We start from the raw sequence: 115,343 nt of genomic DNA, 5'->3' as shown, positions 1-115,343 counted from the left end.
GTGTAAAGAGTGAGCAGCAACGGATTAGGGAAAAGTTACATGCCTTTAAACAAACTTTGAGAAGCGCGGCTCACTGGCAGCTTATTTTCACCAACATAAACAAACATTCTTCCTGCAAAGTCTTTGTTTACTTTACTGATTTTAGACACTTGCACCACGCTTGAGCGATGCACTTGCCAAAACTGCTCTGGGTTTAGCTGCCCAATCAACTCTTTGAGCGATGTGCGGATCAAATATTCTTGCACTTCCCCCTGCCCTTGCTGCGCATACACCGAAACGTATTTTTCTTCCGCTTTGAAATACAGCACATCAGACGTCGCGATAAGATGAATATCGTCACCTTGCGTGGCTTTAATCCACTGTAAGTATTGCGGTGTTTGAGGCGCAGACAACTGTTGCAGTTGTTCCAACAAACTATTCATCTGAACATGGCTGTTGTCGCTTCCTCGTTGGCTGAGTCGAGCTTTGACTCGTTCACAGGTCGTCTGCAAACGAGCGTCGGAAATGGGTTTGAGCAGGTAATCTGCCGCGTTTTGCTCAAACGCTTTAATGGCATAGTCATCATAAGCAGTAACAAACACGATCAAAGGCGGGTTGGCCAAACGATTGAGTTTTTGCGCCAAATTCATGCCATCTAACACGGGCATACGAATATCGAGAAAGGCAATATCAGGTTGGCTTTGCTCAATGGCGAGCAAGGCTTGTTCGCCATCAGCTACCTTGGCAACGATGCCCAACTCCGGCCACACTTCCGCGAGGCTTTTGTCGAGATGATGCCGCAATAACGGCTCATCATCGGCGATAATGGCAGTAACCCCTGTATTCATTTCACTGTTCCTTACTTGTCATTGGCCAACTCAAACGCACACTCACACCACCTTCGGAAGATTCACTGATCGACACCTGACCTTTGCCTGCAAATAAGGCATCCATGCGCTGTTTAAGGTTACTCAGCCCAATCCCCGAACCAGAGTGATTGCTGACGTGACTCAACCCCACGCCAGTGTCTTTCACTTCAATTTGCAACAGCTGTTTCTCTTGCTTTATCAGCAATTGGACTTCACCACCTTCACGTTTTGGCTCGATGCCGTGAATAATGGCGTTCTCTACCAAAGGTTGCAGCATCATCGGAGGCAACTCTGTATTTCCTAACCCTTCTTGCACCTCGATTGTGTAACTTAAGCGCTCGCCTAAACGAATTTTTTGAATACCCAGATAAGCGTCAATCAAGGCAATTTCATTCTCAACCGTGGTGTGCTCTTCACGCGAGCTTTTTAGCGTTGCACGCAATAACGCCGTGAGTTGATCCAACATTTGTTTGGCTTTATCGACGTCTTGCGACATCAGTGCGCTGATATTGGCAAGCGTATTAAACAGAAAATGCGGCTCAATTTGGCTTTGCATCTGCTTGAGCTGGCTGAGTAAAAGGGCTCGTTCTTGTTCGGCGTTTTCACGTTTGATGCTCTCTAGCTCACGCTGTGCAATGGCTTCTTTTTCGCGTGAATGAAAATAAAAATAACACATACCGCTAAACAGCAGGCCCATCAGTAAAACTGGCAACATGCCCGAAATACCGAAGTATTCACCGAGCCAAAACTGCGCATTAATTACACCAAACAACAAACACGCAGTCAGTGATAGCGCAATTTCTAGCATGCGTGGGATGGTCGGAAACAACTTGTCGATCAACCACGAGAAGAACAGCGCAGAGTAGCCAAAACCAAAGCTCACCAGCACATGCACGTAGTACGGACCGCCCCAAACTGAGAGCGTCATTCCCGAGATAAACAAACAAAACAACGTGGTGACAACCACACTGCGCTGCCATCCACTTGCTACCATTGACTTAGCTGAACACATTTAAAATTTCCCTTTGATGTTAAATACAATCATATGCTTATCGTTGATTTGTGCGTAAGCAGAATGGTCCTCTCCGGTTAAAAAGCGTGCGGCAACTTCCACTTCTACACTTTGATCGCCAGTGTCAATCCATTGGTAATTCAGCCATTGCGTCACAATCACACCGCCATCTTGCGGCGAGTACATGACGTCCAACGTTGGAGTGACATCGCTAAGCCACTCCAAATCCGCTCTTCCGCGCCACGCTATCCACGCTTCGAGATCCCAGCGCCAATGCAACATGAGATTGTGCTGAACAATATTGGCGTGTTGAAACCCTTGGGCGTAGCTAGTAGCAAGTAGAGTCGTATCCGACGATTGGGAGAGCCATTCTCCACGTGCGATTGCTTGCTCCCATTGGCTTTTCGACCATGCTCGGCTGTCATACCAATATTCGGCGATCACATTGTGTCCGGCTTGGTTCGCCCAATTTAATCCCACCAACGCTTGGAAAGCGCTGCCTTGTTCTTCCACCGTCACGGGTTGATAACGATCGCTCGTCTGCCCTTCATTTTTAAACTGATAGCCAACCCTTTGCTTTTGCCACAACAACGAGCTGTGCATGGCTATAGATTCATCCAACACGGCAATGGCACTCGCACCCAACAAACCCCGACGCACATCATCGTAATAGCCTATGAGTTGGTACTCCGTATCGCCCACCAACGCATAACGGCGAATCCCAAACCCACGCTGCTCCGCGGCTTGATCAAGCGCGCTTTGCTCCTGTTGCCCCCAACTCGAGTCCGTTGCAATCGCCGTCCATACACCTGACATGTCGTAATACGAAAGTGAAAATACACCCGCTCCCTCCTCTGCCACCAAGCCGACCGGATTTTGTCGATATGGTTTGAACAAATCTAAAGGTCGATAGCCATAACCTACGCCCCAATCAACGCGCAACTTGCCCGCGCTAACATCCAAAGTGGTATCACCAACTTGCCATTCGCCCTGCCACGCCAGTTCTCGGATAAGAAGTTGATTATCCGCCTCGCCCCACCATTCATGCTCACCTTGCTGATTGAGATACAAACCTTGGCTGTACAAGGTGAATAAGCCACTGATGTTTTGATAATTCACTTGCACATCAAGTAAAGCGTTGAGCGAGTCACGCGCGCTTCCTTGCGCCTCCATAAACGCGCTATCTCGCAGCTTGGCGGTTTCGTAACTTACCGCCCAATCCCATTCAAAACTCCACTCATCATTGGCCGCAACAGGTGCAACCATCCATAATGAAGCGGCAATGAAGCTAATCGCAACGCTGTTTACATTGATGATGGCGTTAAAGAATCGCACTTTCATAAAACATCCTTGATGGCGTTAATAACCTTAAATTACAGCTCCGATGTATTGGCTTTCGGCAAATAACTCGGGTTGTAGAATTTGTTATCCAGCTGCCACGGTACGATTTCTTGATACTCAATCACCGTCTTTTTGCTCGGTTGAATGCTGTCGAGCAGGGTCATCTCACTGACGTAATCTTCGCCGCGGTTGGTCGCTCGTCCGTATTGCGCTTGCTTGGCAAGCTTGCCTGAACGCAAATAAAGATCCGCTTTGATCGGGAACGCATCTTGCTCAGACAACCACAAATCGATCTTCTGATAACTCGCCCCCTTGGTTTTGGCCGTTAGGGCAAGGCGATAAGCCGCGATGCTCTGTCCATTTATCGTGAGGGTTTCCGTCGCTTTCCACTCGCCTTGGTAATCCTGGCTCCACGTCAACGTTGAAATATCACCAATTGAGGCTTCACCAAGCAGCTTTTGCATTGGCGTAATACGAATCGGACGGCGGCTCTTTGGCATTTGCAGCCAGTAGTTATCGCCCATCATCAGTATCTTCTGCCCCGCTTCGACCGCCGATTTGAACACCACCAGAGATTCACGGTTTGGCCGCGTGTACACATGGTAGAGACGCGTTTTGTCCAACTCTTGGTCTTGATACAAACGCACCAGCGACACCACTTTAGAAGAATCATCTTGCAAGCGGTAGCTGTCGGCTTTCTCAATCAATTGCGCGACTTGTTGTGCATCCAGTACTTGTTCACTAGCACTCGCAACGCTGCTGACAGCCAATAGTGTGATGGTTAGTAATGGTTTGAAATTAAACATAGATCAGTGCCTCCGTAATTGGCTTATTCACGCCTTTACGCGCCGAGAAAAACGCCGCGACCAAACAAATCAGCAATACTGACAACCCCGCAGCAGCCACCAGCTCCCAAGAAAAGTAAATCGTCAATGGATAGCCTTCTGTGCGTCCTGGCGGTGGCGGCATTTGTACGTCCACCACCATCAAAAAAATGGTCACCAGCGCGGTAAACAAGGCGCCGATACAACTGCCAATCACCGCGAGTAAACCCGCTTCGCGTAAAAATCCGGCGATGATTTCTCGGGGATAGCTGCCCAATGCGGACAAGGTGCCGATTTCACGAGTACGCTCGGTCACAGACATAGTCATGGTGTTGAACAACGCGACAAACACGACCAGAGCCATCACAGCGCCCATAATGCCGAAAATACGGTCATACAAATCTTTCACTTTGAGATAGAAAAACGCACGCTCTTGCCAAGGCGTAATTTCAACCTCTTGATCGCCAAAGCTCGGTTTTTGTTTGTTTAGAATCGTCGCGACTTGCTGTTCAACCTTGTTGGTTAAGCTGGTGTCGAACAGAAATACTGACAGCGCACTGACTTTGTCCGACCCCAGCAGAGACTGAGCACTGTTGATGTGTACGTAAAGTTGGCGTTTATCCAGCTCAGGAACGCCAGTTGAGTAGATACCGCGAACTTTAAAGTCGTAAGCGTTCAAAGCACCATCTGTCGTAGTAGCAAGTAAGGTAATCCAATCACCCACGTTGACGCTCAGATTATTGGTGAGATCCACCCCAAGCATCACTTCTGGCTCAGAAGTGTCGTAACGAGAGGCATGAATGTTGGAAAGCGTCTGCCCATCACGCACGTCCAAAAACGGCCCTTTCATATCGAACTCGCGTTCGTTAACGCCGATGCCAATAAAAATCGAGGACTTGCTGCCGTTAGAGATCAAACCGCTGAATTCCACTCGTGGCTGTACGCCTCGCACCTCACTCAAACCAATCAACTGTTTGGTGATCTCATCGGCATGGCTCAAACCATTGCTCAATGGCATCTCTTCTTCTTTAGCGAAATAACCCGGCGTGGTTAATGTCAGATGCCCCGTGTCACGCGCTGTGGATTCTTTCAAGCTGTCGTAGGTATAAAGGCCAAAACCACCTGCGCTGGTCAGCGCAAAAACGGCAATGGCGATGATCAGCATCGACAACAAACTACGTCGGCGATTACGTTGTAGGTTCAGCCAAGCAAGGCGAACCGAAACGGGGATTAGCTTGCCCATGAGACCTCCTCCACACTGGCGTGCGTTTGGATGATTTTGCCGTCCACCAGCTCGATGGTGCGATCGCAGCGTGATGCCATGCGAGGGTCGTGAGTAGCGACAATGAAGGTGGTACCAAACTCGCGCCCGAGCCCTTTCATGATATCGATGACTTTGTTTGCGGTTTGGCTATCGAGGCTTGCTGTTGGCTCGTCGGCAATCACTAATGCAGGTTTGTGAACCAAAGCGCGAGCAATCGCTACCCGTTGCTGCTGACCACCAGACAAGTTATCGGGCATGTGATGGATAAATTCGCCCAGCCCCACATGTTCCAGCATTTGTGAGGCAAGTTCGGTTTGTTCAGTTTTTGAAAAACCGTTGAGATGCAACGGATAAGCGACGTTCTCCAAAGCCGTCATCACTGGCACCAAGTTGAATTTTTGAAATACAAAACCGAGCTTTTCTCGGCGCATTTTCGAAGCCTGCATTTGTCCACTCGGGTAAGGTTGACCAGCAAACGTTACCTGACCTTGATATTGAGAATCCAACATGCCAAGCACATTGAGTAAGGTACTTTTTCCTGAGCCGGAAGGCCCACACAGCGCCACCATTTCACCGGCAAACACCTCACCAGAGACATCTTGCAACGCGCGTACGGTTTGGCTGCCGAGGGTGTAATCGCGACTAAGTTGACTGAAAACGATCATGACGCCTCCTTAATGTTTAGCCAGTAACGCTTTGGCAGTTTGCGTTTCTAAGTGAGTACTATCGAAACTTTCCATTTTCGCCAACCATTTCTGCGCTTGCTCCATGTCCTCAGCACGCAGCGCTGCTTCAATGGCGTAAAGGTAAACCCAAGCCGTTGCCGCGAACGGTTGTTGATTGAAGCTCGGTTCATCAAGCAGAGTCAGGTACAGCTCGTACCCACGCTCAAAGTGATTAAACATATCCGGAAGCGAAGTGTAAGTGGTGGCCGCCATCGCAGTAGCCAATTGATATTCTGGTAGCCCTTGTAAACGCTGCTGCTCTTGAATCGGCATAGGTTGATTCGCCATTAAATCCAAACCTTTCTGAATGGTGGCAAGCCCGCGCTCAGTGAACTTCATCTTGTTCCATGGCATAAACGCATCGCGCCCTTGCAAGGTTTCACTGCTGCCAAGGTAAACCAATGTCACAGGCGTAGCGCCTTGCTTTTGAACTAATTGTGAAAGCTCGTTATGTACAGTATCCACCAAACCCGTGTCGCCCTGTGCGGCTTGGTTAAAACGGGTTAGTAACTGCTCAGTAGGGTTTGCCAACGCCAAGCTGCTACTCAAGGTAAACGCTGCCAATGCCGCGCCGAGCAAGGTTGTGGCTCTGGATAAATGAAGATTGAAAACCATCATGGTGACTGTCCTTAGTTGAACGTGATTTGATGGTTTCAGATTACGCCATCGCTTCATAGTCAGCTGTAGGATGCGACCAATGGTATTTTTAGGGAGTAAATGGGCGTGAGCGGCGATAAATGGTTTTGAGTGAAAACACAATAACATCCAAGCGATTTATCAATTATTGCTGGATTCAACACTAAGTACGATAAAAAGAGTGGCGAAAATATCAAGGCTGGTGTATTTATCCTCTTCACAACATTCCCAGTCGACGTACCACAATAGATGATGCTGCACCTCCTTTCTCGCACTCCTTTGCGCCGCATCTGTGAACAGGCCTGTTGCGCTTTCACTTTCAACAAATCTAAGAAAGCCAACATACCCGACCTATTGGATTCTTAGCATCGGAATAGTTTGAACTCTCTTGAGTTCTGGTTGTTTTCGCTCTTTTGAGAGCGTTTTTAGGTTGTAGTAAATGAACAAGCGTTTCTTTCCAAGAATCGATTTGCCACTTTTGATGGCGATAATTCCGATCATGTTATTGAGCTCGCTGACGCTATGGAGCGCCAGTGGCTTCGATGAATCCATGCTCTTTAAACACTTAGCCCGCTGCGCACTGACACTGGTGTGTATTCTGGTGATGTCATCCATTCCAGCAGCCAGTTATCAACGCTCGGCACCGTACTTGTATTTTGTCGCAGTGTCGTTACTGCTGGCCGTCGCGCTGTTTGGTGACAGCACTAACGGTTCACAACGATGGCTAGATATCGGCTTTTTTCGTTTTCAACCTTCGGAATTAATTAAGCTGTCGATTCCGATCATGATCGCTTGGATGCTGCATCTGGAAGGCGGCAGACCTGACTTTCGTAAAATCGCGCTTTGTTTGATGATTACCTTGGTTCCCGCCGGGTTGATCGCTCTGCAACCCGATCTGGATGGTGCGATCTTTACCGTGATCTACGCGCTGTTCGTGTTATTTTTTGCGGGTATGAGCTGGAAAATCATTGGCGGATTTGTGGTGAGCGTTCTAACGCTCGCGCCGATTCTGTGGTTTTTCGTGATGGAAGCCTACCAAAAAAGCCGTGTGACTCAGTTCTTACACCCAGAATCTGACCCACTTGGCTCTGGTTACCAAATCATTCAGTCGCTGATTGCGATCGGTTCGGGCGGTATGAAAGGCAAAGGTTGGATGAATGCCACACAAGGAACACTGGGCTTTATTCCAGAAAGTCATACCGACTTTATCTTTTCAACCTATGCGGAGGAATGGGGGTTCATTGGCTGTGTGGTATTGCTGACGCTATACCTATTTATTACAGCACGGGTGATGTTGCTAGCATGCCAATCTGAGCACTTTTTTAGTCGCTTAGTCAGTGGCACCTTGGCGATGAGCTTCTTCCTCTACGCCTTTATTAATACTGGAATGGTGAGTGGATTGTTGCCAGTAATGGGAAGCCCGCTTCCATTCTTTAGTTACGGCGGAACTGCCATGCTGACACAGGGCATCTGCTTTGGCGTAATCATGTCTCTGTGTTACTCCAAATACCGTAATACTTAGCGCTACTCGCAACATTCAGCACGATCAAAAAAGGCTTCCCTCGGGAAGCCTTTTTTACAACAACGAAAGCTAAAAATTATAGCTCAGCGTTGTGGTATACCTGCTGAACGTCGTCACAGTCATCTAGAAGGTCTAGGAACTTCTGGAATTTCTCTGCGTCTTCACCCGCTACTGGCGTTTGAGTTTGAGGAACGAAAGTGATTTCTTCCACATCAATTGTCAGATCAGGGAATGCTGCGTTTAGCGCTGTTTTCGTTTTGAAGAACTCAGTGTGAGGAGCAAATACTGTGATCACACCATCTTCTAGTTCAACGTCAGTTACGTCTACGTCTTCCATCATTAGCGTTTCAAGAATCACTTCATCGTCTTCGCCTTTGAATTGGAATACCGCTTGGTGATCGAACATGTGAGACACAGAACCTTCCACACCAATTTTCGCGCCAACTTTTACAAAGCATTGGCGAACATCTTGGAAAGTACGGTTGCCGTTGTCTGTTAGACAGTCGACTATCACGCTTGTGCCACCAGGACCAAAGCCTTCGTAACGTGCAGGTACGTAGTCTTCACCACCGCCGCCGTTTGCTTTGTCTAGTGCTTTTTCAATAACGTGCGCAGGAACCTGGTCTTTTTTCGCTTTTGCGATTAGGTGTTTCAGAGACAAGTTCATGTCTGGGTCACTACCACCGTTTTTCGCACACATGTAAATTTCTTTACCGTATTTGGAATAAACTTTAATTTTTGCGCCTGCAGTTTTCGCCATAGAGGCTTTGCGCACTTCAAAACTTCTTCCCATCGGGATGTCTCTCTAAGTTCAAATTTAATGCGAAGGATTTTAGCAAAGAGTGAAACATTGTCCATTTCACTCTGCAAAGGAATGGGGAGGAAACCTCATTCGCCGCTACGGTTTACACCGAGCCACGGTTCGCATCATGCGACACCCATTACTCGTTTGTACTTTTCGACTGCCTGTTGAAAAAAGACTTTTTCATCAGCATCGTTAATCTTAGACAGCTGTTCTTCTATTGCTTCAGGGCCAGATTTGGCCTCTCTGAGTTTCCAAACCAAAAACGACGCTTGTTTATCCAGTTCGATCTTGTTTTTTTCATCAGGCGGCAACAGGGATAGATTAAACGACATTCACAGCCTCAAGGTACTTTAAATACTAGCCGCGCACTATAGCATACAGAGTTACAATTGCAGAATAGAAACGCACTTAACTTGATCAATTTCAAGTTACTCACTTGGGTGTGGCGATATTTTTGAGGGCTTTTGGCAAATATTGTTCAAAGATTTGCTGTAATCGCGCCTTCGTCACAGGCTTAGCAACAAACTCGTTCATGCCCGCTTCAAAGCAACGCTGCTGATCTTCTTTCACTACATTGGCAGTTAATGCGATGATCGGCACGTGAGCGCCCCACTCATTCATGTCACGGATCTGCTCTGTCGCAATAAACCCATCCATCACTGGCATTTGGCAATCCATAAAGATGAGATCAAAGGCGTGCTCGCGGCATAACTGCAACGCTTCTTCACCATGGCTCGCGACACTGACTTTAAGCCCTAGCAGCTCCAGCATAATGCGAACAACCCTCTGATTCACTTCCGTATCTTCGACAATCAAAACCCACGGCTTATCTGGATTTTTGTTCGTTGCCTCATTCGCCTCTGTTCGAGGAAAATCGAGCACATTGAGCGGATCGGTATATGTTGGAAGACCGCTCACCACCGTTAAAGGAATGGTGAAATCGAAACAGCTTCCCAAGCCAAGTTCACTGGTTAGCTTGATGTCTCCACCCATGATGTGGACGAGTTGGGCACAAATCGCCAAACCTAACCCTGTACCACCATATTTGCGAGTTGTACTGCCATCGGCTTGTTGAAAGCGTTCAAACACCGCTTGCTGGTGCTCTTTGGCAATACCTATCCCCGAATCCACCACGCGAAAGCGAACTTGGGCGATATCGTTGTTTTGCTCGTGCAATGAGACTAGTAATTTGACATGACCACGCTCGGTGAATTTGACCGCGTTGCTAAGTAAGTTATTGAGCACCTGCTTCAGACGTCCTTCATCTCCTTGTACTTCAGCGGGCAACTTAGGGTCGATATCGCTGAGTAATTGCAAATTCTTTTGCTGTGCTTTTACGGTGTGTAAGCTGATCACATCATCCAATAACTGGCGAAAATGATACGTCTCGCTGGCGAGTTCCACCTTCCCCGCTTCGACTTTGGAGAAATCGAGGATGTCATCAATAATGGTCATGAGCGATTGCGATGAGTTATCGATGATCTCCACAAATTCTTTTTGCTGCGTATCGAGCTTAGTATCACTAAGCAGCGACGCCACACCAATAATGCCATTCATAGGGGTGCGGATCTCGTGGCTCATGGTCGCGAGAAACTCACTTTTCTTGCGATTGGCGACTTCCGCCTTATCTCGCTCTGCTTCTAACTCGGCTTGATGCTCCCGCACTTTTTGCACGCTTCGATTGTATTTTTGCGCCAACAAGCTGACTTCATCAAAACACCAACGTTTGGGCAGCGTGACCGTACTCGGCGCATTACCGCCGCTAAAATCACTCACCGCACCGGAAAGCAACTGCAAAGGATTCACCAATAAACGGAAGGCAACCCACAACACCCCAACCATCAACAGCAAAATTTTTATCGCTTCTGTCGTGAGTAGAAAAAAGAACTGTTGCCATAAATCTTGATAGACGGCGCTAAGGTCAGACTGCACACTCAGCTCTGCGAGCTCAAACGTTTTTTCCCCCACACTAAACTGCATCGGCCAACGCCTCTCAACCACATCCTGCGTGATTTCTGTTCCGAGCTCGATGATAACTTCGTCTTTGGTAGCAATGCGTAGGTAATCCACCGATGGCAAACGCATCGCCCCCAGCGCTTGGGTGAGTAACAGCTCACGGTCTTCAACCCACAAACTGGCTGAAAAGCTGGAGAGGTAGCTCGACTCCACTTGTTTTAAGTCGGTGTCGAGATGGGACAACTCTTCTTGAAAATCACGATATAAACTGATGGCAGAAATGACTAACGTAAAGATCAAACTCAACGTTAAAACCGCCAGCATAAGCTGGTTACCGATACTAAACCGGCGTTGAGTTCGCTCTTTTACATCCATATGAAATCACTCCGATAATCTTGCACTACTCTAAATATAGTCATGAGCAAATAATAATCGAGGATAGGATGAAAGGACTTCTACGTGTATTGGCTTTTAGTTGTATGGCAGTCAGTGCAGCGACCACCGCTGAAGAGGTGAATTATTACGTTATCGCCGACCAAGCAAGGCCATTTCAAATCGAACAACAAGGACAACAACACGCCGGGATCGTGACGGATATTGTGAACGCGATTTTTGCCAACTCAGATTATAAGGTGAATTTTCACACCTATCCGTTTAAGCGCATGATTTCAGTATTAGAAGCGGGTGGGGAAGAAAACTGGCTGACATACGGCAGCCCTGATTGGGGTCGAGTTCAATCAGAAAACTTATCTAAAGAGCCTATTTACACTGTAAAACACGTGTTGGTATCCAGCAGTGATGCGCCTTTTAAATTCAATACCATGCAAGACATCAAAGGTCGTTCCATCGTATTGCTGCTAGGTTTCGACTACCCAAACTTAATGCCGTTTTTTGAAGATAAAACCGTCAACGAGATGCGCGTTAAAGATTACGACGCCGCATATCGCGTAATTCAGAGAACGCCAGGCGATACGGCGTTTGTCGAGATGGAATCGCGGGTGATGTACAACTTAAAACGTCTGGAGCTGCCAGTCGAACAATTTGAGATTCAATCTTTTAGCGCTGTGATCCCCGACTATTCGATCTATCTGGCCTTTTCTCCAGAGATGAAACCTGAAGTACAACACTTTATTAATCAACGCCTGTCGGATCTAAAAGCCTCGGGAGAGATCGATAACATCGTCAAACACTATCTTTAACGCGCCTAGCCCTTTTACTGGTGCAGCTTTTGAGATCCCCACTAAAACGCCAGCCTTCTCAAGCTGGCGTTTTTATCTATTCGATTTGATACCCGCCAGAAACGATCATTCCGTTTGATCAACAAAATGGGGATCAAACATGTGCCCTAATTTGTTTGCTTTGGTTTTTAGATAGTGTTGGTTGCTTGGATTGCGACCTTCTTGCAGTGGCACACGCTCAACGACATTGATGTGCGCGTTTTTCAAAGCCGCAAGCTTACGGGGGTTGTTGGTCATCAGACGCACTTCGTCAATCCCTAAATGCTCTAACATCCCTTTGCAAAACGCATAGTCTCGCATATCAGCAGCAAACCCTAAACGCTCATTCGCCTCAACGGTATCCGCACCATCATCCTGCAAGTGATAGGCGCGAATTTTGTTGATTAAACCGATGCCACGTCCCTCCTGACGCAAATAGAGCAGCACGCCGCAGCCCTCTTCGACGATGTTTTGCAACGCACGATTTAACTGAAAACCGCAATCGCAGCGTGTGCTAAATAGTGCGTCTCCAGTGAGACATTCAGAATGGAGCCGAATCAATGGCGCAGGCTGAGACGTCGGGTCGCCATACACCAGCGCGAGATGCTCCTTCCCTGTAGCCGTCTCGATGAAGCCGTGCATCATGAATGTGCCCCACTGAGTTGGCAGCTTAGCTTTGTCGATGAACTTAACCAAATTGTAAGGCTCGACATGTCGCAGCTCTGCGCGTACGTTCATCAGAATTTCTCCTAGGTGGTTCAAACCTTTACCGTCTCCCCCATCTCCCCAAAATGCGTCCTTGTGCGAATGCTCGGTAAGGCAAGCATTGCCCGTGCGCATCAGTTTCTGAGCAAGTTTCGGGTTTTGGAGGAATTTTTCTCGCACAATGAACGCCATGACTGAGAGCTTCATGTTGTCCCAATCGCTGCGAACGAGATGCTCGTACTGACGGCTTAACGCGAACGCTTCATCCGGCGATTGGGCTTTCTGAATTTTGGTTTGCAGTTGGGCATCAACAAATTTCTGAGCTTGATAGTAGTGTTCGCTGGTGGGCCAAGATTGGGAAGATATTTCGACGGGGGCATGACAGAAGTTGGAGAGGAAGCCGTGCGGCTCATCGGGCTCGTAGAAAAGGATCTGATCAACCATATTCGCGCTCCTGCTTAGATGATATGGATAGTCAACAAAAGGCATATCCTACTGATATATCTTTTAGTAACGCCTCTACCATTTGTCAAACCATAGTAAGCAAGCAAAGTAACTTCAGACTGAATAAAAATAAGGTTGGAGAACAAACAAAACGAGCAAGAAACTTCGGTTAAATGATGGGGTTAGCAAATAAAAAGGGCAGCCAGTTGGCTACCCTATGGAGTGGTACACCGAATTGAGAGAATCAGTGAATCAAGCCAAGTTCTCTTGCTTCTTCAATGCTTAACCCGCTTTCGCGGATTTCACGCAGTGCCTCAATGCGACGTCTGGCTTCTGCTGATTTCATTGTTTTCTCTGGCTTCACAACGGTTTCTTCTTCTTCGGGTAATTCCCACTTGTGAGCGATGTTGGTCATCTCTTCATGGTCGATAGAATTAATGGACATATTTCCTCCGAACACACCATGTTTTGGACAGCTAATCTATAGCAAACCCACTGTGCGGAGGTAAGAAAAACAGTGGGGAAATGTGACCCCTCCCGACCTTTCATCAACTCGTTAATAGATTCATCACTTACCTTTTGCCAAAGGCCAAATTTACGATTAAATTTGAAAAATTCCCCCTAAGAAAAGTGTGCTGATCCAGCTCTCACTTTTGTCTTTTTTTATCACACTCTCGTAACCAAAATTCGACTTTTTCTTTCATTCAAGTTTCGAGTCACTTCACCTATTCGGTCGATTACGCTTTCTTCTCATTTGCACATACGATAATGATAATAATTATCTTTTGTATTGGTTAGGTATTTTTAATGAGTGAGATTAATTTAAGTCACGCCTTTCACTGCGATCCGGTCATCCAGATCCGAGATTTGTGCGTGGACTACATCACCGACAATGGTGACTTTAATGCGGTGAAATCGGTCAGCTTTGATATTGGAAAAGGCGAAGTATTCGGCCTTGCTGGGGAGTCTGGATGCGGAAAGAGTACCATCGCTTTTTCGATCAATCGTCTGCACAAGCCGCCCGCGTTTATCTCTGGCGGACAAATTCTGTTCCAAGGTAAGGACATCTTACGTTTGTCCGATAAGGAGCTAGGAGCGCTGCGTTGGAGCGAAATCGCCATGGTATTCCAAAGTGCCATGAACTCGCTTAATCCGGTACTGACCATTCAAGAGCAGTTTGCAGACGTCCTACGTCATCATCAAGGACTCAGCAACGAGCAAGCCAAAGATCGCGCCGAAAAACTGCTCGATTTGGTGAACATCCCTCGAGATCGACTGGGTGAATATCCGCACCAGTTCTCTGGGGGAATGCGCCAGAGACTGGTTATTGCCATTGCGCTGTCTTTAAACCCTAAGCTCATCATTATGGATGAACCAACGACAGCGCTTGATGTGGTGGTGCAGCGAGAGATCCTGCAGCAAATTTATCAGCTGAGAGAAGAATTTGGTTTCTCAGTTCTTTTCATCACCCACGATTTAGCTTTGATGAGCCAACTGTGCGACCGCATCGCCATCATGCGCCATGGTGAGATCGTAGAAGTCAATCACGCTTACGAGATCCGCAATCACCCACAGCACCCTTACACGCAAAAATTGTGGGCCTCGTTCCCCAATATTCACGATGTTCACAAGCAGCCAGAGCAACAAGGAGCACCAGCATGAGTCAACCGATCATTCAAATGAAAAACGTGATCAAAGAGTTCACTGTGGGCGGTGGCTTTGCCAAAGAAGAGACTTTTCGAGCGTTGCAAGGCGTCAGTTTTGATCTTTACGCTGGGCGAACATTGGCTCTCGTTGGCGAATCAGGCTGCGGTAAAAGCACGTGTGCAAGGCTAATCACAAAGGTTTACCCGGCGAGCGAAGGGGAAATTCTATTTAACGGCACCAACATCAATGACATCATCTCACGACACGATATTCAAGATTATCGCAGTAAGGTACAAATGGTGTTCCAAGACCCTTTTGGATCGCTGAACCCTACCCACACAATTCGTCATCATCTAACTCGCCCGTTGAAAATCCACAAGAAGGTGCAGCATGACCGCGAGATCCCGGCGCGATTGGACGAACTTCTCAAGCTGGTGGAATTGCCAGAAGAGACGTTAAACAAGTACCCGCACGAACTCAGCGGCGGTCAGCGTCAGCGAGTAAACCTCGCACGCGCACTGGCCGTCGGTTCACAAATAATTTTGGCCGATGAGCCAACATCGATGCTGGATGTGTCAATTCGCTTGGGCGTATTGAACTTGATGCAGCGTATGAAGCAAGAGCTTGGGATTGGCTTTTTGTACATTACCCACGACCTCGCCACCGCGCACTACATCGCTGAAGAAACAGCGGTGATGTATAAAGGGCAAATCGTTGAATGGGGTGACACGCACGCGATCTTGAAAAATCCACAGCACCCATACACTAAGTTGTTGATCTCAGCCGTACCCGATCCTGATCTGCCATTTGGAAACTTGGTGAAAAATGAACCAAACTACTCAATAGATGCCGATGAGATCCGTCATCGCAGCAGTGTTGTGGTTGATGAATATGATCAAGTTGGTCCGAATCACTTTGTTAAACAATGGATTGAGGCTGCATGATGGAACTGACCTCCTGGCAAGATCAAATCTCGGATTGGTATGAAACTAGGAAGCATGATCAAGTAGACGTGTTAGAAGCGATCTTGTACGAAGCTCCTGATACCGTGTTTGGTCCTGAGCTGTCTGATCAACAAAGTAAAGCCATCGCCTGCTGGCTAGATGGATGTTTGAGAGTATTTCAACACGCCAGGTATCAAGACCATCACAAAGCTTACCAAACTCTGCTCTATGCAAGCGCGAAGCTCGAACAAGCGGCATGCGACCCCATGAGTGATATTCTACTTAGAGATTGGTGCTTAAAACGTTTACAGCATTTGACCGTATTGGCGTTGGAATTTTGCAATCAACAGCAAGATCAAAACCAATGGCAACAACAGGCCAATAACTTGATCGAATCACATGTCGCCTTAATGCGATCACTTAACTGGAACGAGGCAGGGAAACATGATCAAGCACTGCGCCACTAATACGGAAGAATGATCAAGAGCGTTCAGGAAAATTAGGCAAAAAAAAAGCGAGTTTCTTGAGGAGAAACTCGCGAAGTCTATTCAGAATGAATGTAACAATATGAGCCAATCTATTAATCATCAGAAAGGACAAAAGGTTGTCTATTCGAGATAAATCTTAGTCTTCGCTCAGACATCTAATGTCAGTGGTTTGTTAGAGTTGAGTCTGTTTTCTATCATCGAAAGACATTGTTACATTTTAAATCAATCAGTCACGGCTATTACTCACCCCTGCTTGCGCGAGATCATATTAAATCGCCATTTCATCCAAAGCACGGAACACCATCTCATCCATGTGACCATCAAACACTTGTCGGCAAACTTTACGGCGCACCGCTAAACCAGCAATCAAACGTTCAATCGTGAGATGTTTAACCTCGTTTTGAGTGTTAAACAGCTCTACAGTTTTGCTCAGAGTCTCATAAGGAATCGGTTCATCCCCTACTCTCAACCAATCTAGCTTCTCAATGTACTCAGAACACTCTTCTTTGATTGAGGCATACGAGTGCCCTGTCATTGCAGACAATGCCGTTATACTGCGTTCTAGCGCCTCTGGAGAGGTGTATTTCGACAGGGTAATGGTGATCTCATCAGCGTTGATCTCGACAAGGTGCTTTCTTTGCTTCACTCGCCGACCCAAATTTCCACGCGGAGACGGGGCTTTGCGCTGAATAGGCTCAAATTCGCCGTCAATGATGCCTGAGAGCGCTTCAAGCTGCTGTCGGGTTACCATCTCATTACGAAGCGGGTTTGGCAACGTAGGCGCCATGTTGCGCTTGCCTGCGTTGGTTGTACGAGCACGTGAGTAACGCAGCACCTCTTCGACGTCACATTTGATGTCGATCTGGTAATCCATCACTTTATCATTCTCGATCATAGTTTCGATCGTTAAGTGATAGCCCCATAAGTTCACAACAAAAAGATCGTCTGTCCCTTTGCCGTCTGACAAGCGTTTCAGCTCACGGATCAGATCCATTGAGAATCGACGCCATTCAATGTTACGTGCAAGCTTCTGATTTAACTCGCTCAACAGCATGCAATCTGTGTGTCGGCGCACCATACGACTACGGAAAAACGAATACAGCTGGAACACCAACGTATGCTGTTTCAGGATTTCTGGTGGGAACAAGAAGAAATAATCGCGTGTTAGTAGTTCTTCGTAGAACGACGGTTCCCACACCAAGATGTATAAGTTGGGTTTAATACGAATTTCGCCATCACTGCCTTCAACGGGCGCTTCTTCTGAAGCCGTGATGGTACGGGCTAAGAAGCGGAAGCGGTCACTCTTAAAGCCTTCGGGCATATTTTCACTGAGCCATCGACCAGTGAGTTCATGCAGTTGGAAATCGGTAAACTCGATACGATCGATACTGTCACGGATGGAATCACGCGCTGGGCCACTGTCTTTTTTGCCACGTAATGACAAAATATCGGTGATGTAGAGCGGCGTTTTATTCGGAACGTGCGCGGCATCCATTTGATATTGATCTTTATGATGATCATGGTATTGCACTGTCAGAGTAAACAACGCAAACAGCGTCATCAGATCATCGACTGTCATGATATTTTTGGAAGATCGCGTTTCAATCACCGCTTTGGTGCCTGAGATCGACACCATGGATTTCTGATAGCTTTTACGAGTGCGAGGTGGTGCGAGTGCTTGGTCAATGATCCCAGCCCAATTCGTTGGTGAAACGACAAATTGATCCGCTTCATCCTTCATCATTGGTGGTGTATTTAAGCCGTGCTCATTCAACAAGCGCTTGTTCACTTGGGTTTGTGCGAGTGCCTTAGAACGTTTTTGCTTTTCATTCTGACGAACTTTGTCAGTGACTAAGCTTGTTGCCCCCAAAACCGAAATGAGCTGGTTTGGGTTTACAAACTTATGCAGCATGGTTTTACCTGCTAGGCCTTCCTCAAAACGTACTGGAGTCTGGGTAAATAAGCCAATATTGACAGCCGCTCGTAAACGTTGCTGAAGTGCAGCACGAGTCAGTTGACCGTCTGTGGCTTCAACAATCTCTGTTGTTGAAACAAGTCCATCTTTGCTGCTGAAACCTCGCAATGAGATCAGATTAAGCAACTCTAAGATGCTTTTGGTCACCCCTTTGAAATGTTGGTACTGCTCTACCCAATCAGCAGAGGATTCATGTACCTCAAAAAGATGGCCATCCTTATGGCTTCTTGGTGCTTTAATCAGAATTTTTTCATCAGCCGTCATTTTAGATCCAGATCACACTAGCCGTAGTTGTGCTATGGTTCCGAAGAATAAAGAAAAACAGATCATAAATAAAGAAAAAATCTTGTTTTTTAAATAACTGATCTTTTTGATTATTCTGATCTTAATTGATTATATGATCTATTGATCTGGTTATTTTTGCGAGCATAAGTTGCTGTTATTAATGAGTATTTTTTGAAGGTGTTTCGGAACTATGATCATAGCTTTACCGAAACGATGATCAACAAAACCTTGAAAGCATGATCACTTCATTCCGCAAGCATGATCATTAAGTTCCTGAAAAGATGATCAAAACAATCATGAAACGATGATCATGATGTCTGTACAGGTTATCCACAGAAATCCGTGATTGCCTCGATCTTGATTTGTCGATCCTATGCTATTGTGAGTGTTTCGAGGTTGCGGATCAATGATCAAGCTAAGGTTATTTCATCTCTCTTTACCTTCAATTGTTGCCAAATTAGCCAAACGATTAAAATGACGTCAATTTGGGTCCTTCGCCTCAAAGATTGCATGATTATCAGAATTAACGGAAGCATGATCATGAAAGACACTATGTCTTGTTTGCCGATACTGTATTTCATCGTTCCGAAGGTTGAGAGGCGCATTTATGCGTCAATCCCCCATTCCGTCTGCACTCAGCCGTAAATAGCGCATTAAAAAGCATGCTTCCGAGAAACCTACTTGCTTGATCATTTTTCCGAGAAATGGATCCATGTACTCAAGCCTTGATTTACCTTCATTCGTCCATTATCTGCCATGATCATGCTTTCGTATTTACAGTTATCTTCGAAAACATGATCAAGAGTCTTCCTTGATCATGGTTCCGTTCTTATTCGCGTTGTCTTTTCGCTGATTTTGCTTCGGATGCATGATCAAGGTCGTGACGCGACACGATTTCCTCTCTTTTCCTCCACAATCAGTATGTAAAATGATTAAAGTCGATTGAAATCACATAATCCGTAATTTAGCCCACTTATATAATCGTTCCGGATAAAATAGATTTACATTGTAAATAAGTGACAATGTAACACTTTTAATTTTGATAAGAACTAACCTCTTTTATTTGGAATAAATCGATTAAAAATTGATATATTTTTCTTCTTAAATCATAAAACAGCCAATTTTGATGGTTTTTTATGTGATGGTTGTTCAAAATGAATGTGCACCTTTTTGTTGTTTTTGAAGTCTACTGCTGTACAATTGGATGCAGATATCCTTCCAACGGAATTTGGCATGAAAAGAGAAAAAACGATTGAAAATCTTCAAGAGTTAGCTGAGCTGACGCAACAAGTTCAAGCTGACCGTATTGAGATTGTTTTGGAAGAGCGAAGTGACAACTACTTCCCACCAATGTCTAAGGCGATGATGGAGACTCGCTCTGGTTTAACTCGTCGTAAACTGGATGAAGCGATCGGTAAGATGGAAGCCGCAGGCCACCAATTTACTAAAAACAACGCGAATCATTACTCCATTACGTTAGAAGAAGCACACATGCTGATGGATGCGGCTGAAGTGCCAAAATTCTATGAGCGTAAGAAGAATAACGGCAATAAACCATGGATTATCAACGTACAAAACCAAAAAGGTGGTACGGGTAAATCAATGACGGCCGTACATTTGGCTGCTTGTTTGGCGCTTAACCTAGATAAACGCTACCGCATTTGTTTGATTGATTTGGACCCTCAAGGTTCATTACGTCTGTTTTTAAACCCGCAAATCAGTGTGGCTGAGCACGACAACATTTATTCAGCGGTGGACATCATGTTAGGCAACGTGCCTGATGGAGTAGAGATCGACCGCGAATTTTTACACAAGAACGTGCTGTTGCCGACGCAATATCCGAACTTGAAGTCAATCTCCGCATTCCCAGAAGATGCTATGTTTAACGCAGAAGCGTGGCAAACGCTGTCTGAAGACCCATCACTTGATATCGTTCGTCTATTGAAAGAACAGCTTATTGACAAGATTGCGAATGACTTCGATATCATCATGATTGATACCGGTCCGCACGTCGACCCTCTGGTTTGGAATGCGATGTACGCGTCCAATGCACTGTTAATTCCTTGTGCAGCAAAACGTCTAGACTGGGCATCTACGGTTAACTTCTTCCAGCATTTGCCTACGGTTTATGAGATGTTCCCAGAAGATTGGAATGGCTTAGAGTTTGTTCGTCTAATGCCAACCATGTTCGAAGACGACAACAAGAAGCAAGTCTCGGTATTGACGGAAATGAACTATCTGCTTGGTGACCAAGTGATGATGGCAACCATTCCACGTAGCCGTGCATTTGAAACGTGTGCAGACACCTACAGCACTGTGTTTGATTTAACCGTAAGTGATTTCGAAGGCGGCAAGAAGACACTTGCAACTGCTCAAGATGCGGTTCACAAAAGCGCATTGGAATTGGAGCGCGTATTGCACTCTAACTGGCCGTCATTAAATCAGGGGTAAACAGTAAATGGCTTTGAAAACGTCTGAATTAAACGCGAAATTATTTGGTAAAACGAATAAACGTCGAGTAGCGACTCCACAAGAAGCGCAAACGGCAGCAAAAGAAAAAGCGCAAACCATCGAGTTGGCAGTGGCGGGAGAGGGCACGGTTCAGTTTGAATTAGTTCGCATTCCCGCAGATAAAGTGGCAAGCGAGACGCGTGTATTCGCGGACAACGCCCGTGAACAATCTTTCTTGAATGAGCATGCTTTATCTGATGTTTTGGTGACACTGAAAGAGCGTGGTCAACAGTACCCAGCTGTTGGTCGTCGCACTGACGATGGCAAAATTGAAGTGCTAGACGGTAGCCGCCGTCGTATGTCTTGTATCTTGGCGGGGAAGGATTTCTTGGTTTACGTTGGTGATGGCATCAACACTGAACACGCGAAATTCCTATCTGACGTCGCGAATGCTCACAAACCGCTGTCGCTTTACGAAAAAGGTAAAGAGATGCAGGCTAAGTTGGAAAGCGGTGAAGCTGAAGACCAAAAAGCGCTAGCGAAAATGTTCCAATGCAGTGAAGCACTGGTAAGTGGTGCGCTTAAAGCCGCGGCATTGCCGCTAGAATTGCTACAAGCGTATCCAAATGTTGGCGATTTAGGTCGTCCAACCATCGTTAAACTCCACAAACAGTTCTCAACATTGACCGCTGAGCAGCAGCAAAACTTGTTGGATAAATGCCGTACGTCGGAAGGTTACTTGTGGCAACGTAGCAAGGCACAAGGCGTGGCTCGTTTGACCAAAGAAGTGACGGAAAGCATCGAAAGTTGGATCTCTGAGTTAGCACCAGCTAAACCTGCGAAAAAAGCTGAAAAAGTTGACCTTGTCAAAGGTCGAGCAAGCTACAGTCGTAAAGGAAGCAATCTTGCTCTCAATCTGAAGAAAGTCGATGACAGCTTGATGGAAGAAATCTTTGCTTTTGTTCAAAGCAAAATGCAATAAAACTAAGCTTTAACGATAACCGCCTTCGGGCGGTTTTTTTATGTCTGCGATCTTGAGCGTGTGGAAGCATGCTCCGTATAGTAGATGTGATAACATGGCGGCAGTTCAACATCGGATAGACCCCATGCACGCACAATCTGAATTTCTATCTTCACTTCAACGCCAATCTCAACATGCTTTTCAACGCTCAGGCGTTGTTTTGCAAGGAGAGGCCGATTGGCAAGAGGCCATTCTCTCTGCATTTCTTCAAACTCAAACCACACAACGTTGGTTCTGTGTTGGGGATTGGTCATTCGAGAGTGCCTTTTGTGTTGGAATGAAGCAGGGAAATCGACTACTCGGCAGAGAATGTGATGTGCTGCTGTTTGACGCGCGAAAAGAGTTCGATGCTAATAGCTTTACGGCGGCAATTGGCTCTCTCGTTGGCGGTGGAATGCTACTTGTTGTGACAAATACTGCTCAGCCACAACATTTCGCTGAGCAATGGATGCAGACCCAATGGCAAAAGCTGATAGTGCTTGAGCAGGAGAAAGTCATTCCCCAGGTTTCTGAGTTTGCTATTGCGCAGAGAAATACAGAATACATAGAGCAGACTCACGCTGTTTCATTAATCGAGAAAGTGGTGAGTGGGCATCGTAAGCGTCCTTTAGTGCTCACGGCTGATCGCGGTAGAGGTAAAAGCAGCGCGTTAGGTATCGCTTGTGCTCAGTTGTTGCAACACAAGCCGCTGCGTATATTACTTACCGCGCCTTCTATTAACGCTGTTGAGCCAGTCTATCAGCACGCGCAGCGTTTACTTACGGATGCCAAACAGATGAAGAAAGACCGTTTGGAAGTCGGATATGGGTATATTCAGTTTATTGCGCCTGACGAATTGTTGTCTTCGCTGCCTGAGTGTGATTTGTTGCTAGTTGATGAAGCGGCTGCGATTCCCGTCCCGATGCTCAAACAAATCACCGAGCATTATCATCGTTTGGTCTTTTCTAGCACGATTCATGGCTATGAAGGCTGCGGACGTGGCTTCACGTTGAAGTTCATTGAATGGTTGCAACAACAACGACCTGGCATGAAGACGTATCACATGCAGCAGCCAATTCGTTGGAGCGTAGATGATAAGTTAGAAACGTGGTTGTATGACGCTTTTATCTTGAACGCGGAATTATCGCCGCAATCCATTGAAGGCATGGCGAACGTATCGTTGAACAAAGTGGACAAGCAAGCACTGGTTCACCAACCCAACTTACTACGCGAATGCTTTGCTTTACTGGTTAATGCTCATTATCAAACCTCACCGAATGATTTGCTCCATTTACTGCGAGATGACAACAGCTCCGTTTATCTCGCGATGGATAAACAAAATATCATCGGAGTCATTCTCACGGTTGAGGAGGGCGGTCTTGATGACGAGTTAATTGAAGCCGTTCAACTTGGTCAACGTCGTCCTAAAGGGCATTTGACGCCAATCACCATCATCAATCAACTTGGTTTGGTAAAGGTAGGCAGGCTTATTACTTCACGAGTGATGCGAATTGCGGTGCATCCTGATCTACAAGGTTTGGGCGTTGGCAAGCGCATGCTAACACTACTCGAGGAAAGTGTTGGAGAACATGTGGATTATCTATCGACAAGTTTTGGTGCGACGGATGAGTTGATTCAGTTTTGGCAACAAGCTGGCTATCAATCTATTCGTTTAGGAACTATGCGCGATGCCGCCAGCGGTTGTTATTCATTGTTGATGGTTCGCCAACTTGCGAATAAATCACAAACTTGGATTGATGACGCACAAGCATTGTTTCATGAGTTTTTGTCTGCGAGCCTTTCCCTTGTTTATCCTAAGTTAGAGCCGAGTCTGGCTAGAAGCTTGTTGCGTCAACCGATTCAACATCAAACCTTACATCCGACTAAGCGAGTATTGCTTCAAAGCTATGCGCAGGGTGGTGCAAGCTATGAATCGATTTTTGTGTGGTTACAACAGTGGCTGCGTCAACATGGTTTAGCGCCTGTTTCTGATTTGATGATAAGTAAAGTGTTCTTAAACCATGATTGGGGCATTTGTGCCAAACAATTTGGATTATCGGGAAGAAAGCAAGTTGAGCAACAGTTAAGAAGTGAGTTAGAAAAGTTGTTGAGTAAATTTACAGTGTAAACGCAACGCCTTATGGATTTACACTGTAAATAGAGACGAGCTGAGAGGAGTGACTTTACACTGTAAATTCACTCCTTTTTTGTTTTTGATGAATGATAAAAAGCAAACTCATGACCGACAAAGTTCAATGTTGAGCTGTAAACAAAATCGCCAATAAAAGGGAAGGAGTGGCGTCGCCACTTCTATTGTATTGAAGCACTATAACTACAAGCTACAACTTTCTCATGCTGTAGAGTGGAGCATGAAGTGAAACGAGAGTGGAATGATTTACGCGGATGAATCACCATGCCTAATACTTTATTTACTCAATAATACCAAGGCTTCGACCTTTAGTGACCTGAGCCCTATTCTTCGAAGTGCGAGGTTTGTTCAGAAAATGTTTTTGGTTAGACTGAAAGTGTTGATGGGAAGCAAAGTGGTAAGGGTATGTGGAAGCTGTGTCTTGAGTTATCTGAAGATAAGACCAAGGTGATAGCCCGTCTTCCGGGAGAAGTGGACCTCGGTGGTGAGCTAAATCAAAATGAATTAAACGAGCAGCTCGTCGCAATGAACGCTGAAAGGATGTTTGTTGTTGAGGGGGAAGTCGTGAGATTCATTAACTGCGCCAAAGAACGTAAAGCCGAAGCTTACGAAGGCATCGTCATTGCGGAAAAACGCAACGCGCAAGTTGAGGTTGAATTATCGAATAATGACATGCTCGCCAGTATGAACGTTGTCGGTGCGTACGGAGGCCGAGGTTTACGTGGCCCCGAGATTGTTCAAGCCCTTGCTCAAGCGCGAGTTTCGAAAGGCATCAACAAACTGGCTTTGAAGAAAGTGTTAGTTGTCAGCACTCAGCTCAAACCCGGCGAAACTTTTTCTCAACCTGTAGCGGTTGGTAAGCAACCTATCAAAGGCAAAGACGCTCTTTTTACTCCTCTCGTTAAAGACATCACCAAACGTATCCTCAAACCCAAAGACGGCCAATCTGCTAGCGACAAAATTGATTTACGTAACCTCGGTGAAACTATCGCGGTTGACGTAGGCGATGTGGTGATGCGCCGCACGCCTGCGACCAAAGGTACGCCAGGTTTTACAGTTCAAGGGCGAGTGATTCCTCCACAAGCTGGAAAAGACAGCCCAATGAAGCCAGGCAAGGGCACCGAGATATGCAAGCACGACCCAAACCTATTGATCGCATCGGTATCCGGTACGCCTCTGATTAAAGACAAAACCATCGAAGTTGATAACGCACTCTGCCTCAATAGCGTTGGCGTGAATACAGGTCACGTGAAATTCAAAGGGAATGTGATTATCGGTGGCAACATTGAATCTGGCATGATTGTTAAAGCGACGGGCTCTATTACTGTAGGCGGCTTCATTGAATCGGCTGACGTACAAGCGCAAGACGACATTCAAGTCGGTAAAGGGATCATTGGCCACACCGTGAGTGATGGCCAGCCAAAGAGTTGTCACGTCAAAGCCAAAGGTTCGATTCGTGCCAGCTACGCCCAATATTGTGATTTGCAAACTGGCGAAGATATTGAGTTGGCGGTGCACAGCATGAATAACGATATTGTTTGTGGGCGCAATCTGACGGTGCTGGATGCGAACGGTAGGAACGGTACGCTCAGCGGCGGAGATGCAAAAGTCGGTGACAAAGTGGTGTGCTTACAATTGGGCGTAGAAGGCGACACCGCCACTAAGGTAGAAGCGTTCGCGCGCTATTCTGCATTTAAGGAGCGATTAGCAGAGCTCAAAGATCAATACAAACGCGCTCAAGAAGGCACGATGGATGTGATTCGTAAAGAGCTCGAATTTAAGAAACGTCCTAAAGCCGAACGTACCGACGAAGAACAAGCTCAGATTGATGTGATGAAAACACAAAACAACGAGCAGCTTGAAGCGATAAAGCAAAAGCTAGAACAAACGGAACATGACTTTGAAGTCGCGTTAGAAGAAAATATTGTCGAAGCCAAAGAGCGTGTCTTCACTCGCGTGACGGTGCAGTTTGGCGACGAGCAAGTAACGACAAAGCGTACTCATGGCGGTTGTTCGTTCCGTTTCAATCAATACGAAATTAAAGTCTCGGCGAACTTGGAAGAAGAGGACGTCGCTGCGGTTTAAGCTTTCTTACTCACTGAGCCCACATGTCGCAACAAAATGTGTGGGCTTTTGTTTATCTACAAATCGACAATGTGCTCGTGATAGTAGTCCGCAAGCGCACCGACTTGGCTGCTACACATTACTTTCATTGCTTGTTTAATGTGTTCTATTGGCCAGTTCCACCATTGGATATTGAGTAGAGTTTCAATCTCTTTATCGCTGAATCGTTGACGTACGACTTGGTTGTTTCCAACCACCACCGAATAAGGTTGGACGTCTTTCGTCACTACGGTGCGTGCTCCGATGACGGCTCCATCGCCGATGTTTACTCCGGGCATGATCATCGCCTCGCTGCCAATCCAAACATCATTCCCCACCACCGTGTCTCCGGCACGCTCGAAACCGTCTTGTACGCCCTCTCCAAATTCTTCAGGAGAGAAGGGGAAGGTTGAAATCCAGTCAATGCGATGACCTTGGTTTCCTGCCATCATAAAGGTGGCTCCAGAAGCGATGGAACAAAACTTGCCAATGATTAATTTGTCGATGCTACCGGGTTCTCTACTTTGCCATTCTTGAAGTGTGACGGGGTCACCCAACAAGTAGCGTACCGCTTGCTCTTCGAAGCTTTTTTGATGATAGAAGCCCGAGTAATAGCTGTAATCGCCAACGATGATATTGGGATTAGTGATGTGATCTTTAATGACTTGACCTTTTAACCACGTGTCGAAAACACTCATAACTCATCCTTTCAAATTTAGGTTGTACAGAGTTTAGATGCTTTCTATTATTTCCAGTAGTTTGATTTTAGAGATTCAGAATTACTGTATGGAAATAAAATGGCTCAGCTACGTACCACTTTACGTCGCTTTGTGCGAGGAGCGAAGTATTGCTGGCGCGACAAAGCGCCTGAATTGTTCGAATGCGCATGTAAGTCGGCAACTTAAACATCTTGAAGACATATTGTCGGTGCAGCTTATTCAGCGAACTACGCGCCAGTTTAATTTGACCTACGATGGTTTGCGGTTTTATCTGCAGGTAAAGCAACTGCTCGAAGGCGCTGAGCAGATCAATGAGCAAGTCATGGCAAATGAGATCGTATCGGGAAAATTGAGAATAGCGGCGTCCGCTTCTTTTGGTGCTGCGTTACTCAGCCAAACATTGATCGAGTTTCGATTGCAACATCCACAAGTGAGCGTCGAAGTGATCTTCACAGAGACACCTCTCGACTTGATTGAGGCTGGGTTTGATATCGCATTCTACTTTACCGATACTCCTCCAGAGGGATACGTCGGCCATCAGCTACGCACTTTACACTGTAAACCGATCGCTCATCGCTCGTATTTAGCTGATAAACCAAATGTAAGTACGCCAGAGGATCTTGGTGACTTAAAGCACATCCTTTATAAAAGTCGCGAGACTTGGTGTTAGATAAGTGGACGTTTACGCATAAGCAAACTCAGCAGCAGTGCAGCATTGAGTTAGAAAGTACGCTGAGTTTTAATCTTGTCCAGTCCATGTTGGATGCTACTTTGGCTGGCTGTGGTGTAGCCATGTTAGATGAATTTGCACTGGCTAAACTCAAACCTGCACAAAAAGAACAACTCGTGATCTTACTACCAGAATGGCAAACGGATGCGATTTTGCCGCTTTATCTGCTTTACCCAAAACGTGAGCACTTACCAAGAAGAACGCGAGCGTTCATTGATCACTTTAGGAACATATATTCTGTCGGCGAATAGCGACAACAAACTTAGCAACAATTGAGGAAGCAAAGGAATGCGAAAACACTGTATTGCGATTGGTGGTGGTGGCTGGATGATGGGAGAGAACCCGAGTCCGCTCGATCAATACATTTTGTCTTTGTCTGGTAAGGAGAATCCAAACATTTGTTTTCTACCGACAGCCACAGGAGACGCTGATGAAGTTATTGAACGTTTTTACAATGCGAAGCTTAGTGAAAACGTAACCCATTTTCCGCTGTTTAAGTTTGATGTTGGTTGGAAAGAAACGCTATTTGAACAAGACATCATTTACGTCGGTGGCGGTAATACACGTTCGATGTTGGCCATTTGGCGCGAATGGGGAATCGATAGAATACTCAAGCAGTGTTATGAACAAGGCATCATCATTTGTGGCATGAGCGCTGGTGCAATTTGTTGGTTTGAGTTTGCGGTGACAGACAGTGATCCCGAAGCATACCAAGTTATGCGTTGTCTTGGATTAATTGACGGTTTGGCTGCGGCGCATTTTTCCCATGTAGGTGAGAAGTTCGAGGTTTTCCAAGCCTTTGCTCGTTCTCAACCGAGCATCACTTGTTATGGCATTCACGATTATGCGGCATTGCACTTTGTCGATGGAAAATTGTTAGCTACTGTCACCAGCTTTCCTGATGCAGGCGTGTTGGTTAAAATAGGTAACGAAGAAAACATATTGCGAGGGTGAGCTTCTTCAAATCAGCATTAAAGGCAATAACTACTGACCGGACACAGAAGAAGCTCATGGATTCAGCTAACTTACATTAAGTATCGTGCTTACAGCTCGTAACGCAGACCTAAGTGGTAGTAGCTTTCGTCTGCGTGCGCACCGCCAAACGAGACTTCTTGTCCATTGCTGTAGCCACGCGAACCGTTACGATCAACGTAGTTTGTGTAGATAGAAGAACGAGGCGTCAGTTTGTATTGCACTTCTAGCGTTGTATCTTTCAGCTCTAGCTCGTCACCATCACTGTTTTCTAAAGAACGATAACCAGCACGCAGTGCCCATTTGTCATTTACACTGTAAACCGCCGTCAATTCCATCACTTTGTCGGTGCTGGTTTGTGAGTAATAGCCCTCTAGTTCATCTTCCGAGTACAACGCACCCAACATCAAATCACCTAAGTAGTAACGCGTACCTGCGCCCCAGAATGTGTAATCGGTGTCGTTGCTTTCACGTGCATCACCTTTATTTTTCTGCATCGCCACCACTGGCGCCAAGGTACCCAAATTCCCCATGTCTAGCGTATAACGCAGTGTAGCGTTGTAACCGTAGTCGAGCTCAGAAGTGTTGTTTCCTAAAATGTACGCGACAGAAAAATCGAAATTACCTAGGCTGTTTTGGTATTGCAACGTGCCATCTTGACGGAAAACTTGCGTCGCGGTTTTGTCGACTTTATTCGCTTGGCGCGCCATAGAAACATCGGAAGAGGCGAACACATCACCAATGTCGGTAAACATAATTAATCCAGATGCCACGCGACCACCAGTAATGCGACCATAATCTTTCGCATCAATACCCGCCCATACATAACGTGCGGTCAGAGACGGTTTGTCGTTTACTTGGTTTGCGTATTCAGCGGCACCCACTTGGTATTGCGCTTGGCCGATGATCGACGCGTACTCGTTGATGGTTTGTGAACCGTTTAAACCAATACGGCCATCAAACTCGCCATTTGCATCGCCGTGCTCGTCATTTTTACTGGTGACATTGAAACCAAGACGAGAGTAAATATTTAAAACTGACCCATCTTCCGCTTGATACAGCTGCGCTGCCATTGCGTTTGATGCCATCAATGTTGGGAGAAGTAGAGTCAAAATGTGCTTTTTCATGATTAACGACCTTTCATTTCTATTGTTTTAGGTACGACAAAGCCCCTTCCGAGTAACGGAATAAGAAAAATTGTCGTGAAGTAGAGAGAGGGTGCGCCCTTGTTTGCCAAGGGCGCGAGCTAGTCCATTCCTATAGGGGAAGAATGATTTAGCTTAAATCGACGTCTTTGCAGCCAAAGAAGTAAGTCGCGAGGAAGCCGACGATGTAAGAGATAAGCAGGCCAGCAACAAACACCATCATGCCCGGGAAGATGCCATTTTCTGATGTCATGAGAGGAATTGCCACGATACCGGACGGGCCAAACACCGTATTAAGACCAACTGGTAAGCCAAGGTAAGAAACTAAACCGATAAAGAAGCCGCCCGCAGCACCACCAATACAAGCGGTAACGAATGGTTTTACGCGTGGTAATGTCACGCCGTAAATTAATGGTTCGCCAATACCTAGAAGGCCAGGAATAATAGCGCCTTTAACTTGAGTGCGCAGTAGAGCGTCTTTTTTGGCTTTGAAATACAGCGCCATTGACGCGCCAACCTGACCGCCACCAGCCATCGCCAGGATAGGGAATAGCGAGTTAAAGCCCTGTGCTTCCATCAATGCGAAGTACACTGGAACAAAACCCTGGTGGATGCCAAATACCACAGAAATTAAGAACAAACCTGCCAAGATTGCAGCGCCTAATGGGTTATCGTTCAAGTTGAGGAACAACCAAGACATCCCTTTAAACAGCTCGCCGCCGATTGGCATGATGATCAAGAAGGTTACCGCACCCATGATCAACAGAGTGATAACGGACGTTAAGATCATGTCCAGATCATCTGGCATGTATTGACGAACCTTACGCTCGACTTGCGCACCGATGAGCGCCGCCAAAAGTACGCCGATAATGTTGCCGCGCGGATCAATCGCAAAGCCGAAAAACTCGTTCATGCCAGAGTAAATACCGGATGTAGCCTCTGGGTTGTAACCCAGTACAAACAAAGAGGCGAGAATGGCACCATTAACACCAGAGCCGCCAAACGCTTGCTGCGCGTTGTAACCAATCAGAATACTTAAGAAAGCAAACAGACCCTTACCAAAGACTTTCATGTAGGCGATCAAATCCAGCATAAACTGGCTTGGTGTCTGGTCGAGAACAAACATCTGTTCCAATAACGTCGCAAAACCTAGCAACAAACCAGCGGCAATAAAACCAGGGATCAACGGCGTAAAGATGGTAGCAAACTTGCTTAAAAAACGCTGAACCGCACTGGTTTGCTTACTCTTCATCTGTTTTTTCTGCTCGGCCGCGACGGCAGAAAGATCTTGTTGCGGCATATCTGCTTCTTCACTGTCACCAGAGGTTAAGCTGTCGATCAATTGATTCATCATCTCAGCCGCTTGTTGAGCTTTTCCGGGACCGAGAATGATCTGAAATTGCTCATCGCTTTCCACCACACCCATTACGCCGGGAATTTGCTTGATAACTGACTGATCAGCCAAACCATTGTTGGCGAGCGATAAACGCAAACGCGTCATACAGTTACCACATTTGCTTACGTTGCTGCTGCCACCCACTGCGGACAGCAACTGCGATACTGTGTTTGAAGTTATTTTTGCCATAGGGTCTATCCTTCAGAACTCGGATTATTTAGTTATTATTTAGTGCTGCGCGAATAAAACCGTTGTGCGCGGCGAGGCGTGATTTGGCTTGTTCGGCATCCAAATCGGCCAAAATCATTAAGATGGCAGTTTTGCAGTGGCGATCGCAGGCATTTAATGCTCGCTCTGCTTCTTCTTTTGATGCGCCAGTTGCTTCTACAACAATGTTGGTTTGGCGTTGGATGAGCTTGGCGTTGGTGGCCTCTACATCCACCATTAAGTTACCAAATACCTTACCGCTACGAATCATTGCACCTGTCGTGAGCATGTTTAACACCAGTTTTTGTGCGGTGCCGGCTTTCATGCGAGAAGAGCCAGTGACAACCTCTGCGCCAACAATCGGCAGAATCGCGATGTCGGCCGCTTTTGCCATGGCACATTCTGGATTACAGGCGATAGATGCGGTCGTAGCTCCGATGGATTTAGCGTACTCCAAACCACCTAGCACATAAGGTGTGCGGCCACTTGCAGCGATGCCTACAACCACGTCATTCTTGGTGAGGTGAAGTGCTTTTAAGTCGTCTTGACCCATTTTCGCGTTGTCTTCTGCGTTTTCTACCGCTTTTAAAATCGCTTGATGTCCACCAGCAATTAAGCCAATCACCATATCTGGATGCGTGCCGTAGGTTGGAGGACACTCGCTCGCATCAAGAATGCCTAAGCGGCCTGATGTGCCAGCTCCCATGTAAACCAAACGGCCACCATTGGCGAACGCTGCAGTAATTGCATCAACCGTCTTTGCAATTTGTGGTAGTACCGCTTTGACCGCGAGCGCGACTTTTTGATCCTCTTCATTAATGACTTGCAGCATCTCGATGGTCGAAAGCGTATCAATCTCTGCACTGGCTGGATTACGGCTTTCTGTCACCAATCGGCTTAAATCAATTTTCATGTTTTACACTCTTCGTAATGTTCAATCTGAGGGCGATTCTATGGAATAAAATATTCTGTTTTGGTGATAAAAATCACACTTGAGGTTATTCTTTGTGCAGGAGAAATTTGGAATAATGAGAGAAAATATACGTCCATTACATCCGGTATAAACTGGCTTGGTTAGAATAATCACGTAGTTAAATCAAACTCCAATTATTTTTGTTTTGGAATAATTTATTTAAATTTTTTGAGGTTTTTGTTGTGTCAGTTGTCAATAAGATAGTCGCGAGGCGTACTCAGCTTTCGCAAAGTGGTCGTTTGGTCGGCGATTGGATTGTTGAAAACGCAGAAAAGGCGGCGCTGCTCACTAGCCAAGAACTTGCGGCGCAAGTAAAAGTGAGTCAATCGAGCATTGTGAAATTTACTCAGCATATTGGCTTTAAAGGCTACAGCGAGTTTAAGTTAGCTCTGAATGAAGAGATTGGCCGTAAGCATGCGATGCAGTCGACACCGCTGCACAGTGATATTTTGGCAGATGATCCCATTGCGGTTATTTCACAAAAGCTGGTGAAAGCAAAAACAGATGCTATGTTTCAAACCACCAATGCGCTGTCTTATGAAGCGTGTCATCAAGCGGTGAAATGGTTGAGCGAAGCGCGTCGAGTGCAAGTGGTCGGGATTGGGGGCTCAGCCCTGACCGCGAAGGATTTAAGCTTTAAACTGCTTAAACTCGGTATTACGGCGCTTTCCGAACAAGACAGCCACGTGCAGATTGCTGTTGCTCGTACCCTCTCTTCAGAAGATGTGCAGATTGCGATTTCGTATTCGGGCGAACGCAAAGAAATTCTCGTCGCGGCAGAAGCGGCAAAAGAGCAGGGCGCGAAGGTGATTGCGTTATCTGCTCCTGGGAGAAGCCGCTTGCGCGGTATTGCCGATATTACGTTTGATACGATTGCCAATGAAACGGAACATCGCAGCTCATCCATTGCTTCGCGCACCGCGCAAAACGTGATCACCGATTTGCTGTTTATCATCTTGGTTCAGCAAAGAGACGAAAGTGCACGTCAGTTGATCAGCGATATCAGTATCGACATCAAACAGATCCTCACATGATCGCTTAACCAACAGCGTACTAAAGATCCGGATCGTGCATCAGTAAAGCAATAAAAGCGGACAGATGCTTTTCAATGGTGAGATCGGCAGAAATTGCCGGTAACTCCAACGTGATGCAAGGTAAATCACGTTCACTACACCAAGTGCCGAATGAGCCGGGTGTTTCGTAGTCGACATTGTCCACGATTGGCAGCTGAAACTGCTCGCCGAGCCATTTGGCAAGGTTGGAATGTTTGGGATCATCCACAAACGCAAGCGGTTCGTGAAACGACACCACAAACTTTGGCCTGCGCAGTTCAATCAAGTTAATTAATGCGCCAACTTCTGGCTCTAGCTGGTTTTTAGAGCCTGTTTTCACCTTTACGTCTCGAATGGGTGTGTGAGAGCTCCATCGATACACGGTGCCATGCTCAGTCCAATTTTGGGTTGGAAACGCGCGATTGAGATCCACTTGGTTTGCATTTGCGCGTGTGCCTAGCTGGTTGCCGTCCGGATTCAGTGACAGAATCACATCATGTCGTAAGTTTTTAGCTGGCAAGCTTCTTAGCGCACAGGACAAACCTGCAATCGAGGCTGTCTCATCCCCGTGAGTGCCTGCCAAAATCAAACCTCGCGAAGCACTTTCGACTTGCGCCGGAAAATACAGTAGTGGCGCACCAAGCACGGAATGACCGTATGTTGTTGGCCGAATTAAAAATGTCGCTCTTTCCGTTCTTGGAATTAGACTCACCGTAATCTCCTGATTGATGAAGTAATATCAATATCTAAGCTAATTAAACCTAGCTAAACCGAACCGTTTAAACTCGTCAACGGTTGAAATGTTAATTGTGGCGCTTGCTTCACAAGACGCGTTAGGAGAACGAAAAACGATATGGATTTAAAAAAACATTCAACGGCGTTGCTGATTTCCTCTTTATTCACCCCTTTTCTTTCTGCATCTGTCGTTGCGGATACCTTACCTAACGGCGTTCAACTCGCCGCAGAGCAACATTTGGTACGTGCGAATGACGCAGAGGCGGCAACGCTTGATCCGGCAAAAGCCGAAGGTCTGCCAGAAATGCACGTGATTCGTGATTTATTTGAAGGGCTGGTAATTCAAGATCGTGACGGAAACATAATTCCCGGAGTGGCGGAATCGTGGGAAACCAAGGACAACCTAACCTTTGTTTTTCACCTACGCAAAGATGCGAAATGGTCGAATGGCGAGCCTGTGACGGCGGATGATTTTGTCTATTCACTGCGCCGAGCAGTAGATCCGAAAACCGCTTCTCCAAATGTTTGGTATCTCAAACTCACCAAGATCAAAAACATCGCCGATGTGGCAGAGGGCAAAAGGCCTTTGGACGATCTCGGTATCGCGGCGGTGGATAAATACACCTTACGTTTTGAGTTGGACAGTCAAGTTCCGTACTTTGTTGCTATGACCGGGCACACGTCCATGATGCCAGTGCATCAAGCGACAGTGGAAAGCCGCGACAAGCCGTGGAGCGATCCAGACCAATTTGTTAGCAACGGTGCATTCACATTGGATAAGTGGGTCGTGAATGAGCGCATTGAACTGGTCAAGAACCCAAATTACTGGGACAGTGCTGATACGCATTTAAACAAAGTGACTTACATTCCGTTTGAAAACCAAAACGCGTCGATCAATCGCTATGCGGTAGGTGAGGTGGATATCACGTCAGATGTGCCGACTCATATGGCGCAGAAGCTTAAACAAGATTACAAGCAGGCTTACACGGTGGTGCCATTGCTGTGCACGTATTACTACGCGTTCAATACCACTCGTCCACCATTTGATGACGCGCGAGTGCGTCAAGCGGTATCGTACTCCATCATGCGCGATGTGATCACGAATGGTGTCACGCAAGTGGGCAACCTTCCTGCTTATACTTTTGCGCATCAGTACACCGCAGGGTTTGATGCGACGCCGCCTGAATACAGTAACTGGAGTCAACAACAACGTGATGAGAAAGCGCGTGAACTGCTGAAAGAAGCGGGATACGGTGATGGCAAACCTTTGGATTTCAAATTGCTGTACAACACCAGTGAGGCAAATAAATCTATCGCCGTTGCAATAGCCTCGATGCTACACAAGAATCTCGGTGCAAACGTTGAGTTAGAAAATCAAGAGTGGAAGTCGTACTTAGTGGCGCGTAAACAAGGCAATTTCGATGTGATGCGTGCGTCTTGGTGTGGTGATTACAACGAAGCGTCCACTTTCTTGAGTTTATTGCGTTCAGGTTCTTCGGGTAACTTTGCACGTTACAGTAGCCAAGCGTACGACAACGCGATGAACAGTGCATTGGCTGCAACCGATGAGAAAGCGCGCCAAGGATTTTATGACCAAGCAGAACAGTTGCTGGCGGCAGATATGCCCATTGCGCCAATCTATTACTACATGCAAGCGCGTTTGGTTCGCCCTACGGTTGGCGGTTTTGCCAAAAACAACGTAGAGGGTCGTATCTACTCAAAAGACCTCTACATTAAAAAGTAGTGCTCAAAAAATAGCGCCTCTAAAGCCTTATTCGAAGGTTTTGGGGCGAGCGACACACAATGCCGTTGGTATGGCATTCTCTGCTCCTGGTGCGTATAAAGTCATAAACAATCAGCATTCAATCTCTAATTTAGCTGATGGCGTTGGTACAATAAAAACAATAGGAGAATATATTGAATAGAACAGTAAGACTTTTGAAAATAGGTAGTCTCTTTACGTTTTTCTGCCTATTTTTAGTTTGGCTATTTTGTACAACACCTGATACTAGTACATTTAAGACTGTAAACTTGAGCTTGGATGAGGTGCTTTGTGCTGATTCTAGAGGATGGAGAAATGGGACAAAAGTTACGATAATTAAAGATAAAAAAAGCAATCTACAATATTATGCAGATAGCCTGTCACCACAGATGTGCAGATGGTTACAAACACAACTTTTAAGTACAACAACACTAACTGCTTCCGGTGCCTATGATGCTAGTTATGATCAGGGAAAAAATATTGAGTTACAACAGATATATTTAGGAAAAGAAATGATCTATCAAGATCAGTATATAACCGAAGCAGGATTTTGTAAGTATATCCCTCTATTAACATGTATATAAATGAACGTATTACGAAAATATTGGGACTAGCTCTGTAGCAAAAAGGATAGAGTTCAACGATAGAGCGCTGGCATGTCAATGGATAATTTCGTCGATTTGAAAGCAACGCTAAATGCGCGCAAGCGATTGAAAATATAAATAAAATTATTTGATATTGATTCAATCTTAGAAGGATATATAACAGAGAGAAAACCAACTTTTTATCTCTATCTTGGTAAATGAAAAATCAAGTTGGAAGCGGAGGTAGAAAAATTATTGAGGATCTTTGTCCCTATTTTCCATTCTGGCTTTGTAGCTCCGATTAAGCTGGCTAATTTATCTAAGTAAAAAGCCGATGTAGATACATCGGCTTTTTAGTGGGTTATTTCTTTCTGCGAGTATAAATTCGAGATTTGGCTTTACTTGGCTCTGGCTTGTTTTTCGCCAGCTTTAGTACCGCTTTTTGCAAAATCTGGTTGTTTGGGTAAGTGATCAAGTTTCCGTTGTCGTGCTTAATTAACACGTGAAACATGCTGATTTCTTGAATCTCGCCACTGATGTCTTCGTCTTTGTCTACGACTTTAATACGATCGCCCACTCGGTATGGGAAGACAAAAAAGATCAAAAAGCTGGCGGTGATATTGCTCAGAATTGACCACTGCGCGATAAACGCCACACCCAATACGGCGAAAATGGACGACAGGAACAATGACACATCGCCATAGCCAATACCGGTGATAATGGCAAAAACAGAGGCGGTCAAAAACAGCAGCGCGACATTGAAACAGCGCTGAATAAAACTCAGGCGGGCCTTTTTTACGCCCTTTGAGGTTGCTAAGTTTAAGATGGCTCGATTGACGATTCTCTTCAGGATACGATAAGCGATCAGGACAAAAATGCCCATCAACACTTTGTAACCGAGGGAGCCTGTAGTGAAATACTGGCTCACTTGTTCTAATTGGATCCAATCATTCATTTCTTCAACTCGACGATATTTAGAAAGCGGCTTTTATAGCTGATTTTCTGCTGTAAGTAATCACAATTTTTCTACTCTGTTTACCCTGTATCAGCATTAAAACGCCTTACATGTTACTGAAATAGCGTAATGAAAGACTGCGATGGGTAGTATTTCGTTACCATGCCTAATATTCAACCAGAGTCGGCGTCTCTTTCATGTGCTCAATGTTTGAGCTTCATCCCATATCCGAAATTACGCCAAGTGAAGCGCGTCATAAATTTGATGAATATGACCTTCGTCCTGCTAACCTAGTAGTGGTTGAAAGAAGTCGGTAGGAGAGGCGCGGGCGTATGGAAGAAGATGAAAAGGCGATCATGATGCTGGTGGTGATCGTGGGGTTCGTGCTTATTTGGGTTGTGCTTGAAGAGCTGAACTATCTTGGTTTGCCGATCAAATAAGCCCCGTGAGACTTTCGATTCAACGGGGCTTTGTATTTCAATAATGGCTTTCTTGATTTCAGAGATTAGCTAACTGCTCTAACCTTACCTTGCTTCAAGTCGTTCAGCACTTGAGATTTTGGACCGTCTGCAATTACGCTGCCTTTCTCCATTACAATCACGCGATCTACGATATCGAGCATCGACGTTTTGTGTGTAATCAAAATCAGCGTTTCGCTCGGTTTTAACTGCGCCAATTGATGCTTGATGTGCATTTCTGAGCGGTTGTCCATTGCACTGGTTGGCTCATCCATCAAGAGTACCGGAGGACGTCCAAGGAACGCGCGAGCAATCGTCACCGCCTGACGTTGACCGCCAGAAAGCATTGCGCCCCCTTCACCAACCTGACGCTCCAAACCTGCTGGGTCCGATTGCGTAAAGGCGGTCACACCCGCACGATTGGCTGCATCCATCACGTCACGGTCATCGGTTAATGGACGGCCTAGCGTGATGTTGTCGCGGATGGAGCCAAAGAACAGATTGGAATCTTGCGCCACACACCCGATATTGCGGCGAATATCGACATGATGAAGCTGCGCGATGTCGGTGTCATCAATGCGAACATGACCTTCTGTCGGTTGGTATAAGCCCATGATGAGACGCTCTAACGTGGTTTTACCCGAGCCGATACGGCCGATAATCGCCACTTTTTCGCCAGGATTAATCGTCAAACTCAAATCTCGAATTGACGCGACTGGTGAGTCTGGGTAGTGGAAGGTAACGCGTTCTAGCTCAATCTTACCTTGTACAATAGGGCGGTGAATGTAGCGTTTGCCTTCTTCTTGCTCGTCCGGCATTTCCATCACTTGATTGATGATGGTCATCGACGATTTGGCTTGGTTATAACGCGTTGAAAGTAGCGATAGCTGAACCAAAGGCCCAATCGCACGACCACTTAGCATGGTTGCGGCAATCAAACCACCCATGGTTAAGTCACCTTCTGCAATCAAGTAAACGCCTAAGATGATCATTCCGACGTTACTACTTTGCTGCACGAAACCCGCTGCGTTTTGGATGCTGTCGGTAATGCGACGGCTCTTGATGTTCCAGTTTGCCATGTGCGCTACCGCTTCTTCCCAGCGGTATTGGAACTGGCTTTGAGCACTCAACATTTTCACCGTTTCTAAGCCTGCCAAGCTCTCAATCAGGTTGGCGTATTTTTGAGAAGCCAGACGTGAGCCTTCCTCGATAGAACGGCGTAGAGGGCCTTGGATGAGCAGTGAGTGGATGATCAGAATGAGAACACCTACCATCGGCACAAATACCAAATTGCCCGCCATCAACCAAATGATGATTAAAAACAGAATCGCAAATGGTAGGTCGATCAACGCGCTGACGGTAGCGGAAGTGAAGAATTCGCGGATGGATTCAAACTCCTGCAAGTGACGTGCAAATGCACCCACTGACGGCGGTTTGGATTCCATTCGAATCCCCATTACTTTGCTAAACAGTTTAGAGGAGATCAGAATATCCGACTTTTTACCCGCCACATCGATGAAGTAGTTACGAAGTGACTTGAGAGAAAAGTCGAAAATGAACACGACGAAGATACCGCTTGCCAACACCCATAAGGTTTCAAACGCGAGGTTTGGCACCACTTTGTCGTACACCAAACGAGTGAACATTGGTGCGGCAATGGCGAAGATGTTGATCAAAAGAGAAGCGATAAGCACATCGCGGTAGATGCGTTTAGATTGCCACAAGGTTGACCAGAACCAGTGACCTTCTTTGGTTTTGAGCACTTCGGGAGAGCGCTCATCGAAACGGAATTGCTTTTTAACTAAAAAGTAGCGACCAGTGTACTGCTCAAGTAGGTCTTCTAATGGAATGGAGATTGGCACCATTCCACTTTCTAAGGTTGTGACTTCTGCTTCGCGTGTCTCCATATTGATGCTATTGAGAACGCAAGAGTCACCACCTTTAAGAACTAAGATTGCCGGCAGAATCAGGCTGGAGATTTTCTCCAGCTCTGCACGGTTTTCCTTGGCAACCAATCCGGCCCTTTCCGCCGCTCTTGGTAGCAGGAACGGGGTCAATTTACCATCTGACAGCGGAAGCCCATTCACAAGAGCTTCCGGCGAGTTGGCTAACCCATAGTAACGGCTAACGTAGATGAGCGAATTCAGTAAAGGGTCTTTCATCGTTGGTGAACCTTATTATTCCTTGTCGACGATGAATCCTTGGAATACCTCTACGAAGTGCTCGGTGAGGAAATCCAATTGGATCTGAGTTTCAATACGCGATGCAATCGTAGTAATGCCCAAGTTGTGAGCGGTACGAGAGATCGACGTGAGTGTGAACTTCTGTTTTTCGTCGTGTAAGTTGTGTGTGAACAAGTAATCCAGCTTCACATAGTTCGGACGGAACTCTTGGATGTATTCCAGCGACTGGAAGTTACGACCATAGTTATCGACACCAAACTCAGCACCAGACTGACGAATTGCGTTACAAAGCAGTGCGGTATGGTGCGGATGATCGATGAAGCACTCTTCAGGAATCTCAAAGTGAAGTTTAGACGCCACTTTCGAGTGTTTCTCCAACATGTTGGTTGTCCAGCGAATGAACGATGGCTGAGACAAGCTGCTTTGTGCGATGTTAATCGCGACTGGATCGTTAAGCTCGCCGCTTTCTAGCATCTTAATCATCGACTCAATCACGTATTGGTCGAAGATGTTGGTCGCATCCAACTGTTCCAATGCAAATAAGTATTGGTTAGCACGGTAAGTCTCGCCATCTTTTTCGATGCTTGAGAACACTTCGTTATGGAACACTTTGCCCCAAGTATTCTTCGCAGCTTGGAAGCGGAATTTCACCCAATCGCTGTGGATTGCTTCTTCAACCAACGCTTTCCATTGCTGTTTACCCATCAAGTTAGATGGCGTATCGCTACCAATGAAGCCGTATGGTTTGTCTGGCTGTGCTTTGGCTTTCGATAGTGCGTTATCCACCATAGAAAGGACTTCAGAACGCGTTTTCTGATCTTTGCTGTGTGCCACACCAAGCGAGGCTTTTGGTTTTGCTAAGCCAGTGGGATCAGTGTTTAGGCCATTGACACAGTTGACGATGCTGTCCGCGAGAATGCGCAGTTCGCTCTCATCCATGTGCGGGAAAAGCAGACCGAATTCATCACTAGAAAGACGAGCAATGGTGGCTCCCGGTACATCAATGGTGTTTTTCAGACGTTGAGACAACTCTTTCACGTGGGCATCAGCGCGTTGGTAGTCTTTTGTCTCGTAAATGTCGCCAATATATTCTGCATGGAGTAGCGCGATACCCCCTTGCGTTTGTTCTGCCAACCATTGGTCAACTTGGTTGATGTAGAACGAGCGGTTACCTAGTTTGGAGATAGGATCTAGGTATGCTTGAGCACGTAGACGTTGTGCTTCTTTGGCCTGTTCTTTAAATGACAACTCAATCTGTGCCGACATCATGTTGATGCCATCCACGACCGCGATCAGGTCTTTGGTTTTAGGGCGAGTGAGTGGCTCACCAAACTGGTTGTTTGCGATGTCGTGCATTTTCTTCACGATAGCAGCCAGTGGCTTTAGAGAACGACGCAGAATGTAAGAAATCGCAATCAATCCCGCTAGGAAGATGACGCTAAACGCAGATAGCAAACGGATAAAACCTTGCCATAGCTGTTCATACGCCGCGCCTGGGTGGCTGATGATTTCGACTTCGGCCAGTTGCATCCAACCACTGGTGACCACGCGTTTATCGTGAATCGCTTTGAACAGATTCATGTCGATAAACCATTGCGGAACGGTGCTTGGTTTTACTGGGTAAGAGCGTACGATTTGGTAATCAGAATCTAACGCGGTGAGACGCACCACTGAGTAGGTACTGCCGTCAAATAATGCATTGATTACCGATTCAACGGCAACCTTGTCTTTATCTTTTAGGTAAGGTGCTAACGCCAAACCCACGGTGTTGATGGTGTTGTTGACCTCTGAACGTTGCTGTTGTTCCAAGCTCGTTCGAGTAGTATTGAATTCGATTACGAATACTGATGCCATCAAGAGTATAAAGACCGTAACCATTCCCACTACAAGCTTCTTATATAGGGTCATGTTTCTCACTCGTCATAGTTAATTTTAGGTTTATTTAACTGCAACTTACGTTCGCGCGAGCGTAAGTCATTCCAAAGGCTCAAACGTGATGCTTTCCCCGCTAGCTCTCCAGTGCCAGCAGAGGACTTCATCAACCACAGGTTTGTACCATTAAAACTGTATATCGGTAGCAAATCGCTACGTTTAGAGGCTCGGACAATTTCTGGATTGATATTGTCGAGGATGAGCGGCTCAGAACTTGGGGTCGGGTAGTAGGCTAATACCATGTGAAACTGATTCAGTTCGATGGCTTTTACGTAGATCAAACGCATCTTTGAATCTGGTATTCCTAGCTCGAGTAACGAGAAGTACTTAGCGATGGTGAAATCCTCACAATCGCCGCCGTTGCTCCCTAAAAATTCGAGTGGCGTAGCCCAATAGTCTGTCTTTCCCCACAGTTTTATGTCGTCAACGAAATAGAGTTGGTTGAAAAAATCGTTAACGCCCACGAGCTGTTCATGAGTCTCCAATTGTTTAAAAAGGTCGATGTTCTGTCGCCATGTATTTACGCGCAATCCGGCGCGTTCGCCATACACCGCTGTGACCGCATCGACCCATCGTTGTTCTTTTGTGCTTAACGCACCAATTTGGAACGAAAAACAACTTAAACTGATTAATAATGTAACTTTACGCTTCAAATTGGATCGCATATTCGACTCACATCACAAGTGTACTCTTCCAATGGGCTCGTTGGTGAGAAATAAGTGCTTTTTATTTAACCACTTATCGAGCTTAACTGCACATTGTGAGTGCCTTTGTATCAGTTACTCCTTCAAGGCGTTAGTTTTGGCGCTTAAGATCGGCTTAAGCAGATACTCCAAAACGGTTCGCTTCCCTGTGATGATATCGACCGATGCTGTCATTCCTGGAATGATTGGTAAATCGGCATCCTGACCAAAGCTGGTTTTTTCTGTGCGCACGCGCACGATGTAGAAACTGTTGCCTTCCTCGTCTTGGGTGGTATCGGCACTGATGTGCTCCAGTTCACCCACTAAGCCGCCGTATTTTGTAAAGTCATACGCGGTGAATTTTACGATGGCATTTAGGTTCGGGCGTAGAAAAGCGATGTCTTTCGGGGCGATTTTCGCCTCAACTAACAAGGTGTCTTCGGTTGGTACGATTTCAACGATGTCCATACCCGGTTGGATAACGCCGCCAACGGTGTTGACGTTCAGCGTTTTGATTTTGCCTGTCACCGGAGAGACAACCACCGTGCGGTTTACGCGGTCTTCCAAGCCAACCGCCGATTCAACCAATGCAGACAGTTGGTCTTGAGCATTATTGAGTTTCTCTTGTTGTTCGGAACGGAACTTCAACGCCACATCAATGCGATTGAGCATGGATTCTTTGATGGCAGATTTGATCACTGGGATTTTCAGTTCGCTAGATGTCATTTCACGGCGAGTGTCGTTCACTTGGCGCTGCAATTTGAGTAGCTCAATGCGCGGAACAACGCCTTCATCCGCCAACGGTTGGGTGATATCCAGTTCTTTCTTCGCGTATTGGTAGCTTTGGCGTAAGTTGCGCACTCGCGCTTCAATCTCGACCAAGTCTTGCTGTTTTTGCTCAACTTGTTGATCGATCACCGACAGTTGGTTGCGTAGGTTATCCAAATCTTCGCGGTATTCTGCTTTTTGACGCTGAGTTAATTGTGGCTGCGTCTCTTCCAATACCGGTGGGAAAGTCAGTTTGCCGTAATCGAGAACGACGCTTTTTTCCCAATCTTGAATATTAAAATCGCGATTGACGGCAACGCTGTTGATAGAAGCAGAAAGTTGTAATACCGAGGCGGTCAGGTTGGCAACTTGTTGTTCACGTTCGCGGTAGTCCGAGCGAAAACGAGTATCGTCGATCAACAGAAGTTGCTGGCCTTTTTTCACCAGTTGGCCTTCCTTCACCAGAATTTCTTTGACGAGACCACCTTCCAAGTTTTGAACTACTTGGATTTGAGAAGAGGGAATTACTTTACCTTGACCGACGGTGACTTGGTCGATCTGTGCCCACGATGCCCAACCAATGGCTGCAACAAAAAACAACACCATAACCCACAACATTAGTCGGGCGCTATTTGGGGTGTTGAGAAGCAGTGCGGCAGTTTTGTCATCGACAAAATCCAGCTCATCATTGCTGAGTTTGTTGTAGTTGTCTCGGCTCATCACATTCTCTGCTTATATAAATACGGATTATCTTTTTGATCTTATTATTATTACCCGATCATGTCAGCATTCCGGCTAATAAAAATAAGTAACAGAGGACATTCGCTCTGGTTACCCGTCTGGCTTCAGCCCGTTCTTGCTGAAAGGCTGAAGAGATTTTGAGGTATTGCTACTGAGCCTTAAACTTCGATTTGTCCAACTGATGTTTTTTTAGTTTGTCGTACAAGGTCTTGCGTGACACCTGTAATTCTAGTTGAACCTCTTTAAGTCTGCCTCTGTGTCGCTGTAATGCATCAAATAACAGACAATATTCAAAGTGTTCTGTGCGTTGAGTCATGCTCTGAATTTCGATGCTCTTTTCACTGTCCCAATCTTCCATGCGAAAAGTCTCAGGTTTGAGAGCGCGCAGCTCCGCAAATTGGCGCAGTTGTTTAACGTTTTCTGGCCAAGAAAGCTCTGTAATTCGGCGTACTTCGTCCAAACTGATGTGCGGTGGTTGCAGCTGATAACGGCTTGCTGCATGACGTACGAAGTGTTTGTAAAGTGGGCCAATATCTTCTTTGCGTTCATCCAGCGTTGGTAAGTGGATGAGCGTTGCGAACGTTTTAACATCGGCATCAACCTTGGTCGTCGCACCAAATACGCGCTCCAATTTCGGGTGGTTAAACAGGCATTGCCATTGTGCGAGCGAGATATGTTCTGCGCTGTGCAGGTACAAACTGCAACGGTTTGAGTCTTCCGTCAGGTGGTCAATGGCTTTGTCGAGTGCATCTAGCGACAGTTCGTAAAGGTCTTCACCTGATGCTGCAATCAGCTCGCTGTCTGGTGTGGCGTGAATATCGTGAGCAAATTGCGCAGCTAATCGGCGACCAGTGCCGTCTTGTCCCACGAAAATCAGAGGTTGGTTCGTCGGTGCGCTGATTAAGGCTCGGCGAATACTCACCATGACTTTACTGTGACCAATCATTTTCGGGCCGACATGGGTTTGCATGTCGAGTTCTTTCTTTAGCCAGATGTTTTCTTGCAACAAGTTCAGCTTATCGCTGGCGTTGTTCAGTGATTTCATCAGTTGATCGGTTGAAAATGGTTTTTCCAGAAAGTCGTACGCGCCGCTTTTCATCGCTTCGACCGCCGTTTTAACGTCGCCATGCCCAGTTAGAACGATGAATTGAAAGTGGTGATTTTTGCTCAGCAGCGTACGCATAAACTCTAAGCCATCCATGACCGGCATGTGAATATCGGTAATGATGATGGCTGGAGAATTGGCATCGATAACTCTGAGTGCTTCAACGGCATTGGGAAAGCAAGTGACTTCAATGCCCTCGATAAGTAGTGCTTGTGAAACGGCATCACGAATGTGTGGTTCGTCATCTACAAAGATAACTGCGTTATGCATGGTCGTTTTCCGTTACTGGTTTGGTGGTTCTGGTGTTTGCCATCGGAACGGTGACCACAAAGGTCATGCCGCCTGACTCACCCGATTGCGTCCCTTGGTGGTTATAGGCGCTGAGTGCTCCGTGATAGCTTTCTAAAATACGTTTTGAAATGGTCAAACCCAGTCCGAGCCCTTCTGGTTTGGTGGTAAAAAACGGGTCAAAGATTTTCGCCAATGCCTCGTCAGACATCCCCGGGCCGTTATCTGAGACCAGAATATCGCAGCTCGAATCGTGGCATTGAATCGCGATGGAAATTTGTGGATCAATACAATAGCCATCCATCGCTTGCGCAGCGTTGTGGAACAGATTGATGAGCACTTGTTCTAGTTCAACGCTGTGAATGGCGAGCCTCACCTCGTGGTCGATCGTCGGTACTTTGAGCGTGACGCCTTGCTTGATCAACTTATTGCTCAATATGCTGGTGGCATTGTGCACCGCATCGTGGAGTATCGACATTTCATTATGAGGTTCATGAGAAGTTTTACGGGTGAAGACTTTTAGCCTAGCAATGACCTCGGCAATAGTCTCGTTTAGCGAGAGCATCTTGTTTAAGTTGTCTGCGACCATCGGGTAGCGTTCCATCGACAACAAGCGCTGGGAGTTTTCGGTGTAAGTTCTCAGCGCGGCAAGTGGTTGGTTTATCTCGTGGTTGATACTGGTAGACAACTCGCCCAGCAAAGCAAGTTTGGCGGCTTGAGTCAGCTCTTGCTGAGTTTGTCTTAGCTCTTGCTGGCTTTGTTCATACTGACGAACCGTTTGCTGCAACTTGTGGTTTGCTTCACTTAGTACAACCGTGCGTTGCATGACTTTTTCTTCCAAGCTCACATTGAGATTGGCAAGACGTGCCTTGTTCACCAACATCTGAAACCATGCCAATGCGATCAGTGCAATCAGCGCGTATAAAATTAAATAGACTACATCGGCTTGCAATACTGCCGTCAGTACGGTGTGGTGATTGATTAACGCTACAACGCGAAAACCTTTATCCAACAAATGTGTCGCGTACGCGAGGTAGTTTGGTGACAGCAACAATTGGTTATCCGCAAACTCACTTTCGTCACTTTGCGCGGTAAGTTCACCGTAATATTCAGGCAGCGTGTCACCGTATTGGCGAGTTTCAGTCAGTTCATTGATGGCCGTTGGTGAGAGTGGAAACAGTGCTCGATAGCGCCAATCGGGTAGGTTGCTCATAAACACTACGTTGTGTTTGTCGGTCACCAAAACGTCTGCGCCACTTTGTGCAAGGCGCTGTTCCAACTGCTCCAAATTCACTTTTACCGTGATGACGCCGATGACATCGCCGTTCAACCATAGTGGAGAGGAAAAGAAGTAGCCTCGTTTGTTAGAGCGTACACCTAACCCCACGTATTGGGCTGGCTCACCACGACGGGCATTTTTAAAGTAAGGGCGATAACTAAAACTCGAACCGACAAACGTATCCGCCTGTTGATAGTTACTCGAAGCGATAACCAAGCCTGTTTTATCATGGACATAAATGGTATCGGCCAAACTTTGCTTCAGCCATTGCGCCAACAGTAAGTTCAGTTCTGTCGACGGTGCATCTTTCTCAACGGCTTCAAGCAAGCGTGGGTCATGGCTAAGCAAATTGGGAATTTGTTCAAACTTCGCCAGTTCGTAGTCGACTTCTTGTGAGACTTGAGCCGCTTGGCTTTTGAGTTTTTGTTGCCATTGATCGTGTTGATAGCGAGTTGCGTAGTGATGCGTAAGAGCAAGCCCTAGAATGCCGATAACAAACAACAGCAATAGAAAATGGCGCAGGGCTTTGGGATTGAGTAAGTTCACAATTAGCTCACCGGAGTTTTTAATGCCATGTTATCAAAAGGTATTAAACGATGCTGTGAGCGGTAACGTTAACTAGGAATCGAAATGCATTTTAGAAGTAGTATTCCGTACTAATAAATACGTAACGGTTGTTTGCCAAGTAAGCGATTGGTTCGTTGTGTGGCATAGCGGTCAGTTTATGCTCACTTGAGGTCAAATAGTCAATCTTGTCCTGTTGGAGAGCAAACGAAGCGAAGTTGTTTTGGAATGACTTCACGTTACTTTTCGTCGCTTCAATCTTATCATTTGGGTGGAAAAACTTGCCCAGCCGTTGGCCTTTGGTCTCGTTAGAAGTGTTGCCTGGCCTCGCTTTTTGCTTGAACCTAGAGGTTACCATCGGTTTTTCAACATCTATGTTTGCTGTCCTTGTATTTCAGTAGCTTCGGGAGCACAATCGACAAAAACGAGTGAAGGAGTAAAGATGGAACTTGCTGATATTCGTCGTGAGTACACGAAAGGTGGCCTACGTCGTAAAGATTTGAAAGCTGATCCAATTGATCAATTCAACCTTTGGTTGGAGCAAGCGATTAAGGCGGGGTTGACTGATCCTACTGCGATGACAGTGGCGACCGTGGATGAAAACGGCATGCCATTTCAACGAATCGTTTTATTGAAAAACGTCGATAAAGATGGCTTCGTGTTTTACACCAACTTAGGTAGTCGCAAAGCGCAGCATCTTGAACATAACAGCAACATCAGCCTGCATTTCCCTTGGCATCCATTAGAGCGCCAAGTTCACATTACTGGTGTGGCTGAAAAGCTGACTGCGATGGAAAACATGAAGTATTTTACTTCCCGCCCTAAAGATAGCCAGTTGGCGGCCATTGCGAGTAAGCAAAGTAGCCGTATTTCTGCTCGTGGAGTGCTGGAAGGTAAGTTCCTTGAGCTCAAACAGAAATTTGCCAAAGGTGAAATTCCAATGCCAACTTTTTGGGGCGGCTTTAGAGTTAAACCGCAAAGCATTGAGTTTTGGCAAGGCGGTGAGCATCGTCTGCATGACCGTTTCCTATTCTCTCAACACGATGGCGAATGGGATATCGACCGTCTCGCGCCATAGGGCATCTTATTTAACGCCTAACAAAACACCGCCATTTAGGCGGTGTTTGTGTTTATAAAGATAAAGCGGCGTGGCGTTAGCGCTCTCCATTCAAAACAACAGAAAGCTGATGTTTAAGCAGCGTTTTGGGTACAACAGATCCATAGCCTGCCTCCATTGCTTTATCGATCAGCTCGTTCTTACTATTCGCTTCAAACTTGTTTCTTAGACGTGCGACGTGCCCTTCTACCGTTTTTGTGGAGATGCCCATCACTTGAGAAATAAACTGAGGTTTTTTGCCGTAAAGCAGTAAAAATAGCGTTTCTTGCTCGCGGCATGTGAGCTTTTCTGGTTTCGGATTCAGATTCGAAAAACGGAAAATGGATTGATGGTTTATGTCTGTACCGATGGCTCGACACACCCAGTAGCCCACTTCAATCACGGCGGTGTCGGTTAACTCTCGGCCATAAAAAATGGTGCCGAGGGTGTTGCCTTGTTCATCTCGCCAAGGGGTTTTCGTGAAAATATGTGCGCGCCAACGCCCATCAGGGTAAGGATGAATATCAAGGATCTTCAACGATTCGCCCGTTTCGATCACATGTTTATCTTGGCGTTGAAATTCTTGTGCGCATTCAGTGGTTGGGCTCGACATCTCGAAGTCAGTTTTACCAATGCACTCTTCTGGTGAGGCATGGCCCAATAATTCGGCGTATTCCTGATTCACATAACGGAATACCGAATCTTTATCTTTGCACCCCCAACAACCCGGTAGCTGTCGGAGAAGCGACTGTTCTATGGTATTGACTGGAATATTCACAAGAGGACTCACTACTGCTATTTGGCCCCAAGCCATCTCTCCATCAGCTGTGTTTACACCAGCATTCAGACATGACTTGGATACATTGCCTGCTTTATGCAGGTCAGTATGCTCACTTCATGGATTCTTTCGTCATCTACGCAGTGTTATTCCTTGATCATGCTTTCGGTAAATAGCACCAGATGACACTGGGAGCGGAGAAAAATGGATCAAGAGTACTCAGCGTGGTGATTGACGTAAGGATACGGTGAGATGGCCGATATAATATCAGCTTATGCCATTGTTTTCATTTTTGAGATATAAAAAAAAGCCAGCCTGAAGACGGGCTGGCAACACAAGATATAATCTTGTCGACGTGTAGAAGAGGTTCTAAATTACATAGCGAGGGTCTGCTAAGTAAGTTAGAGGTATCAATCAGATACCGAGAGCTCAGGGTCGTATGCATCCTAGAGCTCGAGGTCTAATGTATTGAATCAGGGGCATATTAGTAAGGGGGGAAATCCCTCTATGTGGTTTATATTCAATCGATTAATGCGTTTTTAGCCATTCGCGGTAGGAATACATAGAAAAATACGAGACTTTTGTAGTGAAGATCTTTAAGAGCTTAGCTTATTGCCAATGCCCGCCTTTTCTATCTCCCCGTTTTTGTTAAGAAAGTTGGTTGTACATTGACCGTAAGTTAATCTCGCATGATCATCGTTCCGGAACTATGATCATGTGGTTGGGGGTGATCTTGTTGGTTTGATCTTGCGCGATTGGCTCCGTGGAGATTTGCAAGGCAACCGAGAAGGTATATCATGCCTCGATGTAAGCCGAACGCTTAAGATGACCGTGTGAAATGAGTGACTCAGATAACCCGAAAGCCCCACCATATAAAGAAAGTATGCTGCCAAAACCAGCAGAACTGATCACGCTGCCATCTTATATGGATTGCCATGATCATGCTTACACGCAGATTGTGATTGGGTTGAAAGGTCAAGCGGAATTCGAAGTCCGTGGGCAGGGTAATTTAGTCGGTCCTGGGCAAGGTTGTGTGGTAACAGCATGCTCTGATCATGCTTTCGGCGGCGTGATTCATCAGTCGGATATTTTAGTGCTGAATATGCCGAAGCCGACCAATGATGACCCTGAGATGCTTCAGAAGATCAATAACCTAGAGCGTTCCCACCTTTATTTTCAACTCGATGGTCAAATTCAGAAGCTGATTCAGATGCTGGTACAGGAAATGCGTAACCATCCTGATGATCTGCTGCTTAGTCGCGCGTGTAATGACACCGTGATTGCATTGATGCAGCGCCATATCTCTGCATTTGAAACCAGCCGCAAAGATTCGCGGTTTGATCTAGAAGCAATAGACCGCTACATCGAACAACATCTCAGCCATAAGATCAGCGTTGCTCAGCTTGCGGGGCGCGTTTTCTTGGGTGAAAGCCAATTCCACAGCTTGTTTAAAGATCAGATGGGGATTACTCCGCATCAATACGTATTAGGTAAGCGCATTGATATGGCTCGTGAGCTAATCGAGCAAGGTCACCTCTCTTTAGGGCAAATCGCCGAGTTTACCGGCTTCTCAAGTCAAAGCACTTTTACTCATACCTTCACTCGATTGCAGGGACTTTCTCCCTCTCAGTATAAGAAACAGGTTGGGTAAATTTACCCAGAAAAAGACAAAACCATGCTCTATGCATGGTTTTTTTGTACTTTTTTACCTGTGACCTATTTCTCAATTTTATAGATTTGAGGCCAAATTGACGGTTTATTGAGCGTTACGGCCTCCAATGCTCAAAAGAAGGTGTTGCTATAAGAATAATCTTATTGATATTCCTAACATTTTGTTGTGATTAAAATGCAAAAATTAAAATTTACAACACAAAATATTATCTATTTGAATGTGACTATGTGGATGTTTTGTTATAAAAGCGAGTTTTTGGCAAAAATATCGTAGTTTTTGACAAGTATTATTATCGGCCTCAAAATACACTGCCAGCCATTGATGATCCTCGAAGCGGTTTTCGAGGAGTGAGATTGAGGAACACACATGTTTACAGCTACGAACGTGTTGACACCGGAATTTATCGGGCAGCCGCTTGATAAGTTGTGGTCACTGATCTCGCCATTGTATATGGTGGACGAGTCTCAATGGCTAGAGCAATTATTGCCACTAGCGACGCCGACAACGGAAGAAAAATCGGCGATCACTAACCAAACGACCAAACTTATTGAAGCCATTCGTGCCGATAAGAAGTCAATCCAGATGATTGATGCACTTTTGCTGGAATACAGTCTCGATACTCAAGAAGGTATCTTGCTGATGTGTCTTGCAGAAGCGTTAATGCGAATCCCGGATGCGGCAACCGCAGACGCGCTGATTAAAGACAAGTTAAGCGTTGCGGACTGGAAATCTCACCTGAAAAACTCAGACTCTGTTTTCGTTAACGCGTCAACATGGGGCCTAATGCTGACAGGTAAAGTGGTCGGTCTTGGTGAGCAAGGCACCCAGAGCCCAAGTCAGGCTGTAAACCGTCTGGTTAACAAATTCTCTGAACCTGTGATTCGTAAAGCCATGTATCAGGCAATGAAGATCATGGGTCACCAGTTTGTTCGCGGCCGCACGATTGAAGAAGCACAGAAAAATGGTCGCCCGATGCGCGACAAAGGTTTCACTTACTCATTTGATATGTTGGGTGAAGCGGCGCTAACAACAGCGGATGCAAACAAATACTTCAAAGATTACCTAATGGCGATCGAAGCGGTGGGTCGCGAGACTTACGGTAACGACACTAGCCCTGCGCCTTCGGTTTCTATCAAGCTTTCAGCATTGCACCCTCGCTACGAAGTGGCGAACGAAGAGCGTGTTATGACTGAGCTGTACGAAACGCTCATGCAACTACTAAAACGCGCGATTGAAGTCGACGTTGCGATCACGATTGATGCAGAAGAAGCTGATCGCCTTGAGCTGTCCCTAAAGCTGTTCGAGAAGATTTACCGTAGTGACCTCGTGAAAGGTTGGGGCAAGTTTGGTCTTGTTGTGCAAGCGTACTCGAAGCGTGCTCTACCAGTATTGGTTTGGCTCAATGCCCTTGCGAAAGAGCAAGGTGACTTGATCCCACTTCGCTTGGTAAAAGGCGCGTACTGGGATAGCGAAATCAAATGGTCACAACAAGCGGGCTACGAAAACTACCCGGTGTACACACGCAAAGAAGCGACCGATGTTGCTTACCTTGCATGTGCGCGTTTCCTATTAAGCGAAGGCGTACGTGGCAATATCTTCCCGCAGTTTGCCAGCCACAATGCGCACACAGTTACTGCGATTGCAGTGATGGCGCAGCATAAGGATTTTGAATTCCAACGCCTACACGGCATGGGAGATTCACTCTACAACCATGTGATGGAGAAATACGGCCAACCTGTTCGTATTTACGCTCCAGTTGGTAGCCACGCGGATCTACTGCCTTACCTTGTTCGTCGTCTGCTAGAAAATGGCGCAAACAGCTCGTTTGTACACCGTTTGGTTGACGCGCGTTGCCCAATTTCTGAACTGACACATCACCCAGTGGATGCGCTAACCAGTTTTGCGACGCTGAATAACGATAAGATCCCAATGCCTTCAGGTATTTTCCCTGAGCGTAAAAACTCTTACGGCGTCAACATTGATATCGAAAGCGAAGCAAAACCATTTGAAGCGCAAGTTGAAAGCTTCCTAAACAATAAGTGGATTGCGGGCCCTGTGATCAACGGTGAACGTTTTGCCGAAAGCATGATCAAGGAAAACCTCGCTGAGATCATTACCGCGCCTTACGATCGTCGTGTTGAAGTGGGTCAAGTCGCTTTTGCAACTCTTGAGCATGTTTCCGCTGCGATTGCAGCGGCGCAAGCGGCATTCCCAGAATGGAAAGGCACTGCGATTGAGCAAAAAGCGAAGTGTTTAGAAACACTTGCTGACTTGATGGAAGCGAACTTGGCAGAGTTGGTGGCTATTTGTCATCAAGAAGCGGGTAAAACCATTCACGACAGCATTGATGAAGTTCGTGAAGCGGTTGATTTCTGTCGTTACTACGCAAAACAAGCGCAAAACCTACAACCATTTGAACTGGAAGGTTTTGATGGTGTGAAACGCATTTCAAGTCGTGAAGGTCTCGGAGTGTTCGTTTGTATTAGCCCTTGGAACTTCCCTCTGGCGATTTTCCTTGGTCAAGTAACCGCGGCGCTTGTTGCGGGTAACACTGTGGTTGCTAAACCGGCTGAACAAACCAGCTTGATTGCTGCTCGCGCGATTGATTTGATGCTGGAAGCTGGCTTCCCAGCTGGCGTAATTCAATTACTTCCTGGTCGCGGTGGTGAGATTGGTCATGCACTAACCTCTCACGACGCCATCGCAGGTGTCGCATTTACGGGCTCTACGGCAACGGCACAGCGCATCAACGTAACGTTGGCAGAGCGTACCGCGAAGCCAGTACCGTTTATCGCGGAGACTGGCGGCCAAAACGCCATGATCGTCGACAGTACTGCACTGCCAGAGCAGGTGGTTCGTGATGTGATTCGCTCTGCGTTTGCATCGGCGGGTCAACGCTGTTCTGCGCTTCGTGTGCTGTTTGTACAAGAAGACGTTGCGGACCGCATCATCACCCTTATCCAAGGCGCGATGAAAGAGCTACACGTTGGCTTGCCTTACTTGCACAAAACCGATGTGGGTCCGGTTATTGACCGCAATGCGAAGCAAAAACTCCTTGCTCACCTAGAACAGATGAGCAGCACGCAGAAGAAAGTTGCGCAGCTGCAACTGGAAGAAGCGTGTCAGTATGGCGATTTTGTTGCGCCAAGTGCGTTTGAAATCTCAGGCATTGATGTTCTGAAAGAAGAGCAATTTGGTCCTATCTTGCACATTGTTCGCTTTAAAGCGTCTGAACTGCCAAACGTGGTAGAGCAGATCAACCAAACAGGTTTTGGTCTAACAATGGGCATTCACAGCCGTAACGAAACCACTTATCGCTGGATTGAAAAGCACGCTCGCGTGGGTAACTGCTACATCAACCGAGATCAAGTTGGTGCGGTTGTTGGCGTTCAGCCATTTGGTGGTCAAGGCTTGTCTGGTACAGGTCCAAAAGCTGGTGGTCCTCACTACTTGTACCGCTTTACTCAACACATTTTTGCTCAACGAACAGTTGCTCAAGCAGAGAACGCATAAGGAGTCGCATTATGGTTCATCAGATCACATATTTTAAAGATGCATTCTCTGCTTGGGAGCAGTGGAATCTGACCGATTTTGATTACAAATGCGAACATGTGTTGGCATTAAAATCTGCACTAGAAGGGCAGAATGCTGTTGTGGCGAAAGTGGTGTCTTACCACTTGCAACAAGCGTCTGCACTGCTTGCAGAACCTCATCAGTTAGTGGGCCCTACGGGGGAAACTAACGAGTTGTACGCGGCTGGTCGTGGTGTGGCTTTGGTGATTTGTGAAAACAACATCGAAAACACTGAAAACGCGCTGTACAGCACTTTTGCAATGATCACTTGTGCCCTCATCGCAGGTAACAGTGTTGTGATTTGCAGCGACAATGCCGAGCTAAACCGACTGGTTGAGCAAGCGGTATCGTCAACAAACTTCCCATCTAACTTAGTCCAAGTAGTTGCGTACGATGCGTCTGCCCCGTTGCTAGAAAGCGATGTACGTAGTGTGGGTTATGTTGGGCATTCTCAGGTTGAGCATGCGCTCAATCTTCAATTGGCTAAGCGCGATGGTGCTATCGTTGGCTTAGTTTCTGAAACGGATTTAGAGTCACCAAAACTGGCTCACGATCCGCATCTCTCGTTGCGCTTTATTACTGAGCGTACTCGAACGATAAATATTACAGCGGTGGGTGGTAACGCGACTCTACTCGAGTTGGGGAACGAAACTCACTAACCTGACTTGTGACACCAATTTGAAATAACCAGCCTGAGAGCTTGTTCAGATTGGTGTCTCTTGCTTTGACGTATTGCTGCGATGGCAAAATGTCAGAGAAGACAAGGAAGGAAATAATTATAACGAGGACTATCAAATGATAGAAAATAGCTTTGCTATCACGTCCACTTTTGTGGCGTATTTAATAATTATGGTTGCCATTGGCGTTTACGCGTATAAGAGGACTTCCAATTCATCTGACTACTTCCTAGGTGGCCGTAGCCTAGGTCCGTGGCCTGCTGCATTATCTGCAGGTGCATCAGACATGAGTGGCTGGCTGCTACTAGGTTTGCCTGGTTATGCGTATGCAGCAGGTATCGAGGCATTTTGGCTAGCAGGTGGTCTACTTGCTGGTACATGGGCTAACTGGTTCATCAGTGCAAAACGTCTGCGTACTTACAGCATCCAAACTGACGCGTTAACATTGCCAGAGTTCCTGTCACGTCGTTTCAACGACAAATCAAAACTGATTCAGACCATCTCTGCGTTTTTCATTCTTCTATTCTTCCTTTTCTACACCAGTTCAGGTTTGGTTGCAGGGGGCAAACTGTTTGAAACCGTATTCGGCCTTGATTACAGCATTGCAGTAGTTATTGGTACAGTTTGTGTGGTTTCTTACACGCTGTTCGGTGGTTTCTTAGCGGTATCTTGGACTGACTTAGTGCAAGGCCTATTGATGGCTGCAGCACTGATGATCGTTCCGATTGCTGTTATGGACGGTGGTTTTGGCCAACTGTCTTCAGACATGCACAACATCAACCCAGAACTACTGACGTTGTGGAATGATGTGAAAGGTGAGCCGCTGTCAGCTATCGCGATTATCTCGCTAGCGGCATGGGGTCTTGGCTACTTTGGTCAGCCACACATCCTAGCGCGTTTCAAAGCATCACGTTCAAACAAAGACCTAACTACAGCGCGTCGTATCGCTGTGGGTTGGACTGCGCTTTCAATGGCAGGTGCAATGCTAGTGGGTCTTGTTGGTCTGGTATGGGTGACTGGCCACCCAGGTACGCAACTAGAAGATGGTGAGAAAATCTTTATGTTGCTTGTGAACACCGTATTCCACCCAGTGGTTGCTGGTATCCTACTAGCAGCAATCCTAGCGGCAGTAATGAGTACAGCGGATTCACAGCTTCTAGTATCTTCATCTGCACTAGCAGAAGACTTCTACAAGCAAGTGATCAAACCTGATGCTTCTTCAGAAGAAGTGGTGATGATTGGCCGTGTGGGCGTTATCGTGATTTCTTTGATTGCATTGTTCCTAGCAATGACACCAGACAGCTCTGTGCTAGGCCTTGTATCTTACGCTTGGGCGGGCTTTGGCGCGGCATTTGGCCCTGCAGTAGTACTTAGCCTGTACTGGAGCGGTATGAACCGTAACGGCGCACTAGCGGGCATCCTAGTGGGTGGCGTGACCATCGTAGTTTGGAAACAGCTAACTGGCGGTTGGTTCGACGTTTACGAAATCGTACCGGGCATCATCTTCTCAACACTGGCTATCGTGTTGGTTAGCAAGATGACTGGCGGTGCAGGTCAAGAAGTTCTAGACCAACACCAAGAGTACAAGCAGAAGTTGGTTGATCTAGACTAACCACTGCAAAGATGACAAAAGCCCGCGAATATCGCGGGCTTTTTTATTGTGTTCAAATCGGTTTAGCTAAGCGGCTTACTCGCGGATTTTTGAGTAAATCACGGTGTTACTCAGCTCTCCCGATGTGGTAAGACGTTCGTTTCTGAGTTCGCCTTCAAACTCATAACCACAGCGCTCGGCTACAGCACGGCTCTTTTGGTTGGTGCTATCAGCATGAATTGCGATTCTCTTGGCACCCAAATCATCAAACGCATAGCGCTCAACTGCGAGCACAGCCTCGGCAACATAACCATTGCCAACGGCTGCATCATCTAACCAATAACCTATCTCAAAGGATGGTACGTCGGGATCTCGAATCATCAAACCGACCGCACCCAGTAAGCGATCGCTTTCCTTTTCAATGATGTAGTAACGCAGCTCTTCTTCGAAGTTTTCAAAGTTTGCGATGGCTTTCTCTGTCCCTTCTATCATCGCTTCTAATGTCAGCACATGAGGCACCCACGGCAGATAGACTTCGAGAGTCTTTTGGCTGCGAACGACAGCTTGATGCGCCTCTTCGGCTCGTTCTAAACAAGCGGGGATGAGTTTGAGACGTTTCGTTTCCATGCTGGCTATCCTATGGGTGAAAAATGAACGGAAAATCATTTAAACAGATGTACTTAGAATGATCTAGTCAACGCCGTCATATTATTCACTTGGTTTGCCAGAGAGAAACTGAGAGAATCGAACCGTTATCAAACCAACTAGGTTCATTATGAAACTTTTAGTAAGAAACTTGGCTCGTCACATGACCGAGCAAGATATCCGCAAATTATTTTCAGCGTACGGCAAAGTAGAACTGTGTTCGCTAGTGCTTGATCAAGAAACGGGTTTGTCGAAAGGCTTCGGTTTTGTCATCATGCCGGACGAAGCAGAAGCAATTTCTGCTCTTGAAGCACTGAATTTGACGAACGTAGAAAAAAGCAAAATTCGCGTGAAAGTCGCACAAGACTAACACAGAGAAAAGCCAGCGTAATTGCTGGCTTTTTTGTCTTTCTATTTTGTGACCAAATTGGAAACTTCTGGAATGTCTTCTCTTTTTGCTTTAACGACGTTGATCATCAAGCCTCTTTTCAAGTTTTTTCATTAAATCCTTTAACTGCAGAGAATCGAAATTGTCAGAATTCGGCACTTGGTAAGCGTCGTTGACTGTGTAGATCATCAAACTTTGGCTGGAGAAGGACTCTTTCTGTATTTGGACTCTGACAATGTCATCAAGAGGTAGACGGAAGTAAACCGTTGAGCCCTGGCTGTACTTCAAGGCGCTAGTGCTTGCATCGATATATAGCGTTTTAGGATTGAACGCGCGGCGCGTGAAGTACGTTGAGATCAGTTTCAATCCTACTATTGTGAGTGCTAAGAGTCCAAACTCGACGAGCTTGTCTGCTAGGTAGGAAAAATAGAACAGCGACAACGATACAGTTCCCAGCAAGAAAGGGTTGTTCTTGGGTAGATTTTGGGAAGTTTCATGGATGATCATCCGACATATCCCTCGACTTTATTCAGAAGCGACGAACGTGAGTTGGTAGACACAAACCTTTCGTTTTTTGCCTTGCATGCGCAATGTTTTGTCACCGACGTAAGGGATCTTTAGTTTTTGGATCACCGATTTAGAACGCAGATTGTCCACCAAATGCATCACGGTTATTCCGTTTAACTCAAAGTGCATTCGAGCAAATTCGAGTAAGGCTTTGGAGGCCTCGAATGCATAGCCTTTCCCCCAATGTGGCACGCCAACCCAGTAGCCTAATGTTCCGTACCCCTCTTCGATACGCGGTAAACTCACCGCACCAAGTAACTCCCCAGTGTTTCGCAAGGTAATAGCGTACGCCACGCCTTGATGCTGCTGATACATCGGATAGTGCCTATCTATCCATGCTTGCGCCATCGGTAGCTCATAAGGATGTGGGATGTTTGCTGTCATGTCGGCAATTCGCTTATCTCCAGCGAGTAAAGCCACTTGTTGGCAGTCACCTATATGGAATGGCCGGAGGACGAGTCTTTCGGTAGTGAGAGTCGGTTGTATCGTCATGCATTTCTTCCTTGATGAGACGGCTGTTGTTGCTAGCAACTGGTTTACGGGGTAAATCGAGATAACAAAGCGTTACGAAAGCTCGACCTAGCCAACTGTAAAGTTGTCACGCGCCTTACTAAATAATAAGCCCTAACAATAGCTTATGTGTGATGTGTCGTATTATTACACACATAGGTGCTGTTTTTCATATAAGTGGTATAAAAGTTGAGGTCTGACCAAGGTCTCAGTTTTTTCATACTTTAGTAGGATTTTTTGAAGATAGGGCACAAAAAAGTAAAGGGGCTTTTTTATTGTGGAATTATTTTGAACAAAATATGTCAATTGTCAGTAGCACACAAAAATTCAGGGAGAAGAGAGATGCCGGATATATATTGCTCAGCGTGTAGAAAATCAACGCAACATAAAGTGATCATGAAGCGTTGTGAGCCTCAATCCGTTGACACGTTAACCGGTAAGGTGGTGAGTTTCACGCAACTGATGGCGAAGTTTGTTTCGGGTGAGCACTATTACGAGATGGAACCACAGTATTTTTGTCGTTGCTGCAACCACCGAGCAATCGGTGAAGTGGTACCTCACCCGGCAAGACACGTATCGGCCGCTCTGTAGTTTAACGTTACGCTGCTAAAGGATCTTCGTTGGAGTAGGGCGATCCGTCGATCATCACTGGCCAGCCATAAGATGCGTATTCACGTGCTAAAAACTTAGCGACTTCGTGAGAAACCGTGGTGTATGTCCATTCGCCAACACCAAACGGTTTGTACGCCAGTTGTAAGGTTAACATTGCTTTTTCCTCAATAATTTTTCCTATTATTGCCTTACTATTTGGCTCATTTCTTCTGTTTATAGCTCACTTTATTCTCTGCAAAGTTCATCGTTTCACTTTTTCATTCACACCGATTTTTCTCTTATAAAAGCCGTGTGAGTGCCTTTGTTATTTATAAACTTATGTTAACAAGTAGGATGTGTTTTTAGGTTGATGATGGCTTTTTGTGCTAAGCAAACGTTAAAACTAAGCGGAATTCACACGTTGTTCATTTGTTAGTTTGCAAACATAACGGTAACGATTAATGTAAAGCTCCCTGAGTTGTTACAAGGATGTGTTGATGAGCTACCAATTAGACAGGATTGATCTGCATATTTTGAGAGTGCTTCATTCACGCGGACGAATTCCCGTCGTCGAACTGGCGAAGCAGATTAACTTAACCACGTCGCCGTGCTCAGATCGCGTCAAAAGGCTTGAGAAAGAAGGCTATATCAATGGTTATCATGCCGAGTTGAATGCTGAAAAATTAGGATTGGATGTTCAGGTGTTCATTCATATTCGTTTGGATCAAACCAGCTTCTCGATTTTTGAAAAGTTTGCCAAAGCGGTGGAATTGATGCCAGAAATTGAAGAGTGTTATTCGCTCTCTGGTGACTTCGACACCATGATTAAAGTCCGAGTGAAGAACATGAAAGCGTATCAAGAGTTCATGTCGAGTAAGCTAGGCACTCTACCGGGTGTTATTCAGACGCGAAGTGAAGTGGTGATAGAAGAGCACAAAACGGGATTTGGTGTGAATCCGGAGCTATTAGGCTAACGCACTTGTCGTGGAACAGGACATAAAAAAGGAGCCAACGGGCTCCTTTTTCGATAGGTCTCTGGATGTTTAGTGAAGGATTATGCGCCGATAAAGGTGCTAATAACACCAATCAAACCACCGAATACGCCACCCCAAACTACTAGCCAGCCTAGGTGTTCTTTAATCATTTTTTGCACCATTTCTTTAACCAATGCCGGCGTTAACTCGCTAAGGCGTTGGTCGATGATGCCTTCGATGTTCTGCTTAATCTCATCCATCATGGCTGGTGATTCAAACTGCTCTTTCAAAGCTTCTTTAATGCTGTCGCTCTTGCTCAGTTCGATGATGGACACTTGCATCTTTTCGACGAAAGGTTGTCGCATCGGCTGTAGAGCTTCCGCACCACCAAACATCGCTAGCATGCCGCCAAACTGGGAGCCCTCAATGACTTCTACTAGTGAGTCAAAGGCTGGGTTTAGATCCACTTTCTCAATCACAGGTTGAAGATCGATGTTCACACCGCCCGCCATTTCTTTATTCAAGAATCGGTCGATGTTCGCTTCGGTAAAGAACTGTTCCATCATCAAATTTTTGATCGCCAGTTTGAATTCTTCAAACCGTGCGGGAATCACACCAGAACCGTATAAGCCCGGCACTTTTTCAAACAGCATGTGGATGGCAAGCCAGTTAGTGATGGCGCCAGAGAAGGCAAAGAGACCTGCATACCAAAGATAGTCGTTCTGAAATTGATGGCCCGCACCCATCAAAGCGATGGCGAGCAGATTCGTTAGCAAACTTTTGTTCATAGTGACCAGTTATGTATGAATAGAGGAAGAAATAAGTGGGCCAGATTCTATACCTAAGTCACATTGAGATGCTAGGTGTTGAGCAGATTGGTTTGCGTGGAAGCGTAGGGAGATAATTGAGGCTTTAGAAAAACAAAACCCGACAATCATTGTCGGGCCACTGCTTTTTCTTAGAAAAACTAAGATTCTATTTTTTTAATTTTTAGATGCGGTAGATCTTACAACAAAGTTGGCATTTCCATCTTTCTGAATAGCCGAATAGCTTGTCAGCCCAACTAGGTTTTACTTGTACGATCTGCATTGAACCACATTTACACATAAGCTAATTACCTTATTGTTAATTTAATAACTAAGCCATCTATTGAGTATAGCTGCTTATCAAAAAGTGAAACGATAAATGAATTCAGCTAGGTACTCTGCATTGTGTCCATTGCAATAGATACGCAACGAGGCGCTATATTAGCAGAAAAAGTGTGATCTTCATCATTGTTGGTGTTTCATAAATGAGAATGAGTGAGTTCGTCAGTTCAGTGCTCATGTAATTCGAGAATAAAAAACGGCGCTTTAAGCGCCGTTTTTAAAGGGATGAAGCGGTGTTAAGAAGCTTGCTGATTGTCTAGTTCTTCACCAAGAAAACCGCCAGTTTGGTGTGCCCAAAGCTGTGCGTAGATGCCGTTATGAGCGATCAGCTCTTGGTGCGTGCCTTGCTCTACGACGTTACCTTTGTCGAGAACGATTAAGCGATCCATCTGGGCGATGGTCGACAATCGGTGTGCTATTGCAATCACGGTTTTGCCTTGCATGAGCTCGTTCAAGCTTTCTTGGATAGCCGCTTCGACTTCTGAGTCCAGAGCTGAAGTTGCTTCATCCAGTACCAACAGCGGCGCGTCTTTCAATAACACGCGAGAAATAGCGATACGCTGACGCTGACCACCAGACAACTTCACGCCTCGTTCGCCAACTTGCGCATCGTAGCCGACATTGCCAAATGGATCTGTCAGTGTTTCGATGAACTCGTGAGCGTGCGCTTGTTTCGTCGCTTTAAGCAGTTCCTCTTCTGAGGCGGTTGGGTTGCCGTACAAGATGTTATCTCTTATTGAACGGTGCAAAAGAGACGTATCCTGTGTCACCATGCCAATTTTCGAGCGCAACGAATCTTGCGTGACGTCAGCAATGTTTTGACCGTCAATCTTAATGCTGCCTTCTTCCACATCATGGAAGCGTAACAGCAAGTTCACCAACGTGGATTTGCCTGCGCCAGAGCGCCCAACCAAGCCGACTTTTTCGCCAGGTTTGATGTCGAGATTCAGATGGTTGATGACGCCTTTGTTTTCACCGTAATGAAAGCTGACGTTATCGAACTGGATGCCACCTTGAGATACGACCAAGTCTTTCGCATTCGGTTTGTCTTGGATATCGATAGGTTTGGACAGTGTTTTCATGCCATCCACGACAGTACCCATGTTTTCAAACAGGGCTCCTACTTCCCACATGATCCACATCGACATGCCGTTAACGCGCAGCGCTAGGCTGACCGCAATAGCAATGGCACCGACGCTAATCGCGCTGTCCAACCACAGATAAATCGACAAAGCCGCGACGGAAAACACCAAGATGTAGTTGGAGATTTCAACCGCCACGTCAAAGCCCGTAACCAAGCGCATTTGACGATAAACCGTGTTGAGAAATCCTTTCATGCCTTGTTCGGCATATTGGGTTTCTCGCTGGCTATGTGAAAACAGCTTCACCGTTTGGATATTGGTGTAGCTGTCGACAATACGGCCTGTCATGGTTGAGCGCGCATCGGCTTGCTCAGAGGCCACATCTTTCAGTTTCGGTACAAAGTAAATCTGAATCGCGATGTAAACCAAAAGCCAGACAATCATTGGAATCATTAAACGCCAATCTGCAGCTGCTAACATCACGACCATACTGGTGAAGTAAACCGTCACGTAGACAAACACGTCCATGCTCTTCATGACCGTTTCACGTACTGCGAGAGAGGTTTGCATCACTTTGGTTGCAACGCGCCCTGCAAAATCATCTTGATAGAAGTTCAGACTCTGATTGAGCAGATAACGGTGAGCAAGCCAGCGAATGGACATTGGGTAGTTACCCAACAAGGTTTGATGCACCAGCAAAGAGTAGATAACAACCAAAAGTGGCATTACAACCAGAAGTAAGACGCCGTAAAAAATCAGATCCGCTCGGTTATCTTGCAAAAAGGTTTCTGGATTGCTGGTGGAAAGCCAGTCTACCAGTTGGCCCATTGCACCAAACAGCATGACTTCGACGATGGCAACAATCGTCGACATCAGTGACATGATGATCAGTGGCTTTTCATACCCTCGGGTGTAATGGCGTAGAAAGGCAAAAATCCCTGAAGGGGGCTGATCGGGCGTAGATTTGGGAAACGGCTCTGTGAAGCCTTCAAATCGTTTAAACATAACTCATCCTAAAGTTAAAACAATGCCATCTCGGTCTACTGAATCCATCGATTTACACTGCTTGGACATAGCAGTGCGCACCGAGATAGGTGGTAAGAAATATCGTTGTCCGCTAGCCAGAAAAGCAGACGAGTTTGTGAGAGGGGCGAAAAAATAGTCTAACCGATCGCCTTTTAAATGTAACTAGTTGGTTATGAACTGAATTGAAATATCCCATTTATTGGATTTGTCATGTCCGAGCCACAAAAGCGTAAACCAGCAAAGTGACAATAAAAAATCGTGTTTCGCTGTCTAATTGCAGGAAAAATTACTTTTAGAGAATGGAAATAATCGCGAAAACAGCAAAACTGAAGTTAACAATAAATTTACAATCTCTCCATTCTAGAGATAAGGAATATATTGGATGCTATTACACGAATCAGTACCCCAATTTGCTGATGGGAAAGAAGAAAGCACACAAAGTGCTCTGCGCCAAACCGCAAACTGCGTAGTGATGGTGCCACCTAAAGAATTTCGTTTTAATGAAGAAACGGCGCAAGACAATGAGTTTCAGCATCAGGTGTCATTGAGCCAGAAAGAAGTATCACGAAAAACCATGGCTGAATTTTCGGCAATGGTTGCCACGTTGCGCCAAGAAGGAGTGCAAGTGGTGGAATTTGACTATCCAGTTTCTGATGTTGCGACGCCAGATGCGGTATTTCCAAACAATTGGTTTAGCACGACACCAGACGGCACGCTTTATACCTTCCCAATGGCGTGTGAAAACCGTCAGCATGAGGTGCGCCCAGAAGCGTTAATTGCCGCGCTAGCCGCTGCAGGACGTGAAGTTCATCAGCAAAGCAGTCTAACGGATTACCTAGGCGATCACGCGTACCTAGAAAGCACTGGTGTGATGGTTTTTGACCATCTAAACAAAACCGTTTATGCCGCGTTGTCACAGCGTTGTGACCGCCTAGTGTTGGAAGATTACGCGAATCGTATTGGTTATGAGCGCGTGATTTCATTCCAAACCCGTTTGCCATCGGGTTCGCCGATTTACCATACCAACGTGATGATGGCTGTGGGTGAGCAGTTTTGTGTGATCTGTGATGAAGTGATCCCAGAATTTGAGCGTCGTTTTGTTTTGAAGTCTCTGGCAAAAGATAAACAAGTTATCTCAATTTCGCTTGATCAGATGAACCAGTTCTGTGGCAACATTCTGCAACTGGAAACCATCAACGGCGACAAGGTGATTGCGATGTCTCAATCGGCGTACGAAGCATTCTCACCAGCACAAAGAAACCAATTGGCGACACACGGTAAATTGCTGCCATTCGACGTTTCCACCATAGAATCTATTGGTGGTGGTTCTGTACGTTGCATGTTGGGTGAAGTGTTCTTACCGAGTCGCAAGGCTGTGCTTTAATAAACTACACATTTTTTGTCAGCCGCAGTGAAGTGCTGACGAAGCGATCTCTTCATGGGTTTTTAGCCGTTAGCTCTGTGGCAGTACAGACTAACGGCTTTTTTGTGCCAATTTAGCCCAAATTTTCTCTTAGCGATTTGATGTCTTTAGACGGTGGTGCGCCAAACAAGCGGCTGTATTCCCGACTGAATTGAGACGGACTTTCATAGCCGACTTTGAATGTCGCAGCCATGGCGTCTAAGTTTTCTGTCAGCATCAATCGGCGTGCTTCACTTAAGCGTAACTTCTTTTGAAACTGTAATGGTGTCATGGACGTCATGGAGCGAAAGTGCGTGTAAAACGACGATTTACTCATACCTGTAAACGAAGCCAAATCTCCAACACTTAATGGTTTGACAAAGTTGTTTTTGAGCCAGTCGATGGCTTTGGCTATTTGATGGCTATGGCTGCCCGCAGTCACGATTTGATGGAGACGCGTGCCCTGTTCACTCATCAAAAGGCGATAAAAAATCTCCCGTTTAATGATGGGCGCTAAAATTTTGATGTTTTGGCCTTCGTCTAATAATTCTGCTAAACGTACAAACGCATCCAATAGAGATTCCGACAACTCACCGACAGCAATGCCTTTTTGCGCTTCTTTGGCTTGAGTAAAGGCAAGTTCGCTATCGACAATCAGTTGGGAAATCTCGGTCAAATCCAGCTCCATGATCAGCCCTAAATAAGGTTGCTCCTCACTAGCTTCGATAATGTTGGCAATGATAGGGAGATCGACAGAAGAAATCAGGAAGTGGTTGGCATCGTAAATAAAGCTTTCCTCTCCCAATAAGACTCGCTTCCTGCCTTGCGCGATAAGACAAATACTTGGATTGTGGGTATAGCTCGTAGGCGGCGTCGTGCATATTGCGCCTGGCACTAAGCATTGGCATGGCGCAGCTAAAGACAGCTGGTTTTCACATGTAGCAATAGAAATACCCGCCGAAGGAGCAAGCAATGAGTGGTGTCAACCCGTGACGGACGAAGAGTACGCCGAGCTTGGCTAATTGAACGCTAACTTAAGGACGTCGGAGATCTGGCAATGACAGGCAAGCCAAGTAAATATCAAACTTATATGAGCGTACAGGTTGCGCTTATTGGTGTCGCTTTTATGGCTCTTCTAGTCGCTTCGGCGCGTGGTCAACCAACGGAAGGTTCTGACGATGATCGCAATTAAAACTTCAATCAAGTCCATATTAATTTGGGTACTGACTATGACAACGATATCCGCTGTTATGCCTGCTTTTGCAACAGATAAATTGAGTAATAAAGAACGAGCCATCGTTCCAATCGCGGCTTTCACCGCAAGCGGTGACGTAGAAAAACTCAAGATTAGCCTGAATGATGGTTTAGAAAGCGGCTTAACGATCAATGAGATTAAAGAAGTTCTCGCTCAACTATACGCTTACGCAGGTTTTCCCCGCAGTTTGAATGGATTGGCTGCTTTTATGGAAGTAGTTGAAGTGCGCAAAAATCGTGATATTACCGACATATTAGGGCGTGAATCGACGCCGTTGACGGCAGATAAAAGCAGCTTAGAGCTAGGCAGTCAGAACCAAACAACGCTGGTCGGTATGCAAGTCAAAGGCCCGCTGTTCGACTTTTCACCTCAAATAGATCAGTACTTAAAAGCCCATTTGTTTGGTGACATTTTCGCGCGTGACCTCCTGACGTGGAAACAACGAGAAATTGCCACGATTGCCGCGCTGGCAAATATCAAAGGAGTGAACAGCCAGCTTGCGGCGCACTACAACATCAGCATGAATAATGGCGTGTCTGCCGAAGAACTGAATGATTTCATTCTGGTTTTAAAGCAGTGCGGTGATGAAAGTATTGCGAGTAATGCTCAATCTGTACTGGATTCGGTGTTAGACGCCAAAAACTGATTGTTTTGGGTTTGGGAGATGTGTTCTTGGGCATGAAACAAACGATAAATGGTCAACAGGTTGGTGACGATAAAGGTGCTCTCAACCAATGAGCCACCAATCGAGCCAAGCCATAGGTTGTGGCTCACCCAACAAAATGAGTTGAATAAAATTAAGCTGCGCAAGGCGATGCCTTGTTTGGAAAACAGTGCCCAAGTGGCAACGGAGGAACCAAACACGGTGATGAATTCAAAAAAGTGGCTCATGTTTGGCAGGGTCATCAGCCACATCAGTGCAATGAAGAACCACATCACTTTGCGTGATTGGGTTTTGATGGAGGCGAAACTGCGAATGCCGTTGATGATCACGCCAATGGCGGCGACGGTTGCGCCCATCAGGGTAAAGTGAATACCCATGATGAAACAAAACGCCATCATCTGATAGCGAAAGCGCATGTCGTCTTTCTGCCTGAAGGCCATTACGCCAACCATAAACGCGATGCCACCAATGCCTTGTGCTAACCAGTTTTCCATTTATTTCCCTAGAGTGTTGTTCTTTGAGTTACTTCCATTAAGTGAGTAAGCAATGGTCATCCTTCAAAGTTGCCAATCTTTTAGAGTTTGATTCAGTCTGTGAGTAGATCCTGAATCACGCTCGTGCCTCGCTTTTCAGGATGACGAATAGGGAGATATTTGTCATACCATCATACCGACGAGCCTAGGCGAGATCAGGAATCTACTTACCGCGATAACCCAATCAATTGAGCCATGCTTTGAATGAATCAGCCCTCCACAAAGGGAGGGCTGGGCTTATCTAAATTGCTAAGGGGTTACCCAAGAGCCTTGAGGTTACTTACCAATCATTACTCATTCACAAGCGCTACTGCTTCGCGAGTTAGGCGTGCAAGTTCTTCCCAGTTGCCCGCTTCGATCAGTTTCTTGTCTACCATCCACGTACCACCACATGCCAATACGCGCGGGATAGCTAAGTAATCTTTGATGTTCGCAGGGTTAATGCCACCAGTAGGCATCAGTTCAATGTCGGTGTATGGCGCGAGCAGTGATTTCACCATGTTGATGCCGCCAGAGGCTTCCGCAGGGAAGAACTTCAAGGTGGTTAATCCCATTTCCAGCGCGGCTTCAACCGTGCTTGGGTTGTTCACGCCTGGTACGATATCAATCTCGATTTCTTGGCACGCTTTAACGGTATTTGGGTTGAAGCCAGGCGATACGATGAACGTTGCGCCCGCTTCTTTTGCTGCGATCGCTTGCTCACGGTTCAGTACCGTACCTGCGCCAATCAGCATGTCTGGCTGGGTTTCTCGCAGAAGACGAATGGCTTCTACCGCGGCTTCTGAGCGGAAAGTGATTTCAGCGGCTGGTAGTCCATTTTCTGCCAATACTTTACCCAATGGGATAATGTCTTCTGCTTTATCGATAGCGATAACAGGAATAACTTTCAGAGTTTTTAATTGTTCTTTAATGCTAGACATGAGTGTTCCTTAAACGACGCCAAGCGCCGGTTGTGTGAATGCTTTGGGAATGATGGCACCGCGATGTTGAATCACAGCACCTGCCAGTGCGTTGCCTCTTTGGCATGAGGTCGCTAGATCTGCGCCAGCAAGGTATGCCGATAAAAAGCCACCATTGAATGAGTCGCCCGCCGATGTGGTGTCCACCACTTGAGCGACAGGTTGGGTTGGCACGGCTTGTGGAGCCAGAGCCGCGCTCGAACCCTGATTTGTTGAGTCTTGAACCAAACAGCCATCCGCGCCGAGCTTGACGATGCATTTGCCCACGCCAAGAGAAGTCAGGCGTTCAATGGTTTGCTCTGGTGTTTCGTCGCCCCAGATCAATTGCTCGTCATCGAAAGTCACCAATGCAATGTCAGTCATTTGGTACATAGCTTGGTAAACGTTTTTGACGGTTTGATTATCGTCGTTAGGCCACAATGCAGGGCGGAAGTTGCTATCAAAAGCAATCTCAACACCTTGAGCTTTAAGCTCGACCAATAAGTTGAGCAGCAAAATTCGGTCTTCTTCCGGTAAGATAGCTAAAGAAATACCGCTGAGAAATACCGCATCAACCTGAGTTAACGCTTGTTTAACCATTCCAAAATTTGGATGTTGAAGTAAGTAACGCGCAGCTGATTGGTTGCGCCAATATAAGAACGTACGCTCACCTTGGTCATCAAGCTGAATCAAATACAAACCCGGTGTACGAGTTTCATCGCGCAGCACTAAGTCTGTCGAAATGCCTTCTTCTTGCCAGCGAGTGAGCATGCCTGTACTGATCGGGTCATTGCCAAGTGCGGTAACATAAGAAACTTTAACTTCATCGGGTTTGCTATTGGCTTCGCAGCCGCGGCTCAAATAAACCGCAGCGTTGAGCGTATCCCCACCAAATGTTTGATGCATTGAGCCGAACGGTTTGCCATTCAGCTCAATCATACATTCACCAATAATGGCGATGTGCTTCATTGGTTACGCCCTCTCTTCAAAGTAGCGCTTCGCGTTACCAAAACAGATCTCTTCGACCATAGGACCAAGCAACGATAGGTCATTTGGAACTTCGCCGTTTTCAGCCCAACGACCGACCATGTCACACAGAATACGGCGGAAGTACTCGTGGCGGGTGTAAGACAAGAAGCTGCGCGAGTCCGTTAACATGCCGACGAATTGGCTGAGCAAACCAAGTTGAGAAAGCTGTTCCATTTGGCGTTGCATGCCATCTTTCTGGTCGTTGAACCACCAACCTGAGCCAAACTGTACTTTGCCCGCGATGCCGCCACCTTGGAAGTTACCCATCATGGTCGCCATCATTTCGTTATCACGAGGGTTCAAACAATAAAGAATGGTGCGAGGCAGCTCGTTGGTTTGGTCCATTTCATCCAACAGGTGTGCCAGTTCAAAAGCAAATGGGCGATCGCCAATAGAATCAAAACCAGCGTCGGCACCTAGTAGTTGGAACATGCGTGTGCTGTTGTTGCGCTGCGCGCCAATATGAAGCTGCATGACCCAACCCAGCTGCGCGTAGCGTTTTCCGAGCCAAACTTGAACCGCGGTAGAGAACTGCGCACATTCAAGCTCTGACAATGTTTCGCCACTCAAACGACGGGCAAGCAACGCATCTAAATCAGCCTCGCTTGGGATCGGCGCGTAACGGACGATCTCAATGCCGTGGTCTGCCGCACGACAGCCATGTGCATCGAAGTGTGCCAAACGTTTATCAAGCGCACTCAATAAATCATCAAGGCGGCGGATTTCAATGTCTGCGACTTCGCCCAGTTTGTGCATGTAATCCGCAAACAGGTCCAATTCAATCTTGAACGCTTTATCCGGACGCCAACTCGGCAGCACTTTAACGTTAAAGGTGTCGTCTTCTGCGATCGCTTTGTGGTGTTCTAGTGAATCAATAGGATCATCGGTCGTGCCCGCCATGACGACGTTCATTTGCTGCATGATGCCGCGAGCCGTAAATTCAGGTGTCGCAAGCAGCTCATTACATTGATGCCAAATTTGCTCAGCGGTGTCTGGGCTAAACAGCGTATTGGTAATGCCGAATGGGCGACGCAGTTCTAGGTGCGTCCAGTGGTAAAGCGGGTTACCCAAGGTTTGAGGAACCGTTTTCGCCCACGCCATGTATTTGTCGTAATCGTTCGCATCACCCGTAATCAAACGCTCTTCAATGCCTGCCGAGCGCATGCCACGCCATTTGTAGTGATCGCCTTCAAGCCAGATTTGACCCAAGTTATCGAACTGGCGGTTTTGCGCGACTTCCGCTGGATTTAGGTGGCAGTGGTAATCATAAATTGGCTGGTGGAACGCATGCTCATGGTACAAGCGACGCGCAGTTTCGTTTGAGAGTAAAAAGTCTTCACACAAGAAATTCTTCATCGTTAACTCCTATTACAACGCAGCGACAGTGGCACGAGCACCGTTATCGATTAGCGATTGGTACGCACTGCTCACCGCATCAATCACTTGCGGGTTTTGACCAAGCTCTGCAGGGAAGATGGCTTCAACCGCGAGCAATGCAGGCACAACAGAAACGTTCAAGCCGTGTTGGTCGCAAATCTGGCGTAGTGTCTCTGCCATCGGATCGCGAACATCAATGTCGTTGCCTTGCTCGTCCACGCCGGATACGTAGCGCATCCAACCTGCAATCGCGGTTGCCAACCATGAGAAGTTAGAACCTTGAGCAAGGTGGAATCGTAAGCTGCCGCCCATGCGTTGTGGGATTTTCTGGCTGCCATCCATCGCGATTTGCCATGTTTTGTGTTTCAAACTTGGGTTGGTGAAACGCTCGATAAGCAGTTTAGCGTAGCCTTCTAAATCGGTGCCTTCTGGCATGGTCAGCGAAGGGGCTTGCGCTTGCATCATCATGTCGAATGCCGCTTTGTGGTAGCCTTCGTCTGTCATGGTGTCAGAGATGTGCGCGTAACCACCAAGGTAGCCTAGGTAGGCGAGGAACGAGTGGCTGCCATTTAGCATGCGCAGTTTCATTTCTTCGTAAGGCACAACGTCGGCAACAAATTCTGCGCCAGCCACGTTCCAATCCGGACGACCTGCCACGAAGTTGTCTTCGATAACCCATTGACGGAAAGGTTCACAAGCGATGCCACATGGATCTTCACAGCCAAGCAGATCGGCGATTTCGGTCAGTGTCTCTTCTGTGGCTGCTGGCACAATGCGGTCAACCATAGTGCAAGGGAAGGTGACGTTGGTTGCAATCCAGTCGCGCAATTCAGGGTCGAGCAGTTGAGCGAACTCCAGTACCGCTGCTTTTGCTACGTGACCGTTCTCTTGCACGTTATCGCAAGACATTACGGTAAATGGCGTCAGACCGCGTTCACGACGCATCTTCAGTGCTTGCACGATGTAACCCAGTGCTGATTTTGGCTCCGTTGGGTTGGCAAGATCCGCAATGACTAGCGGGTTGTTTTTATCGAGCGTGCCCGTTGCGGGGTCGGCGCAGTAGCCTTTTTCGGTAATCGTCATTGAAACGATCGCCACTTGTGGCTCTGCCATTTTTTCTAACACCGCTTGAATGCTGTCGAGGCTTGGGTGCAGTGACTCGGTGACTGAGCCAATCACTTTTACCTCTGTCGATTTTGCGCCTTTCTCTGCCACGGTGTAGAGGTGATCTTGCGCGCGCAGCGATTGAATTAGTTCTTCACCGCCAAATAGGTTGATTTCGCAAATGCCCCAATCAGAACCCGTTTTGCTCAGCATTTCATGGGTGAACAGAGCTTGGTGCGCACGGTGGAAAGCACCAAAACCAAGGTGAACAATACGGCTTTTGAGCGTTGAACGGTCGTAATCTGGCAGCGAAACAGCAGCATTTAGGGTAGAGTTTGCAATGGTTTTCATTTTATTTCCCTTCTCCCGCAGAGTGTTCTGCGGGATGATTCATTGAAAGAGTTAGTAGCCTAGGACCAGTTTTGGTAAGAACAGACTGAGTTCAGGAATAAAGGTCACCGCCATTAGGGCCGCAATCAGTGCAACGTAGAATGGCAGCAGCGGCTTGATCACTTTGTCGATCGCAACGTTCGCCACAGAACAACCGATAAACAACGCACTACCAACTGGTGGAGTACAGATACCGATCGCCAAGTTGAACGTCATCATGATGCCGAAGTGAACCGGGTCGATGCCCATATCCAGTGCGATTGGCAGGAAGATCGGCGTGAAGATCAGTACTGCTGGCGTCATATCCATAAAGATACCGACAATCAGCAAGATGATGTTGATGATGAGCAGAATCATCATAGGGTTGTCAGAGATCGCCAGTAGCGCATCGGCAATCATGTATGGAATATCGGCATTCGCCATCGCCCAAGACATGCCCATAGAAGCGCCAACCAACAACAAAACAATCGATGTGGTGACGGCAGATTCTAAGATGATCTTCGGAAGGTCACGCCATTTCACTTCGCGATACACCAACACCGCCAAAACAAAGGTGTAGACCACGGCGATGGCGGAGGCCTCGGTAGCCGTAAAGATACCGCCGATGATGCCACCCATAATGACCACAATCAGAGCCAATGAAGGGGCCGCTTTTAGAAAGGTATCCCAAACCATTGCTAGCGTTGGACGAGCCGCAATTGGGTAACCACGACGTTTGGCGATGATCCCTGCCACCACCATGATGCTTAGACCCATCAAGATGCCCGGAATGTAACCGGCAAGGAACAGCGCCGCGATAGAGGTACCACCAGAGACTAACGAGAACACGATCAAGGTGTTACTTGGCGGGATCAACAAACCCGATGGACAAGAAGTGATGTTCACCGCGGCAGAAAAGTTTTCATCGTAACCATCTTTCTTTTGCAAAGGCGACATAGTGCCGCCAACCGCTGCGGCAGATGCGACGGCTGAGCCAGAAATTGAGCCAAACATCATGTTCGCCATCACGTTCACGTGCGCGAGGGAACCAGGAAGACGGCCACCTAACACTTTGGCAAAGTTAATCAGGCGCAGTGCGATACCACCTTGGTTCATGATGTTACCCGCCAAGATAAAGAACGGGATCGCCAGCAGAGCAAAGTTATCAAGACCTGCGGCCATGCGCTGAGCGACAACCGCAATCGCAGGCTCTAATGGTAGGCCCATTAAAATGGTCGCCAGTGAAGAAAGACCAATGGCGAAGGAAACCGGTACACCAATTGCCAGTAATACAGCGAAGCTGCCAAATAAGGTAAGAATTAATTGCCATTCCATTGTGGAACCCTCTAAGAATCAAGTTGTGAGTCGGTGACTAGGGTTTCACCAGACATTAATTGTTTGACGCGCTCATAAGCGAAAATCACGGAATAAAAGATCATCAGTGCGCCACTGATAGGCAAACAGAAATAGATGTAGCCCATCTCTAAGCCCAATGCTGGGGTTAGCTGGCCAGTGGCCAATGTTTTGAGTGCCAATTGTGTTCCGCCGTGGACCAACACCACATAAGAGAAGAGCGCAATGGCAATTTGGATGACGATTTCATTCACCAGTTTTTTCTTGCCTTTGAGTTTCATCGTCAAAAGGTCAATGGCGAGGTGACGTTTGAGACCTGTGGTGTAAGCGGCACCGATAAGCGCCACCCACATAAAGAGATAGCGAGCCAGTTCATCCGTGACGGTGCTTGGCTTACCGAGTACGTAGCGTGAAAGCACCTGCCAAACCACGCAGAAGACAAGAAAGGTCGAAAGAGAGACAGTAAATGCTGCCAACCCCCTGTTGATATACGTGACCAATTTATTCATTTTCATTTCCTTAAAGTAAACACGCGGACTGCACAACAATTGGTTTACCAATGTAGCCGAGCGTATTTGTGTAGGGTCTCAAAATAGGCATGTTGTTCTGAGTGGATTATAAGTTAGGCGATTTGGTTGTCACGTGAGCAGCTTCACAAATGAATTGGTTAACCAGTTTAAGGGTGATTAGTGTGATTTTGGTCAATCAATTTGCTTTTTTGTTTTGACGGTTGCTTTTTTGATCGCCAATAATGGCTTCGAAACAAGAAATACCGTTTAAAAACTAAAAATACCCTACACATTGGACAACCAATCCACGGAGACAAGAACAATGATGACGCGTAAGACTCTAATAAGTGCCCTTGTCGGTGCTGCAATGACCTTCGGCGCCACTGCGTCTGCTTATGCTGCGACCACTTTGAAACTCAGTCACAACCACCCACGTGACCATGCGGTGCACAAAGCAATGGATTACATGGCAAAAGAAGTACGTGAGTTAACGGGTGGGGAAGTACGCATTCGTATTTATCCTGATGCTCAGCTAGGCACACAACGTGAATCGATGGAGCTGATGCAAAATGGCGCTCTGGACATGGTGAAGAGCAACGCGGCAGAACTGGAAGCGTTCTCGCCTGCTTACTCAGCCTTTAACTTACCGTACTTGTTCCGTGATAAAGAGCATTACTACAAAGTGACCGATGGTGAAGTTGGCCGTGAGATTCTTAACTCTTCTGCCCAAAGTGGCTTTATTGGCGTGACCTACTACGATGCGGGCGCACGCAGCTTCTACACCAATAAACCAATCAATACGCCGGAAGATCTAAAAGGTCTGAAAGTACGTGTACAGCCGAGCCCATCTGCTATTGCGATGGTAAAAGCGTTAGGTGGTAACCCGACACCATTGGCATACGGTGAGCTATACACAGCATTACAACAAGGCGTGGTGGATGCTGCGGAAAACAACATCCCATCATTTAGCTTGAGCCGTCACAGTGAAGTATCAAAGTACTTCAGCTTAGATGAGCACACTATGGTTCCGGACGTTTTGGTTATCTCAACGAAGACTTACGACAAGCTAACACCTGAGCAGCAAAAAGCACTGATGAAAGCAGCAGCAGACTCTTCTGAATACATGAAGAAATTGTGGGCTGAGTCAGAAGCAAAAGAGCGTACAAAAGCTGAAAAGATGGGCGTAACTTTTGTTGAACCAAATAAAGCGGCATTCGTTGAAGCGGTTCAACCAATGTACGCGGACTTAGAAAAGACAAATCCTGAATTAAATGAACTAGTTGAGAAGATCAAAGCAGTTAAGTAATTCACAAAGTAATTAGTAATAAACAATCGAAAACAAGGTGTTACCACATTCTGGTACATAGAGGTTGACCAATTGTTATTGGTCGTTATGATGGCGTGAGAAGTTAGATGGAATATAGTGATAATATCATCATGATGCCTTTTGAACCGAAAAGACCGTATCAAGAGATCGGTTTAGTCCTTAGACAAGAACTTATCAATGGCCGTTACGTGGTCGGAGATAGGCTGCCGCCTGAGCGCGATATCGCAGAACGTCTCGACGTTAGCCGCACAGTAGTGCGTGAAGCGATCATCATGCTGGAGCTGGAAAACCTTGTCGAAGTGAAGAAAGGTTCTGGGGTGTATGTCATCAATATTCCATCTCAACCGAACTCCCGTGAGAACGTGATCAGCGATGATGCCGGTCCGTTTGAAATGCTCCAAGCTCGCCAGTTGCTTGAAAGTAACATTGCGGAATTTGCAGCGATGCAAGTAACGCCAGGTGACATCGTGAAAATGCGTGCAGCCCTTGAGTTAGAACGAGAAGAACTTGCCAGTGGCACCGCAGATTGCAACGGTGATGAGAAGTTTCACATGTGCATTGCAGAGGCAACTCAAAACTCTGTGCTGGTGGACATGTTGAAGCAATCTTGGGAGCGACGCGAGAGCAGCCCAATGTGGAAGAAACTTCATTCTCACATTGCTGGTCAAGACTACCGTGAAGAGTGGTTAGACGATCACGCCAAAATCCTAGCCGCATTGCAGCGTAAAGATCCTATCGCTGCAAAAAATGCCATGTGGCAACACCTTGAAAACGTTAAACAGCGCCTGTTGGAGCTGTCTGACATCGATGACCCAAATTTTGATGGTTACTTATTCAGCTCCAACCCTGTTGTTCTGCAGGGCGCTGAAAACGGTTAACCACATTGCCGGCTTCGGTCGGCTCTAGTCAGCGCAGCTGCATTATCGTGGCTGCATATTAAGAAGTCGTTGTGCACTTAGCTTGATAAATTCGAGCGGGCTGAGTGCGTCTTAAAAAAGGTGAGTGTCATGGAACAAACTTGGCGTTGGTACGGTCCGAATGACCCTGTGTCGCTAGACGATATTCGTCAAGCAGGCGCAACAGGCATTGTGAATGCCTTGCATCACATTCCAAATGGTGAAGTGTGGTCTAAAGAAGAGATTTTAAAACGTAAAGCCATCATCGAAGAGAAAGGCTTAACGTGGTCGGTGGTTGAAAGTGTTCCTGTTCACGAAGAAATCAAAACTCAGACAGGCAACTTCCAACAATGGATAGACAACTACAAGCAAACCCTGCGCAACCTTGCAGAGTGCGGTATCGACACCGTTTGCTACAACTTTATGCCCGTGCTTGATTGGACGCGCACCGACTTAGAATTTGAAATGCCAGATGGCTCTAAAGCGCTGCGTTTTGACCAAATCGCCTTTGCGGCATTTGAGCTGCACATTCTTAAACGTCCGGGCGCGGAAGCGGATTACACCGAAGCTGAACAAGCGCAGGCATTGGAATACTTCAACAACATGTCTGAAGCGCAAATCCAGCAGCTCACCAGCAACATTATTGCAGGCTTGCCGGGCGCAGAAGAAGGCTACACCTTGGAAGAGTTCCAAGCGCAACTCGACCGCTACGCGGGCATTAGCAAAGACAAACTGCGTGAGCATATGGCGTATTTCTTGTCGCAACTAATGCCTGTGTGTGAAGCGCACGGCTTGAAACTCGCGGTGCACCCAGACGATCCACCGCGCCCAATTCTTGGCTTGCCGCGTATCGTTTCAACCATCGAAGACATTGATTGGTTGACCGAAAAAGTGCCAAGCAAAATGAACGGTTTGACCATGTGTACCGGTTCTTACGGTGTGCGTGGTGACAATGACCTAGTGAAGATGATCAAAAAGCATGGTGAGCGCATTTACTTCACTCACTTGCGTTCCACCAAGCGTGAAGAAAGTAACCCGATGACATTCCACGAGGCGGCTCACCTTGATGGCGATGTGGACATGTACAATGTGGTGATGGCGATTCTGGATGAAGAACAACGCCGCGCAGAAGTGGGCGACCATCGCTTGATCCCAATGCGCCCGGATCACGGCCACCAAATGTTGGATGACTTGAAGAAGAAGACCAACCCAGGCTACTCCGCTATTGGTCGTTTGAAAGGTCTGGCTGAAGTTCGCGGCCTAGAGATGGCACTAAAACGCGCTTTCTACACCAAGTAACGATTTACAATGTAAAACCGTTTTTAAAAGCGCAGGGTTTCGGCTCTGCGCTTTTTTGTTTTCTGACGATTTGCATCGGCGCCGCTTGGTTTAAGCGCCTAAAATAGGATGGTTCACCTAGCAGATTGTGGTAAAGTCCGCGCCTGCGTTTTACCGCATCTTCATTGTTTTTATTGCTTCTTCAACCAAAAGTACAAGGTTTCGCTAATGCCATTTTCTACTCTCTCATTGAGTTCTGAGCTGATTCACGCACTGCCAAAAGACTTCAAGAAACCTACCGATATTCAAGCGTTGGCCATTCCTGAACTGTTAGCAGGCAAAGACGTGTTGGCTTTGGCAAATACAGGCAGCGGCAAAACACTTGCTTATGGTTTGCCTTTGTTGGAAAAGCTGAGTGTCAATCCAGAGCAAAAAGCGCTGATTCTTGTGCCAACTCGTGAGCTGGCAATGCAAGTGAGTGAAGCAATTAACCAAGTTGGTCAAGCTCTTGAACTCAACGCAGTGTGTTTGTGTGGCGGCGTTGATAAAGAGCAACAACAGCAGGCGCTAGCGACAAATCCTCATATCCTTGTCGCGACGACAGGTCGTTTGGTTGATCTGGCAAAAGACGGTTTAGACTTAAGCAATATCCACTACCTAGTGCTGGATGAGGCGGATCGTTTGTTGGATATGGGCTTTTGGCCTGACGTGCAAAATATTGCGGGGCTGATTTCAAACCAGCGCCAAACCGCAATGTTCTCGGCTACGTTTTCAGATGAGTTGAAGGGTAAAGCGAAGCTGCTTATGCAGGCACCAAAGCAAGTCGCAGCGCATCAAGAAAACAGCACCAACCAAGATATTTCTGAAACGCTGTACCTCGTCAACAAAGGCAGTAAAACCAAGGCATTGATTGAACTGATTCAAAAAAACGCGTGGACTCAGGCGTTAGTCTTTATTGGTGCGAAAGAGAACGCCGATGGCTTAGCGAAGAAACTGAATAAAGCGGGCATCTCAACCAATGCGCTGCATGGCAATAAGAGTCAAGATGAGCGAGAAGAAGCACTGGCGCAGTTTAAATCTGGGCAAATTCAGGTGTTGATTGCCACCGATCTACTAGCGCGCGGCATTCACATTGAGCAATTACCTGTAGTGATCAACTTTGAACTGCCAATGCATGCAGAAACTTATGTTCACCGAGTAGGACGTACCGCTCGCGCAGGCGAACAAGGTGTGGCGATGTCATTGGTATGTCATGGTGAAATGGACGCACTAAACGCGATTCGTCACCTGACTCAACGTGCATTGCCAGTGCAAGATCTGGTTGGTTTTCCAGTAACGGATAAGCCATCAACTGGCGAGAGCAAACGCGCGCCACGCGATAAAAAAGCCAACCGCCGAACTAATGCTAAGAAGAGCATTAAGCAGTTCCAAGGTAAGTCGAAACGTCCAGCACCGAGTGCGAAGTAAACCAAAAAACACGCTCTGACGGCATAGTCGGTTCAGAGCGTGGCTTAAAATTTTACTTTGGGGTGTTAACCCGCCGTTGGGCCAATCAAGCGCATTTCCCAATCTTCAACTTCGCCAGTTTCTAGGCGGCGCTCGACCAACTTGCCCCAAGACTCGACTAACGGCAGCTCAGACAGCTGAGTGAGTTCTTTTCTATCTAAACAGCCAGTGAAAACCGCGCCCATGATGCGAGCCAGTGGCCATTCTGGATAAGGTCTTTCGCACAGAATAATCTCGTCACCTGCACCGATTTCGCCTTCTTCCAGTACTCGGAAATACCAGCCTGTTCGAAGCGTATCTTGCAGTCTTCTCGCCATGTCGTGTTGGTCAAAGCGTACGTTAAGTTTCCAACAAGGCATGCGACCTTGCGACACTTCCAGTAGTGTTGAGCCGATACGAATTTTATCTTTCAAGCAAATCGTGGATTCGGTTACGCCTTCGGAGCTGATGTTTTCGCCAAAGCCGCCGGCGGATTGGAAAATGGTTCTTTCGCCTAATTGTTGTTGCCAGATTGGGTAGTGCTCGCTTGGGTAAATATGAAGCGCTTTTTGAATTCCACCATGAAAGCGTGGATCGCCTTGCTCATCACTGATAAAACCAAGCTCTGTTGCGTGCTGGCGCTCGGGCAACACTTGTTTGTTGATTGCGCTTTGCGCTCCATGAGCATAAGGGACAGTTTTCCCTGCTAGCACAGCTTTTACGACGCCGATTTTCTTCATGTAACCTCCTTATTATTTGAATGAGAGATAAAGTGTTTACCTTCATTCGCGATGCGGAGCATGATAGCCTAGTGAACTTGTGTCGGAATAGGGATGAAAAGACAACCAACAATGCTAACTCGCCAAATTGATTCGAAGTCAGGCGTCATGACCTCCAATGAGATGATGGTCGCTAATCCCCATTCTCCTGTTTTGGTGAAAACCATCGACATGCCAAAAGGTTACATTGATGCGCTGCATCAACACACTTGGCATCAAATCATCTTTCCTATCAAAGGGTTATTGCAAACGCAAACGGAGCATTATCAGCATTTGGTTCCGCATACTTCTGCGTTATTTGTTCCTGCGGGCGTTCAACATGAGTCGATTGCTCTAAGCAACACGATATTTGTTGGCATTTACCTCAACCCTGAGTTTGGCGCAACGTACGAGCCACAAGTGAGAACCATTGCTCTAACGCCGTTTTTAAATGAGCTTTTGCAAGAGATCCGCAGACAGTGTGAAAATGAGACAAGCCACGAAGAAGTACTGCATTTGCTGGCGGTGTTGCATGATCAAATTTTGAAAAGCAACGTGCAGACATTTCAGTTATTACTGCCACAAGATCGCCGACTAAAACTGATTTTCGAGCAACTGACTGACGAGCCCGCGTCGAGCTGTTCGCTAAAAGAGTGGGGGGAGAAAATTGGGGCGTCTGAGCGCACTTTATCACGGTTGTTCGCCAAGGAATTCAACACTTCATTTCTGCTTTGGCGGCAACAAATTCGGCTAATTTACTCGCTTTCTTTGTTAGATGAATCGTTGCCAATCCAAGCCATTGCAGACCTAGTGGGCTATCAGAACGACTCATCCTACATCAAGGCATTTAAAGCCTATTTTGATGTCACCCCACAGCAGTTTAGAGTGAACGGCGCATCGCACAGATAGAAATACAGAGCGTCGACTTCACTTAATGCGTTTGAGAAGAAGCCAAGAAACGTCCCTTTTTAATTTCAATTGCATGGTATGAATAACAATGGCACCAACGATAAATACACGAGTGAATCAATTCTGTTTTGGTCAACCCAAAACGTCGCTGTCGTTGGAAAAAGAACCCCTCAAACCGCTTGCTCGGGGCAAGGTTCGGGTGCGACTGGAAGCTACCAATATTAACCCAAGTGACTTGCTTTCTATTCATGGAGTTGGGCAATACCGCCGCGTTCACGTAACACCTCGCGTGCCGGGGTTTGAAGCGGTTGGGCGTGTGGTGGAAGTCAGTGCGGTTGGTCAAACTGGCTTTCAAGTTGGGCAAAAAGTGCTGGTAGCGATGAGTGGTACTTGGCAATACTACATCGATGCTTCGCCCGAGAATCTTTTTCCGCTACCTGAAAGTTTGGATAACGGCTATGCCTGCCAGTTGTACATCAATGCGCTAACCGCGTGGGTTATCACCACTAAAGTGGCTAAGTTGAACAAAAGGATGTGGTGATCGTCAATGCGGCAGGGTCAGCGATCGGTAAGATATTTGCCCAGCTTGCTCACTCACTGGGTTTTACACTTATTGCTGTGACTTCAAAGCCAGACGAGTATCCTTACGATACGATTCCAGTGTTGGACGCAAAACAAGACTTACACGCGCAACTGCAAACGCGCAAACTGCCACAACCAACGGTCGCTTTGGATGCGATAGGCGGTGAGGCTGGCACGGATCTCATTCGTACCTTGAAAGAAAATGGCCAATACATCAACTACGGAACATTGTCGTTAGCGCCTTATACGCCCGTGTTTTTTGAATCGATGAAGACCAACAACATCGACTTTAGCACCTTCTTTTTGCGGTATTGGGAAGAATCGGTAGGCAAAGGCGGGAGAAAGACGGTATTCGCTGAAATGTTAAAACACTTTATTGCTAATGATATAAAGCTCGTAGTTGCACACTACTTACCGTTAGAAGCATTTCAAACTGCGATTGAACAAATTGAAGAAAAATCACTAGCGCGGAGTGGCAAGATTATTCTAACCATGTGAACACAAAAAGGGATGGCACTCACCCTCCCTTTTGCATTTTAGTTAGGATTAACGAAACTGCGGCATGTAATCGAGGTTCGCTTGAATTGTCTCTTCCAATGCTTGCTCTAGAATCGTTCCTGTTGTGACCAATGGGTTCAGAATCAACGCTCGGTGCGCCGCATTGCGGTTGCCAGTGACCGCGGCTTCGACAGTGAGCGATTCAAAATCCTTCATCAATTGAATCAGGCGCAGCGTATCTGTTGGGAACGGCGCAACATTCAAAGCGACTGGCCCTGATTTGGTGATCATACAGCTGACTTCCACAGTGCAGTCGTCCGGCAAGCCAGCAATCGCGCCGTTGTTGCGAGTGTTCACGTGCATGATGGTGCGCTTGTCGTTGTAGATAGAGCTCATCAGCTCACAGGCCGCTTCTGAGTAATATTGGCCACCGCGCTTTTCGAGTTCTTTTGGTTTCTCGTTAAGCTCTGGGTTGCGGTAGATATCGAACAGACGTTTCTCCATCGCTTTGACCACTTCGCCGCGAGTGCCTTCGCCGTTCGCTTCTTCAATTTCCTGCTTCATGATGTCTTCGCTGGTGTAATAGTAGCGAAGGTATGCGCATGGAATCATCCCCATATTGCGCAGCAGTTCTGTTGGCCATTCGAATGGAGAAATGTTTTGTGGAACGAGAGGATCGTTGCCCGATAAGATCGCTTCAACCACCTCTTGTAGCTTATCGCGACCTTCATGCAGGATCTGACGCGCCCAGATAAAGTGGTTCAAACCCGCGACTTGCAATACAAAGTCTTGCTCGTCAGCGCCCAGCATTTGCGCGATGCCTTTTTGCATGATCACTGGCACGTTGCACAAACCGACCGCTTTTACTTTGGTGTGCTTGAGAATCGCTTCGGTCACCATGCCCGATGGATTAGTGAAGTTCAGCAGCCAAGCGTCTGGACACAATTCTTCCATCTCTTTACAGATTTCTAGCGCGATAGGAATGGTGCGACAGGCATTAGCAAAACCGCCTAAACCATTGGTCTCCTGACCGATCATGCCGTATTTAAGCGAGATGCGTTCATCGCGGATGCGACCTTCCAAACAACCTGCACGAAATTGAGAACAGACAAAATCGGCGTCTTTTAATGCGGGTTTGCGATCCAGCGTGACGTGAACATCAATATGAGACATGTTGTTTTTCGCCAACATACGGCGCGTTAAATAGCCAATGATGCTGACTTTCTCTTTGCCATCTTCAATATCGACCAACCACAAAACGCAGCTGCCTCCCCTTGCATCGCAATAAAAACAAAGGGAGGCATAAGCCTTAGTTTACGATGATTTCATCCATCAAGCGGTCAATGTGAATCACCACTTGCTCACTCGCGTCTTCCATCGAGTTGATGGAGGTCACCATGCCGGCCATATTTCCTGACTTCGCGTGGTTCATCGCATCACGGCCGCTGTCGTGCACACCTTTGTGTGGCGCTTCGAGCTGCGCGTAGCTTCTTAGTTGGCTATATGCTTTGCCGTCACCTCTGTAGTACCACTGGCCCAATCGACATTCTGAATGGCTATTGACGGTTTCACCAAAAGAGCCACTTTGCAGTAAGCGATAGATGTTGTTTTTCCAAATGGCATGATCAAGCTTGACCGTATCGAGGAAAGAGCGGGTAGACGCAAAGTGGATCACCCGTTTCATGTGCTCTGATTTGACAACCACCTCGTTGACGATTGAGCCAATTTGCGCCGAAGAGGCGGATACTTCTTCTGCGCAGATTTGGTTTTCATCAATCGCGCTTTTGATTGAGCTGACTTGGGTTAGCACCTGATTAACCAGCGAATCAATTTGTTCGCTCGCTTCACTGGCTTTGCCTGCCAAATTTCTTACCTCGTCCGCCACCACTGCAAATCCGCGGCCTGCTTCACCAGCGCGTGCAGCCTCAATCGCTGCGTTGAGAGCCAATAAGTTCGTTTGGTCAGAAATCTCTTGGATAGTAGATACAAGGTGGGAAATAGAAGTCGCGGTGCTATCTAATATCTGCACAGATTCAATGCTTTGAGTGGCTTGTGAACTGATTTTTACCGCTCGGTCATCCAGACGTGCGAGTGCTTGATGTGTTTGCTTGAACATATCATCAAGCAGTTTGAGCTCTTCGTTTTCATGCGCCATAGATTGAGCGCTTTCGACCATCGCTGTGCGAATGGTTTGGAGCATATCTCCGCCTTTCAAGCTGCTCGACATCAACTCGTCGCTACTTTCGTAACGCTGTTGCGCTGTGTTCAGTAGTTGTTTGGCTTCTTTTAACTGACGTTCCAACGTCTCAACGTCGGTTTGGTACTTGTCTTTAAGGCTCGCTAATTCCTGCTTAAGCGCCTCATTTTCCATTTTTAATTTGTTTGATCCGAACATATTTTTTATAAATGCAGCAAGGTTTTAAAAAATTCATGTTAAATCAGTTGGATAAGCAATGCACCATGACTTTCATATACTTGTTCATTTTTGTCACATTTTTTATGTGGGTTTTCATAAAAAGAGCGAAAGTCGCCCCTATCAATGTGAACGTGGTCAACACTGAGTGACGGATGAGTGAATCTAAATGGAAAGCTATGGAATAGAAAAGGGCGGGTGGAAGATAGGGGAAGAGGGCTCTTCCCCTTAGTATTTCGAGTGCTGAGGTTTTACTTTATGTGGAAAATTTGTTCAGTTTCAAGAGACGTCATTGCGCGAATTTGACGCCAAATGTAGTAAAAAACACCAAACATCATCAACATGCTAGGAATGGCGATCATCGGGTAGCTGTAAAGTGTCAACTTACCGAGCTCTTCATTGAAGGCCGCGGTGCCTGATGGACTGGTGACGATCCACGTAGCAAGGAAGTAGTTCATTGCAGATGAGAATGCAAAGGTGCTTGCGAACAAGTAGTTCGAAGACATTAGGCAACGTTCGAACGCATCAGTTTTACCATTTTCTCTCAAACGCTCGTTAATCAACGCGAGGTTCAAAACCGTGTCGTTCAATACCATTTTTTGCATCAATGGGTAGCGGGTAAAAGTGGAGCCCAATACCGCGATGCCGATCAGGCCGGGAATCAAGGCTTCTTTCAAGGCTAACCAGCGAGTATCAAGCTCCAACAAGCCAATGCCGCCAGTTAATAATACGCTGATAAAACCAAGTGCTGAGATAAAGTTAAACTTCTTGTTGCGGATGAGATCCATACCGCCGTAAACCACAGGAAAGAGCAAAGCGACAACCAGTGCCATTGCGGTTCCTAGGTGCTCTTCGCCACTGTATTTCATCAAGATGAACGAAGGGATGAATACGTTAAAAAGGATCTCGAATAGGGGATTCGACTTTTTCGCCGTCGTGTTACTCATAATTTCCTACTGACTCTATTATGTCGGCTGCCATTGTACTTTGGGTGGAAGTGTTCATCCAGTAACGCCAGATGTAAAGCGTTAACGCACCAAGTTATGTAACGACTTATGAAATAGACCCGAGCATAGCCAGTTAGTTGGCATGGTTGACCAAGTTTTCTTGGTGGTTAGGTGAGCTGAGCTCCATACCAGTAGGAACTTCTGTCTTAATGGTTTCCTTGCTGCGCGATGAGCTGGTTGCGCGCTCTGAATAATCGAGTCGCCACCGTATTGTGATTGAGCCTCAAGGCTTGGGCAATCTCATCATGATTCAGCCCAGCCACTAGGCTCAAGAGCAATGGCTCTCGGTATTTGGGTTTGAGAATCATCATTTGTTTTTGAAGCCAATCTTGGGCCATGTCGTGGTCACTGCCGGGGTAGGTTTTTGTCTGTATTGCACACTCATCAATGTCGACAAAATCGAACTGTTTTCTATCAAAGCGCCGAGCATTCTCACGACGCAAAATAGTGATGAGCCAAGACTTCTCGGCGTTGGGATCATTTAAGTTATCAAAGAATCGCCACGCTTTCAGGAAGGTCTCTTGCGCCAAATCTTCAGCAATGTGTTGATCTTTGCACAGCCAATATGCGAGACGATAGATATCTTGGTATCGCTCTTTCGTCAGTGTTTCGTAACGTTTTTGTTTTTCCATAACATTAAGACCTGAAGTGTAGAAGTGGGCTGCAAGGTAACCTCTGAAACACCGAAGGTTACCTGCGGTTTCGTCCTTGCCCGCTTAAAATGGCTGGGTAGAAAAACGTGAGTATTGAAGGGCGTCTGCGACTTCTTGAGCTTTAGATTCCGAAGTCATGAGATGCAGTAATTTGAGGGCGGCCTGATAGCTGACTAGGCTGCCGTTTGAGGTGAGGACTCCATCATCAACCACAAAATTCTGGTTGAACTGTACATCAACTGCTGGATAGTCTTTTTGTAATCCGTTTTCACCTCCAGCCCACGTCGTCGCTTTCTTACCGTTTAAAAGGCCAGCCTCGGCCAATAGATATGCACCAGAGCAATTACTTGCCATCCAATCTGCCGCCTTTGATGTGGTTTGAATAAAGTGAATGAGATCCTTGTTTTCGATTAGCGCATCCATGTCGTAGCTGGATGTTAAAACCAGCACGTCGAGTTCCGGCTGATCGCCAATCCAAGCATCCACACCAATTTTAATCCCTCTTCAGTAGTGATGGTTTTCTGATCAGAGACGGAAATGGTGAGCACTTCATAATCACTAAACCAAGTCAGACGACTTGCGACGCCAAAGACCTCTAAAGGTGCAGTAACATCAGAGGTCAGTACGCCGTCGTAAACCAGAATGCCAATGCGTTTATCCGCCGCATGTGCCGCTTGCAGCATCCCAAAGAATAGGACTAACGTCGTTATCAATAGTTGTAGTGCATTCTTTAATCCATTTTTATCCATTGTTTTTTCCTCGCTAACAGAGCATCAAGTTATTGAGATTCATTATATTTGGGCTGATTGGTGATTGAAGAGCCAGTTTGTCTTTACTAAAGTGAAGAAAGTTCACGAATGGAATGCTCGAGTTTTATGGATAAGATACGGTCCCTACGATTTTTTATTGCCACTTTAGAAGGTGGCAGTTTTGCTGCAGCCGCCAAAGCGCATGGCACAGACCCTTCTACAGTGAGTAAGGCAATCCATCGTCTTGAAAGCGACTTGGGAATACAGCTTTTCCAACGTTCTACGCGACAGATTCGTCTGACAGAAGCCGGTCGTCGATACGCAAATACCGCTAGGTTTGTACTGGACGAACTGGCTGCGTGTGAGGATTCCTTAAAAAGCCACAATGATGCGCTTTCAGGGCTGCTTAAGATTAATGTGCCGGTCTCCTACGGTCGCCTTTACATTCGCCCTTTATTAAAAGAGTTTTGCCGCCGCTACCCCAGCATCACTATCGATATTCATTACGATGACGCCTACGTTGATATTATTGAACAAGGGATTGATGTGTCGATTCGTTCTGGTGTCGTTCAGGACAGCCAGTTGATTGTGCGCCAGCTGAGTCCTATCGATTTTATTATTTGTGGCAGTCAGGATTACTTAGCGCGGCATGGTGTTCCGAGCGGCCCAGACGCATTCAATGACCATTCTTGGGTTCGTTTTCGTTTTAAACAAACGGGGAAACTGTTGCCGATTCGGATGCCAGAACCAGACGGCGCAAGTGAGTATAACCCCGAGAGAAATTTTATTGTAAACGACGGCGAATCGATGGCAGAGCTTTGCGCAGAAGGCTTAGGGTTAACTCAGATTCCTCACTTTATCGCGAGAGATTGGCTCAAAGCAGGGCGTTTAGTGCCGATATTTCCGAGCATGCGTCAAGCAGGAAATGGCGTGTATCTTCTCTATGCCAACCGGGAATATGTACCAGCCCGAGTGAGGGTGTTCATCGATTTTATCACTCAAGCAATACAGGATATGGATGAAACGCCATTCCATACGTGGGCTGAAACGTTGCCGATTTACCAACCGAACCAAGGCGATTGAAAACTTCATGTGAGTCTTTGGTTAAAACACCCCAAGCCATATGGTGCTTTTATTGGTTTTTGTTAGGTTATTGGGCGTTATTATCGAAAAGCGCAGTTTGCTCTTCGTCACTCATAAAGGAAAGACAATGCCAACTAAGATCTTAGTGCCAGTTTTGGCTCTACTTCTCAGCGCATGTGGCGGCGACGGGGAGTCGTCAGCACCTGTAGAAAACGGCTCTCAAAACACAGGTTCCACATCGTCACAAGGCACATTTGCCGAGCAGATGCTCGCAGCGGTCAACAGTGCTCGCTCTACCAAACAACAGTGTGGCGCAACCACCATGCCACCTGTTGGAGCACTAACTTGGAGCTACGATTTGGAAAGCGCGGCTTATCGACATTCGAGCGATATGGCGAACAGCGATTTCATGAGTCATACAGGCTCTGACGGCAGCACGCTGTCAGATCGAGTCAACGCAACGGGCTATGCTTGGAGCGCTATTGGTGAGAATGTCGCCGTAGGGCAAAGCTCCATTAAAGCCGTCGTCAATGCTTGGCTATCGAGCGAAGGTCACTGCCTCAATATCATGAGTGCGGATTTCGATCAGATGGGCGCGTCGCTTGTCGAAAATCACTCTGCAAGCTACGGGTATTACTGGACTCAGGTTTTTGCCAAACAGCGCTAATGCGATAAATAAACCTGATAGATAAACTAAAACGCCAGCAGTCACCATCTGCTGGCGTTTTGTTATTTAAGTCTTTTTAGCTTGTCAGGTTACGAAGTTTTGGATCATCCGTCAGGTATTCAACAAATTCGATCTCAAAACCTGCAGGGTCAACAAAATACACATTCTTGCGATATGGCTCATCAGCCCCAGGTTGGGCAATCGGATAACCTGCATCGGTCAGTCTTTTTGTGATGGCATCGACGTTGTTGGTCACATAAGCAAAATGCGCTAGCCCTACTTGATGGCCGCCCAACTCACGGTTCTCACCTTCACCGTGGTCACTCATCGCAATGTATTGATACTCGTCGCCAAAATGTAGCCAGTTTCTTGGCTTACCACTCCATTCGCCTTTCCCCTCATCACGCACGTACCAATGTGGAAATGCAGTTTGATAAAACTTCAGCATTTCAGGGATGTTTTTCACGACTAAATTAATATGTTCTAGTTGGATCATGATGTGCTCCTTTTTTTCATTTCCTAGCCAACGATGAACATGCTAAAACCTCAAGTTAAGTCGAGGTAAAGAGCTATTTGGGAATTTTTTATGCGCGCTCCTCGAAGCTTGATACAAGGGGAGGTTAGGTGGGTTTGGTGCTTTGAATCTGCGAGTTGGGTTATGTGCTTGCAACCCTCCCAAAAACCAAAAAAGCCAGCAGTTAGTACCTGCTGGCAAAGTCTTTGGGCTTCTAGGTTTTTGCTTTTCTTTCTTGCCACTCCGTTCTACACGTTGCCCCGATTGGTTTTCAGGGGAAGAAAACACTGCACCGTGCGCTTTGTGTTCAAGAAATTTGGAGATTAACCTTGCTTACGGATGAGGTAGTCAAACGCGCCTAAGCTTGCTTTTGCACCTTCACCCATCGCAATGATGATCTGTTTGTAAGGAACCGTCGTTGCGTCACCGGCTGCGAAGACACCTTCTAGGCTGGTTTCACCACGGCTACCGACTTCAATCTCGCCGCGCTCAGATAGGGCTACTTCTGAATCTTTTAGCCATTCTGTGTTTGGTACTAGACCGATTTGAACAAAGATACCTGACAGTTCAATCTCTTTGATTTCATCTGTGTTGCGGTCTTTGTACTTCAAGCTTGTTACGCGAGTACCGTCGCCCACTACTTCTGTTGTTTGCGCCATCGTGATGATGTTTACGTTTGGTAGTGAGTTCGCTTTGTCGATAAGTACTTGGTCTGCGCGAAGTACGTCTGCGAATTCAAGAATCGTTACGTGTTCTACGATACCAGCAAGGTCGATAGCGGCTTCGATGCCTGAGTTACCACCACCGATAACCGCAGTTTTCTTGCCTTTGAACAGAGGGCCGTCACAGTGTGGGCAGTACGCGACACCTTTGTTGCGGTACTCTTGCTCACCCGGAACGTTCATTTCACGCCAGCGTGCACCAGGGCTAAGGATGACACTCTTACTCTTCAGCGTTGCGCCGCTTTCAAGTTGGATGTGAATCAAACCATCTTCTGTGTGTGCTGCACCCATTAGCTTCTCAGCTTGTTGCTCAGTCACGACGTCTACGTCGTATTCTTTTAGGTGCTCTGCTAGGTCAGTTGCCAGTTTTGGACCTTCAGTACGTTTTACCGAAATGAAGTTCTCGATTGCCATGGTGTCCATAACCTGACCACCAAAGCGTTTAGCAACAACGCCTGTGCGAATACCTTTACGAGCGGCGTATAGAGCAGCTGCGCTACCACCAGGACCACCTCCGACAACAAGTACATCGTATGGGTCTTTTTCGCTCAGTGCTTTCGCGGCTTTCTCGCTCGCACCGTCATCCACTTTGTTTAGGATTTCAGTCAGAGACATACGGCCTTGACCGAATAGCTCACCGTTCACGAATACGCTTGGTACGGCCATGATGTCGCGTTGTTTCACTTCATCTTGGAACAAGCCACCGTCGATCATGGTTGCTTTTACTTTCGGGTTGATCGCCGCCATCATGTTGAACGCTTGAACCACGTCCGGACAGTTTTGACACGACAGTGAAATGAAGATTTCTACGTCTAGATCTTTGTCTAGCGCTGCGATTTGTTCAATCACTTCCGGCTCTAGTTTGATTGGGTGACCACCAGAGTGCAGCAATGCCAATACCAGAGAGGTAAATTCGTGACCCATTGGTAGGCCAGCAAAGCGCAGTGCTGTGCCTTTTACAGGATTGGTCACCGTCATCACTGGTTTACGTGCGCTTGCGTTGTCGTCACGTTCAACGGTGATGAAGTCGCTCATCTCTGCGATTTGGTTCGCCAGAGACAGAATGTCATTCGATGCTTTGCTTTCATCTAGACTAACCACTAGACGAACGTCTTCTTTTACATTAGCCAGATATTGTTTGAGTTGTTGTTGGATCGCTTGGTCTAACATAGTTGTTGTTACCTTAAATAAACAAAAGAGTGGTTACTCTGGATAAAATCAGTAGGGAGAGAGCAAACCAGGCAGAAGGTCGTCAAGGTATCTAACCTGGAATGCTCTCTAAGTTAAGCGTCAATTAGCATGTCAAATTGAGCTTAAATTCAGTGGCTTAGATTTTGCCTACTAGGTCTAGAGAAGGAGCTAGCGTCTCTTCGCCTTCTTTCCATTTTGCTGGGCAAACTTCGCCTGGGTGTGCTGCTACGTACTGAGCTGCTTTCACTTTGCGTAGTAGGTCTTCTGCGTCACGACCGATACCTTCAGCAGTGATTTCCATTGCTTGGATAGTACCTTCTGGGTCGATTAGGAACGTTGCACGGTCTGCAAGACCTTGACCTTCACGCATCACACCGAAGTTGTTTGTGATGTTGCCTGTTTGGTCGCCAAGCATGTAGTACTGGATCTTTCCGATTGTTTCTGAGCTATCGTGCCAAGCTTTGTGAGTGAAGTGTGTGTCTGTTGATACTGAGTACACTTCAACGCCGCGTTTTTGTAGCTCTTCGTAGTGGTCTGCTAGGTCACCTAGTTCTGTCGGACATACGAATGTGAAGTCTGCTGGGTAGAAGAAGAATACAGCCCATTTGCCTAGAACATCTTGTTCTGTTACTTCAACGAATTCGCCGTTTTTGTATGCTGTAGCTGCAAATGGTTTGATCTTTGTATTAATCATTTTTTACTTTCCTCAGAATGTTTTAGGGTGAGCAGTTCTTGCTTTCGGAAAGTATATTCGCATCGGATTGTATTTAAGGAAAATTGCTTGTAACTATCCTATTGATAGACAAATCCTATTTTCGTTAATAGGGAAATCCGATTATAGACGCGAGAAGTTGATAGGTTTTATTGATGAATGGCAGTAGAAAGAGTGTCTGAAAGCAATGAGATCAAGAAAGCCTGCAATGGCAGGCTTTTAGCTATTGAGAGGAGTTTATAAAGGGCTTGGTGGTTAACTTATCTTATCGAGAACTTTCTCGCAGAGCGTTTTTAGCGTCATCAATTCTTCTAGATCCAACGTGAACTTACAGGCAATGGCATCAGGGACGGATTTCGCCTGATCTTTAAGTGCTCTGCCTGCTTCGGTAAGGTTCAATACGCGTACGCGCTCGTCGGTTTCACTTCTTCCTCTGCTCACAAAGCCTTTTGCTTCTAAGCGTTTTAGCAACGGGGTGAGCGTTCCTGAATCGAGGTGAAGCTGTGATCCCAGCTGTTTTACGCTCGTGCCATCTTTTTCCCACAATACCATCATTACCAAGTACTGCGAGTAGGTGAGATCAAGTGCGTCCAACAACGGTCGGTACGCGCGAATCACAGCGTTAGCAGCGCTGTATAGCGGAAAGCAGACTTGATTCTCTAGTAACAATTTTTCGTCTGCATTCAATGTACTTGGGGAGTAACACTGGCTCATGGGCTTAATCTCGATAAAGGCGATAAAATAAATTGTGCACAATATAGTTGCAAACTATCGTTGTTTCGATGTAAGGTTGCAAGCAATTAAATTGTGCGCAACTTAAATTGAAGGGGATATTCGCATGACAACATTATACAAAACTCAAGCTACTGCTCTGGCTGGCCGTAATGGTCAAGTAAAAACCAACGATGGTTTGCTGGATCTTGAACTTGCTTACCCGAAAGAGATGGGTGGCACAGGCGCAGCAACGAATCCAGAACAACTGTTTGCAGCGGGTTACTCGGCTTGTTTCTCTAACGCGATTTTGCACGTTGCGCGTGAAGCAAAAGTAGCGCTAAAGAGCGCACCTGTGACAGCTGAAGTAGGCATTGGCCCGAAAGAAAACGGTGGCTTTGCGTTGACCGTTAGCCTCGCGGCAGAGTTAGACCTACCACAAGAACAAGCACTAGAGCTGACGCGCATTGCCCACCAAGCCTGCCCATACTCAAATGCCGTTCGTGGCAACATTGACGTCGCAGTTACAGTAAATGGTGAAGCGATCTGATCGCTTTAGACACTGTTTTAATGCAAGAAAGCCTGCGAACGTGCAGGCTTTTTTCGATTTGAATGGGGCGATAAGGGTTAACGTGACTCCAACGGGTAAGAGCGATAACTCCACATACCGTAAGTACGCAGCGCATCGCGGTAGATGCCAAGTAGTTCGCTCTCGCTGGCTTTCGCTAAGTCTTTGAGGGGTTTGTCTGGGTAACTTACGGTGTCGAAAGTGATGCCCTGCGGGCCAGTTTGCCAGCTAGCGATTTCAAACAAGGTTTGACCACGACGCACGTGACTTGCCGAGCTGATAATGGTCGCGTGTTTGATGTTGTGGCGCGCCAAGGCGTAGCTGCTGAACAGGGCATTGCCTACCGTGCTGGTGGCGTAGTTTTCTTCGATGATGCGGTCTTTGCTGACTCCTTTTTCAATCAACCAGTCCGCCATCAATTTACCTTCGGTTTTGTGGTTCTTTGGTACGCCGCCCGTCAAAATAATTATCGCATCTGGGTTCGCTTTCGCCATTGCTAACGTGGTTTCCAAACGCTCAACCAAGATTTGGTGCATTGAACCATCCGGATTCAGTGCGTATCCCAGTGTGACGATCGCCCCTTTGTTGTCCAGTTTGCCTTTATCGGCTTTCTCTTTCAGCGGCGTTGCCAAAACGCGATCTACTGTGTCGAAAATGCGGTTGATGTCTGCTGCTTTGCCGGCATTCAGTTTGGCCAGCGTTGCCATGTGTTGGTCTGATTCGGTTTGATTGCCTTTAAAGCGCTGCCACACCGCAAGATAAGCGTGTAAATCTGCATCGTCCGGCGCCACCGACAAGGCTTGTTCGAACAGTTCAATTGCTCGATCGACGTTCTTGTTGTAAATCTGCGCATTTGCCGCAGAAATGAGTAGGTCGGTGCGGTATGGCTCAAGTTGGTAAGCTTCTAGCAATCGGTCGGTAACTATCTCCATATTGCTCGGCATTTTCGCGGTAAAACCAGCGTGAGATATACGCGCCGGCGATTTAAAGGCTTCCACGGCGTCATTCAAAAGTTGGTCGACAACTTGACGTTTGGTCACCAGTTGCGAGTAGTCTGCGGAAGATTGGATTGTAGAATCGTTGGCGGCCAGTGAATAAGGGGCTGCTGTCAGCGCAATTACGCTGCCAAGGGCGATAGCAAGGAGGTTCTTCTTCATGGGTGAATCCTAGTTTTGTTATTTTTCGAATTAGAAAGGTGGATTTTTTCAGTCTAGGTTTGGCTCATGAATAAACTGTGAAACGAATCTCAAAGCTGCTGAGCCAAACGACCTTTATCGCCAAAACACGAAGTAGGACCACGAAAATGGTTTACTAATTATTTGTCATGTAACTGTTTGGTTTAAAAGATAAACAGTGCGAATACAACAAAACGTAGGCATTAAAAAAGCCCGAGTAAGACTCGAGCTTTTTAGATTCGACTAAACGAGAGTTGCTTACACGTAGTACGCTTCAACTTCGCCTTTCAGTTTGATCAGCATTGGGTTACCGAAACGGTCTTTTGCTTTAGGAGACGCAATTTTTACCCAACCTTCACTCACGCAGTATTCTTCTACGTCAGTGCGCTCTTTACCGTTGAAACGGATACCGATTTGGTGCTCAAAACATTCTTTGATGAAGAATGGGCTGCGTGGGTTACCTGCTAGGCGATCTGGTAGAGCTGGTTTTGCTGTATCTGTCATGTTTGTGACCTAAATTCCGTAAAAAAGTGCGCTATTGTAGTCAGTGCACAGTGAGTGTTCAAGATAACCTTCAACTAATCTGCTCTCGATACAACTTGGGGCTTGCGCCAGCTTTACGTTTGAATACGCGAGAAAAGTAGAGTGGGTCGGTATAACCAACGATACGACCAATGTGATTGACCGAATAGTTGGTGGTGACCAACAATTGTTTCGCTCGGCTAATACGTTGGTCGTCACGCCATTGAGTAATGGTCATGCCAACTTCATCTCGAAATAGATGCCCTAAGCGTGAGGCGGACAGGCAGGTGAAACCAGCGATGTCTTCTAGTGTGAAATTTTGATTCAGGTTCTGCGTCATGTAGTTCATCGCTTCAATAACACGAGGATCTAACGGTTTGCTCACCACATCAGGTTGAATGGTTTTACAACGAATCAGCAGTTGTTCCAGTAAGTTAATCGCGAGATCATCTCGATAAGGCATGTCTGATTTGGAAATGTACTCAATGTCGATGAATAGGCGTTCAATCTGAGAAATCGTGCTGTTATCCAATCCTTGAGTGAGATACACACCATTTCGTTGTTCATGCCAACACAACCAGTCATTCCAAAAGGCACGAGGACGAAAATAGACCCAGCGGTGAAACCATGATGCGTTGTCTTTTTTACGATGGTAGAAGTGCGTTGCGCTTGGTGGAAATAGCAATAAATCCCCGGTTTTGACATCAAAGGCATCATCACCATGAAATATCGTTCCTTCACCTTGGCTCGTGATGTTGATGATGAACCCTTTCATCCCGTTCGGACGATCAATCACAAAATCGAGCTCGTCGCCTTCGATAATGGGGGTAAGCCCAGCCACAAGGTGTGCGTCAAAGTTGTAGCCGGGTTTTAAAGGGTCGTTGTTTTGCATATTTCAACTAATTTACTTTTTCATCAGTCTATTCTGGAGCGGAAAAACTGTCGTCGTTATTCCTCACAGTTTTCTAGAACGATCCATTGTTTGGCAGAAAAGGCTTCTCGGAAAAAGTCCGTCTTAGCGGTTTTCGATAAGAAGTCACTTGGTAATCCATCTCTTTGGTGCTGCCACTTCGCACTTCGCGCTTGCTCGTTGTCTTCGACAGGTGAATCGACAACTTGTTTGATGGTATGACGGATATCAAGGCGAGTTGGAACCGTGTTTCTCGCCAAATACTCGATCACGAGAGCATCATCAGCAAAGTAGTAGTTCATATTGATGGATAAGGTTTCCGAATGGTGCAGTTGACACCATTGTTCGAGCTTTTCTGGCTTGTGCCTAAAGCGCCAATCAGCATCGTGAACGGCAATGAGTTGTCCGTTGTTTAATACTTCCATGGTGCCGATAAAGTGCGTTTTACCATCCCGCTGTAGCTCGAAACTCGCTGGTTGCTCAGTGGAAAGGTTGAGCGTCCAGCGAGTTTTTTCCAGTTGAAAAGTGGGCACGGTTTCTACGTCTGTATCATTCACTAATTGACTCCAAAGTGCTCCCTAAGCGGGAGCACATTTGTGTGGTTTAACCGAGACGGTAATACACTCCGTTGTTACGCAATTCTTGTTTGAACTGGCGTAAGTTGGTGCTGTTGTCAATCACAACCATTTCGATGCCAAGGATTTCAGCGTAGTCGGCAAGCATCGGCAATGTGACAGCTTGGCTGTACACTGCGTGATGTGCGCCGCCAGCGTGAATCCACGCGGCTGCTGCGATATTTAAGTTGGGCTGAGGTTCCCAAAGCGCGTGAGCTACAGGCAAATGTGGCAGTGACTGCGGTGGTGTGACGGTATCAATCACGTTGACGATCATTCTAAAGCGATCGCCAAGATCAATAATCGACACGTTTAACGCTTCGCCAGATTGGCCGCTGAAAATTAAGCGTGGAATATCGCAACGACAGCCAATGGTGTGACGATGAACTTCCAATCTTGGTTTCGCTGCTGCGATAGTTGGACAAACTTCTAGCATGTGAGCGCCTAACACTTGCCCTTTTTCGCCGAAGTTGTAGGTATAGTCTTCCATAAAAGATGTACCGCCCGGTTTGCCTTGCCCCATGACTTTCATGATGTGCGTCATCGCTGCAGTTTTCCAATCACCCTCTCCGCCGTAACCAAAACCTTTAGCCATTAAGCGCTGCGTTGCTAGTCCTGGTAAATTTGTTAAGCCAGTTAGGTTTTCAAACGTGTTGGTGAAAGCGCCTGCTCCAACAGATTTGAGGAAAGATTCCATCCCAAGTTCTAAACGTGCCTCTTGCGTCATCAGCTTTTTCAAATCAGAGTCGTTGAATAAGTCTGGAGACATCTCATACACGGATGCGTATTCATCTAGCTGGTGATTTACATCCGCATCTGATATCGAGTTGACTACGTCACTGAGCTCACCAAGACCGTACGCATTCACTTCATATCCAAACTGGATTTGCGCAGAGACTTTGTTGCCTTCCGTGACCGCGACTTGGCGCATGTTGTCGCCAAAGCGGGCGACTTTCAGGTGCTGACCTGCATTCACACCAATAGCGGCGCGACACCAATCGTCGATATCTCTATGCACTTGCGGTTCTTGCCAGTGTCCGACTACGACTTTACGTTCAATATTCAGACGGGTGCCAATGAAGCCAAACTCTCGGCAACCGTGCGCACTTTGGTTGAGGTTCATGAAATCCATGTCGATTTCATCCCATGGTAGCGCCGCGTTGAACTGGGTGTGAAGGTGTAAAAATGGCTTATTTAGCTGGGTTAGGCCGGCAATCCACATCTTGGCTGGAGAGAAAGTGTGCATCCACAGCATCAAGCCGATACAGTAAGGATCGTTATTGGCTGCGCGGCATACTGCGAGAATTTCATCCGGTGTTTTTACCGTGCCTTTGTTAGCAATAGAAACTGAAATGTCATCAGACGAATTTAATCCTGCAATGATTTCTTCGCTGTTTTGCGCAACGCTTTCCAATACTTGTGGGCCGTAAAGATGCTGAGAGCCTGTTACAAACCATACTTGTTTGTCGTTGAAAATCTTCATCATGTTTCCTTATTTTTTGCTTTGACCGTAGTAGGCGTTCGCGCCGTGCTTACGTAAATAATGTTTGTCGAGAAGCGAAGGGTTAAGAGTGTCTACCTCGGCATTGATTTGCAGTGTTTGCAAGGCCATGCCAGCGACAACTTCAACCACTACTGCATTGTGAACCGCTTGAGCAGGGCTTTTACCCCAAGTAAAAGGTGCGTGTTCTTTGACCAAAATGCCGGGTGACGCCATAACGTTTGAATCACCGATGGTTTCGACGATGACTTTGCCAGTGTTGAGCTCGTAGTTGTGCGCGATCTCTTCGTCGCTCAAGGCGCGAGTGCACGCAATTTGTCCGTAGAAATAATCCGCATGAGTTGTGCCCAACGCGGGAATTGCTCTGCCTGCTTGTGCCCATGCCGTTGCCTGAGGAGAGTGGGTGTGAACGATGCCGCCAATCTCCGGGAAATGGCGATAAAGCTCTAGATGCGTGGCCGTGTCGGAAGATGGGTTGAGTTTCCCTTCAACCACTTGGCCGTGCAGATCGACCACCACCATGTTTTCAGCATTCAGTTCGCAGTACTCAACACCGCTGGGTTTGATAACAACCAATCCAGATTCTCTATCGATGCCTGACACATTGCCCCACGTGAACGTCACAAGGTTATGACGTTGTAAATCCATATTGGCTTGCCAGACTTGGTGACGCAGCGTTTTGATTCGTTCGACTAATGAGTCGGCATCATTCCAGACGGTTTGTTCAGACATCTTCACGCTCCTGCGATTGGTGAAACTCCGCAATCTGCTCCATGTGTTGCCCAAGTTCGCGATACGTCGCGTAACGCTGTGCTCGTAATGTTTGCACTTTTGGTGTTGGTGAGTAGGTTTGACGAACAGGACTTGCCATCACGGCTTGTGCTGATTTGGTCGTCGGGTAAACGCCAGCTGCGACGGCTGCAAAAATCGCGGCCCCCAATGCGCAACATTGAACTGATTCGACCACGATGATGTCGCGACCAATCACATCGGCGCACATTTGCATCACGTAAGGGGATTTTTGCGCAATGCCACCAATGGCGATGACGCGTTCGACAGTGACATCTTGTTCTATAAAGCAATCGACGATCGCTTTTGCGCCATGCGCAGTGGATTCTACGAGTGCGGAGAAAATTGCAGGCGATGAGCTACCAAGGTTTAAGTCACATATTGCACCTTTAAGGCGCTGGTTCGCGTAAGGGGTTCGGCGGCCATTGAGCCAATCCATTGCAACCGGAGTATATTGGTCGATACCTTGCTGCTCGGCAGCTTGCGAGAGCATCGGCAAAAGTTCTGACGCAATTTCTTCGGCAGTTAAGGCAAAGTCTGGATTGTGTTCGGCATAAGCCTGTAGTGGCCACATTAAGACGTTTTTGAACCAGGCATACATGTCGCCAAAAGCGGACTGTCCGGCTTCAAGTGCTAGCAACTCGGGCATGGCACTGCCTTCGACTTGACCACAAATACCATGAATAGTGCGGTCACCGACGTTTTGTGATTCAACCATCAAAATGTCACAGGTAGAAGTGCCGATGACTTTAACTAAATCGTTGGCACCAGCACCGGCACCAACGGCACCCATGTGGCAATCAAACTCGCCGATTGCAATCGCGATGCCTTCTGGTAAGCCTAATTTTATTGCCCATGCTTTTGATAGGTGCCCGGCCGCCTGATCGGAGGTAAAGACTTCTGTGAACATACGGTCACGAATACCGTCTAACGTCGGTGAAATTGCGCTTAAAAACGCTTGTTCAGGTAGTCCGCCCCAGCTTTCATGCCACATCGCTTTGTGTCCCGCAGCGCAGATGCCACGACGCAATTTTTGTGGATGTTGAGTATCAGCCAAAATTGCTGGGATCCAATCGCACAGCTCGACCCAGCTGAAAGCGCGTTTTGCAACTTGTTCATCTTGTTCGCTGACCCAAGCCGCTTTTGCCCAAAACCATTCTGAAGAGTACACACCGCCGACGTAACGCGTGTAATCGGTGAATTTCCCCGAATGGGCGAGTTCATTAATTCGATCTGCTTTGGCTACGGATGTGTGATCTTTCCAGAGGACGAACATTGCATTTGGGTTGTGCTCAAACTCAGGAAGCAGCGCCAAAACAGTGCCGTTTTCATCTATTGGAGCTGGGGTTGAGCCTGTTGTGTCGACGCCTATGCCGACAACAGAATCGGCCAGAGTCTGTGGCACTGTCGCCAGTACCTCTTGGATTGCGCTGGTCATTGCATCCAAATAATCTTGCGGGTGATGTCTGAATTGCGATTGCGCAGGTTGGCAATATAGCCCCTTCATCCATCGTGAGTAGTACACCACAGACGAGGAAACTTCCTGGCCTGTTTCGGCATTAACAATAAGCGCACGTACGGAGTCCGATCCGAAGTCCAAACCAATTACATGCTGCTGATGTGTATTTATTGTGTCCATGACAACTCCAACTTTTGGTCAGCAAACTAAATCTACTTGTTGTTATAGCCAGAGCAGGTGGGTTATCCCATAAATAGGGTTGCTAAGTTTATGGACAAAAACGTCACTGGGTGTTTTTTGTGTCCTTTTTAACACCTTTATATATTGCTCAAAAATTAAGTGTTTTTGGCCATAATTAACGTTTGCTTTGGGGTTTGAGCGATATTTGAAAGTTGCTAGTCGCACAATTGAGAGCTGCTTCATAGCCTCTGTAGCTAAATGAATGGACAAAATTGCTACATTTTTCCGCTGTGATTTTTATCACTAACAAATGGTCAAGGATGCACAAATATGTACAGCGAACACTCACCTCTACCAGTGGATGGATAACAATGAAATTAAAAAAACTACTCACAATCGCTGCCCTATCTAGCATGACAATGCTCAGTGCCTCTGCTAACGCTTTTTTTGGCTCCAATGACGATAACGTCAGACTTGGTTACCTCGTGAAGCAGCCGGAAGAGCCTTGGTTTCAAACCGAGTGGTCTTTTGCGGAAAAAGCAGCGAAGCAATACGATTTTGAATTGGTCAAGATGGCCGTGCCTGATGGTGAAAAAACGCTGAATGCCATTGATACGCTTGCTGCCAGCGGGGCGAAAGGTTTTGTCATTTGTACGCCAGATCCAAAGCTTGGCCCTGCGATTATGGCCAAAGCGAAAAGCTACGATTTGAAAGTCATTACCGTTGATGATCAGTTTCTAAACGCGAAAGGCGAACCGATGAAAGAGGTGCCTTTAGTGATGATGGCGGCGAGTGAAATTGGTTACCGTCAGGGCTCAGAGCTGTTTAAGGAGATGACGAATCGTGGATGGGATGCCGCTACAACAGGTGTTATGGCCATTACTGCTGACGAACTAGATACCGCTCGTCGCCGTGTGGATGGTTCTGTAAAAGCACTTGAAGATGCTGGCTTTCCTAAATCTCAAATCTACCGTGTTCCGACCAAAACGAATGACATCCCAGGTGCGTTAGATGCCGCTAACTCACTGTTGGTTCAATATCCAAAGGTTAAGCAATGGCTGATTGTTGGTATGAACGACAACACGGTTTTAGGTGGTGTACGCGCGACTGAAGGCCAAGGTTTTGCCGCTGAAAACGTGATTGGTATTGGTATTAATGGTGTCGATGCCGTGAATGAGTTGGCGAAGTCAAACGCTACGGGTTTCTTTGGCTCACTATTGCCAAGCCCTGACGTGCACGGCTTTAAGAGCATCGAATCACTTTACAAATGGGTGAAAGAAGATGTGCAGCCAGAGAAGTTTGTGGAAGTCACCGATGTTGTGCTGATCACTCGCGACAACTTCCGTGAAGAGCTACAGAAAAAAGGTCTTTAAGCCTATTTGCGGCGGTGCAATGACCGCCGCTCTTTCGGGAAACGGAGAGAATGATCATGATAAATTCCCCTTCTTACCTTGAGTTTTGCAACATATCGAAGCATTTCCCAGGAGTTAAGGCATTGAGCAACATTAGTTTTCGCGCCAACAAAGGCAGTATTCATGCGCTAATGGGTGAAAACGGTGCAGGTAAATCAACGTTGCTTAAAACTCTCAGTGGCTTACACCAACCTACTGAAGGCGAGTTGGTCGTCGATGGTAAAGCTTTGGTGTTCAACTCAGCGACTGATGCGCTTGAGCAAGGTATCGCCATTATTTACCAAGAGCTGAACTTGGTACCTGAGCTTAGCGTGGCAGAAAACATCTACCTAGGTCAGTTGCCAACAAAAGGTGGCAGTGTAGATGTGGAAACATTGAACGCCCGAGCGCGAGAACAGCTAAAACGTTTGGGGGAGGATTTTGATCCTTCTCGCCCACTTAAAGAGTTTTCTATCGGCCAGTGGCAAATGGTGGAAATTGCCAAAGCACTAAGCCGCAATGCTCAGATTATCGCGTTTGATGAACCAACCAGCAGTTTGTCTCAACGCGAGATTCAAAACTTATTCAAAGTTATTCGCGAATTGCGCGATGACGGCAAAATCATTCTGTACGTTTCCCATCGTATGGAAGAGATCTTCGATTTGTGCGATGCCATTACCATCTTCAAAGATGGGACACATGTACAAACATTTGACGACATGACCGACTTAACCCATGAAAAATTGGTTGAGCTAATGGTCGGTCGTGAAATCAACGATATCTACAACTACCGTTCGCGTTCTCTAGGCGAAAGTGGCCTACGCATTGAAAACCTTGAAGGCAAAGGGTTAACCCAACCAGTCTCACTCGATATTCGTCAAGGTGAAATTCTGGGTCTGTTTGGTTTAGTTGGGGCAGGGCGAACAGAACTAACCCGTCTCATTTTCGGCGCGGAAAAAGCGCAAGCCGGACAAATTTACATTCATGGGCAGCCCATCAGTGTCAGAAGTCCACAAGATGCGATTCGCGCAGGCATTACGTTATGTCCAGAAGACCGTAAAGCGGACGCTATCGTTCCTATTCTCTCGGTGGAAGAGAACACCAACATCAGTGCTCGTCCATGGAATTTGAAATTGGGCGGTTTGATCGATTTCAAATGGGAAAGAGACAACGCAGAGCAGCAACGTAAGGCTTTGAACGTTAAAACCGCCTCACTACAACAGGCTATAGGGCAGTTGTCTGGTGGTAACCAACAAAAAGTGATTCTAGGTCGCTGGCTCTCCACCGATATGAGTGTGATTTTGTTGGACGAGCCAACACGAGGCATTGACGTTGGTGCGAAATCAGAGATCTACGAACTGATTTTCAACCTTGCTGAGCGCGGTGTCACTGTGCTGGTGGTGTCGAGTGATTTGCCAGAAGTTCTTGGTATATCCGATCGCGTAATGGTGATGAAAGAAGGTGCGGTAACAGGTGAACTACAGCGCCATGAGTTTAAAGAACAAACTGCTTTGAGTTTAGCCATGCTAGGCAACAACCAAGCTGCTGCATAATAAAGGAATATCCTATGTCTGTAACAAGCTCTACGAAAATACTAGAACAACAGGACGCGAAGCGTTCATGGAATTTTGCTGGGATTTGGGACCGATTCGGCATGCTGATGGTGTTCGCTGGTCTGTTTTTATTGTGTGCTTTCTTTGTGCCTTACTTCGCGACGTTCATCAATATGAAAGGTCTGGGTTTGGCGATCTCTATGAGTGGCATGGTGGCGTGTGCCATGCTGTTTTGCTTGGCGTGCGGTGATCTGGATTTGTCGGTCGCGTCCATCATTGCTTGCTCTGGTGTGGTTACCGCCGTCGCAATTAACGCAACCAGCAGCGTGGTACTTGGTGTGGGCGCAGGTCTACTTTCTGGCGTTGCCTTTGGTCTGTTAAACGGTTTTGTCATTGCTAAGTTGCAAATCAACGCACTGATCACCACTTTGGCGACTATGCAGATAGCACGAGGCTTGGGCTACATCATTTCAGATGGTAAAGCGGTGGGCATCACAGAAGAGAGCTTCTTTGCACTGGGTAACTCATCATTCATTGGTATTCCAACGCCTATTTGGTTGACGATCATTACCTTTGGAGTCTTTGCTTTCTTGCTGAATCGCACCGTTTATGGTCGTAACACGCTCGCGATTGGGGGCAATGAAGAAGCGGCTCGCTTAGCGGGTGTGAATGTCGTGAAAACTAAGATGATAATCTTCACCGTGTCTGGCTTTATCTCGGCATTGGCGGGGGTTATTTTGGCGGCGCGTATGACCAGTGGTCAGCCTATGACGTCTGTGGGCTTTGAATTGGTGGTTATCTCTGCCTGTGTCCTTGGTGGTGTGTCGCTAAAAGGTGGTATCGGTAAAGTCTCTTACGTGATTGCTGGCGTGCTGATTTTGGGTACAGTCGAAAATGCAATGAACCTTCTTAACATGTCACCATTCGCGCAATACGTCGTGCGCGGTGCAATATTACTTGCTGCTGTTATTTTTGACCGCTACAAACAAACCAGCCGCGCATAATGCTCTTTCTACTTGGTATCACTTCCAAGTGAACACAAGCCCAAAACAGCCATGATTTTATGGCTGTTTTGGGTTTAACTCTCGAATAAGACCCTACAACCCCTTCAAATACTGCGCGTTGGTTGTTTGTTGAATCATGGCATTCAGCGTTTGGACGGCTTGTTCACTGTGATCTTCAAGTAGAGCTAAGAACGCGTCAATCAACTCAGGTTTGCTTGCTGAGACTTTCGTTTCGGTCTGGATATCACGCAGATCGATCAACACATCGGTAAACAATTGCGGCAGATCGTGCAGCACTTGCAGGTTTAAGACGTTGTGCTCGCTGTAGATTGAATTGTGGCTGCCTTTCTGTTTTTGCACCACGTAAGGATTGTCTTTTAAGTTGATGATAGACGTGCGTTTATCACAGCGTTTCAAACAACCTTTGTTGACCTTCACCTTACGGCATCCTTCGGTTTGTTGGAACAAACATTGGCGGCTCGTGAGTAGGGTATTTGGATGATAAATGCTGTAGAAGCTGCGCATGTTTTTCGGACGCTTGATATGGCGCATCTGCTTCATATTCAGCTCGTTAGAAACAAACGCGCCACTTGCCGCGAACTCGTCTTGAAGGCATTTAAACGCGTATGAGTTCACCGTGTTCATTTGTGGGCCTGCCACCCAGCCTAAGCTGAGCTCTTTTGCGATCATGCTGACGCCTGAGTTGTTGGTGATCGACAACTCAGGTTGGATGGTTTCCAAAAATACGCGCGCGGCTTGGTAGTCTTCGCCAATCAAAATGGCAGGGAACCAAGGTTTGAGCATTGGGTTGGCTTGGAACAATTCAATCATCGCGCTCAGTTCACCAGACAATCCCATTGGCAACTGATAGTAAACATCAATGTCGCGGTATTCGCACAGCATGGCTTCTTGTGCTGACGAGATCAGAATCGATAATTTTGGAGCACCTTGGCGAGGGTCTGGTTGAGGTAACGCTGGCAGAGTTGGCACATCAATCGACCCTTTCAAGCTGCTGCCGGATACTTGTGTTGAAGTGACATCGAACGACTTAGTTTGCTCTGCCACTTTCTCAATGATCGCGGTTTTGTCGTCGTAGAGTTTCTTTTTCACCGCTTGCACATCATCAGCAGACTGACATTGATAAACCTTCGAAAAATGCTTTACAGCGTGGTCGCGCGGGTTGTCGATGTACATCGCCTTGCCGAAATCACCTTGCAAAAATGCGTTGGAGAAATCGCGGTTGAACACCGTGTATAACTCGGTGGTGTCTTCAGAGAGTTCCAAACCCTCGCACAAGCGATCGATTTGCTGACGCCAATTGTCGACCACGGTATAGACGTAGTGCGATTTCTTGATTCGTCCTTCCACTTTTAATGAATACACGCCAGCATCGGCAAGCGCTTTCAAGTCCCCAAAGGCGGAGTTGTCTTTCATATTGAGTGGGTAGTTGTTGCCCGTTTTGGTCGTTTCGTACTGTTCGCGACAAGGTTGGCTGCAGCGTCCACGGTTACCTGATGCACCATTGCGAGCGGAACTGATATAGCAAATTCCGGAGAATCCGATGCAGTATGAGCCGTGGACAAACACTTCCATCATTACGTTGTGCTCGCGACCAAATTGCGCCAGATGTTTTATTTCATCGATGTTAAGTTCGCGAGATAAGTTTACTCGGCTTGCGGTGAGCTGGTTGAGAAAGAGGATCTGGCCTTCGTTATGCGTGTTTAGTTGCGTTGAAGCGTGCACATCCAAATCGGGAAAGTGATGTTTGAGAATGTAGGCCAGACCGAGATCTTGCACGATCACGCCATCGATTTTGGTGGTGTTCAGTTGGCTGAGTAAGCGAACAATCGCTGGAATTTCACTTTCTAAAATCAGCACATTCAACGTTAGGAAAATCTTACAGCTGTGCTGATGGGCCAACGTTAACACGCCATTTAAGTTATCTAAGGTGAGGTTGGTCGCTCGGTTACGAGCATTGAAGCGGTCGAGCCCACAGTAAATTGCATCGGCGCCAGCGGCAATGGCGGCTTTGATGGAATCTAAATCACCACCGGGTGCTAATAACTCAAATTGATCGCGTGTCACTATTTTTCTCTTTCTTACTAAAATTGGCTGTAAATGTTACGTATTTCACGCTTTTGATGCTCAGCTAGTTAACGCTTTATTAATCTGAATCAATTAATCCGTGTTACACGGTCGACTCTTGAGTGGGTAGAGTGCAATTCGCGATAGCGGAATCTGACTTCTATAGTTTTCCTACACTTGGTTTTTCTATATCTAGTTTTCGACTCAGAGAGAGGAAGGGACGACAAATGAAAAAAGTAATCATCGGGTTGGTAGTGGCGTTGACGTCATTGAGTGCGTTGGCTGGTGAGGGTGTGGTAACCGTTGCGAGCACGCATTCAGCAAAAGATACGGCGGATAAATTTGTCGCTATCGCGCAAGAAAAAGGGTTGAACGTCTTTGCGCGCATTAACCATCAAGAGAATGCCACGAAAGTCGATATGACGTTGCGACCAACCGAAGTTATCGTGTTTGGGAACCCTAAAGTGGGCACGCCACTGATGATCTGTGCGCAGGAAGTGGCGCTCGATTTACCCCAAAAAGTGTTGGTGTATGAAGATGCTGAAGGCAAAACGTGGTTAGCTTACAACGATCCGATGTATTTAAAGCAGCGCCATCATATTGAAGGCTGTGACGAGGTATTGAACAAAATCAGCGGCGTGCTGGGCAATTTAACCAACGCGGCGGCGAAGTAGAGCTGGTTATTGGCTTCTCTTTTTACCTCCGAAAACGAAAAAGCCAACCTCACAAGGAGGTTGGCAAATCTTACCTAGATTGGGGGAGGTAAGATCAGGAGGTGGCGAGTACGCTGTGCACCTCTGACTTTATTGAGTCAGACTGCGTGCCGAAAATCGCTTGTAAACTGTCGCCAATTACCAACACATCTCGCGCGCCGAGCGCTTTTAGCTTAGCAACATCAACGTTGGCAATGTCTTTCACCGAGACACGCAGACGAGTGATACACGCATCGACTGACTTGATGTTGGCTTTGCCGCCCAATGCCGCTACTACATCCACCGCAATTTCATCAGGCTGTCCGGCAATCTTCTCTTCTGCAATGTCGGTTTCACGGCCCGGCGTTTTCAGATCCAATTTCACAATTAGGAAGCGGAACAAGCCGTAGTACAGCGTCGCCCAGATTGGACCGATGATGATGAACATCCACGCGTTGCTCGACATTGGGTAGTAAAGGAAGAACTGGATCGCGCCGTGCGCAAAGTCCGTACTGTGTTTGATTTCCAAAAATGCGGTGATCGCAAACGCAATACCAGTTAGGAAAATATGGATTACGTACAGCACTGGGGCGACGAATAAGAAGGTAAATTCGATTGGCTCTGTGATACCGGTTAACCAAGAGGTCAACGCCGCAGACATCATCAAACCGCCGACGATTTTCTTACGCTCTGGAGACGCGCAGTGGTAAATCGCCAGTGCCGCTGCTGGTAGCGCCCACATGGAGTACATAAAGCCACCAGACAGATACCCCGCGGTTTTATCGCCCGCGAAGAAGCGAGTGAGCTCACCGGTAAACTCTTTACCGGTTTCTGGGTCTACATAGCTGCCGACTTCGAAGAAGAACGGCGCATTCCAGATGTGGTGCAAACCAACCGGGAGTAATGAACGTTCGCCTGCGCCGTAAACCGCCCACGCGAGAACAGGGTTTTGGTACGCTGCCCAATGAGAAAATGCATCAAGAAGTTGTCCGACAGGTGGCCATGCAAACGCGAGAATCGCACCAACAACGATCGCCGATAGACCGGTGACAATTGGCACAAATCGCTTACCCGCGAAGAAGCCCAAATATTCCGGCAGTTTGATGTTGTAGAAGCGGTTGTACATGATTGCCGCGACCGCGCCGATAAAGATGCCGCCAAACACCCCGGTTTGCAGCGTCTCAACGCCCATGATGGTGGCGTCAGTTTCTAAGCCACGCAAGCCTGTCACGATACCGAGCGATGCGTTCATAATAATTAGGCCAACTAAGCCAGCGAGCGCCGCGGCACCGTCATTACCTTTTGATAACCCGAGCGCCACACCGACCGCAAACATCAACTGCATGTTGCCGAACACGCCTTCACCGGCGGCGAGCATCACTTTGTTGACCGCGTCTGGAATAAACGCAAACCCCGCATTACCAATCCCCAGCATCAAGCCGGCCACCGGTAACACCGCCACAGGCAGCATCAACGACCGCCCTATTTTTTGTAGTTGTCCAAATATACTTGCAAACATGGTTTCCTCCTGACGAATGCCAGTGTTGTAGGACCTGATTCCTTCAGGTCATGTTGTTTCACGTAAGGTCAGGATGATCATAGCGAGCAAGGCGGCGCCCAAGGTTACAAAAGGCAATCAGTTTGTAAGAGGCTACTTACAAATCTCTCGTACCAAGAAGTGAGAATTGCAGTCAGCTCGATTGTACGTGAGCGCTTAAAAATGCATCATATTAGCCAACGAGAGGTGGGAGAGAGAAGGATGGAAAACAAGCAGATACTGGTCGTTGATGACAACCTCGACCTTCGCGAAGCGTTGTCGGATTACCTTGGTCGCGCTGGGTTTGAGGTGCTCTGCGCAGAAAACGGCGGTGTGATGTGGCAACGGCTCAACGATCACCACCCTGATTTGATCATCCTCGATATTATGATGCCCGGTGAAGACGGCTTTACCCTGTGCCAGAAACTGCGCAAAAACTCCGACATTCCGATCATCATGCTGACTGCCGTCACCGAAGAAGCCGACCGAGTCGCCGGGCTAGAAATGGGCGCTGACGACTACATCACCAAGTCATTCAGCCCGCGTGAACTGCTCGCACGCATCAAAACCATCCTTAGACGCAGCCAATCCACCGCCAATACCAAACTGACGCGTAAAGTGCGTTTTGATGATTGGGTGTTAGATACCGTCACCCGCCAGCTTACCCATATCGTCAGCCGAGAGGTCAAACAGCTCAGTGGGGCCGACTTGTCACTGCTCGGTTTGTTCGTCAACCACGCTCAGTCGATCCTGTCGCGTGATGATATTGCCCGCGAAATTTGGGGACGCGATGCCGACCCGTTTGAACGCGGCATCGACGTGCAAATCAGCCGCTTACGTCATCACCTTGAAGATAAAGACCGCTCGCTGATCCTAACGGTGCGCAATAAAGGCTACATGCTGACCACGGACGTGCACTATGAGAATTAAACGCTGGACGGGATCACTGGTCGTTCGTACCAGTGTGTTCTTGTTGCTGGTGATCATTCTGGCGCAGGTATTATCCGGGATTATCTGGTATCAGCATGCCAGCGAGCGAGACAAAGAAGGCCTTAGCACCACGGTCAAAAGCCTCGCGCTAAGCGCCTCTTCCACCATCGCCTTCTTTCAAACCCTGCCCTCTGAATATCGCCACTTGGTGCTCAATCAACTACGCAACATGGGCGGCACACGCTTTTTCGTCTCACTCAACAATCACCAGATTGATGTCGACCCGCTACCGGAAAGCGAACGCAAAACCCTAGTCATCAACCAAGTTCGCGAGGTATTGGAAAGCGAGCTGAGCGGCATTCCTAACATCAAGGTAGAGTTCACCCAGCGCGACAAACTCAAGGTATTCAACAACGAGCTACCTATCGACGAACTGCCACTATTGTGGGCGCATTATTCGCTTTCGTTTGGTGACCTCAATCCACCCATTCTGGTGATGCAGGTCGAAGTAGCACAGAACGAATGGTTTTATCTCGCGGCGGTGCTGCCCGCACCTTACATTAATCTGGAAACCAACTATTTTGAGCTGCGCCAATGGTTGACGCTTTTGCTGTCCGCGCTAATGCTGTTGCTGTGTACTTGGTTTATTGTCCGCAAAGAAATTCAACCAATTCGCGAGCTGGCAAAAGCCGCAACCCTGATGTCGAGCCGATTAGACGTGCCCGAAGTGTCTGAGCGAGGCAGTAACGAACTGAAAGCGGCGGTACGTGCGTTTAATAAAATGAATCGACGCATCGACAGCCACATTAAAGACCGCGAAATGCTGTTCAGCGCCATCTCCCACGATCTGAAAACGCCAATTGCCTGCCTAAAACTACGAGCGGAAATGCTGGATGACGACGCCGACCGAGAGCGTTTTACCCGCCTGAGTAACGACCTAGATTTGATGGTCAAAGGCGCATTGCAATGCATTAAAGAGACCGATATCCACGAGGAAATCGAGCCGATCAATGTCACCCAACTGATCCAGCACATCTCCGCCAATATCGCCGATGCGCCGGACTCGATTCGTATCCACGGCGAAATCCGCACCCACTTTGCCGGTAAACCACTAGCGATTAAGCGCTGCATTCAGAATCTGGTCGATAACGCGCTTAAATACGGCCATCAAGCGGACATTACGCTGAGTGAAAGCCCTGAATCGATCCAGATTGAAATTGAAGATCACGGCGATGGCGTTGACGAGCTGTTATTAGAAAAGCTCTGCCACCCTTACTTCCGCGCTAGCAACGATAAAGAAGGCAGTGGCTTGGGGTTAACCATTTCACAGAGCATTGCAAAGGCTCACGGCGGCAGTTTGTCGCTGAGCCATTCTCAGTTTGGCGGCCTCTGCGCCACGCTGACTTTCCCGAGAGACTGACTATGAACAAACTGGCATTCTTGTTCCCATTGCTGCTTGCCCCTTGCTTCGCTCACGCTGAACCGCCACAAGAAGTAGAGTTTTTACATTGGTGGACTTCTGACGGCGAACAGCAAGCGCTGCAAACCCTTAAAGCGCAGCTGAAACAACACGACATTGAACTGCTGCAAAGCCCGGTGCTAGGCGGTGGCGGCGACAGCGCGATGACGGTACTGCAAGCACGCGCGCTGGCGGGTAATCCACCGAGCTTCGCGCAAATCGAAGGGCCAAGTATTAAAGCTTGGGATGCCATCGGCATTTTACACAACGTTAGCGCGGTTGCCGATGAGCAGCGCTGGGATGAGGTGCTCTACCCGCTGTCTATCGAAATCAACAAGACGCAGAATGGCTACGTTGCGTTGCCACTGACGCTGCACCGTTTGAACTGGTTGTGGGTCAATCACAAGCTACTTAAACAACTGAATCTTTCCGCGCCGAAAAACTGGCAAGAGATGTTCGCTGCCATGGAGCTCGCCAAGCAAAATGACATCGTGCCGATCGCAGTCGGTGAGCAGCCGTGGCAAGTCGCCCAACTTTTCGAGAACTTAGTGATCTCCACTGGCGGCGTTGAGTTCTACACCAATGCAATGGTTAAACTTGAGCGAGACAGCATCGACAGCGATACCCTGCGCCAAGCGTTGACGCAATTTCGCCGCCTGAGTTTGTTGATCGACAACCAATTACCCGACAGTAAGTGGGATACGGCGACCCAAGCGTTAGCCGACGGTCAAGCGCTGTTTCAAATCGGCGGTGATTGGATTTTGGGTGAGCTGCTCGCCAATCAAGTCTCGGTTCCGCAAGAGGTCGGCTGTTACCCAACGCCGGACAGCGATGGTGTATTCCTCTACAACATGGACAGTTTGGTGTTTATGTCGAGCAAGTCGTTTTCTGCCGAGGCTGCTCAGCAAACCGCAAGCGCGCTGGCAGACGTCGAGTTTCAAGCCAAGTTCAATAAGGTAAAAGGCTCGATTCCGGTACGCACCGATATCGACATCAGCGATTTTAATCCGTGTCAGGTCCAGTCATATCAAGATTTTCATTACGGCGTTAAACACAACCTCGCTGTGCCGAGTATGATTGATTCGATGGCGGTCAATCCGGTTGCTCAGCAAGCGATAAACTCGGAAATCTTCCGTTTTTACCGCAATCCCAAGATGGAACCCGACGAGCTGATAAAACGCATTATTGCTATTTCGCAAAGCGGTTAATGGCAATGAATTTGTGCTGAGATGGAATAAAAAAGCCCCAATGATTGGGGGCTTGAATGAAGCGAAGTATGCCGTTTAAAAATAGTAGAAGATCGGCGGTTCATGCATCAAGAAGTTTTGATGGGAGATGTTCCACGCATACGCGCCCGCTAAGGTAAACACAACATAATCACCAATATCGACGTGGGCGACGTGTTGATTGCGTGCCAGCACATCTTTGGGCGTACAAAGCTGGCCGACAAAGGTCGCTTGTGCATGCTGAATTGGATGAGAAATCTCATGGTGTTGCTCGCTTTTCAGGATGACGAATGGATGATCATGGCTCTGCGCTGCTGGCGTGCGGAAATGGTGGGTTCCTCCGCGTGCGATGACAAAGTTTTCGCCAAGATTTTGCTTAATATCCAGCACTTCCATTACGTAATAACCGCATGCCGCCGTGATGAACCGTCCGCATTCAAAACGCAGTGTCCAATGTTGCACTTGCTCTTTAGCGATGAGGAATTCCAACTTGTCGCAAAACTCCATCCACGGAAAGTGTTGCTCAGGGTTTTGGTAGTTGATGCCCATGCCGCCGCCCAAGTTGATCATCAGCTCACCGAGTTCAAACTCTTGTTGCCACGTTTTCACGACTTGGAAATAGCGCTGCATTAACGCTAAGTGACGTTCAACATCAAGCTGATGCGACATCAAGTGAAAATGGAAACCTTTCAGTGACACTTGCGGGAAATCGCGCAGCAACATTAAAGCATTACTCAGTTCGGACTCGTCCAAACCAAAAGGAGTTGGCTTGCCGCCCATCGCCAACTTGCTGAGCGTGATGTCGCCAATATCAATGTTCATACGCAAAAAGATCGAAGCAGGGCGGTTGAGGCGCTCGGTTATTGCTCCAATGCGTTGCAGCTCGGTGAGGCTTTCGACATGAATTGCATCAACATCCAGCTCAATCGCTTGTTGCAATTCACTTGGCATTTTTCCTGGGCCACCGAAGATCAATGGCTTATCGAGTTGTTGCTGGTGGAGGTGTGTCAACTCCCCGCCAGATGCCGCTTCAAAACCATCGACATACGGCGCGAGCGTTTTGAGAATAGGGCCTGATGGATTGGCTTTGGCTGCGTAAAATAGCTCGACATTTTTCGGCAAAACGTGACGCAGTTGTTTGATGTGTTCTCCTAAGGCTTTTAGGTCATACACGTACGCGCACAAGGGTTGATTTTGCTGCTGTGCGAGCGTGTGAACTTGCTGGCTAACGCGTGTCGGTAGGGAGAGTGAATTAGACATGTTGCGCTCCTTTTTCGTGTTGCTGCCAAGGCGCGGCGACTTGGGTATAGCCCGACTCCTTATCGGCTTTTTGCATCAAACGCGTGGTGAAATTATTTTTGCTTGGGAAGTGACCGCCATTCTGCAACGCTTCTAGTTCCGGCTGTTTTCCATTCACTGATTGCCAACGCGCAATGGCACTTTGCACCGCATTCCACAGCGTTTGCTCTAGTGGCTCATCACCTTCTGCGATGAAGAAAATCGCTTCGCTGATGTTGTTGATAAAGGTGCAGTATCCGATGCGATTCCAGCCTTGTTCGCGACTGTAGTAAACCGATTGTCGCGCGCGTTCAGACAAATCAGTTAATGTTTCTGCTGGCCAGAACTCCGGCAGTAATTTAGTGCCTTCCAAATCACGAATCCAAACACAACACGGCATCTCTTGCTCAAAGCCAATCAGGGTGTTTTGCAAATGTGGCTCAAATGCTACCCCGTGTTTGAAGTAGTAGTTAAACACACCTGGGATCAGGCAATGCAAATAGCGTTCGAACCACAGTGTCGCGATGTCGGAATAGCGATTTTGCGTTGTACGCGCTTTGTTTTTAAGGCGTTGAGCAATGCAACTGTTGCCGTTTTTGTCGTAAGCAAACAGAGCGCCAGCGAGGGTTGGTTTTAAAATGTCGACTTCGCTCAGCGAGAAATTTTCGCGGTACAAAATCCCAAACGATTCGCGTGCTTTGGTGTTGTCGTCCCAATTGCGCTCAGCGACACTTTCAAGGTTCAACGTGGTGGCGTAAGGCTCCGTCATCACTTTAAACACCGGGTTGTGCAGCTGTTCGTTTTCTCGAATCGGTTTGAGAATCGACGTAAGCTGCACGGCGCTGTCGAGTTCGTACCACGCGTTTTTGCGCACGCAATTGGTTAATCGTACGTTGATGGAGAATTTCGCAAACCAGTCCATGTCTGGGTGGTAGAGGGTACGAACCGAAGAGGTCGGCTGCATCTTTTCACCACCTAAACCCAGTGGCGTGATCTTGCCTTGCTCAATGGCACGCTTCACGCTTGGATTGCTCAAAATGGTGTAGCTTTCCCAAGGATGGCAAGGGTAGAGGGTCTTCCCATTGCTGGTGGCGTGTTGTGGCGCGAGCTGTTGTAGCATGCGCTGCGCAGGGTTAGCTTCTCCGTCAGAACTCAGCACATCAAGTAGGGACGTATCCACTTCAAACCAGTACAACGGCACTTGCGCGCCAACTTCTGGAGAAAACGCCAAGAGATCATCCATGGTGACGCCCGAACGACTTTTCGGGGTCGGATGGAAAGTATGCCCCCAAATCAGAGATTGTTCCGAAGCGATAAATTCGTTGTGATGCGATTTGGGCGCGACGTTGAGAAACTGCTCGGTAACCAGCACGCTATTTTCCAGTTGTTCGATCAGCTCATGGTTAAATGGGATCGCCAACACCTGCTTGAGATAGTTAAGCAAAAGCGTAAGAGTTTGCGTGGCATCCAATTTCGCCCAACCAGATCCCGGCATTTTCGCCCACGGCAGTTCTGCCAATTTGATTTTGCCCAGTTTGCTCGCGTAGTGAATCGGCAAAACCAGCACGCCATTTTGTTGAGACAGATGAATGGCTACGCGTTGTTGCGCGGAATAGTTGCGTTTTAATGTTTGGGGTAGCGATGTCGATTGGTAGTGCCATTCCACTTGTTGATTCGGTAGCGCAAATTCACGTAAGTAACAATTAAGAACACCCATTATCGTGTTGAGTTGGGCTTTCTCACGATTGAGCTGCACATCATGCGCGTGCAACTCGCTAGTCTGAGAGGATTGAGTTTGTAACATGTTGATTTCCAAATTTTGAATGGAGAACCAGTGCGATCAAGGTGATTACGCTGACTATCGCAGAAAGTAGGAAAGGAACCTCAAGTAG

99 protein-coding genes and 7 pseudogenes (1 of these 106 running past the window's edge) are annotated in these 115,343 nt (G+C 47.0%); 42 read left to right on the top strand and 64 right to left on the bottom strand.

Features of this window, described 5'->3' with window-relative positions:
• Nucleotides 1–35: 35 nt before the first annotated feature.
• The 7 genes from UF05_RS12615 to UF05_RS12585 are packed head-to-tail and all read right to left on the bottom strand — an operon-like array spanning nt 36 to nt 6,632.
• Nucleotides 36–827: a LytR/AlgR family response regulator transcription factor gene (locus UF05_RS12615; protein ID WP_045545621.1), complete on the bottom strand. Its 792-nt coding sequence runs from the start codon at nt 825–827 to the stop codon at nt 36–38.
• A 1-nt stretch (nt 828) separates the two neighbouring features.
• Nucleotides 829–1,860, bottom strand: coding sequence for a sensor histidine kinase (locus UF05_RS12610; RefSeq protein WP_029835978.1), 1,032 nt, complete (start codon nt 1,858–1,860; stop codon nt 829–831).
• Entirely contained in the window at nt 1,861–3,201 is a 1,341-nt protein-coding gene (locus UF05_RS12605; protein WP_045545620.1) for a hypothetical protein, read from the bottom strand.
• 32 nt (nt 3,202–3,233) lie between these two features.
• The gene (locus tag UF05_RS12600; RefSeq protein ID WP_045545619.1) at nt 3,234–4,007 is read right to left on the bottom strand and encodes an outer membrane lipoprotein-sorting protein; all 774 of its coding nucleotides are present in this window, start codon (nt 4,005–4,007) and stop codon (nt 3,234–3,236) included.
• Complete coding sequence (locus UF05_RS12595; RefSeq protein ID WP_045545618.1) at nt 4,000–5,268, bottom strand: ABC transporter permease; 1,269 nt, start codon at nt 5,266–5,268, stop codon at nt 4,000–4,002. The genes UF05_RS12600 and UF05_RS12595 overlap by 8 nt, the downstream gene beginning before the upstream one ends.
• On the bottom strand, nt 5,256–5,954 hold the full coding sequence (locus UF05_RS12590) for an ABC transporter ATP-binding protein (protein ID WP_045545617.1): 699 nt from the start codon (nt 5,952–5,954) through the stop codon (nt 5,256–5,258). Before UF05_RS12590 ends, UF05_RS12595 begins: the two co-directional genes overlap by 13 nt.
• Nucleotides 5,955–5,963: 9 nt before the next feature.
• Nucleotides 5,964–6,632, bottom strand: coding sequence for a hypothetical protein (locus tag UF05_RS12585; RefSeq protein ID WP_005464932.1), 669 nt, complete (start codon nt 6,630–6,632; stop codon nt 5,964–5,966).
• Between the two features lie 457 nt (nt 6,633–7,089).
• Between UF05_RS12585 and rodA the strand changes: the two genes are divergently transcribed.
• A complete protein-coding gene (gene rodA / locus UF05_RS12580; protein ID WP_005464909.1) occupies nt 7,090–8,172 on the top strand; it encodes a rod shape-determining protein RodA in 1,083 nt (360 codons plus the stop codon).
• A gap of 76 nt (nt 8,173–8,248) precedes the next feature.
• Here the strand turns inward: rodA and UF05_RS12575 are convergent, their stop codons facing one another.
• The 3 genes from UF05_RS12575 to UF05_RS12565 all read right to left on the bottom strand — a co-directional run bounded on the left by UF05_RS12575 (nt 8,249) and on the right by UF05_RS12565 (nt 11,308).
• Nucleotides 8,249–8,965 (bottom strand): YebC/PmpR family DNA-binding transcriptional regulator, encoded by a 717-nt coding sequence (locus UF05_RS12575; protein WP_005464874.1) that lies wholly within the window; start codon nt 8,963–8,965, stop codon nt 8,249–8,251.
• Nucleotides 8,966–9,099: 134 nt separating this feature from the next.
• A complete protein-coding gene (locus tag UF05_RS12570; protein ID WP_005464888.1) occupies nt 9,100–9,309 on the bottom strand; it encodes a DUF3283 family protein in 210 nt (69 codons plus the stop codon).
• 100 nt (nt 9,310–9,409) lie between these two features.
• Nucleotides 9,410–11,308: an ATP-binding protein gene (locus UF05_RS12565; protein WP_045545616.1), complete on the bottom strand. Its 1,899-nt coding sequence runs from the start codon at nt 11,306–11,308 to the stop codon at nt 9,410–9,412.
• A 68-nt stretch (nt 11,309–11,376) separates the two neighbouring features.
• On the opposite strand from UF05_RS12565, the gene UF05_RS12560 reads away from it, so the two are divergent.
• A complete protein-coding gene (locus UF05_RS12560) occupies nt 11,377–12,132 on the top strand; it encodes a substrate-binding periplasmic protein (protein ID WP_025442396.1) in 756 nt (251 codons plus the stop codon).
• Between the two features lie 105 nt (nt 12,133–12,237).
• Here UF05_RS12560 and ribA read toward each other — a convergent pair whose 3' ends face one another.
• Both ribA and UF05_RS12545 read right to left on the bottom strand, forming a co-directional pair.
• The gene (gene ribA / locus UF05_RS24640; protein WP_005477438.1) at nt 12,238–13,299 is read right to left on the bottom strand and encodes a GTP cyclohydrolase II; all 1,062 of its coding nucleotides are present in this window, start codon (nt 13,297–13,299) and stop codon (nt 12,238–12,240) included.
• Nucleotides 13,300–13,543: 244 nt separating this feature from the next.
• A complete protein-coding gene (locus UF05_RS12545) occupies nt 13,544–13,744 on the bottom strand; it encodes a PA3496 family putative envelope integrity protein (protein ID WP_005477395.1) in 201 nt (66 codons plus the stop codon).
• A gap of 362 nt (nt 13,745–14,106) precedes the next feature.
• Here UF05_RS12545 and UF05_RS12540 point away from each other — a divergent pair, with 362 nt between their 5' ends.
• The 3 genes from UF05_RS12540 to UF05_RS12530 are packed head-to-tail and all read left to right on the top strand — an operon-like array spanning nt 14,107 to nt 16,357.
• Complete coding sequence (locus UF05_RS12540) at nt 14,107–14,961, top strand: ABC transporter ATP-binding protein (RefSeq protein ID WP_025627555.1); 855 nt, start codon at nt 14,107–14,109, stop codon at nt 14,959–14,961.
• Nucleotides 14,958–15,890 carry an ABC transporter ATP-binding protein gene (locus tag UF05_RS12535; RefSeq protein WP_045545615.1) on the top strand — a complete coding sequence of 311 codons (933 nt, stop codon included), beginning with the start codon at nt 14,958–14,960 and terminating at the stop codon, nt 15,888–15,890. Before UF05_RS12540 ends, UF05_RS12535 begins: the two co-directional genes overlap by 4 nt.
• On the top strand, nt 15,890–16,357 hold the full coding sequence (locus UF05_RS12530; RefSeq protein WP_045545663.1) for a hypothetical protein: 468 nt from the start codon (nt 15,890–15,892) through the stop codon (nt 16,355–16,357). The genes UF05_RS12535 and UF05_RS12530 overlap by 1 nt, the downstream gene beginning before the upstream one ends.
• A 289-nt stretch (nt 16,358–16,646) precedes the next feature.
• Here the strand turns inward: UF05_RS12530 and UF05_RS12525 are convergent, their stop codons facing one another.
• A complete protein-coding gene (locus UF05_RS12525) occupies nt 16,647–18,617 on the bottom strand; it encodes a replication initiator protein RctB domain-containing protein (protein WP_020838338.1) in 1,971 nt (656 codons plus the stop codon).
• A 1,254-nt stretch (nt 18,618–19,871) separates the two neighbouring features.
• Here UF05_RS12525 and UF05_RS12515 point away from each other — a divergent pair.
• From UF05_RS12515 to UF05_RS12500, 4 genes are all read left to right on the top strand, one after another.
• A complete protein-coding gene (locus UF05_RS12515) occupies nt 19,872–21,089 on the top strand; it encodes an AAA family ATPase (RefSeq protein ID WP_005500197.1) in 1,218 nt (405 codons plus the stop codon).
• A gap of 7 nt (nt 21,090–21,096) precedes the next feature.
• Nucleotides 21,097–22,071 carry a ParB/RepB/Spo0J family partition protein gene (locus UF05_RS12510; RefSeq protein WP_045545614.1) on the top strand — a complete coding sequence of 325 codons (975 nt, stop codon included), beginning with the start codon at nt 21,097–21,099 and terminating at the stop codon, nt 22,069–22,071.
• Between the two features lie 124 nt (nt 22,072–22,195).
• Complete coding sequence (locus UF05_RS12505) at nt 22,196–24,217, top strand: tRNA(Met) cytidine acetyltransferase TmcA (RefSeq protein WP_045545613.1); 2,022 nt, start codon at nt 22,196–22,198, stop codon at nt 24,215–24,217.
• A 426-nt stretch (nt 24,218–24,643) separates the two neighbouring features.
• Entirely contained in the window at nt 24,644–26,323 is a 1,680-nt protein-coding gene (locus UF05_RS12500; RefSeq protein WP_045545612.1) for a DUF342 domain-containing protein, read from the top strand.
• 56 nt (nt 26,324–26,379) lie between these two features.
• Here the strand turns inward: UF05_RS12500 and catC are convergent, their stop codons facing one another.
• On the bottom strand, nt 26,380–27,039 hold the full coding sequence (gene catC, locus UF05_RS12495; protein WP_045545611.1) for a type C chloramphenicol O-acetyltransferase: 660 nt from the start codon (nt 27,037–27,039) through the stop codon (nt 26,380–26,382).
• A gap of 88 nt (nt 27,040–27,127) precedes the next feature.
• On the opposite strand from catC, the pseudogene UF05_RS12490 reads away from it, so the two are divergent.
• Nucleotides 27,128–28,041, top strand: a pseudogene (locus UF05_RS12490) (LysR substrate-binding domain-containing protein).
• 37 nt (nt 28,042–28,078) lie between these two features.
• Nucleotides 28,079–28,744, top strand: a complete 666-nt coding sequence (locus UF05_RS12485; protein WP_045545610.1) for a peptidase E — start codon at nt 28,079–28,081, stop codon at nt 28,742–28,744.
• Nucleotides 28,745–28,833: 89 nt separating this feature from the next.
• Here UF05_RS12485 and UF05_RS12480 read toward each other — a convergent pair whose 3' ends face one another.
• The 3 genes from UF05_RS12480 to murQ all read right to left on the bottom strand — a co-directional run bounded on the left by UF05_RS12480 (nt 28,834) and on the right by murQ (nt 32,423).
• The gene (locus tag UF05_RS12480) at nt 28,834–29,889 is read right to left on the bottom strand and encodes a porin (RefSeq protein ID WP_031818370.1); all 1,056 of its coding nucleotides are present in this window, start codon (nt 29,887–29,889) and stop codon (nt 28,834–28,836) included.
• A gap of 148 nt (nt 29,890–30,037) precedes the next feature.
• Nucleotides 30,038–31,492, bottom strand: a complete 1,455-nt coding sequence (gene murP / locus UF05_RS12475) for a PTS N-acetylmuramic acid transporter subunit IIBC (RefSeq protein WP_045545609.1) — start codon at nt 31,490–31,492, stop codon at nt 30,038–30,040.
• Nucleotides 31,493–31,520: 28 nt separating this feature from the next.
• Nucleotides 31,521–32,423 carry an N-acetylmuramic acid 6-phosphate etherase gene (gene murQ, locus UF05_RS12470; RefSeq protein ID WP_031818372.1) on the bottom strand — a complete coding sequence of 301 codons (903 nt, stop codon included), beginning with the start codon at nt 32,421–32,423 and terminating at the stop codon, nt 31,521–31,523.
• 242 nt (nt 32,424–32,665) lie between these two features.
• Here murQ and UF05_RS12465 point away from each other — a divergent pair, with 242 nt between their 5' ends.
• Entirely contained in the window at nt 32,666–33,517 is an 852-nt protein-coding gene (locus UF05_RS12465; RefSeq protein WP_045545608.1) for an SIS domain-containing protein, read from the top strand.
• A gap of 19 nt (nt 33,518–33,536) precedes the next feature.
• Here the strand turns inward: UF05_RS12465 and mpaA are convergent, their stop codons facing one another.
• Nucleotides 33,537–34,247, bottom strand: a complete 711-nt coding sequence (gene mpaA, locus UF05_RS12460; RefSeq protein ID WP_082064020.1) for a murein tripeptide amidase MpaA — start codon at nt 34,245–34,247, stop codon at nt 33,537–33,539.
• A gap of 141 nt (nt 34,248–34,388) precedes the next feature.
• On the opposite strand from mpaA, the gene UF05_RS12455 reads away from it, so the two are divergent.
• Together UF05_RS12455 and UF05_RS12450 are read left to right on the top strand one after the other, a co-directional pair.
• The gene (locus tag UF05_RS12455; RefSeq protein WP_031818373.1) at nt 34,389–36,014 is read left to right on the top strand and encodes an ABC transporter substrate-binding protein; all 1,626 of its coding nucleotides are present in this window, start codon (nt 34,389–34,391) and stop codon (nt 36,012–36,014) included.
• Nucleotides 36,015–36,187: 173 nt separating this feature from the next.
• On the top strand, nt 36,188–36,616 hold the full coding sequence (locus UF05_RS12450; protein WP_045545606.1) for a hypothetical protein: 429 nt from the start codon (nt 36,188–36,190) through the stop codon (nt 36,614–36,616).
• Nucleotides 36,617–36,977: 361 nt separating this feature from the next.
• Here the strand turns inward: UF05_RS12450 and UF05_RS12445 are convergent, their stop codons facing one another.
• The 8 genes from UF05_RS12445 to UF05_RS12405 form a co-directional block, all read right to left on the bottom strand.
• Nucleotides 36,978–37,571 carry a mechanosensitive ion channel family protein gene (locus tag UF05_RS12445; RefSeq protein ID WP_020841595.1) on the bottom strand — a complete coding sequence of 198 codons (594 nt, stop codon included), beginning with the start codon at nt 37,569–37,571 and terminating at the stop codon, nt 36,978–36,980.
• A gap of 505 nt (nt 37,572–38,076) precedes the next feature.
• Complete coding sequence (locus UF05_RS12435) at nt 38,077–40,191, bottom strand: type I secretion system permease/ATPase (RefSeq protein ID WP_005464845.1); 2,115 nt, start codon at nt 40,189–40,191, stop codon at nt 38,077–38,079.
• 15 nt (nt 40,192–40,206) lie between these two features.
• On the bottom strand, nt 40,207–42,120 hold the full coding sequence (locus UF05_RS12430; RefSeq protein WP_005500162.1) for a bifunctional diguanylate cyclase/phosphodiesterase: 1,914 nt from the start codon (nt 42,118–42,120) through the stop codon (nt 40,207–40,209).
• A 5-nt stretch (nt 42,121–42,125) separates the two neighbouring features.
• Entirely contained in the window at nt 42,126–42,809 is a 684-nt protein-coding gene (locus tag UF05_RS12425) for a transglutaminase-like cysteine peptidase (RefSeq protein ID WP_005464869.1), read from the bottom strand.
• Between the two features lie 114 nt (nt 42,810–42,923).
• Nucleotides 42,924–44,315, bottom strand: a complete 1,392-nt coding sequence (locus UF05_RS12420; RefSeq protein WP_005464847.1) for an HlyD family type I secretion periplasmic adaptor subunit — start codon at nt 44,313–44,315, stop codon at nt 42,924–42,926.
• A gap of 169 nt (nt 44,316–44,484) precedes the next feature.
• Nucleotides 44,485–45,711 (bottom strand): sigma-54-dependent transcriptional regulator, encoded by a 1,227-nt coding sequence (locus UF05_RS12415; RefSeq protein WP_024702249.1) that lies wholly within the window; start codon nt 45,709–45,711, stop codon nt 44,485–44,487.
• Nucleotides 45,704–47,554, bottom strand: coding sequence for a sensor histidine kinase (locus UF05_RS12410; protein ID WP_045545605.1), 1,851 nt, complete (start codon nt 47,552–47,554; stop codon nt 45,704–45,706). The genes UF05_RS12415 and UF05_RS12410 overlap by 8 nt, the downstream gene beginning before the upstream one ends.
• A 91-nt stretch (nt 47,555–47,645) precedes the next feature.
• Complete coding sequence (locus UF05_RS12405) at nt 47,646–47,930, bottom strand: hypothetical protein (RefSeq protein WP_025524203.1); 285 nt, start codon at nt 47,928–47,930, stop codon at nt 47,646–47,648.
• Between the two features lie 84 nt (nt 47,931–48,014).
• Here UF05_RS12405 and pdxH point away from each other — a divergent pair, with 84 nt between their 5' ends.
• Nucleotides 48,015–48,650 (top strand): pyridoxamine 5'-phosphate oxidase, encoded by a 636-nt coding sequence (gene pdxH, locus UF05_RS12400; protein ID WP_005464858.1) that lies wholly within the window; start codon nt 48,015–48,017, stop codon nt 48,648–48,650.
• A gap of 76 nt (nt 48,651–48,726) precedes the next feature.
• Here pdxH and UF05_RS12395 read toward each other — a convergent pair whose 3' ends face one another.
• Complete coding sequence (locus UF05_RS12395) at nt 48,727–49,482, bottom strand: helix-turn-helix transcriptional regulator (RefSeq protein WP_043028050.1); 756 nt, start codon at nt 49,480–49,482, stop codon at nt 48,727–48,729.
• An 802-nt stretch (nt 49,483–50,284) separates the two neighbouring features.
• Here UF05_RS12395 and UF05_RS12390 point away from each other — a divergent pair.
• From UF05_RS12390 to putP, 4 genes are all read left to right on the top strand, one after another.
• Nucleotides 50,285–51,097, top strand: a complete 813-nt coding sequence (locus tag UF05_RS12390) for an AraC family transcriptional regulator (protein WP_005468852.1) — start codon at nt 50,285–50,287, stop codon at nt 51,095–51,097.
• A gap of 387 nt (nt 51,098–51,484) precedes the next feature.
• Nucleotides 51,485–54,631, top strand: a complete 3,147-nt coding sequence (gene putA / locus UF05_RS12385; protein WP_045545604.1) for a bifunctional proline dehydrogenase/L-glutamate gamma-semialdehyde dehydrogenase PutA — start codon at nt 51,485–51,487, stop codon at nt 54,629–54,631.
• Between the two features lie 11 nt (nt 54,632–54,642).
• The gene (locus tag UF05_RS12380; RefSeq protein ID WP_005467523.1) at nt 54,643–55,350 is read left to right on the top strand and encodes a 1-pyrroline-5-carboxylate dehydrogenase; all 708 of its coding nucleotides are present in this window, start codon (nt 54,643–54,645) and stop codon (nt 55,348–55,350) included.
• A gap of 136 nt (nt 55,351–55,486) precedes the next feature.
• The gene (gene putP, locus UF05_RS12375; RefSeq protein ID WP_005484781.1) at nt 55,487–56,980 is read left to right on the top strand and encodes a sodium/proline symporter PutP; all 1,494 of its coding nucleotides are present in this window, start codon (nt 55,487–55,489) and stop codon (nt 56,978–56,980) included.
• A 75-nt stretch (nt 56,981–57,055) separates the two neighbouring features.
• Here the strand turns inward: putP and UF05_RS12370 are convergent, their stop codons facing one another.
• On the bottom strand, nt 57,056–57,586 hold the full coding sequence (locus UF05_RS12370) for a GNAT family N-acetyltransferase (RefSeq protein WP_025509609.1): 531 nt from the start codon (nt 57,584–57,586) through the stop codon (nt 57,056–57,058).
• 148 nt (nt 57,587–57,734) lie between these two features.
• On the opposite strand from UF05_RS12370, the gene UF05_RS12365 reads away from it, so the two are divergent.
• Nucleotides 57,735–57,974, top strand: a complete 240-nt coding sequence (locus UF05_RS12365) for an RNA recognition motif domain-containing protein (protein ID WP_005466432.1) — start codon at nt 57,735–57,737, stop codon at nt 57,972–57,974.
• A 90-nt stretch (nt 57,975–58,064) separates the two neighbouring features.
• Here the strand turns inward: UF05_RS12365 and UF05_RS12360 are convergent, their stop codons facing one another.
• Both UF05_RS12360 and UF05_RS12355 read right to left on the bottom strand, forming a co-directional pair.
• On the bottom strand, nt 58,065–58,499 hold the full coding sequence (locus tag UF05_RS12360; RefSeq protein WP_045545603.1) for a hypothetical protein: 435 nt from the start codon (nt 58,497–58,499) through the stop codon (nt 58,065–58,067).
• Between the two features lie 18 nt (nt 58,500–58,517).
• Nucleotides 58,518–59,051: a GNAT family N-acetyltransferase gene (locus UF05_RS12355; protein ID WP_045545602.1), complete on the bottom strand. Its 534-nt coding sequence runs from the start codon at nt 59,049–59,051 to the stop codon at nt 58,518–58,520.
• Between the two features lie 360 nt (nt 59,052–59,411).
• Here UF05_RS12355 and UF05_RS12350 point away from each other — a divergent pair, with 360 nt between their 5' ends.
• On the top strand, nt 59,412–59,660 hold the full coding sequence (locus UF05_RS12350; RefSeq protein ID WP_011106558.1) for a hypothetical protein: 249 nt from the start codon (nt 59,412–59,414) through the stop codon (nt 59,658–59,660).
• Nucleotides 59,661–59,667: 7 nt separating this feature from the next.
• On the opposite strand, the gene UF05_RS24625 is transcribed toward UF05_RS12350, so the two are convergent.
• Nucleotides 59,668–59,835, bottom strand: coding sequence for a hypothetical protein (locus UF05_RS24625; protein WP_075109964.1), 168 nt, complete (start codon nt 59,833–59,835; stop codon nt 59,668–59,670).
• A gap of 322 nt (nt 59,836–60,157) precedes the next feature.
• On the opposite strand from UF05_RS24625, the gene UF05_RS12345 reads away from it, so the two are divergent.
• The gene (locus UF05_RS12345) at nt 60,158–60,634 is read left to right on the top strand and encodes an Lrp/AsnC family transcriptional regulator (RefSeq protein ID WP_005465952.1); all 477 of its coding nucleotides are present in this window, start codon (nt 60,158–60,160) and stop codon (nt 60,632–60,634) included.
• 80 nt (nt 60,635–60,714) lie between these two features.
• On the opposite strand, the gene UF05_RS12340 is transcribed toward UF05_RS12345, so the two are convergent.
• Complete coding sequence (locus UF05_RS12340) at nt 60,715–61,422, bottom strand: DUF445 domain-containing protein (protein ID WP_005484721.1); 708 nt, start codon at nt 61,420–61,422, stop codon at nt 60,715–60,717.
• A gap of 596 nt (nt 61,423–62,018) precedes the next feature.
• Nucleotides 62,019–63,869, bottom strand: a complete 1,851-nt coding sequence (locus UF05_RS12335; protein ID WP_005500122.1) for an ABC transporter ATP-binding protein — start codon at nt 63,867–63,869, stop codon at nt 62,019–62,021.
• Nucleotides 63,870–64,272: 403 nt separating this feature from the next.
• Between UF05_RS12335 and UF05_RS12330 the strand changes: the two genes are divergently transcribed.
• Nucleotides 64,273–65,274, top strand: coding sequence for an arginine deiminase-related protein (locus tag UF05_RS12330; protein WP_023623806.1), 1,002 nt, complete (start codon nt 64,273–64,275; stop codon nt 65,272–65,274).
• 112 nt (nt 65,275–65,386) lie between these two features.
• Here UF05_RS12330 and UF05_RS12325 read toward each other — a convergent pair.
• A pseudogene (locus tag UF05_RS12325) lies at nt 65,387–66,166 on the bottom strand (AraC family transcriptional regulator N-terminal domain-containing protein); the annotation flags it as partial.
• Between UF05_RS12325 and UF05_RS12320 the strand changes: the two are divergent.
• From UF05_RS12320 to UF05_RS12315, 3 genes and pseudogenes are all read left to right on the top strand, one after another.
• Nucleotides 66,156–66,314, top strand: a pseudogene (locus tag UF05_RS12320) (cupin domain-containing protein); the annotation flags it as partial. The pseudogenes UF05_RS12325 and UF05_RS12320 overlap by 11 nt on opposite strands.
• A 35-nt stretch (nt 66,315–66,349) precedes the next feature.
• Complete coding sequence (locus UF05_RS26660) at nt 66,350–66,484, top strand: hypothetical protein (RefSeq protein ID WP_256095208.1); 135 nt, start codon at nt 66,350–66,352, stop codon at nt 66,482–66,484.
• A 58-nt stretch (nt 66,485–66,542) separates the two neighbouring features.
• Nucleotides 66,543–67,193: a carboxymuconolactone decarboxylase family protein gene (locus UF05_RS12315; protein WP_190970842.1), complete on the top strand. Its 651-nt coding sequence runs from the start codon at nt 66,543–66,545 to the stop codon at nt 67,191–67,193.
• Here UF05_RS12315 and UF05_RS12310 read toward each other — a convergent pair.
• The 7 genes from UF05_RS12310 to UF05_RS12280 form a co-directional block, all read right to left on the bottom strand.
• Entirely contained in the window at nt 67,154–67,705 is a 552-nt protein-coding gene (locus UF05_RS12310; protein WP_045545600.1) for a YgjV family protein, read from the bottom strand. The genes UF05_RS12315 and UF05_RS12310 overlap by 40 nt on opposite strands.
• A gap of 329 nt (nt 67,706–68,034) precedes the next feature.
• On the bottom strand, nt 68,035–68,664 hold the full coding sequence (locus UF05_RS12305) for a bifunctional 4-hydroxy-2-oxoglutarate aldolase/2-dehydro-3-deoxy-phosphogluconate aldolase (RefSeq protein ID WP_020841581.1): 630 nt from the start codon (nt 68,662–68,664) through the stop codon (nt 68,035–68,037).
• A 9-nt stretch (nt 68,665–68,673) separates the two neighbouring features.
• Complete coding sequence (locus tag UF05_RS12300; RefSeq protein WP_020841580.1) at nt 68,674–69,651, bottom strand: sugar kinase; 978 nt, start codon at nt 69,649–69,651, stop codon at nt 68,674–68,676.
• 3 nt (nt 69,652–69,654) lie between these two features.
• Nucleotides 69,655–71,067 (bottom strand): glucuronate isomerase, encoded by a 1,413-nt coding sequence (gene uxaC, locus UF05_RS12295; RefSeq protein ID WP_045545599.1) that lies wholly within the window; start codon nt 71,065–71,067, stop codon nt 69,655–69,657.
• Between the two features lie 12 nt (nt 71,068–71,079).
• A complete protein-coding gene (locus UF05_RS12290; protein ID WP_045545598.1) occupies nt 71,080–72,543 on the bottom strand; it encodes a fructuronate reductase in 1,464 nt (487 codons plus the stop codon).
• A 51-nt stretch (nt 72,544–72,594) separates the two neighbouring features.
• Nucleotides 72,595–73,896, bottom strand: a complete 1,302-nt coding sequence (locus UF05_RS12285) for a TRAP transporter large permease (RefSeq protein WP_005461370.1) — start codon at nt 73,894–73,896, stop codon at nt 72,595–72,597.
• 11 nt (nt 73,897–73,907) lie between these two features.
• A complete protein-coding gene (locus UF05_RS12280) occupies nt 73,908–74,423 on the bottom strand; it encodes a TRAP transporter small permease (RefSeq protein WP_187169617.1) in 516 nt (171 codons plus the stop codon).
• Nucleotides 74,424–74,745: 322 nt separating this feature from the next.
• Here UF05_RS12280 and UF05_RS12275 point away from each other — a divergent pair, with 322 nt between their 5' ends.
• From UF05_RS12275 to UF05_RS12260, 4 genes are all read left to right on the top strand, one after another.
• Nucleotides 74,746–75,729: a TRAP transporter substrate-binding protein gene (locus UF05_RS12275; RefSeq protein WP_045545596.1), complete on the top strand. Its 984-nt coding sequence runs from the start codon at nt 74,746–74,748 to the stop codon at nt 75,727–75,729.
• A gap of 107 nt (nt 75,730–75,836) precedes the next feature.
• Nucleotides 75,837–76,628 (top strand): FCD domain-containing protein, encoded by a 792-nt coding sequence (locus tag UF05_RS12270; RefSeq protein ID WP_005461367.1) that lies wholly within the window; start codon nt 75,837–75,839, stop codon nt 76,626–76,628.
• 129 nt (nt 76,629–76,757) lie between these two features.
• The gene (uxuA, locus tag UF05_RS12265) at nt 76,758–77,945 is read left to right on the top strand and encodes a mannonate dehydratase (RefSeq protein WP_005461366.1); all 1,188 of its coding nucleotides are present in this window, start codon (nt 76,758–76,760) and stop codon (nt 77,943–77,945) included.
• 207 nt (nt 77,946–78,152) lie between these two features.
• Nucleotides 78,153–79,391 carry a DEAD/DEAH box helicase gene (locus tag UF05_RS12260; RefSeq protein WP_045545595.1) on the top strand — a complete coding sequence of 413 codons (1,239 nt, stop codon included), beginning with the start codon at nt 78,153–78,155 and terminating at the stop codon, nt 79,389–79,391.
• A gap of 65 nt (nt 79,392–79,456) precedes the next feature.
• Here the strand turns inward: UF05_RS12260 and UF05_RS12255 are convergent, their stop codons facing one another.
• Nucleotides 79,457–80,149 carry an MOSC domain-containing protein gene (locus UF05_RS12255; RefSeq protein ID WP_045545594.1) on the bottom strand — a complete coding sequence of 231 codons (693 nt, stop codon included), beginning with the start codon at nt 80,147–80,149 and terminating at the stop codon, nt 79,457–79,459.
• Between the two features lie 111 nt (nt 80,150–80,260).
• On the opposite strand from UF05_RS12255, the gene UF05_RS12250 reads away from it, so the two are divergent.
• Both UF05_RS12250 and UF05_RS12245 read left to right on the top strand, forming a co-directional pair.
• A complete protein-coding gene (locus UF05_RS12250) occupies nt 80,261–81,076 on the top strand; it encodes an AraC family transcriptional regulator (RefSeq protein ID WP_041170763.1) in 816 nt (271 codons plus the stop codon).
• Between the two features lie 88 nt (nt 81,077–81,164).
• Nucleotides 81,165–82,156, top strand: a pseudogene (locus UF05_RS12245) (zinc-dependent alcohol dehydrogenase family protein).
• 48 nt (nt 82,157–82,204) lie between these two features.
• On the opposite strand, the pseudogene UF05_RS12240 reads toward UF05_RS12245, so the two are convergent.
• From UF05_RS12240 to UF05_RS26740, 6 genes and pseudogenes are all read right to left on the bottom strand, one after another.
• A pseudogene (locus UF05_RS12240) lies at nt 82,205–83,413 on the bottom strand (6-phospho-beta-glucosidase); the annotation flags it as partial.
• Nucleotides 83,414–83,465: 52 nt separating this feature from the next.
• The gene (locus tag UF05_RS26825) at nt 83,466–83,840 is read right to left on the bottom strand and encodes a CZB domain-containing protein (protein WP_418872346.1); all 375 of its coding nucleotides are present in this window, start codon (nt 83,838–83,840) and stop codon (nt 83,466–83,468) included.
• Nucleotides 83,841–83,894: 54 nt separating this feature from the next.
• Nucleotides 83,895–84,272 (bottom strand): annotated as a pseudogene (locus UF05_RS26820) (methyl-accepting chemotaxis protein); the annotation flags it as partial.
• Between the two features lie 548 nt (nt 84,273–84,820).
• On the bottom strand, nt 84,821–85,516 hold the full coding sequence (locus UF05_RS12230) for a VC0807 family protein (protein WP_045545591.1): 696 nt from the start codon (nt 85,514–85,516) through the stop codon (nt 84,821–84,823).
• Between the two features lie 206 nt (nt 85,517–85,722).
• Nucleotides 85,723–86,208 (bottom strand): sigma-70 family RNA polymerase sigma factor, encoded by a 486-nt coding sequence (locus UF05_RS12225; protein WP_025623382.1) that lies wholly within the window; start codon nt 86,206–86,208, stop codon nt 85,723–85,725.
• A gap of 84 nt (nt 86,209–86,292) precedes the next feature.
• Nucleotides 86,293–86,978, bottom strand: a pseudogene (locus UF05_RS26740) (DJ-1/PfpI family protein).
• A 126-nt stretch (nt 86,979–87,104) separates the two neighbouring features.
• Here UF05_RS26740 and UF05_RS12215 point away from each other — a divergent pair.
• Nucleotides 87,105–88,061, top strand: coding sequence for a LysR family transcriptional regulator (locus tag UF05_RS12215; RefSeq protein WP_045545590.1), 957 nt, complete (start codon nt 87,105–87,107; stop codon nt 88,059–88,061).
• 127 nt (nt 88,062–88,188) lie between these two features.
• Nucleotides 88,189–88,728 (top strand): CAP domain-containing protein, encoded by a 540-nt coding sequence (locus UF05_RS12210; RefSeq protein WP_025498786.1) that lies wholly within the window; start codon nt 88,189–88,191, stop codon nt 88,726–88,728.
• 76 nt (nt 88,729–88,804) lie between these two features.
• On the opposite strand, the gene UF05_RS12205 is transcribed toward UF05_RS12210, so the two are convergent.
• The 4 genes from UF05_RS12205 to UF05_RS12190 form a co-directional block, all read right to left on the bottom strand.
• Nucleotides 88,805–89,224, bottom strand: a complete 420-nt coding sequence (locus UF05_RS12205; RefSeq protein ID WP_045545589.1) for a VOC family protein — start codon at nt 89,222–89,224, stop codon at nt 88,805–88,807.
• Nucleotides 89,225–89,565: 341 nt separating this feature from the next.
• Nucleotides 89,566–91,134 (bottom strand): alkyl hydroperoxide reductase subunit F, encoded by a 1,569-nt coding sequence (gene ahpF, locus UF05_RS12200; protein WP_045545588.1) that lies wholly within the window; start codon nt 91,132–91,134, stop codon nt 89,566–89,568.
• A gap of 157 nt (nt 91,135–91,291) precedes the next feature.
• Nucleotides 91,292–91,849 carry an alkyl hydroperoxide reductase subunit C gene (ahpC, locus tag UF05_RS12195; protein WP_005395542.1) on the bottom strand — a complete coding sequence of 186 codons (558 nt, stop codon included), beginning with the start codon at nt 91,847–91,849 and terminating at the stop codon, nt 91,292–91,294.
• Between the two features lie 273 nt (nt 91,850–92,122).
• Nucleotides 92,123–92,581 carry a MarR family winged helix-turn-helix transcriptional regulator gene (locus UF05_RS12190; protein ID WP_029833689.1) on the bottom strand — a complete coding sequence of 153 codons (459 nt, stop codon included), beginning with the start codon at nt 92,579–92,581 and terminating at the stop codon, nt 92,123–92,125.
• 124 nt (nt 92,582–92,705) lie between these two features.
• Between UF05_RS12190 and UF05_RS12185 the strand changes: the two genes are divergently transcribed.
• On the top strand, nt 92,706–93,128 hold the full coding sequence (locus UF05_RS12185) for an organic hydroperoxide resistance protein (protein WP_045545587.1): 423 nt from the start codon (nt 92,706–92,708) through the stop codon (nt 93,126–93,128).
• 77 nt (nt 93,129–93,205) lie between these two features.
• Here UF05_RS12185 and UF05_RS12180 read toward each other — a convergent pair whose 3' ends face one another.
• The 7 genes from UF05_RS12180 to UF05_RS12150 all read right to left on the bottom strand — a co-directional run bounded on the left by UF05_RS12180 (nt 93,206) and on the right by UF05_RS12150 (nt 100,296).
• Nucleotides 93,206–94,303 (bottom strand): YdcF family protein, encoded by a 1,098-nt coding sequence (locus UF05_RS12180; RefSeq protein WP_005500067.1) that lies wholly within the window; start codon nt 94,301–94,303, stop codon nt 93,206–93,208.
• A gap of 276 nt (nt 94,304–94,579) precedes the next feature.
• Entirely contained in the window at nt 94,580–94,825 is a 246-nt protein-coding gene (locus tag UF05_RS12175) for a DUF3297 family protein (protein ID WP_005460424.1), read from the bottom strand.
• A 70-nt stretch (nt 94,826–94,895) separates the two neighbouring features.
• On the bottom strand, nt 94,896–95,735 hold the full coding sequence (gene araC / locus UF05_RS12170) for an arabinose operon transcriptional regulator AraC (RefSeq protein ID WP_045545586.1): 840 nt from the start codon (nt 95,733–95,735) through the stop codon (nt 94,896–94,898).
• A 56-nt stretch (nt 95,736–95,791) separates the two neighbouring features.
• Nucleotides 95,792–96,310, bottom strand: coding sequence for a hypothetical protein (locus UF05_RS12165; RefSeq protein WP_005500066.1), 519 nt, complete (start codon nt 96,308–96,310; stop codon nt 95,792–95,794).
• A 46-nt stretch (nt 96,311–96,356) separates the two neighbouring features.
• Nucleotides 96,357–97,850, bottom strand: a complete 1,494-nt coding sequence (gene araA, locus UF05_RS12160) for an L-arabinose isomerase (protein ID WP_045545585.1) — start codon at nt 97,848–97,850, stop codon at nt 96,357–96,359.
• 9 nt (nt 97,851–97,859) lie between these two features.
• On the bottom strand, nt 97,860–98,600 hold the full coding sequence (locus UF05_RS12155) for an L-ribulose-5-phosphate 4-epimerase (RefSeq protein WP_015313687.1): 741 nt from the start codon (nt 98,598–98,600) through the stop codon (nt 97,860–97,862).
• Nucleotides 98,593–100,296 (bottom strand): ribulokinase, encoded by a 1,704-nt coding sequence (locus UF05_RS12150; RefSeq protein WP_045545584.1) that lies wholly within the window; start codon nt 100,294–100,296, stop codon nt 98,593–98,595. The genes UF05_RS12155 and UF05_RS12150 overlap by 8 nt, the downstream gene beginning before the upstream one ends.
• A 371-nt stretch (nt 100,297–100,667) precedes the next feature.
• On the opposite strand from UF05_RS12150, the gene UF05_RS12145 reads away from it, so the two are divergent.
• From UF05_RS12145 to araH, 3 genes are read left to right on the top strand one after another with little or no spacing between them, the layout of a single operon-like run.
• A complete protein-coding gene (locus UF05_RS12145; protein WP_025637498.1) occupies nt 100,668–101,669 on the top strand; it encodes an arabinose ABC transporter substrate-binding protein in 1,002 nt (333 codons plus the stop codon).
• A 56-nt stretch (nt 101,670–101,725) separates the two neighbouring features.
• Complete coding sequence (gene araG / locus UF05_RS12140; RefSeq protein ID WP_005460653.1) at nt 101,726–103,240, top strand: L-arabinose ABC transporter ATP-binding protein AraG; 1,515 nt, start codon at nt 101,726–101,728, stop codon at nt 103,238–103,240.
• Nucleotides 103,241–103,254: 14 nt separating this feature from the next.
• Nucleotides 103,255–104,244 (top strand): L-arabinose ABC transporter permease AraH, encoded by a 990-nt coding sequence (gene araH / locus UF05_RS12135; RefSeq protein WP_005477508.1) that lies wholly within the window; start codon nt 103,255–103,257, stop codon nt 104,242–104,244.
• A 93-nt stretch (nt 104,245–104,337) separates the two neighbouring features.
• Here the strand turns inward: araH and UF05_RS12130 are convergent, their stop codons facing one another.
• Nucleotides 104,338–106,329, bottom strand: coding sequence for a U32 family peptidase (locus UF05_RS12130; protein WP_045545583.1), 1,992 nt, complete (start codon nt 106,327–106,329; stop codon nt 104,338–104,340).
• A gap of 227 nt (nt 106,330–106,556) precedes the next feature.
• Between UF05_RS12130 and UF05_RS12125 the strand changes: the two genes are divergently transcribed.
• Nucleotides 106,557–107,003 (top strand): DUF302 domain-containing protein, encoded by a 447-nt coding sequence (locus UF05_RS12125; protein WP_005383492.1) that lies wholly within the window; start codon nt 106,557–106,559, stop codon nt 107,001–107,003.
• 94 nt (nt 107,004–107,097) lie between these two features.
• On the opposite strand, the gene ptsG is transcribed toward UF05_RS12125, so the two are convergent.
• Nucleotides 107,098–108,540, bottom strand: coding sequence for a glucose-specific PTS transporter subunit IIBC (ptsG, locus tag UF05_RS12120; protein WP_079859327.1), 1,443 nt, complete (start codon nt 108,538–108,540; stop codon nt 107,098–107,100).
• Nucleotides 108,541–108,780: 240 nt separating this feature from the next.
• Between ptsG and UF05_RS12115 the strand changes: the two genes are divergently transcribed.
• Genes UF05_RS12115 through UF05_RS12105 form a run of 3 tightly spaced genes read left to right on the top strand, consistent with a single transcriptional unit; the run spans nt 108,781 to nt 112,155 of the window.
• On the top strand, nt 108,781–109,488 hold the full coding sequence (locus UF05_RS12115; protein ID WP_045545581.1) for a response regulator: 708 nt from the start codon (nt 108,781–108,783) through the stop codon (nt 109,486–109,488).
• Complete coding sequence (locus tag UF05_RS12110; protein WP_045545580.1) at nt 109,478–110,908, top strand: sensor histidine kinase; 1,431 nt, start codon at nt 109,478–109,480, stop codon at nt 110,906–110,908. The genes UF05_RS12115 and UF05_RS12110 overlap by 11 nt, the downstream gene beginning before the upstream one ends.
• 2 nt (nt 110,909–110,910) lie before the next feature.
• Complete coding sequence (locus UF05_RS12105; protein WP_045545579.1) at nt 110,911–112,155, top strand: ABC transporter substrate-binding protein; 1,245 nt, start codon at nt 110,911–110,913, stop codon at nt 112,153–112,155.
• A 75-nt stretch (nt 112,156–112,230) separates the two neighbouring features.
• On the opposite strand, the gene UF05_RS12100 is transcribed toward UF05_RS12105, so the two are convergent.
• The 3 genes in view from UF05_RS12100 to UF05_RS12090 are tightly spaced (each overlapping or abutting the next) and all read right to left on the bottom strand, a layout consistent with a single transcriptional unit that may run on beyond the window.
• On the bottom strand, nt 112,231–113,433 hold the full coding sequence (locus UF05_RS12100; protein ID WP_045545578.1) for a type III PLP-dependent enzyme: 1,203 nt from the start codon (nt 113,431–113,433) through the stop codon (nt 112,231–112,233).
• Nucleotides 113,426–115,255: an IucA/IucC family protein gene (locus UF05_RS12095; RefSeq protein WP_045545577.1), complete on the bottom strand. Its 1,830-nt coding sequence runs from the start codon at nt 115,253–115,255 to the stop codon at nt 113,426–113,428. Before UF05_RS12095 ends, UF05_RS12100 begins: the two co-directional genes overlap by 8 nt.
• Nucleotides 115,227–115,343: the 3' portion of an MFS transporter gene (locus UF05_RS12090; RefSeq protein ID WP_045545576.1), read on the bottom strand. 1,089 nt of this gene lie beyond the right edge of the window; only the last 117 of its 1,206 coding nucleotides appear in the window; its start codon lies off the right edge, out of view; the stop codon is at nt 115,227–115,229. Before UF05_RS12090 ends, UF05_RS12095 begins: the two co-directional genes overlap by 29 nt.

It is taken from the genome of Vibrio sp. S457-15 (assembly GCF_000960545.1).
In the GTDB taxonomy this organism is placed as follows: Bacteria; Pseudomonadota; Gammaproteobacteria; order Enterobacterales; family Vibrionaceae; genus Vibrio; species Vibrio parahaemolyticus.
Note: the sequence above shows the minus strand (reverse complement) of the source record. Positions and strands in the feature narration are given on the sequence as shown.

Bases quoted from the DNA above. Each gene is read 5' to 3' on its own strand.
- UF05_RS12615 (WP_045545621.1), bottom strand. From the start codon at position 827: ATGAATACAGGGGTTACTGCCATTATCGCCGATGATGAGCCGTTATTG.
- UF05_RS12610 (WP_029835978.1), bottom strand. From the start codon at position 1,860: ATGTGTTCAGCTAAGTCAATGGTAGCAAGTGGATGGCAGCGCAGTGTG.
- UF05_RS12605 (WP_045545620.1), bottom strand. From the start codon at position 3,201: ATGAAAGTGCGATTCTTTAACGCCATCATCAATGTAAACAGCGTTGCG.
- UF05_RS12600 (WP_045545619.1), bottom strand. From the start codon at position 4,007: ATGTTTAATTTCAAACCATTACTAACCATCACACTATTGGCTGTCAGC.
- UF05_RS12595 (WP_045545618.1), bottom strand. From the start codon at position 5,268: ATGGGCAAGCTAATCCCCGTTTCGGTTCGCCTTGCTTGGCTGAACCTA.
- UF05_RS12590 (WP_045545617.1), bottom strand. From the start codon at position 5,954: ATGATCGTTTTCAGTCAACTTAGTCGCGATTACACCCTCGGCAGCCAA.
- UF05_RS12585 (WP_005464932.1), bottom strand. From the start codon at position 6,632: ATGATGGTTTTCAATCTTCATTTATCCAGAGCCACAACCTTGCTCGGC.
- rodA (WP_005464909.1), top strand. From the start codon at position 7,090: ATGAACAAGCGTTTCTTTCCAAGAATCGATTTGCCACTTTTGATGGCG.
- UF05_RS12575 (WP_005464874.1), bottom strand. From the start codon at position 8,965: ATGGGAAGAAGTTTTGAAGTGCGCAAAGCCTCTATGGCGAAAACTGCA.
- UF05_RS12570 (WP_005464888.1), bottom strand. From the start codon at position 9,309: ATGTCGTTTAATCTATCCCTGTTGCCGCCTGATGAAAAAAACAAGATC.
- UF05_RS12565 (WP_045545616.1), bottom strand. From the start codon at position 11,308: ATGGATGTAAAAGAGCGAACTCAACGCCGGTTTAGTATCGGTAACCAG.
- UF05_RS12560 (WP_025442396.1), top strand. From the start codon at position 11,377: ATGAAAGGACTTCTACGTGTATTGGCTTTTAGTTGTATGGCAGTCAGT.
- ribA (WP_005477438.1), bottom strand. From the start codon at position 13,299: ATGGTTGATCAGATCCTTTTCTACGAGCCCGATGAGCCGCACGGCTTC.
- UF05_RS12545 (WP_005477395.1), bottom strand. From the start codon at position 13,744: ATGTCCATTAATTCTATCGACCATGAAGAGATGACCAACATCGCTCAC.
- UF05_RS12540 (WP_025627555.1), top strand. From the start codon at position 14,107: ATGAGTGAGATTAATTTAAGTCACGCCTTTCACTGCGATCCGGTCATC.
- UF05_RS12535 (WP_045545615.1), top strand. From the start codon at position 14,958: ATGAGTCAACCGATCATTCAAATGAAAAACGTGATCAAAGAGTTCACT.
- UF05_RS12530 (WP_045545663.1), top strand. From the start codon at position 15,890: ATGGAACTGACCTCCTGGCAAGATCAAATCTCGGATTGGTATGAAACT.
- UF05_RS12525 (WP_020838338.1), bottom strand. From the start codon at position 18,617: ATGACGGCTGATGAAAAAATTCTGATTAAAGCACCAAGAAGCCATAAG.
- UF05_RS12515 (WP_005500197.1), top strand. From the start codon at position 19,872: ATGAAAAGAGAAAAAACGATTGAAAATCTTCAAGAGTTAGCTGAGCTG.
- UF05_RS12510 (WP_045545614.1), top strand. From the start codon at position 21,097: ATGGCTTTGAAAACGTCTGAATTAAACGCGAAATTATTTGGTAAAACG.
- UF05_RS12505 (WP_045545613.1), top strand. From the start codon at position 22,196: ATGCACGCACAATCTGAATTTCTATCTTCACTTCAACGCCAATCTCAA.
- UF05_RS12500 (WP_045545612.1), top strand. From the start codon at position 24,644: ATGTGGAAGCTGTGTCTTGAGTTATCTGAAGATAAGACCAAGGTGATA.
- catC (WP_045545611.1), bottom strand. From the start codon at position 27,039: ATGAGTGTTTTCGACACGTGGTTAAAAGGTCAAGTCATTAAAGATCAC.
- UF05_RS12485 (WP_045545610.1), top strand. From the start codon at position 28,079: ATGCGAAAACACTGTATTGCGATTGGTGGTGGTGGCTGGATGATGGGA.
- UF05_RS12480 (WP_031818370.1), bottom strand. From the start codon at position 29,889: ATGAAAAAGCACATTTTGACTCTACTTCTCCCAACATTGATGGCATCA.
- murP (WP_045545609.1), bottom strand. From the start codon at position 31,492: ATGGCAAAAATAACTTCAAACACAGTATCGCAGTTGCTGTCCGCAGTG.
- murQ (WP_031818372.1), bottom strand. From the start codon at position 32,423: ATGAAAATTGATTTAAGCCGATTGGTGACAGAAAGCCGTAATCCAGCC.
- UF05_RS12455 (WP_031818373.1), top strand. From the start codon at position 34,389: ATGGATTTAAAAAAACATTCAACGGCGTTGCTGATTTCCTCTTTATTC.
- UF05_RS12445 (WP_020841595.1), bottom strand. From the start codon at position 37,571: ATGAATGATTGGATCCAATTAGAACAAGTGAGCCAGTATTTCACTACA.
- UF05_RS12435 (WP_005464845.1), bottom strand. From the start codon at position 40,191: ATGAAAGACCCTTTACTGAATTCGCTCATCTACGTTAGCCGTTACTAT.
- UF05_RS12430 (WP_005500162.1), bottom strand. From the start codon at position 42,120: ATGACCCTATATAAGAAGCTTGTAGTGGGAATGGTTACGGTCTTTATA.
- UF05_RS12425 (WP_005464869.1), bottom strand. From the start codon at position 42,809: ATGCGATCCAATTTGAAGCGTAAAGTTACATTATTAATCAGTTTAAGT.
- UF05_RS12420 (WP_005464847.1), bottom strand. From the start codon at position 44,315: ATGAGCCGAGACAACTACAACAAACTCAGCAATGATGAGCTGGATTTT.
- UF05_RS12415 (WP_024702249.1), bottom strand. From the start codon at position 45,711: ATGCATAACGCAGTTATCTTTGTAGATGACGAACCACACATTCGTGAT.
- UF05_RS12405 (WP_025524203.1), bottom strand. From the start codon at position 47,930: ATGGTAACCTCTAGGTTCAAGCAAAAAGCGAGGCCAGGCAACACTTCT.
- pdxH (WP_005464858.1), top strand. From the start codon at position 48,015: ATGGAACTTGCTGATATTCGTCGTGAGTACACGAAAGGTGGCCTACGT.
- UF05_RS12395 (WP_043028050.1), bottom strand. From the start codon at position 49,482: ATGGCTTGGGGCCAAATAGCAGTAGTGAGTCCTCTTGTGAATATTCCA.
- UF05_RS12390 (WP_005468852.1), top strand. From the start codon at position 50,285: ATGAGTGACTCAGATAACCCGAAAGCCCCACCATATAAAGAAAGTATG.
- putA (WP_045545604.1), top strand. From the start codon at position 51,485: ATGTTTACAGCTACGAACGTGTTGACACCGGAATTTATCGGGCAGCCG.
- UF05_RS12380 (WP_005467523.1), top strand. From the start codon at position 54,643: ATGGTTCATCAGATCACATATTTTAAAGATGCATTCTCTGCTTGGGAG.
- putP (WP_005484781.1), top strand. From the start codon at position 55,487: ATGATAGAAAATAGCTTTGCTATCACGTCCACTTTTGTGGCGTATTTA.
- UF05_RS12370 (WP_025509609.1), bottom strand. From the start codon at position 57,586: ATGGAAACGAAACGTCTCAAACTCATCCCCGCTTGTTTAGAACGAGCC.
- UF05_RS12365 (WP_005466432.1), top strand. From the start codon at position 57,735: ATGAAACTTTTAGTAAGAAACTTGGCTCGTCACATGACCGAGCAAGAT.
- UF05_RS12360 (WP_045545603.1), bottom strand. From the start codon at position 58,499: ATGATCATCCATGAAACTTCCCAAAATCTACCCAAGAACAACCCTTTC.
- UF05_RS12355 (WP_045545602.1), bottom strand. From the start codon at position 59,051: ATGACGATACAACCGACTCTCACTACCGAAAGACTCGTCCTCCGGCCA.
- UF05_RS12350 (WP_011106558.1), top strand. From the start codon at position 59,412: ATGCCGGATATATATTGCTCAGCGTGTAGAAAATCAACGCAACATAAA.
- UF05_RS24625 (WP_075109964.1), bottom strand. From the start codon at position 59,835: ATGTTAACCTTACAACTGGCGTACAAACCGTTTGGTGTTGGCGAATGG.
- UF05_RS12345 (WP_005465952.1), top strand. From the start codon at position 60,158: ATGAGCTACCAATTAGACAGGATTGATCTGCATATTTTGAGAGTGCTT.
- UF05_RS12340 (WP_005484721.1), bottom strand. From the start codon at position 61,422: ATGAACAAAAGTTTGCTAACGAATCTGCTCGCCATCGCTTTGATGGGT.
- UF05_RS12335 (WP_005500122.1), bottom strand. From the start codon at position 63,869: ATGTTTAAACGATTTGAAGGCTTCACAGAGCCGTTTCCCAAATCTACG.
- UF05_RS12330 (WP_023623806.1), top strand. From the start codon at position 64,273: ATGCTATTACACGAATCAGTACCCCAATTTGCTGATGGGAAAGAAGAA.
- UF05_RS26660 (WP_256095208.1), top strand. From the start codon at position 66,350: ATGACAGGCAAGCCAAGTAAATATCAAACTTATATGAGCGTACAGGTT.
- UF05_RS12315 (WP_190970842.1), top strand. From the start codon at position 66,543: ATGCCTGCTTTTGCAACAGATAAATTGAGTAATAAAGAACGAGCCATC.
- UF05_RS12310 (WP_045545600.1), bottom strand. From the start codon at position 67,705: ATGGAAAACTGGTTAGCACAAGGCATTGGTGGCATCGCGTTTATGGTT.
- UF05_RS12305 (WP_020841581.1), bottom strand. From the start codon at position 68,664: ATGTCTAGCATTAAAGAACAATTAAAAACTCTGAAAGTTATTCCTGTT.
- UF05_RS12300 (WP_020841580.1), bottom strand. From the start codon at position 69,651: ATGAAGCACATCGCCATTATTGGTGAATGTATGATTGAGCTGAATGGC.
- uxaC (WP_045545599.1), bottom strand. From the start codon at position 71,067: ATGAAGAATTTCTTGTGTGAAGACTTTTTACTCTCAAACGAAACTGCG.
- UF05_RS12290 (WP_045545598.1), bottom strand. From the start codon at position 72,543: ATGAAAACCATTGCAAACTCTACCCTAAATGCTGCTGTTTCGCTGCCA.
- UF05_RS12285 (WP_005461370.1), bottom strand. From the start codon at position 73,896: ATGGAATGGCAATTAATTCTTACCTTATTTGGCAGCTTCGCTGTATTA.
- UF05_RS12280 (WP_187169617.1), bottom strand. From the start codon at position 74,423: ATGAATAAATTGGTCACGTATATCAACAGGGGGTTGGCAGCATTTACT.
- UF05_RS12275 (WP_045545596.1), top strand. From the start codon at position 74,746: ATGATGACGCGTAAGACTCTAATAAGTGCCCTTGTCGGTGCTGCAATG.
- UF05_RS12270 (WP_005461367.1), top strand. From the start codon at position 75,837: ATGGAATATAGTGATAATATCATCATGATGCCTTTTGAACCGAAAAGA.
- uxuA (WP_005461366.1), top strand. From the start codon at position 76,758: ATGGAACAAACTTGGCGTTGGTACGGTCCGAATGACCCTGTGTCGCTA.
- UF05_RS12260 (WP_045545595.1), top strand. From the start codon at position 78,153: ATGCCATTTTCTACTCTCTCATTGAGTTCTGAGCTGATTCACGCACTG.
- UF05_RS12255 (WP_045545594.1), bottom strand. From the start codon at position 80,149: ATGAAGAAAATCGGCGTCGTAAAAGCTGTGCTAGCAGGGAAAACTGTC.
- UF05_RS12250 (WP_041170763.1), top strand. From the start codon at position 80,261: ATGCTAACTCGCCAAATTGATTCGAAGTCAGGCGTCATGACCTCCAAT.
- UF05_RS26825 (WP_418872346.1), bottom strand. From the start codon at position 83,840: ATGAAACGGGTGATCCACTTTGCGTCTACCCGCTCTTTCCTCGATACG.
- UF05_RS12230 (WP_045545591.1), bottom strand. From the start codon at position 85,516: ATGAGTAACACGACGGCGAAAAAGTCGAATCCCCTATTCGAGATCCTT.
- UF05_RS12225 (WP_025623382.1), bottom strand. From the start codon at position 86,208: ATGGAAAAACAAAAACGTTACGAAACACTGACGAAAGAGCGATACCAA.
- UF05_RS12215 (WP_045545590.1), top strand. From the start codon at position 87,105: ATGGATAAGATACGGTCCCTACGATTTTTTATTGCCACTTTAGAAGGT.
- UF05_RS12210 (WP_025498786.1), top strand. From the start codon at position 88,189: ATGCCAACTAAGATCTTAGTGCCAGTTTTGGCTCTACTTCTCAGCGCA.
- UF05_RS12205 (WP_045545589.1), bottom strand. From the start codon at position 89,224: ATGATCCAACTAGAACATATTAATTTAGTCGTGAAAAACATCCCTGAA.
- ahpF (WP_045545588.1), bottom strand. From the start codon at position 91,134: ATGTTAGACCAAGCGATCCAACAACAACTCAAACAATATCTGGCTAAT.
- ahpC (WP_005395542.1), bottom strand. From the start codon at position 91,849: ATGATTAATACAAAGATCAAACCATTTGCAGCTACAGCATACAAAAAC.
- UF05_RS12190 (WP_029833689.1), bottom strand. From the start codon at position 92,581: ATGAGCCAGTGTTACTCCCCAAGTACATTGAATGCAGACGAAAAATTG.
- UF05_RS12185 (WP_045545587.1), top strand. From the start codon at position 92,706: ATGACAACATTATACAAAACTCAAGCTACTGCTCTGGCTGGCCGTAAT.
- UF05_RS12180 (WP_005500067.1), bottom strand. From the start codon at position 94,303: ATGAAGAAGAACCTCCTTGCTATCGCCCTTGGCAGCGTAATTGCGCTG.
- UF05_RS12175 (WP_005460424.1), bottom strand. From the start codon at position 94,825: ATGACAGATACAGCAAAACCAGCTCTACCAGATCGCCTAGCAGGTAAC.
- araC (WP_045545586.1), bottom strand. From the start codon at position 95,735: ATGCAAAACAACGACCCTTTAAAACCCGGCTACAACTTTGACGCACAC.
- araA (WP_045545585.1), bottom strand. From the start codon at position 97,850: ATGAAGATTTTCAACGACAAACAAGTATGGTTTGTAACAGGCTCTCAG.
- UF05_RS12155 (WP_015313687.1), bottom strand. From the start codon at position 98,600: ATGTCTGAACAAACCGTCTGGAATGATGCCGACTCATTAGTCGAACGA.
- UF05_RS12150 (WP_045545584.1), bottom strand. From the start codon at position 100,296: ATGGACACAATAAATACACATCAGCAGCATGTAATTGGTTTGGACTTC.
- UF05_RS12145 (WP_025637498.1), top strand. From the start codon at position 100,668: ATGAAATTAAAAAAACTACTCACAATCGCTGCCCTATCTAGCATGACA.
- araG (WP_005460653.1), top strand. From the start codon at position 101,726: ATGATAAATTCCCCTTCTTACCTTGAGTTTTGCAACATATCGAAGCAT.
- araH (WP_005477508.1), top strand. From the start codon at position 103,255: ATGTCTGTAACAAGCTCTACGAAAATACTAGAACAACAGGACGCGAAG.
- UF05_RS12125 (WP_005383492.1), top strand. From the start codon at position 106,557: ATGAAAAAAGTAATCATCGGGTTGGTAGTGGCGTTGACGTCATTGAGT.
- ptsG (WP_079859327.1), bottom strand. From the start codon at position 108,540: ATGTTTGCAAGTATATTTGGACAACTACAAAAAATAGGGCGGTCGTTG.
- UF05_RS12115 (WP_045545581.1), top strand. From the start codon at position 108,781: ATGGAAAACAAGCAGATACTGGTCGTTGATGACAACCTCGACCTTCGC.
- UF05_RS12110 (WP_045545580.1), top strand. From the start codon at position 109,478: ATGAGAATTAAACGCTGGACGGGATCACTGGTCGTTCGTACCAGTGTG.
- UF05_RS12105 (WP_045545579.1), top strand. From the start codon at position 110,911: ATGAACAAACTGGCATTCTTGTTCCCATTGCTGCTTGCCCCTTGCTTC.
- UF05_RS12100 (WP_045545578.1), bottom strand. From the start codon at position 113,433: ATGTCTAATTCACTCTCCCTACCGACACGCGTTAGCCAGCAAGTTCAC.
- UF05_RS12095 (WP_045545577.1), bottom strand. From the start codon at position 115,255: ATGTTACAAACTCAATCCTCTCAGACTAGCGAGTTGCACGCGCATGAT.